Annotated in this window: 84 protein-coding genes, 4 tRNA genes and 4 pseudogenes (2 of these 92 cut by a window edge); 42 read left to right on the forward strand and 50 right to left on the reverse strand. The window is 55.2% G+C overall.

Features of this window, described 5'->3' with window-relative positions; genetic code table 11:
* Together SB13_RS01615 and SB13_RS01620 are read left to right on the forward strand one after the other, a co-directional pair.
* Nucleotides 1-386: the 3' end of an alpha-keto acid decarboxylase family protein gene (locus tag SB13_RS01615; RefSeq protein ID WP_026738681.1), read on the forward strand. 1,276 nt of this gene lie to the left of the window's left edge; 386 of the gene's 1,662 nt are visible here — the last part of the coding sequence; the start codon falls outside the window, past its left edge; its stop codon occupies nucleotides 384-386.
* A gap of 494 nt (nucleotides 387-880) precedes the next feature.
* The gene (locus SB13_RS01620) at nucleotides 881-2,386 is read left to right on the forward strand and encodes a sugar porter family MFS transporter (RefSeq protein WP_026738682.1); all 1,506 of its coding nucleotides are present in this window, start codon (nucleotides 881-883) and stop codon (nucleotides 2,384-2,386) included.
* A gap of 88 nt (nucleotides 2,387-2,474) precedes the next feature.
* Here SB13_RS01620 and SB13_RS01625 read toward each other — a convergent pair whose 3' ends face one another.
* From SB13_RS01625 to SB13_RS01685, 12 genes are all read right to left on the reverse strand, one after another.
* Nucleotides 2,475-3,323: a GRP family sugar transporter gene (locus SB13_RS01625; RefSeq protein WP_026738683.1), complete on the reverse strand. Its 849-nt coding sequence runs from the start codon at nucleotides 3,321-3,323 to the stop codon at nucleotides 2,475-2,477.
* A gap of 92 nt (nucleotides 3,324-3,415) precedes the next feature.
* Nucleotides 3,416-4,201 carry a glucose-1-dehydrogenase gene (locus SB13_RS01630; RefSeq protein ID WP_026738684.1) on the reverse strand — a complete coding sequence of 262 codons (786 nt, stop codon included), beginning with the start codon at nucleotides 4,199-4,201 and terminating at the stop codon, nucleotides 3,416-3,418.
* Between the two features lie 525 nt (nucleotides 4,202-4,726).
* On the reverse strand, nucleotides 4,727-5,767 hold the full coding sequence (eutR, locus tag SB13_RS01640) for an HTH-type transcriptional regulator EutR (RefSeq protein ID WP_026738686.1): 1,041 nt from the start codon (nucleotides 5,765-5,767) through the stop codon (nucleotides 4,727-4,729).
* A gap of 109 nt (nucleotides 5,768-5,876) precedes the next feature.
* Nucleotides 5,877-7,256, reverse strand: a complete 1,380-nt coding sequence (locus SB13_RS01645; protein WP_026738687.1) for an aldehyde dehydrogenase family protein — start codon at nucleotides 7,254-7,256, stop codon at nucleotides 5,877-5,879.
* A gap of 295 nt (nucleotides 7,257-7,551) precedes the next feature.
* Nucleotides 7,552-8,811 carry a crotonyl-CoA carboxylase/reductase gene (ccrA, locus tag SB13_RS01650; protein ID WP_051616273.1) on the reverse strand — a complete coding sequence of 420 codons (1,260 nt, stop codon included), beginning with the start codon at nucleotides 8,809-8,811 and terminating at the stop codon, nucleotides 7,552-7,554.
* 136 nt (nucleotides 8,812-8,947) lie between these two features.
* Entirely contained in the window at nucleotides 8,948-9,406 is a 459-nt protein-coding gene (locus SB13_RS01655) for a PaaI family thioesterase (RefSeq protein ID WP_051616275.1), read from the reverse strand.
* Between the two features lie 145 nt (nucleotides 9,407-9,551).
* The gene (locus SB13_RS01660) at nucleotides 9,552-17,714 is read right to left on the reverse strand and encodes an SDR family NAD(P)-dependent oxidoreductase (RefSeq protein ID WP_463605539.1); all 8,163 of its coding nucleotides are present in this window, start codon (nucleotides 17,712-17,714) and stop codon (nucleotides 9,552-9,554) included.
* 23 nt (nucleotides 17,715-17,737) lie between these two features.
* Nucleotides 17,738-19,138: a class I adenylate-forming enzyme family protein gene (locus SB13_RS01665; RefSeq protein ID WP_026738688.1), complete on the reverse strand. Its 1,401-nt coding sequence runs from the start codon at nucleotides 19,136-19,138 to the stop codon at nucleotides 17,738-17,740.
* Complete coding sequence (locus SB13_RS01670; RefSeq protein WP_051616280.1) at nucleotides 19,113-19,673, reverse strand: hypothetical protein; 561 nt, start codon at nucleotides 19,671-19,673, stop codon at nucleotides 19,113-19,115. Before SB13_RS01670 ends, SB13_RS01665 begins: the two co-directional genes overlap by 26 nt.
* Nucleotides 19,670-20,818 (reverse strand): beta-ketoacyl-[acyl-carrier-protein] synthase family protein, encoded by a 1,149-nt coding sequence (locus tag SB13_RS01675; protein WP_036151332.1) that lies wholly within the window; start codon nucleotides 20,816-20,818, stop codon nucleotides 19,670-19,672. The genes SB13_RS01670 and SB13_RS01675 overlap by 4 nt, the downstream gene beginning before the upstream one ends.
* The gene (locus SB13_RS01680; RefSeq protein ID WP_026738690.1) at nucleotides 20,812-21,309 is read right to left on the reverse strand and encodes a 3-hydroxyacyl-ACP dehydratase FabZ family protein; all 498 of its coding nucleotides are present in this window, start codon (nucleotides 21,307-21,309) and stop codon (nucleotides 20,812-20,814) included. Before SB13_RS01680 ends, SB13_RS01675 begins: the two co-directional genes overlap by 7 nt.
* On the reverse strand, nucleotides 21,306-21,578 hold the full coding sequence (locus SB13_RS01685) for an acyl carrier protein (RefSeq protein ID WP_026738691.1): 273 nt from the start codon (nucleotides 21,576-21,578) through the stop codon (nucleotides 21,306-21,308). The genes SB13_RS01680 and SB13_RS01685 overlap by 4 nt, the downstream gene beginning before the upstream one ends.
* A 765-nt stretch (nucleotides 21,579-22,343) precedes the next feature.
* On the opposite strand from SB13_RS01685, the gene SB13_RS01690 reads away from it, so the two are divergent.
* Entirely contained in the window at nucleotides 22,344-23,276 is a 933-nt protein-coding gene (locus SB13_RS01690; RefSeq protein ID WP_051616282.1) for a LysR family transcriptional regulator, read from the forward strand.
* A gap of 129 nt (nucleotides 23,277-23,405) precedes the next feature.
* On the opposite strand, the gene SB13_RS01695 is transcribed toward SB13_RS01690, so the two are convergent.
* From SB13_RS01695 to SB13_RS01730, 8 genes are all read right to left on the reverse strand, one after another.
* On the reverse strand, nucleotides 23,406-24,101 hold the full coding sequence (locus tag SB13_RS01695) for an HAD family hydrolase (protein WP_026738692.1): 696 nt from the start codon (nucleotides 24,099-24,101) through the stop codon (nucleotides 23,406-23,408).
* A gap of 69 nt (nucleotides 24,102-24,170) precedes the next feature.
* The gene (locus SB13_RS01700; RefSeq protein ID WP_026738693.1) at nucleotides 24,171-25,082 is read right to left on the reverse strand and encodes a tagatose-bisphosphate aldolase; all 912 of its coding nucleotides are present in this window, start codon (nucleotides 25,080-25,082) and stop codon (nucleotides 24,171-24,173) included.
* Complete coding sequence (locus tag SB13_RS01705; protein WP_026738694.1) at nucleotides 25,079-25,657, reverse strand: P-loop nucleotide/nucleoside kinase family protein; 579 nt, start codon at nucleotides 25,655-25,657, stop codon at nucleotides 25,079-25,081. Before SB13_RS01705 ends, SB13_RS01700 begins: the two co-directional genes overlap by 4 nt.
* Entirely contained in the window at nucleotides 25,654-26,091 is a 438-nt protein-coding gene (locus tag SB13_RS01710) for a PTS sugar transporter subunit IIA (RefSeq protein ID WP_026738695.1), read from the reverse strand. The genes SB13_RS01705 and SB13_RS01710 overlap by 4 nt, the downstream gene beginning before the upstream one ends.
* A gap of 6 nt (nucleotides 26,092-26,097) precedes the next feature.
* Nucleotides 26,098-26,376: a hypothetical protein gene (locus SB13_RS01715; protein WP_026738696.1), complete on the reverse strand. Its 279-nt coding sequence runs from the start codon at nucleotides 26,374-26,376 to the stop codon at nucleotides 26,098-26,100.
* Nucleotides 26,377-26,422: 46 nt separating this feature from the next.
* Complete coding sequence (locus SB13_RS01720) at nucleotides 26,423-27,760, reverse strand: PTS sugar transporter subunit IIC (RefSeq protein ID WP_026738697.1); 1,338 nt, start codon at nucleotides 27,758-27,760, stop codon at nucleotides 26,423-26,425.
* 15 nt (nucleotides 27,761-27,775) lie between these two features.
* Complete coding sequence (locus tag SB13_RS01725; protein WP_026738698.1) at nucleotides 27,776-28,066, reverse strand: PTS sugar transporter subunit IIB; 291 nt, start codon at nucleotides 28,064-28,066, stop codon at nucleotides 27,776-27,778.
* 9 nt (nucleotides 28,067-28,075) lie between these two features.
* Entirely contained in the window at nucleotides 28,076-29,056 is a 981-nt protein-coding gene (locus SB13_RS01730) for a 6-phosphofructokinase (RefSeq protein ID WP_026738699.1), read from the reverse strand.
* A gap of 585 nt (nucleotides 29,057-29,641) precedes the next feature.
* Between SB13_RS01730 and SB13_RS01735 the strand changes: the two genes are divergently transcribed.
* The 3 genes from SB13_RS01735 to SB13_RS01750 all read left to right on the forward strand — a co-directional run bounded on the left by SB13_RS01735 (nucleotide 29,642) and on the right by SB13_RS01750 (nucleotide 42,182).
* Nucleotides 29,642-31,282, forward strand: coding sequence for a ShlB/FhaC/HecB family hemolysin secretion/activation protein (locus SB13_RS01735; RefSeq protein WP_235202356.1), 1,641 nt, complete (start codon nucleotides 29,642-29,644; stop codon nucleotides 31,280-31,282).
* Between the two features lie 68 nt (nucleotides 31,283-31,350).
* A complete protein-coding gene (locus tag SB13_RS16990; protein ID WP_051619049.1) occupies nucleotides 31,351-41,919 on the forward strand; it encodes a hemagglutinin repeat-containing protein in 10,569 nt (3,522 codons plus the stop codon).
* On the forward strand, nucleotides 41,916-42,182 hold the full coding sequence (locus SB13_RS01750) for a hypothetical protein (protein WP_026738701.1): 267 nt from the start codon (nucleotides 41,916-41,918) through the stop codon (nucleotides 42,180-42,182). Before SB13_RS16990 ends, SB13_RS01750 begins: the two co-directional genes overlap by 4 nt.
* Before the next feature lie 45 nt (nucleotides 42,183-42,227).
* Here SB13_RS01750 and SB13_RS01755 read toward each other — a convergent pair whose 3' ends face one another.
* Complete coding sequence (locus tag SB13_RS01755) at nucleotides 42,228-42,452, reverse strand: SymE family type I addiction module toxin (RefSeq protein ID WP_026738702.1); 225 nt, start codon at nucleotides 42,450-42,452, stop codon at nucleotides 42,228-42,230.
* Nucleotides 42,453-42,539: 87 nt separating this feature from the next.
* The gene (locus SB13_RS01760; protein WP_036150013.1) at nucleotides 42,540-42,890 is read right to left on the reverse strand and encodes a helix-turn-helix domain-containing protein; all 351 of its coding nucleotides are present in this window, start codon (nucleotides 42,888-42,890) and stop codon (nucleotides 42,540-42,542) included.
* 258 nt (nucleotides 42,891-43,148) lie between these two features.
* Between SB13_RS01760 and SB13_RS18210 the strand changes: the two are divergent.
* Nucleotides 43,149-44,367: pseudogene (locus tag SB13_RS18210) on the forward strand (VENN motif pre-toxin domain-containing protein); the annotation flags it as partial.
* A gap of 5 nt (nucleotides 44,368-44,372) precedes the next feature.
* Nucleotides 44,373-44,747, forward strand: coding sequence for a CDI toxin immunity protein (locus tag SB13_RS01775; RefSeq protein ID WP_036151345.1), 375 nt, complete (start codon nucleotides 44,373-44,375; stop codon nucleotides 44,745-44,747).
* A gap of 52 nt (nucleotides 44,748-44,799) precedes the next feature.
* On the opposite strand, the gene SB13_RS17960 is transcribed toward SB13_RS01775, so the two are convergent.
* The 3 genes from SB13_RS17960 to SB13_RS01780 all read right to left on the reverse strand — a co-directional run bounded on the left by SB13_RS17960 (nucleotide 44,800) and on the right by SB13_RS01780 (nucleotide 46,940).
* Complete coding sequence (locus SB13_RS17960) at nucleotides 44,800-44,886, reverse strand: SymE family type I addiction module toxin (RefSeq protein ID WP_327062247.1); 87 nt, start codon at nucleotides 44,884-44,886, stop codon at nucleotides 44,800-44,802.
* A gap of 80 nt (nucleotides 44,887-44,966) precedes the next feature.
* Nucleotides 44,967-45,602 (reverse strand): hypothetical protein, encoded by a 636-nt coding sequence (locus tag SB13_RS17670; protein ID WP_072000187.1) that lies wholly within the window; start codon nucleotides 45,600-45,602, stop codon nucleotides 44,967-44,969.
* Between the two features lie 405 nt (nucleotides 45,603-46,007).
* Nucleotides 46,008-46,940: a LysR family transcriptional regulator gene (locus tag SB13_RS01780; RefSeq protein ID WP_026738705.1), complete on the reverse strand. Its 933-nt coding sequence runs from the start codon at nucleotides 46,938-46,940 to the stop codon at nucleotides 46,008-46,010.
* A gap of 72 nt (nucleotides 46,941-47,012) precedes the next feature.
* Here SB13_RS01780 and SB13_RS01785 point away from each other — a divergent pair, with 72 nt between their 5' ends.
* A complete protein-coding gene (locus SB13_RS01785; protein ID WP_026738706.1) occupies nucleotides 47,013-47,945 on the forward strand; it encodes an alpha/beta hydrolase in 933 nt (310 codons plus the stop codon).
* A 202-nt stretch (nucleotides 47,946-48,147) separates the two neighbouring features.
* Here SB13_RS01785 and SB13_RS01790 read toward each other — a convergent pair whose 3' ends face one another.
* The 7 genes and pseudogenes from SB13_RS01790 to SB13_RS01815 form a co-directional block, all read right to left on the reverse strand.
* Nucleotides 48,148-54,528: a type I polyketide synthase gene (locus SB13_RS01790; RefSeq protein ID WP_051616288.1), complete on the reverse strand. Its 6,381-nt coding sequence runs from the start codon at nucleotides 54,526-54,528 to the stop codon at nucleotides 48,148-48,150.
* A gap of 222 nt (nucleotides 54,529-54,750) precedes the next feature.
* Nucleotides 54,751-56,313 (reverse strand): class I adenylate-forming enzyme family protein, encoded by a 1,563-nt coding sequence (locus SB13_RS01795; RefSeq protein WP_026738707.1) that lies wholly within the window; start codon nucleotides 56,311-56,313, stop codon nucleotides 54,751-54,753.
* A 638-nt stretch (nucleotides 56,314-56,951) separates the two neighbouring features.
* A complete protein-coding gene (ccdB, locus tag SB13_RS01800) occupies nucleotides 56,952-57,257 on the reverse strand; it encodes a type II toxin-antitoxin system toxin CcdB (RefSeq protein WP_026738708.1) in 306 nt (101 codons plus the stop codon).
* A 2-nt stretch (nucleotides 57,258-57,259) separates the two neighbouring features.
* Nucleotides 57,260-57,478 carry a type II toxin-antitoxin system antitoxin CcdA gene (gene ccdA, locus SB13_RS01805; RefSeq protein WP_026738709.1) on the reverse strand — a complete coding sequence of 73 codons (219 nt, stop codon included), beginning with the start codon at nucleotides 57,476-57,478 and terminating at the stop codon, nucleotides 57,260-57,262.
* Between the two features lie 69 nt (nucleotides 57,479-57,547).
* A pseudogene (locus SB13_RS17965) lies at nucleotides 57,548-57,646 on the reverse strand (MobC family replication-relaxation protein); the annotation flags it as partial.
* Nucleotides 57,639-57,863: pseudogene (locus SB13_RS01810) on the reverse strand (Arm DNA-binding domain-containing protein); the annotation flags it as partial. The pseudogenes SB13_RS01810 and SB13_RS17965, both read right to left, overlap by 8 nt.
* 615 nt (nucleotides 57,864-58,478) lie before the next feature.
* A tRNA-Phe gene (locus tag SB13_RS01815) sits at nucleotides 58,479-58,554 on the reverse strand.
* 607 nt (nucleotides 58,555-59,161) lie between these two features.
* Here SB13_RS01815 and SB13_RS01820 point away from each other — a divergent pair.
* The gene (locus SB13_RS01820) at nucleotides 59,162-61,315 is read left to right on the forward strand and encodes an ornithine decarboxylase (protein ID WP_026738710.1); all 2,154 of its coding nucleotides are present in this window, start codon (nucleotides 59,162-59,164) and stop codon (nucleotides 61,313-61,315) included.
* A 49-nt stretch (nucleotides 61,316-61,364) separates the two neighbouring features.
* On the opposite strand, the gene ansP is transcribed toward SB13_RS01820, so the two are convergent.
* The 6 genes from ansP to SB13_RS01850 form a co-directional block, all read right to left on the reverse strand.
* On the reverse strand, nucleotides 61,365-62,840 hold the full coding sequence (gene ansP / locus SB13_RS01825) for an L-asparagine permease (protein ID WP_026738711.1): 1,476 nt from the start codon (nucleotides 62,838-62,840) through the stop codon (nucleotides 61,365-61,367).
* Nucleotides 62,841-63,319: 479 nt separating this feature from the next.
* Nucleotides 63,320-64,393 carry a membrane-bound lytic murein transglycosylase MltC gene (mltC, locus tag SB13_RS01830; RefSeq protein ID WP_026738712.1) on the reverse strand — a complete coding sequence of 358 codons (1,074 nt, stop codon included), beginning with the start codon at nucleotides 64,391-64,393 and terminating at the stop codon, nucleotides 63,320-63,322.
* A gap of 55 nt (nucleotides 64,394-64,448) precedes the next feature.
* The gene (locus SB13_RS01835) at nucleotides 64,449-64,721 is read right to left on the reverse strand and encodes an oxidative damage protection protein (RefSeq protein ID WP_026738713.1); all 273 of its coding nucleotides are present in this window, start codon (nucleotides 64,719-64,721) and stop codon (nucleotides 64,449-64,451) included.
* Nucleotides 64,722-64,723: 2 nt separating this feature from the next.
* A complete protein-coding gene (gene mutY / locus SB13_RS01840; RefSeq protein WP_026738714.1) occupies nucleotides 64,724-65,812 on the reverse strand; it encodes an A/G-specific adenine glycosylase in 1,089 nt (362 codons plus the stop codon).
* A 265-nt stretch (nucleotides 65,813-66,077) separates the two neighbouring features.
* Nucleotides 66,078-66,218, reverse strand: coding sequence for a hypothetical protein (locus tag SB13_RS17845; RefSeq protein ID WP_160168629.1), 141 nt, complete (start codon nucleotides 66,216-66,218; stop codon nucleotides 66,078-66,080).
* 310 nt (nucleotides 66,219-66,528) lie between these two features.
* Nucleotides 66,529-67,251, reverse strand: a complete 723-nt coding sequence (locus SB13_RS01850) for a winged helix-turn-helix domain-containing protein (RefSeq protein ID WP_026738716.1) — start codon at nucleotides 67,249-67,251, stop codon at nucleotides 66,529-66,531.
* Nucleotides 67,252-67,756: 505 nt separating this feature from the next.
* On the opposite strand from SB13_RS01850, the gene SB13_RS18090 reads away from it, so the two are divergent.
* From SB13_RS18090 to SB13_RS01900, 11 genes are all read left to right on the forward strand, one after another.
* Nucleotides 67,757-67,888: a hypothetical protein gene (locus SB13_RS18090; RefSeq protein ID WP_268748121.1), complete on the forward strand. Its 132-nt coding sequence runs from the start codon at nucleotides 67,757-67,759 to the stop codon at nucleotides 67,886-67,888.
* A gap of 18 nt (nucleotides 67,889-67,906) precedes the next feature.
* The gene (locus SB13_RS01855; RefSeq protein WP_026738717.1) at nucleotides 67,907-68,446 is read left to right on the forward strand and encodes a fimbrial protein; all 540 of its coding nucleotides are present in this window, start codon (nucleotides 67,907-67,909) and stop codon (nucleotides 68,444-68,446) included.
* 621 nt (nucleotides 68,447-69,067) lie between these two features.
* Nucleotides 69,068-71,533: a fimbria/pilus outer membrane usher protein gene (locus SB13_RS01860; RefSeq protein WP_235202354.1), complete on the forward strand. Its 2,466-nt coding sequence runs from the start codon at nucleotides 69,068-69,070 to the stop codon at nucleotides 71,531-71,533.
* A 54-nt stretch (nucleotides 71,534-71,587) separates the two neighbouring features.
* Complete coding sequence (locus SB13_RS01865) at nucleotides 71,588-72,286, forward strand: fimbrial biogenesis chaperone (RefSeq protein WP_463605540.1); 699 nt, start codon at nucleotides 71,588-71,590, stop codon at nucleotides 72,284-72,286.
* 172 nt (nucleotides 72,287-72,458) lie between these two features.
* Nucleotides 72,459-73,496 (forward strand): type 1 fimbrial protein, encoded by a 1,038-nt coding sequence (locus tag SB13_RS01870; RefSeq protein WP_051616294.1) that lies wholly within the window; start codon nucleotides 72,459-72,461, stop codon nucleotides 73,494-73,496.
* Between the two features lie 10 nt (nucleotides 73,497-73,506).
* The gene (locus SB13_RS01875; protein ID WP_026738720.1) at nucleotides 73,507-74,070 is read left to right on the forward strand and encodes a fimbrial protein; all 564 of its coding nucleotides are present in this window, start codon (nucleotides 73,507-73,509) and stop codon (nucleotides 74,068-74,070) included.
* A gap of 81 nt (nucleotides 74,071-74,151) precedes the next feature.
* Nucleotides 74,152-74,745, forward strand: coding sequence for a hypothetical protein (locus SB13_RS01880; RefSeq protein WP_027063678.1), 594 nt, complete (start codon nucleotides 74,152-74,154; stop codon nucleotides 74,743-74,745).
* 149 nt (nucleotides 74,746-74,894) lie between these two features.
* Nucleotides 74,895-75,614: a tRNA (guanosine(46)-N7)-methyltransferase TrmB gene (gene trmB, locus SB13_RS01885; protein WP_026738722.1), complete on the forward strand. Its 720-nt coding sequence runs from the start codon at nucleotides 74,895-74,897 to the stop codon at nucleotides 75,612-75,614.
* On the forward strand, nucleotides 75,614-75,958 hold the full coding sequence (locus SB13_RS01890) for a YggL family protein (RefSeq protein ID WP_026738723.1): 345 nt from the start codon (nucleotides 75,614-75,616) through the stop codon (nucleotides 75,956-75,958). Before trmB ends, SB13_RS01890 begins: the two co-directional genes overlap by 1 nt.
* Before the next feature lie 106 nt (nucleotides 75,959-76,064).
* Nucleotides 76,065-76,787, forward strand: a complete 723-nt coding sequence (locus SB13_RS01895; RefSeq protein ID WP_152545775.1) for a YggN family protein — start codon at nucleotides 76,065-76,067, stop codon at nucleotides 76,785-76,787.
* A 541-nt stretch (nucleotides 76,788-77,328) separates the two neighbouring features.
* Nucleotides 77,329-80,430 (forward strand): autotransporter serine protease, encoded by a 3,102-nt coding sequence (locus tag SB13_RS01900; RefSeq protein WP_051619053.1) that lies wholly within the window; start codon nucleotides 77,329-77,331, stop codon nucleotides 80,428-80,430.
* Nucleotides 80,431-80,484: 54 nt separating this feature from the next.
* Here the strand turns inward: SB13_RS01900 and SB13_RS01905 are convergent, their stop codons facing one another.
* The 4 genes from SB13_RS01905 to mutH form a co-directional block, all read right to left on the reverse strand.
* Nucleotides 80,485-81,525: an NADP(H)-dependent aldo-keto reductase gene (locus tag SB13_RS01905; RefSeq protein WP_026738725.1), complete on the reverse strand. Its 1,041-nt coding sequence runs from the start codon at nucleotides 81,523-81,525 to the stop codon at nucleotides 80,485-80,487.
* 117 nt (nucleotides 81,526-81,642) lie between these two features.
* Nucleotides 81,643-81,861 carry a YgdI/YgdR family lipoprotein gene (locus SB13_RS01910; protein ID WP_026738726.1) on the reverse strand — a complete coding sequence of 73 codons (219 nt, stop codon included), beginning with the start codon at nucleotides 81,859-81,861 and terminating at the stop codon, nucleotides 81,643-81,645.
* 296 nt (nucleotides 81,862-82,157) lie between these two features.
* The gene (locus tag SB13_RS01915; RefSeq protein WP_026738727.1) at nucleotides 82,158-82,874 is read right to left on the reverse strand and encodes a TerC family protein; all 717 of its coding nucleotides are present in this window, start codon (nucleotides 82,872-82,874) and stop codon (nucleotides 82,158-82,160) included.
* 80 nt (nucleotides 82,875-82,954) lie between these two features.
* Nucleotides 82,955-83,641, reverse strand: a complete 687-nt coding sequence (gene mutH / locus SB13_RS01920) for a DNA mismatch repair endonuclease MutH (RefSeq protein WP_026738728.1) — start codon at nucleotides 83,639-83,641, stop codon at nucleotides 82,955-82,957.
* A 689-nt stretch (nucleotides 83,642-84,330) separates the two neighbouring features.
* On the opposite strand from mutH, the gene rppH reads away from it, so the two are divergent.
* The 11 genes from rppH (at nucleotide 84,331) to recD (ending at nucleotide 100,470) form a co-directional block, all read left to right on the forward strand.
* On the forward strand, nucleotides 84,331-84,855 hold the full coding sequence (gene rppH / locus SB13_RS01925; RefSeq protein ID WP_026738729.1) for an RNA pyrophosphohydrolase: 525 nt from the start codon (nucleotides 84,331-84,333) through the stop codon (nucleotides 84,853-84,855).
* Nucleotides 84,856-84,866: 11 nt separating this feature from the next.
* Complete coding sequence (gene ptsP, locus SB13_RS01930; protein ID WP_026738730.1) at nucleotides 84,867-87,113, forward strand: phosphoenolpyruvate--protein phosphotransferase; 2,247 nt, start codon at nucleotides 84,867-84,869, stop codon at nucleotides 87,111-87,113.
* Nucleotides 87,114-87,292: 179 nt separating this feature from the next.
* Entirely contained in the window at nucleotides 87,293-88,159 is an 867-nt protein-coding gene (gene lgt, locus SB13_RS01935; protein WP_026738731.1) for a prolipoprotein diacylglyceryl transferase, read from the forward strand.
* Nucleotides 88,160-88,190: 31 nt separating this feature from the next.
* Complete coding sequence (thyA, locus tag SB13_RS01940) at nucleotides 88,191-88,985, forward strand: thymidylate synthase (RefSeq protein ID WP_026738732.1); 795 nt, start codon at nucleotides 88,191-88,193, stop codon at nucleotides 88,983-88,985.
* Between the two features lie 272 nt (nucleotides 88,986-89,257).
* The gene (locus SB13_RS01945; RefSeq protein ID WP_026738733.1) at nucleotides 89,258-89,749 is read left to right on the forward strand and encodes a prepilin peptidase-dependent protein; all 492 of its coding nucleotides are present in this window, start codon (nucleotides 89,258-89,260) and stop codon (nucleotides 89,747-89,749) included.
* Nucleotides 89,743-90,342 carry a prepilin peptidase-dependent protein gene (locus tag SB13_RS01950; RefSeq protein ID WP_026738734.1) on the forward strand — a complete coding sequence of 200 codons (600 nt, stop codon included), beginning with the start codon at nucleotides 89,743-89,745 and terminating at the stop codon, nucleotides 90,340-90,342. Before SB13_RS01945 ends, SB13_RS01950 begins: the two co-directional genes overlap by 7 nt.
* A complete protein-coding gene (locus SB13_RS01955; RefSeq protein WP_051616298.1) occupies nucleotides 90,329-90,781 on the forward strand; it encodes a YgdB family protein in 453 nt (150 codons plus the stop codon). Before SB13_RS01950 ends, SB13_RS01955 begins: the two co-directional genes overlap by 14 nt.
* Nucleotides 90,768-91,178: a prepilin-type N-terminal cleavage/methylation domain-containing protein gene (locus SB13_RS01960; protein ID WP_051616300.1), complete on the forward strand. Its 411-nt coding sequence runs from the start codon at nucleotides 90,768-90,770 to the stop codon at nucleotides 91,176-91,178. The genes SB13_RS01955 and SB13_RS01960 overlap by 14 nt, the downstream gene beginning before the upstream one ends.
* Before the next feature lie 26 nt (nucleotides 91,179-91,204).
* Complete coding sequence (recC, locus tag SB13_RS01965; RefSeq protein ID WP_026738736.1) at nucleotides 91,205-94,621, forward strand: exodeoxyribonuclease V subunit gamma; 3,417 nt, start codon at nucleotides 91,205-91,207, stop codon at nucleotides 94,619-94,621.
* Nucleotides 94,622-95,054: 433 nt separating this feature from the next.
* Nucleotides 95,055-98,621: an exodeoxyribonuclease V subunit beta gene (recB, locus tag SB13_RS01975; protein WP_026738738.1), complete on the forward strand. Its 3,567-nt coding sequence runs from the start codon at nucleotides 95,055-95,057 to the stop codon at nucleotides 98,619-98,621.
* On the forward strand, nucleotides 98,614-100,470 hold the full coding sequence (recD, locus tag SB13_RS01980) for an exodeoxyribonuclease V subunit alpha (protein ID WP_026738739.1): 1,857 nt from the start codon (nucleotides 98,614-98,616) through the stop codon (nucleotides 100,468-100,470). The genes recB and recD overlap by 8 nt, the downstream gene beginning before the upstream one ends.
* 83 nt (nucleotides 100,471-100,553) lie before the next feature.
* Here recD and argA read toward each other — a convergent pair whose 3' ends face one another.
* Nucleotides 100,554-101,879 carry an amino-acid N-acetyltransferase gene (gene argA / locus SB13_RS01985; RefSeq protein ID WP_026738740.1) on the reverse strand — a complete coding sequence of 442 codons (1,326 nt, stop codon included), beginning with the start codon at nucleotides 101,877-101,879 and terminating at the stop codon, nucleotides 100,554-100,556.
* Between the two features lie 234 nt (nucleotides 101,880-102,113).
* On the opposite strand from argA, the gene amiC reads away from it, so the two are divergent.
* A complete protein-coding gene (gene amiC / locus SB13_RS01990; protein WP_026738741.1) occupies nucleotides 102,114-103,352 on the forward strand; it encodes an N-acetylmuramoyl-L-alanine amidase AmiC in 1,239 nt (412 codons plus the stop codon).
* 116 nt (nucleotides 103,353-103,468) lie between these two features.
* On the opposite strand, the gene SB13_RS01995 is transcribed toward amiC, so the two are convergent.
* The 3 genes from SB13_RS01995 to SB13_RS02005 all read right to left on the reverse strand — a co-directional run bounded on the left by SB13_RS01995 (nucleotide 103,469) and on the right by SB13_RS02005 (nucleotide 103,799).
* Nucleotides 103,469-103,545, reverse strand: a tRNA-Met gene (locus SB13_RS01995).
* A gap of 50 nt (nucleotides 103,546-103,595) precedes the next feature.
* Nucleotides 103,596-103,672: transfer RNA gene (locus SB13_RS02000), tRNA-Met, on the reverse strand.
* Between the two features lie 50 nt (nucleotides 103,673-103,722).
* A tRNA-Met gene (locus SB13_RS02005) sits at nucleotides 103,723-103,799 on the reverse strand.
* A gap of 226 nt (nucleotides 103,800-104,025) precedes the next feature.
* On the opposite strand from SB13_RS02005, the gene mltA reads away from it, so the two are divergent.
* Nucleotides 104,026-105,201 (forward strand): murein transglycosylase A, encoded by a 1,176-nt coding sequence (gene mltA / locus SB13_RS02010; RefSeq protein WP_026738742.1) that lies wholly within the window; start codon nucleotides 104,026-104,028, stop codon nucleotides 105,199-105,201.
* A gap of 177 nt (nucleotides 105,202-105,378) precedes the next feature.
* Nucleotides 105,379-106,191 (forward strand): tRNA cyclic N6-threonylcarbamoyladenosine(37) synthase TcdA, encoded by an 813-nt coding sequence (gene tcdA / locus SB13_RS02015; RefSeq protein ID WP_026738743.1) that lies wholly within the window; start codon nucleotides 105,379-105,381, stop codon nucleotides 106,189-106,191.
* Here tcdA and csdE read toward each other — a convergent pair whose 3' ends face one another.
* Together csdE and csdA are read right to left on the reverse strand one after the other, a co-directional pair.
* The gene (gene csdE / locus SB13_RS02020) at nucleotides 106,192-106,635 is read right to left on the reverse strand and encodes a cysteine desulfurase sulfur acceptor subunit CsdE (RefSeq protein ID WP_026738744.1); all 444 of its coding nucleotides are present in this window, start codon (nucleotides 106,633-106,635) and stop codon (nucleotides 106,192-106,194) included.
* A gap of 5 nt (nucleotides 106,636-106,640) precedes the next feature.
* Nucleotides 106,641-107,846, reverse strand: coding sequence for a cysteine desulfurase CsdA (csdA, locus tag SB13_RS02025; protein ID WP_026738745.1), 1,206 nt, complete (start codon nucleotides 107,844-107,846; stop codon nucleotides 106,641-106,643).
* A 185-nt stretch (nucleotides 107,847-108,031) separates the two neighbouring features.
* Here csdA and SB13_RS02030 point away from each other — a divergent pair, with 185 nt between their 5' ends.
* The 4 genes from SB13_RS02030 (at nucleotide 108,032) to rlmM (ending at nucleotide 111,067) form a co-directional block, all read left to right on the forward strand.
* The gene (locus SB13_RS02030; protein ID WP_026738746.1) at nucleotides 108,032-108,253 is read left to right on the forward strand and encodes a YgdI/YgdR family lipoprotein; all 222 of its coding nucleotides are present in this window, start codon (nucleotides 108,032-108,034) and stop codon (nucleotides 108,251-108,253) included.
* Between the two features lie 343 nt (nucleotides 108,254-108,596).
* Entirely contained in the window at nucleotides 108,597-109,526 is a 930-nt protein-coding gene (locus SB13_RS02035; RefSeq protein ID WP_026738747.1) for a transcriptional regulator GcvA, read from the forward strand.
* Between the two features lie 52 nt (nucleotides 109,527-109,578).
* The gene (locus SB13_RS02040; RefSeq protein ID WP_026738748.1) at nucleotides 109,579-109,974 is read left to right on the forward strand and encodes a DUF423 domain-containing protein; all 396 of its coding nucleotides are present in this window, start codon (nucleotides 109,579-109,581) and stop codon (nucleotides 109,972-109,974) included.
* A complete protein-coding gene (gene rlmM, locus SB13_RS02045) occupies nucleotides 109,967-111,067 on the forward strand; it encodes a 23S rRNA (cytidine(2498)-2'-O)-methyltransferase RlmM (RefSeq protein WP_026738749.1) in 1,101 nt (366 codons plus the stop codon). The genes SB13_RS02040 and rlmM overlap by 8 nt, the downstream gene beginning before the upstream one ends.
* Nucleotides 111,068-111,085: 18 nt before the next feature.
* On the opposite strand, the gene xni is transcribed toward rlmM, so the two are convergent.
* Together xni and ppnN are read right to left on the reverse strand one after the other, a co-directional pair.
* Nucleotides 111,086-111,850 carry a flap endonuclease Xni gene (gene xni / locus SB13_RS02050; RefSeq protein ID WP_026738750.1) on the reverse strand — a complete coding sequence of 255 codons (765 nt, stop codon included), beginning with the start codon at nucleotides 111,848-111,850 and terminating at the stop codon, nucleotides 111,086-111,088.
* A 73-nt stretch (nucleotides 111,851-111,923) separates the two neighbouring features.
* The gene (ppnN, locus tag SB13_RS02055) at nucleotides 111,924-113,288 is read right to left on the reverse strand and encodes a nucleotide 5'-monophosphate nucleosidase PpnN (protein ID WP_026738751.1); all 1,365 of its coding nucleotides are present in this window, start codon (nucleotides 113,286-113,288) and stop codon (nucleotides 111,924-111,926) included.
* A gap of 226 nt (nucleotides 113,289-113,514) precedes the next feature.
* Between ppnN and syd the strand changes: the two are divergent.
* The 3 genes and pseudogenes from syd to truC form a co-directional block, all read left to right on the forward strand.
* Nucleotides 113,515-114,069: pseudogene (syd, locus tag SB13_RS02060) on the forward strand (SecY-interacting protein).
* A 663-nt stretch (nucleotides 114,070-114,732) separates the two neighbouring features.
* Complete coding sequence (locus SB13_RS02065) at nucleotides 114,733-115,053, forward strand: YqcC family protein (RefSeq protein WP_026738752.1); 321 nt, start codon at nucleotides 114,733-114,735, stop codon at nucleotides 115,051-115,053.
* A 4-nt stretch (nucleotides 115,054-115,057) separates the two neighbouring features.
* On the forward strand, nucleotides 115,058-115,343 hold the 5' end (the start) of the coding sequence (gene truC, locus SB13_RS02070; protein WP_026738753.1) for a tRNA pseudouridine(65) synthase TruC. The gene runs 470 nt beyond the window's last position; 286 of the gene's 756 nt are visible here — the first part of the coding sequence; the start codon lies at nucleotides 115,058-115,060; the stop codon falls past the right edge of the window.

A 115,343-nucleotide genomic window follows, 5' to 3' on the forward strand; every position in this document is an offset into this window, starting at 1 on the left:
TTGTCGGCGACGGGGCGTTTCAGATCTCTTGTCAGGAGCTGGCGACGTTGATGCGCCTCGGTCTGGCTCCCGTTATTTTTCTGCTCAACAATAACGGCTACACGATTGAGCGCTACATCCTGGGGGAGCGCTCGTCCTACAACACGATACCCGCCATGCGGTACACCGAACTGCTCCATGCCATGGGGGGCGGAGACGATGTTGTCGGCGCGGTGGTGGAAAATAGCGCCCAGCTGGACGCCGCGCTGGAGCAGGCCGAACGTGCGCAGTCGCTCACGTTGATTGAAGTCAGGCTGTCGGACTTGGATAGTCCGGCGGCTTTGAAAACGCTGTGCGGCCACTGTCGCCGATTTAATTTCGGGATTCGGGCTCCACGACTTCCGTAGCACGGTGTCATCTTTGCAGGCCGCCGTTTTCGGGTGGTCTGCCATCACGCCCCAACGCCAGAAAGTTATTTTGTCATTATGCCGGTTATGCAATTCCGCTTTGTAGCGATATTTATTGCCTGAGTGTCCGCATGATTTTATTTTATTTTTACGCATCGTTCCTTTTGGGATAATGACCGTTGTTTACAGGCAATGGTTATATTTTTTCTTTTAGGTATAACTATTGCTTATGTTTTTATATATCCGCACTTCACGCGAAGGTTATTCCTGTTTCAGTGACAATGGCATATCGATCTGATGCCAAATACATTTTTGGTGGTGTGTGTTTTTATTCAGGAGTGACAGTTTCAACATGTTGTGCTATATCTATAAATACTGCATATAACGGTCGATAATATCGTCATTAGACGATATGTCCGAATATTTCATCAATAACCACCTTTCGAAGAATTATCTATGCCACGTTTAACACTCACTTGAAATAAAGGAAAATTATGTCTGATGTACACGACGACAGCGACAAATATAGTCATAAACCAACGGTGATATCACCGGCTGACAATGAAAAGACATCCGATACATCCGAGAGTGAAAATAACAGCTTTTTAAGCGCTGATGCCTTTTTATTGACAGCAACGGCCATAGCCGCCATCGCGGGATTTTTATATGGCTACGATACCGGGATTATTTCCGGCGCTCTGTTGCAAATCACCCATGACTTTTCCCTCTCTTCCCATGCGCAGGAGCTGGTCACCAGCGCCATACTGGTCGGCGCCGTAGTCGGCGCCTTGTCATGCGGTAAGCTGTCCAGCGTGCTGGGGCGGCGGTACACGGTCATGATTGTCGCCGCCATCTTCGCGCTGGGGGTGATTGGCTCGGGCCTGTCCCCCAACGCCTATTATCTCGGCGCCGCGCGGCTGGTACTGGGGTTCGCCGTCGGGGGCGCATCGCAGATCGTGCCGGTCTACATTGCCGAACTGGCGCCGCCGGAGAAGCGCGGCCGACTGGTGACGTTTTTCAATATTTCCATCGGGATTGGCATTCTCACCGCCGCGCTGGTCGGGACGTTCCTGCAGGATGTTTGGTCCTGGCGAGTCATGTTCTCCGTCGCGGCGATCCCTGCGGTTATCCTGCTGATCGGCATGCTGCCGCTGCCGGAAAGCCCGCGTTGGCTGGTGGGTAAAAAGCGGATGAAGGAAGCTCATGTGGCGCTGGATACGGTGCGGGAAACCGCCCGGGAAGTGCGCCGCGAGATCAAGGCCATCCAGCGCGTGCATGAGCGCGCCAAACGTAAGTCGACCGGCAGTTGGAAAGACCTGAAGCAGCCGTGGCTACGTCCGGCGCTGATCGTCGGGCTGGGCATTGCCGCGTTCACTCAGCTCTCCGGCATCGAGATGATGATTTACTACACGCCGACCTTCCTGACCGGCGCTGGTTTCAGCCGGGACATGGCGCTGCACTCCGCGTTGGGCGTGGCGGTCATTTATCTGGTGCTGACCATCGTCGGCAAGCTGTTGGTCGACCGTATTGGCCGCCGCACTTTGACGTTATATATGATCCCCGGCGCGGTCATCAGTCTGGCGCTGCTGGGGCTGATGTTTAGATTGAACGCCAACGGCGGTCAGCACGGCTGGCTGATTGTGGCCTGCCTGTTTGCCTTTATGGTTTTCAACTCGGGCGGCATCCAGGTCATCGGCTGGTTGGTGGGCTCGGAGGTCTACCCGCTGGGCGTCCGTGAAAAGGCCAGTAGCCTGCACGCGGCCACGCTGTGGGGCTCGAACCTGCTGCTGACCTCCACCGCGCTGTCGATGGTCAATCTGCTGGGCATTGGCGGCGCCATGTGGTTCTACGCTTTGCTGAATCTGCTGGGGTTCATCTTCATCTACTTCATGATGCCGGAAACGAAAGGGCGCAGTCTGGAAGAGATCGAAACTTCTCTGAAGGAAGGGCGTTTTTATCCTGGTCACCAACGCGAACAGGCTGTCACGCAGGAACCGTAACACGCACGCCAGAGGGGCATCGCCCCTCTTATTTTTGCTTCATTTCCCCGGTCACCGTCTGGCCTGCTCGCAGGCGAAATGGCCCGCGTTAAATCTGACTGATGATAATCCCGCCGCTCAACACCAGCGCCAGACCGATAAGGGTGAGGGTCAGCTCCTTGCGGGTTTTATGTTCCTTCAGGATAAAGATCCCGCCCAGCGTGGAGATAATGACGCTCATCTGAGACAGCGTAAACCCGGTCGCCACGCCGTTGCGTTGTGCGGAAATCAGATAACCCAGCGCGGCCACCGCGAAGATCAAGCCGGGCAGCATGCTCCAGTAGGTCCGTTTCTCTTTGAGCGTACTGCCAAGTTGTTTGATGGAGAGCAGGAGCGACATCGCCACCATGCCCGCCGTTTGCGGCAGGAAGGCGTCCCACCCGCTGAGATTAAAGAGGCGGGGCAGGGCGGAATAGCCGATGTAGCCGAACATGGAGACGATCAGAATGCCCACCCCGGCGAGCAGGTGCTGCTCTCGCGAGGTGTTTTTCTTCGAGGTGTACGTGGTCAGGTAGACGCCGACTATCACCAGAAAGATGGCGAAAAAGCCTAGCATTTTGGTACTTTTCCACTCCCCAAAAAAGCAGACGCTGAACAGGGACGTCCCGATCAACTGCAGCCCGGTGGAAACGGGCATGGCTTTCGACACGTCGATTTTCGTGAAGGAGACGTATTGCAAATATTGACCGAAGGCCCAGCACATTCCCGAACCGGCTCCCCCGATGATAACCGGCCAGACCAGATTCGCTGGCACGAAGATCGCGACGGCGAGCGCGACGACGAAAGCGCCCAGCGTGGTGCCGATGATCTGATTATTGGGCGAGCCGCCGATAGACGACACCACGAGCGGGAGGATCCCCCAAAACAGCGCCGGGATCAGCGCGATCAGTATATTCATGCCTATTTATCTCTTTACGGATTAACGACGTCTCCCCTCCCTTCGGCCGACGGCGCGAAGAGAAAGGGAGGAAGAGTTGGCTGGGGTGGGGATTATCCCTGACCGCCCTGGAAAGAGGGGTAGAGCGTCATGCCGCCGTCGGCGAACAGCGTAATGCCGGTGACATAGGAGGCTTGCTCAGAGGCAAGCCAGGCCGTGACATTGGCAATCTCTTCGGGTTCGCCGGCGCGTTTCATCGGGATCATTTTTTCCAGCGCCGCGCGTTTCTCAGGGTCGTTCATTTTTTCTTTGTTGATGGGCGTATTGATGGCGCCCGGTCCAATACCGTTGATGCGAATACCTTTGTCCGCATATTCCAGCGCCAGCGTCTGCGTCAGCAGTTTCACGCCCCCTTTACTGGCCGCGTAACTGGCGAAAGTCGGCCACGGGATCTGCTCGTGCACGGAAGACATGTTGATGATGGTGCCCTGAATGTTGTTTTCCAGGAAATACTTGATGGCGAGTTTGGCGGTCAGAAAATAGCTGGTCAGGTTGACGGAGATGACCTGATTCCAGTCGTCCAGCGTCGCCTCGTGGGAAGGTGTCTGTTTCTCGATGCCGGCGTTATTTACCAGAATATCGAGACGTCCGAAGGTGTCGATAGCCGTTTGAAGCACCTTTTGCGTGTGTTCTTCGAGGCTGATGTCGCCTTTGAAGAGGACGGCTTTTCCGCCGCTTTGCTCAATCGATTTGGCCACCTCATTCGCCCCATCATCGTCCGAGCGGTAACACACCACCACGTTGACTTTCTCCGCCCCGAAACGCTTGGCAATTGCCGCGCCAATGCCTTTCGATGCGCCAGTGACAATCGCCACCTTATCCTGTAAATCATTGAACATAATAACTTTCCTCACAGTGAGCGTGTGTTGGTACTGTTGTTTGCAAGTCGTGTTAAGCCCAGGGTTTTATGCAGATGGTGCGGGGATGGCGCGGTTGACGCTGAGGGCTTAATGCAACCGCAGAGTTGCCGTTGAACCAGAAGCCTCGCGTTCATGCCCAGCGCAAATGCCGGACGTGTCGCCTTGCAGCGCTTAATATTGGCCAGCAGCGGAGCCGGAGGTCGGGTAGGGACTTCCGATGAAGGCGCGTCACCATTCACGCGGTTACAGTATAGTTCATGTCAGTTTTTTCTCTTTTCGGCGGCCGAAAAGCAGTGAAATACGCTGGATTTTGTCGTGAATGTCGTGGGGTGTTCGAGGTTATGGCGATCAATGGCGTGGAAAATGCCTTGGAGGAGGACGCGAGGTATCTCGGCATGTCGGGCTTGGAGCAGGGGGATGTCGCGGGCATTGACGGCGCGATGGAGGGGAGCCGCCCGAGGCGACGTGGCGTCGTCAGGGCGGGTGAGAGGCGCAGGCCGACCGTCACTGCGGACAGTGACGCCGCAGAGTCAGCGAGGGCTTCTCGTTGAACAATTTCTGATAGTCGATGGCGAACTGGCTCAAGTGCCAGAATCCCCACTGCATCGCGGCGTCTTGCACCGTGCGATGCGGCGTCTCGGGGTCGATCAGCTCTCGCCGCACCGCGTTGAGCCGGATGATTTTGAGCCAGGCGTTGGGGGCGATGCCTAAGATGTTCTGGAAGGCATTTTGCAGGGTGCGGCGACTGACGTGCAGTCGATTGCACAGGTCCAGCACGGTGACCGGCTCTGAGGTTTGGCTCAACACATATTCCCGTGCAAAGGCGATCAGTTTGCGGTGATGATGATTTTGCGCCGGTTCCGTCGGCGGCTGGACGTTTTCCAGAAACGACATCAGCATCGTGAGAAGATTATGGTTCAACAGTTTCTGCGTATTGCCTTTTTTCATAACCTGCGGGAAATGGCAGCTGTACCACAGCGCATGGCGGATGTAATCGCAGAGCTGTTCTTTGTTGCTCAGATCCATCTGCAGCGTGGTGCCGCGGGTCAGCCGTTCGGTCAGCCACTGCGGATCGCTAAGCGCGCCGATGTATTGATGGAGCACCTCATGCGAAATCACGACCCCCAGAATGGAAAAGTCGTCCGGCGTTGAAAGCTCGAACTCTTTCCCGCCGGGGCTGACGGCAATGCCGTACTTGTCCAGCGGCTGCGCGTTGATAAACCCCATATTCTCCTGAGTCGAAGGAATACCGAACCATAACGACCCCGCCCAGGCCATACAGGATTGCCGCAACGCCAGGTTAGTGTATTCGTGACAGAGCTGCATGCCGTCTAACAGCAATTCCTGTAGCTCGCCGCGGAAATGGCCGGGCGAGACCTGATCGTAAAGCTGTTGCCAGGCGGTGATGGTGCGGGACTGGGCGTAAACGTCCTGCGTGTAACGCTGGTGCATCGGGTGGGGTTGATTCAGTAATGCCTGAACGGCGTCGGGAGGTGTCGGCTGGGCGTCGAGTTGATGCGGATGAAGGCGATGGTCTGTTTTCATCTGTCGTTTCCTCCGGTAAAACCTCTGCGCTGTGTAGCGCAATGAGCCGATGGGTGTGCGTGGTCCCTGCCACTCGGTGCCGGCGGCAGGGACGTTTAGCATACGAAAACTAGACGATGCGGAACATATCCACCATCACACAACGACGGATTCGAACGAAAGTCCGTCCCGACGTCACCCCTTCTCCGGTCGGCGTGGAAATGGTCATGGATGTCCAGCCCTCGCCGCCGAATCCCAGCCCGGCGATGCAGGGGCCGTTCTTCACGAAAATGCTGGTGTTGATGCGGCTGGCCATCTTGTGCAGATGGGTGATGTCGGTCGAGTGCATCGCCGCCGTATGGCGACATCCGCCCTCCAGCCGCACCGCCAGTTCGATGGCCTCGTCCACGTCGGCCACGCGCACGACGGGCAGTACCGGCATCATCATCTCCGTCACGGCGAAGGGGTGATCCGCAGGCGTTTCCGCCAGCAGTAGCCGCGTGTTGTCGCCGACGTCCAGGCCGATCGCCGCGGCGATCTTCGCCGCATCGCGCCCTACCCAGTCGCGGCTGGGGCGGCCTTTCCCGTTTTCGTCGATATCGGTCAGCAGCAGCGGCAGCAACTGTTCGACCTGCTCGCTCGTCAGCAACACCGCCTGATGCTGCTGCATGTTGGCCAGCAACGCGTCAGCCACGCTGTCGACGACGATCGCCACTTTTTCGTCGACGCAGATAATGTTGTTGTCGAAGGACGCGCCGCGCACGATGTCACGCGCTGCACGGGCGATGTCCGCGGTTTCATCCACCACGACGGGCGGGTTGCCTGCGCCAGCGGCGATCAGGCGCTTATCCGTATGTTTACGCGCGGCCTCCACCNCCGCTTCGCCTCCGGTCACGACCAGCAGGCTAATACCCGGATGGCAAAACAGGCGCTGAGCGGTTTCAATATTCGGATCTTCGACGGTGACCAGCAGGTTCTCGGGGCCGCCAACGGCGACAATCGCCCTGTTTAACAGGCTGATGGCGTGCAGAGAGACGTTCTTCGCCGAAGGATGCGGCGCAAACACGATGCTGTTGCCCGCGGCGATCATACTGATGGCGTTATTGATGACGGTAGCGGCCGGGTTCGTCGAAGGGGTGACCGAGGCCACCACGCCCCAGGGCGCATTTTCGATCAGCGTCATCCCGTTGTCGCCGGTAATCACCTGGGCCTCCAGGCTTTCCGTCCCCGGCGTGCTGCGCGCCTGGGAGACATTTTTGGCGTATTTATCCGTCACGCGCCCCATGCCGGTTTCGGCCACGGCCATTTCCGCCAGCACCTGCGCGTAGCGCTCACCGGCCTGACGGATCGCCGTAATCACCCTTTGCCGCAAGACCACATTATCCAGCTGCTTCTGCGCTTGCGCCGCGGCATTCACCGCATCATCCAATGAGGCAAAAACACCGTATTGCATATCGAATTTAGGCGCCGGACTTGCCGGGGCAGTGGGCTCGAATATTGACTGTTCCATACGTGAATCCTCCAGGATAGGTTCCGACTTCATCCGCGTTTCGATGGCTGTCGTCACGCGGGATAGCTTTTCCTACGAGCGTTCAGGTCGCCATTGCCTGTGCGCTCGTCTATTTAGCGGTCGCGCGGCGAACAGATTAATGGCGTGAATCTGTGCGCGTTTGGCGCGGTTATCGCCCGCGGTCTACAGGCATGTTGCGACCGTTCTGTGAATGCCACTATCAAAAATCGGCAAACTTTCCTTAAGTTTGAAGCGTGTCATAAATTGAAATTTCTCTCCCCATCTTGTCTTGCTTTCACGTCGTCGCCGTTTGTGGTTCGGCCTCGCCCTTTCTTTGCCCTTTTTCCTTGATTGCGCCCAACCCGGGTGAAGGCGCATTGACCAATATCGCCGCATTGCCGTGGATCTTTCCGTCCTTCATCGCTTGGTGGGCGAGCGGAATATCGCCAAAGGCAAAGACCCGATTCAGCGTGGGAGAAATGCGTTTTTGATTGACCAGATGCAGGAACTCCCCGCATTCCCTGATGTTGGCATAGTGCGATCCCTGAATGCGTTTCTGGTGCATCCACAGATGGCGCACGTCAAAATCGCAGTTGTAGCCGGAGGTGCCGCCGACGGTGACGATCATGCCCGAGTGATCGCAGATCTGCAGCGAGGTTGGAAACGTGTCCTGGCCGGAGTGCTCGATCACCAGTTTGGGGAGATCTTTTTTGCCGAGGGCTTTGAAGTAGTCGCGCCGGAATTGAGCGAAACCGCGGGTCCAGGCGGCGTACTCGCCGGAGTCCAGATTGGGCAGGCGGCCCAAATGGTCGTAGTGATTGCGCAAAAGGTAGCCCACCGCCCCGAGCGCGCGGATGTACTCTCCTTTTTCTACGCTGGAGACCACGCCGATGGGGAGACCTCCCAGCGCGTTGACGATCTGCACCGACATCGAACCCAGCCCGCCCGCGGCTCCCCAGATCAGGACGGGATCGCCGGGTTTCACGTAATTGGGAGCCCAGTGGGTCAGCTGCTTGTAGGCGGTGGGGCCGTTCAGCATCAGCGTCGCGCTCTCTTCCCAAGTAAGAAACTCCGGTTTGGGGAAACATTGGTAGTCTTCGACGCGGGTATACTCCGCGAATGAGCCGAAGTTTCTCTCGTAACCGTAGATTTCCTGACTGCGGACAAACATGGGATCGGGCGCGGTTCGGGACTCCAGCGACGTGGCGTCGTAGACCGAACAGGAGACAACCACCGCATCGCCCAGTTTGACGTTCGTCACCTCAGCGCCGACGGCGCAGACGATCCCGGCGGCTTCGGAACCGCCAATGTGGAAGGGTTCAGCGTCTTTCGACTTCTTCTTACGGGCGGCGATGATATCCACTGGTTTGCCCAGCGCCGCCCAGACATTGTTGTAATTGAGTCCCGCCGCCATCACATTGATCAGCACCTGCTTCGACGACAGCGTTGGAACAGCGACGAACTCCCGTTGAATGGCTTGGAGAGGGTCGCCATAACGTTCGGGCCGGATCACATAAGCGTTCATCTTTTCCGGAATATCAAAATTCTGGTCCATGTTCTTCACTCCCTGTTGACTGCTCTGTGGCCATCCTGCACGGCAGGCATTGTCGGCTGGTGTCGCGTCTGTCCCGTGAACGCCCGAGGACAGCCCGATGGACGTTGTCTTTCCCCTTGGTTACTTCAGTCATCCCTCATGCCTGAATGGGATGTTTACGGGGCTTCGCTCTCGCTCTCTCCGCGCGACTGGTGATGACTATTCCGGTGGCGGTAGCGCACTTTCCTCCGCGTGCGCTGTACAGAACGGCGGAGACAAAAGCGATATCACGACTCTTTTTGTCGATAACGGCATCGATTCGGCAGGGTTTTTTGCGTATGACCCGCAGCATCTTCACCGAAAGCTCCACGACGCCCGCCGGTCTGCCGCCGAAGGCGTAGAACCCGCACAGGCCGATGGCGGACTCCAGCGCCGCGCTGATGACCGCCCCGTTGATGCCTACCGTCTCCAACGTGCCGAATCCCCCTTGATGGCAGGGATTGTCATCGCCGATTTCCAGCGTGAGGCGTAATTCATCGCAGGCGATGACGCGAAACCCCAGGGCCGTGAACAAGGGCGAGTTGTTGAACTTCTGTAAATAGTGAACGGTGTCCATTGATCCTCTCTGAGTGGTACGTCAGGGGACAACCTCGCGGTCATTCGCGCCGCTAAACGACGGCGCAAATGACCATGACGATGTCTTCCCGTGGACGAGCCTATCCAGCGACCGCGCGCGGTGAACGACGAGGTCGCGCCTGAGGTTACTGCCGCACGTCTTCGTTTTTCCCTATGGGTTGATGTTCTTTGGGGTCCAGCGCCATGGCGACCAGCTCGTCGATACTGGCGGATGTAATGTCTTCATCGGCGCTGTCAGGATGACCGTGTTCGGCAGGCGGCTCGTCGTCTCGGGCGAGGCGTAACAGCGCATCAAGCAAATCGCTGCTGCGCAAACGCGCGATAGGGATGGCGTTGATCGCCTCACGGATCCGCGCGTCATCCTCTCCGGCGGTCTCGACCGTCGGGGCGTCGCCCACTTCGGGAAGCAACTGCTCGCTAAGGTAGTCGGCGAGCGCTTCGGGCGTGGGATAGTCGTAAGTCAGCGTGGCGGGCAAACGCAGTCTGCTCGCCGCCGTCAGACGGTTACGCAGCTCCAATGCCAGCAGGGAGTCCAACCCGCTTTCCTTGAACGAGACATCCAGCGCGATATGCGTCGAGTCCTCCTGACCGAGAATGGCCGCGATGTTTTTCGCGATAGCGGATTGCAGATACTTCAGACGGGCGCCTGAATCCAGCGCGGCGAGCTCTTTGCGCAGGTCCGGGCCCTCGGCTGAGGCCCGGGACCGGCGTGTGGCGCTGAGTCCGGCCAGCCGTTCGAGCAACGGATGCAGCGTGCCGGAACGGCTGTTGTTGCGCAGCGTCTGTATATTCAGCGGCACGGCAGCCAGCGCGGCATACGGCAGGTCCAGCGCCGCATCGACCAGCGCGTTTCCGTGTTCCGGGGTAATCGGCGCAAAACCGGTGCGGGCGATACGGGCGTTGTCGGTGTCGCTCAGTGCGCTGGACATGCCGGTGACCGGTTGCCACCAGCCCCAAGCGAGCGAGGTGGCGGGCAGGCCCTGACGGTGGCGGAACTGAGCCAAACTATCCAGGAAGACGTTGGCGGCGGCATAGTTCGCCTGCCCCGGACTTCCCAGCGTCCCGGCGCTGGAGGAGTAGAGCACGAAGGCCGCCAGATCGTGATGACGCGTTTGCTCATGCAAATGCCAGGCGGCATCGACCTTGGGCGCGAAGACTTTCTGGATGGCTTCGGGCGTTAGCCCTGCCATCGTGGAGTCCGCCAGTAGCCCTGCCGTATGGAATACCCCCGTCAGCGGACGTTCGGTGGGGATGTCATCAAGCAGGGCGCGCAGCGCGCGCGGATCGGCGATGTCGCAGGCGACGATGTTGACCGTCGCACCGAGACTTTCCAATGTCGCTTTCAGCGGCGCTGCATTAGCGGAGGTCTCGCCGCCGCGGCTGGCGAGAAGCAGATGGCGCACGTGATGCGTGCTAACCAGATGCTCCGCCAGAATCGCGGCCAGCGTCCCGGTGCCGCCGGTGACCAGCACGGTTCCTTCCGGGTCGAGCTGATGGGGGAAGGTCAGTACGACCTTTCCGGTGTGACGCCCTTGCTGCATCAGACGGAACGCCGATATGGCTTCGCGGATGCCGTAGGTCGTGACGGGCAGTGGATGCAGCGCGCCGGTACGCATCAGATCCAGCAGCTTGCCCAGCATTGTTGCGGTGGCTTCCGGACTGCTATCCGGGCGTTCAAGGTAGTGGTAGATGACCCCGGGATGCGCGGTTTTCACCTGCTGCGCGTCGCGAATATCGGTTTTACCGATTTCGATAAAGCGGCCTTGATCCGCCATCAATGCCATCGATACATCAATAAATTCGCCGGTCAGCGAGTTAAGCACGACGTTAAGGCCATTGCCGCCCATTGTCGCGTTAAAACGTTCGGCAAAGTCGAGGTGACGAGAGCTGGCGATATGGTCGTCGGGAATATCGAAGCTGCGCAGGATGTCCCATTTGTCCGGATGGGCGGTCGCAAAGATCTCCGCGCCCAGATGACGCGCCAGTTGTAGTGCCGCCTGACCCACGCCGCCCGCCGCCGCGTGGATGAGGACTTTGTCTCCCGCCTGCAGATCCGCCAGATTGACGAGCGCATAATAGGCCGTAAGGAACGACACGGGGACGCTCGCTGCCTGCGCGAACGACCACGTCTCCGGCATCGGTACGGCGGTGCGTTGATCGACGATGGTGACTGGACCGAAAGCACCTTCCGTCATCACCATGACCCTGTCACCCACGGAGAAACGATCGACGTCTGGGGCGACTTCCGCCACCACGCCGGCCGCTTCGGTGCCGAACTCATGTTGCGGCGGGATCAGTCCCAGCGCACATACCACGTCATAAAAGTTGACGCCCGCGGCCCGTACGTTCAGGCGGATCTGTCCGGCGGCCAGCGGTGCCGCGGCCTCTGGCGCAGGCTTGAGGATCAGGTTGTCGATGCGTCCCGCGTTCAAAATATCCATGCGCCAGAGCGGCGCATCCGACGGCGGCGTCAGCAGATCGTCCGTGCTACTGCGGGTCAGCATCGGGTAGAGAAGCTGATCGTCTCGTACGGCCAACTGCGACCGCTCGCTGGCCAGCGCCGCGGTAATCCACTCCGTCTTAGGCAGCGGACGATCGGTGTCCAGCAAGACGATCCGTCCGGGGTATTCGTTCTGGGCCGTATGCAACAGGCCCCAGATCGTACTCTGCATCAGATCGGGCGCGGCGTGGCCGTCGGTGGAGACGGCGCGTTTCGTCACGACCACCAGCGTGCTTTGAGATAATGGCTCGCTGTTAAGCCAACTCTGCACGAAAGCGGTGACGTTCTCGGTCAGCGCGCGCACTGCGGCAGGCGTGNCAGCGTCGTCAACGTGCTCGGGTATTGGCAGTGGCCAGACAATGACGTCGGGTGGCGTGCTCGTCGTTGCTTCTACCAGTGTGGACAAGTCCGGATAAGCATGCAGCGTCGACAACGCCTGCGTGATGTCGGTCGCGGTGTCCAGCAGCGCCCATTCTGTCATGGGGGGCGCGGTACGTACGGCGGCGATGACGTCGGGCAGGCGGCTCCAGCTCGTCCGCAGCAGATCGTGATGAGGAGGCTCGCTCAGCAGCTGACGCAGGCGGTCGCGGGTGGTCTCCCGCAGGGTAAGCGCCGAAACCGCCAACACCGGCGTTCCCGTCTCATCGGCGGCAGTGATGGAAAGGGTATCGGCGGCGGTAAATCGCAGCCGCGCGCGCAGTTGACGCACCGGAACGTCGTGGAGCACGACGTCGCTGAATGCGAAGGGCAGGCGCAGCCCGTTGCTTTCGCCGTCGTCCGTCTCAGGCAACGCGATGACATGCAGCACGGTATCCAGCAACGCCGGGTGCAGAATGTGGCCGGTGATCGCCAGCTCGTCGGGCAACGTCGCGTCAACATAGATATCGTCCCCCTGTTTCCAGGCCGACTGCAACCCGCTAAAGGCGGGGCCGTATTCGTAGCCCGCCTCGACAAGACGGCTGCGCAGCTGCGTCAGATCAATCGGTGTAGCGCCGGCTGGCGGCCAGGTTTCCGTCTCAAATGTCGGCCAGGCAGACGGCGCCGATGCGGCCAGCTGTGCCTGCGCGTGGAGCGTCCAGGGTGCCGGTTCGGCATCGTTTTCCGAGGAGGGGCGGGCATGCAATGTGACGGTGCGGCGGCCTTCTTCTTCTGCGCCCACACGGAGATGCAGGTCCAGATTTCCCTGTTCCGGCAGGATCATGGGCGACTGCAGCGTCAGCTCAAGGAGGTGCGGATACCCCACCATGAGCGCGGCGTGCCTCACCATATCCAGGTAAGCGGTGCCGGGAAGCAGCACGACGCCGGCTGCCGCATGATCCGCCAGCCACGCGTGCGTAGACAGGCCGATGCGCCCGGTCAGCAGCATGCCGTCATCATCCGGCAGGTCGATGGCGGCACTCAGTAAAGCGTGCTCCGCCGTTCGCTGACCCGCCGTGGCGACGTCGCCGGCGGGAAGCAGATTGAGCCAGTAGTAGCGGTGTTCGAACGCGTAGGTAGGCATGTCGACGACGCGAGCGCCGGGATGCAGGGCGCGCCAGTTGATGTCATGACCGCTGACGTAAAGCTTCGCCATCGCCTGAGTGAGACAGGCGATGGAGGGCTGGTTCTTCTTCAGCGTGCCAATTACCGTGGCGGCGTCGTCGACGGTTTCCTCCATCGGCGGAAGCAGGACCGAATGCGGACTGCACTCCAGAAACGTCATGGTGCCGGAGCGGGTCAGAGACTGGATGCGATCGACAAAATGGACGGGATGGCAGAGGTTGTCGCACCAGTATTTGGCGTCCAGACGCTCGCCGTCGAGCGGCACGTCATCGAGATAGCCGGCGACGGTGCTGTAGAAGGCGATACGCGCAGGGCGTGGCGTCAGGTCCGAGAATAAAGACATCAGCATTGGACGTAGTTTATCCATACCCGGCGAGTGTCCGGCGACGTCAACGGCGATCCGTTTTGCTCTGATGCCCTTTTTCTTACAGCGTTGCAGGAGGCGGGTCACCGCTTCCGCACCACCGGATACCACGGTGGCGCTGGGGCTGTTAAAGACCGCGAGCGTCAGCGTATCGTCGAGTTTCTCGATAAATATCCGAGCGTCATCGCCACACAGGCCGATCATCGCCATAGCGCCGCTGCCGGACATCGTCAGCATCAGCTGGGAGCGCAGGGCGACGATCTTTACGGCGTCTTCCAGCGTTAGCGCACCCGCGATGTACGCGGCGGCGATTTCTCCCTGCGAGTGCCCGACCACGGCATGGGGTTCGACGCCGAAAGACTGCCACAGTCGCGCCAGCGCGATCATGACGGCGAACAGCGCTGGCTGCACGACATCGACACGATCCAGCGTCGGCGCGTCAGGAGATGCTCTGAGGACATCGATGAGCGACCAGTCTGTATAAGGCTTCAGTGCTTCGGCGACCTGGTCGATGGCCTGACGGTACACGGAAAATGCGTCGTAGAGTTCCATGCCCATTTCCGGCCACTGTGAGCCTTGTCCCGGAAAGACGAAGACCCGTTTGCCGGCGCCAGACGGCGGCACGAGGCCTTCGACCACCGACGAATGGTCACCGCCTTCCGCCAGCGCTGACAGGCCGTTGAGCAGGCTGTCGCGCGTCGGGCCCCCTACCGCCGAACGATAGGGGAAGCGGCTGCGGGAAACGCCCAGCGTGTAGCCGACGTCGATGGGGTCCAGTTCGGGCTGGGAGAGAATAAATTCATGCAGTCGCGCAGCCTGCTCGCGCAGCGCAGACGCCGTTTTCGCGGCCAGCGGCCACATCATCTCGACCGGCGCGGCGTGGCTCTCCGTTTGAGTGGAAGGTGCGAACGGCGGTTCTTCGACGATCACATGACCGTTGGTGCCGGAGACCCCGAACGAGGAGATGGCCGCGCGACGGGGGCGCTCATCGCTTCGGGGCCAGGGCTGCGCTTCGGTGAGCAGTTCGACAGAACCGGTCGACCAGGATATCTCCTCTGAGGGAGCGGTGACGTGCAGCGTGCGGGGCAGTTGCTGATGCTGAAACGCCATCACCATCTTGATGACCCCGGCAACGCCGGCGGCTGCCTGCGTATGACCGATGTTCGATTTGATCGACCCCAGCCGTAAAGGCTGTTCCGCCGGGCGTTGTCCGTAGGTGGCCAGCAGCGCATTGGCTTCGATCGGATCGCCAAGACGCGTTCCCGTGCCGTGTGCTTCGACGACGTCGATGTCCTCCGGCTGCAATCCCGCATTGGCCAACGCATGGCGGATGACCTGTTGTTGCGCCGAGCCGTTGGGCGCGGTCAGGCCGTTGGACGCGCCGTCCTGATTAATGGCGCTACCGCGGATGACGCCTAGAATCGTATGTCCGTCGGCCTGTGCCTGCGACAGCCGTTGGAGCAGGAGCATACCGACGCCCTCAGACAACCCGACGCCATCGGCCGATGCCGAAAATGCCTTACAGCGGCCATCGGGAGCCAGCACGCGCTGCTGAGAGAAGTCGATCAGGACGCCGGGGGTCGGCATCACCGTCACGCCGCCCGCCAGCGCCAGCTTGCAATCATTGCTGCGCAGTGCTTCACAGGCCGTGTGGATCGCCACCAGCGAGGAGGAGCAGGCGGTATCGATGGTGACGGCTGGACCGTTCAGTCCCAGGCTATACGCCACGCGTCCGGAAGCCACGCAGGTGGCGGTGCCCATGTAGCCATACCCGGAAACGTCTTCCGAAGCCTGCTGGAGGTGCGGACCGTATTCGGTGCCCATCACGCCAGCGAAGACGCCGGTGCGGGTGCCGTGCAACGTCGCCGGGTCGATGCCCGCGCGTTCGATCGCCTCCCACGACACTTCTAGCAGCAGGCGTTGCTGCGGCTCAATCGTGACGGCTTCGCGTGGAGAAATACCGAAAAAGGCTGCATCGAATCCGGTGGCGTTATACAGGAAATTGCTGGTGCGGGCGGATATCTTGCCGAGTTTGCCCGGCTCCGGGTGATAGAGATTGGCGGTATCCCAGCCGCGGTCGGACGGGTAGTCGCCGACCGTATCGCGGCCGTCGGCGACCAGACGCCACAGGGATTCCGGATCGCTCACTCCGCCGGGATAGCGGCAGCTGATCCCAATGATGGCGATAGGCTCGTCGTTGTTGCCGTCCCTCGCGTAGTCTTCCAACCCCTCTTCACCTGAGGACAGGCCCAGCGCCTGACGCAGATGCTCGGCGACGGCGTGCGGTGTGGGGNGGTCGTAAACCAGCGTGGAGGGCAGTTCTAACCCTGTCGCGGAGGAAAGTTCGCGAGCGAGCTCCACCACGGTCAGCGAGGTAAAACCGATGTCGCGGAAGGCCTGTGTCTCTGAAACAAAGCGCTTTTCTGTCAGCAGCTCGGTTTTCGCGGCAATCAGCGCCAAGAGGATTTCCCTTTGCTCCGCAGGGGAGCGGTTGAGCAACGCCGCGCCGTCAATCATGTCATCCGCTTGCAGGGACGGTTGCGAGATCGTTTTTTCCACCACGGCGTCGGTATCAGCGGGCGTATTCTGAGCGCCGGGCGTGAGCGTGACGTCAGGAAAGAAACGTTCGCAGACGGCTTGCCAATCGAGCGGCGCGCCATTGAGATAAGCATGTGTGAGCGCGAAGATCACGCTTTGTTCGTCCCCTTTACTGCGTTCCAGCGTTGAGACCGCCGCGCCAGCAACACCTTCTTCGCGCAGCAGCTCTTCAATGACCGACGTCAGGACGGGGTGAGGACTGACTTCGATAAAGAGCCGATAGCCGTCACGAATCATCGCGCGCAAGCTTTTCTCGAACATCACGGTTTCACGCAGAACGCTGAACCAATATTTAGGCGTCATCTGATCGCTGCCCAACGGTTCGCCGAGGACGGAGGAGTAGAACGGAATACGCGGCGTGGTGCAGGCCGTCGGAGCTTGCTCCACCACCGCATCGCGCAGGACGTCGACATGATGGCTGTGACCCGCCACCTCGCCGCCCGGCACTTTCCATGCCCATAAGCCTTCCGCCTTGAGAACCTCGAGCAACGCCTCAATAGCCGCCAGATCGCCGCTGGCGGTTACGCTGCGAGGACTGTTGATGGCGGCGATGCTGAGCCGNCCTTCCCAACGCGACAGCAGAGGTTTTATGCGATCGACGGACGCGGCGATGGATACCATAGCGCCCTGACCTTCGATCTGGGTCAGCGTCTTGCCCCACAGGCAGGTCACATGGGCGGCATCGGCGCTGCTTAAATGGCCTGAGGCGTAGGCCGCCGCCGCTTCGCCGACGGAGTGACCCACGACCGCTGTTTCTTTTATGCCGAACGAACGCCACGTATCGGCCAGCGCCGAGGCGAGCGCGAACTGAAGCGGTTGAATTTGCTCTAGACGGGTAAAGGGGTCTTCGGCGACGATGGCGGCGGCGAGATCCCAGTCGACATGGAGGCGTACGGCTTGGGCATAGTGCTGGAGACGTTCCCGGTAAGTAGGGTCACGTTCCATCAGTGCCGCCGTCATGCCCGGCCAAAGCGGTCCTTGTCCGGGGAAGACGAAGACCGGACGGCAGCGATCGTCGGCGACGCCCTTAATGACAGTGCGTGCGGGGCGGCCCAAAGCCAGGGCCGTGAGGCCTTTCTCGGCTTCATTGAGATCCTTCGCGAAGACCGCGCCGCGGTGAGGCGCGTGCGCCTGGGAAAGTTGCCGTATACAGAGCGCACGCAGATCTTGGGCGCCAGAGGCTTTTTTTACCTCGGTCAGCAGGCTATCGGCCGCAGCCGACAGAGCGTCGGGGGAGTTGCCTGATACGATCAGGGGTAAATTCATCAAATCCATGTGACTCATCCTTTTATCGAGGCGAAGGCCGGTTAGGGCGCGGTTTTTCTCCAGCTGGTGCTGGAGGCGGGATGGAGTACCAGATACGTCGGTTGTTCGCTGCGCAGCAACACGCTACCGAGCTGGCGTCGAATATCGTTTTCCTTCAGCGAGGCGTCTTCGCAGTAAACGTCGAGCGTGAAAGCGGCGTCCTCGGTGTCGCCGTTATGTACCCAGGCTTCCGCTCTTGCCACGCCGGGGAGGGTTTCAGCAATTTCACAGACGGATTTCATGCAGACTTTCTCGCCGCGGCTCATCACATAGCTGGGTTGTCGTTGGCGGAAGAAGAGGTAGCCTTCGCGATCCATCTCGAACAGATCGCCGGTGTGGATCACGCGTCTGCCGTCGTCGGTGATTTCCGGCTCTTCGGTGTTCTGGCCTATCCGTTGTTTCATTCCCGTGGCGGTTGCGACGATCAGTTCACCCACGGTGTCGTCGGGGTGGTCTTTCTTCAGAGAGACGGTGACGCCGTCCATCGGTACGCCGACCGAGGCATAGCGTTCAGGTGACTCTAGGTGGGCGGCCAACGTCGCTACCCGCGGGCCTGCTTGAGTGAGGCCATAGGTCAGGTACACCTCGAGGCCGGGATTGCGCGTCAGCAGCGCTTCCACCGATGAAGGTGCGAGCGCGTCGCCGCCTACGGTCAGCCGACGCAGGGGGGNCGGAAGCTTGCCGGATTCGGATTGCAGCCAGGCGTTCACCATGAGTGGTGTCAGCGAAGATTGCGTTATCTGGTAGTCGCGGATCGTCCGCTCATACTGGAGCGGAGTGAACGGCGGCCCGGCGATGATAGCGGTGCCGCCGAGCGAAAACGTCGTTAGCAACTGCGCAACGAAAGCATACGAGTAGTACATGGGCAGATTAATGAGCACCCGGTCTTCGGCCGTTTGTCCGATGGCTTTGGCGTGGCGTATTCCGTTGAGCAACAGCGCATCAAGAGTGAACAGGCAGCCGCTGAAGATGCCGGAGGTGCCGGACGTCAGTAGGATCACGTCTCCCGGCTGATAGTATCGGACACTCAAATCGTCCAAATAGTTGAGTTTGATGCGTTCAGACAGCGGGTTGGTGCTGACCTGCGGCAGCCCCTTCGGTATATTCAGCGAAATCAGTGCGCTGGCTCCGAGCACGGCGGCGATGCGATGAATGCGAGATGGCGGCGCAGAGGAAGGCAGAAGCACCGGAACGGCGCCCAGCGTCAGTAGGGCTAAAACGATAGTCACGAACTCGATGCCGTTTGGGATGGTGATCATCACCGGTTCGCCCGGCTGCAGACCCAGATCTTGCATGTTATCCAGCACATCGGCGAAGTTGGGGATGGTTTCAGATCGATCTACCTGCACGAGCGTGTCCATAAAGCATTGCGCCGCTTCAGGCGTGATATTTTTGATCGTCATTAGTGAGTCCCCCCTTGTCCATGTGAGTGAAGATGACGCTAGTGACCGTGTGTCCGGCAGCGTTCGCCTCGTGACAGGTGACGATCATATGGCTGGCTGCTTGTTCTCTGAGCCAGATTTTGGCGATCGCGACGGCGACGGGAAGCCCTTGTTCTGCAGGCATAGAGAGCACCATGCTCGGGCCATTAAAGCCGAGGAATTGGCCCGGAAGGGCGCAGACCGACCCAGGGCAGGCTCCGGAAAAACGCAGTGGAGAGATGCGACCCGACGAGATAGTCGTGCCGATTTCCCGCAGGGTATGTGCTGTGCACTGGTCGCTGATTGCAATATGCCCCACGGTGCGCTTGGCCGCACAAATCGCCTCCCTGGACTCTTCCAGTGCGAGCTCGACCGCGTCATAGACCAGCCAGGCGAGAGGATCGGCGTAGAGCGATGCCTTCCGTCCGGCTTTCATGGCGGCTAAATCCGTCGCGGTGGCGCGACCAAAGCCGATGGCGGGCAGGCCGCACGCGGTAATAACATCCTGTTCGTTCATACTGTGGTTCCCTCCCATTTCTGGAAAACGAGGCAGGTATTGAAGCCGCCGAACCCTAGCGTCACGCTGATCCCATAGCCGTAACGTATCGGCATCGGGTCTCCTGCAGGCATGGGCAGCGTGACTTCAGGCATCGGCGTTTTCAGTCCTTGAATCGGTGGTACATGGCCGGATTCCAACGCCTTCAGCACCGCGACGGCTTCGATAGCCCCCGTCGCCCCCAGGGAGNGTCCGAGTGCGCCTTTGGTCGCAAAGAGAGTGGGCGGATAAGGCACCTCGGAGAACAGTTGGGCATAAGCGCGGGCTTCCACCAGATCGTTTGTGACCGTGCCAGTGGCGTGCGCATTGATGATGGAGACGTCCGACGGCGCGATCCCCGCGCTTTGCAAAGCGCGCTCGACCGCCAAAACGACGTTTCGCCCGGAAATATCAGGTGCAACAGCGCTGGCGGCGTCGTTCGACGACCCGGCACCCACGAGAATGCCGTAAGCCTGCGCGCCTCTGGCCTGCGCATGCGACGCGGTTTCAAGTACCAGAAATGCGGCACCTTCTCCCAATAATGTGCCGTTGTGGCTGACGTCGAACGCATTCAGATGGTCGGGCGACAGCGTGCCGAGCCGCGAATGGCTAAGCCTTTTGCCCAGCGTCAGCGTGTCTGCGCCACCGCATACGCATATTTCCGCCATCCCGCTTTTTAACAGAGCCAGCCCTGTCTGAATGGCGTCGGCTCCGGCGGAACAGGCGGTGGAGACGGTAATGGGCGAGGCAACGCAGCCCGCTTCATAGGCCGCCCTGCCGGACCAGGCCGACAGTGAAACGGTATGCTCCGGTTGGTCGAGGTGTGCGCCGAAGCTGGTGCCGATCACGGGCAGTAAACTGGGATCGTCCGCGGAAAGTCCGGCGTCTTCCACCGCGCGCGCCAGCGTGGCGCGCGTCAGGCAATCCTGGCGTTTGTCCGGTGGCCAATGCAACGGTATCTCGGGTACCACGGCGGCGTAGCGAGTGCGCAAGGGCAGCGGCGTCGCGACCTCTACGATGCCGGATTCTCCCGCTAGCAGGGATTCCCACGTGGCGTTCAGCGCTGAGCCCAGCGCCGTTGACCACGCCATCCCGGTAACCCAGACAGGCGAGTCAGTATCTACCATAGCTGTTCTCCCAACACTGAGATGTCTTTACGGACAAGAGAGCCTTTCAGCGTACCGACCCCCTGGCCGGCAACTTCCGCATGGCAGGTGAATGTCATGAAGTCGTCACGCAAGCTGTCGCAATGCATGTTGAAAATCAACACGTCGCCGGGGACCACAACGCGGGTGAATCTGGCCTTGACTGAGCCGACAAGCGTGATTTCGTCTTGCCGCAGCGGCGAGGTTGAGACCTGAAACAGGATGATCCCGGCCTGAGAAATCGCTTGCATCATATGGCTGGCCGGGAAGACGGCCCGCTCAGGGAAATGTCCGGCGATGGCGTCGGTCTGACCGGAGACGGCCATCAGGGCCGTCAGGGTTTTCCCCGGCTCGTAATCCGTGACGCGGTCGAGGAAAATCATTGGGTGGCGATGCCGTAGCCAGCGTTTTAGTTCGGTAAAGCCCATGGCTCGTGAAGACAGCTTTGCCGGTGGGTTTGTCAACTTGTTCATTGGCCGTTTCCCCCTTGTTCAGTCGATGAGGTAAGGCGTTTGACCAACTGTGTCAGCGTGCTGACGGAGTGAAAGTGTTCTGGTGTGAAAAGTTCATCGTCGATCTTGATGTTGAAAGCGTACTCGCACTGCGCACGCAGTTCGCTGAACCCCAAAGAGTCCAGCCCGAGCCCGTCTCGCAGGTTGATGTTCGGATCAATATCCGAGCGGGGAGTGCTGATGAAAAGATCGTCGACGAGAATGCCGATTAGGGTGTCTTCAATGTTCAATGTGGTATCTCCATATAGCCGATTAAAAGATGAAACAAGGGATAGCAAGTCACCAGAGCGACCTTGCTGATAAAAAAGCAGAAAAGATTAAATATGCATAACTCCGAGGTGTTTGGCGCAAAGCTTTAACAAAAAAAAGAACGTATGGATGATGACTTTTTTATTTGGTGGATGTTTTTTCTGTTTTATTGAAAATCAATCTCGTAGCAAAATGAGACGATTTACAATGGTTATGTATTCAGTTTTATTTTATGCGATTGTTGAGTTGACCCTCTGTTATTTATTTTCAACACATTGATTTATCTCTTTTTGTAAAATATTGTCTTTATTCTTAATGCTGTGAATATCTCGTTCTTAGAAAAAATTTCGTTTTTTTTGTGAATATTTTTAAAATCTTTTATTAAAAGCGACAAAATTATCGACAGTATTTTTAATACCTCTATGAACCACTAATAACCATTTAAAACTAGATAAATAAAATGCAATTGGATCACCATAATGTGATAGGGTTTATGATGAATAATGATGGTTTTTATATCGTAGAAATTGTTTTATTTAAAAGGGAAAATAGTTTTTGAAATATAACTCTGAATCATGGTGGCACGAGGGGGGGGGATGATGATTGACGTATTATTACGGTACTACTAAGGTTGTTTGATAAGTTATTGTTGTTTCAGTTTAAGTGTTCGAAATAAATTTTTTGCGTGCAATACCATCCCTATGATGGGATTGACTCTTCCAGTGTGAAAATGGTGGTATAAGACTATGGATTGGTTGAAAACTCCTCCGTTATACGCTTTGAAGGCCTTTGAATCCGCCGCCAGGTACCAGTCGTTTACCTTAGCCGCAGAAGAACTGTCCATCAGCCAAAGCGCTGTTAGTAAACATATTCAAACGATAGAAGGTTTTTTTGGGCGCCGTTTATTTGACCGTAATGGGCCTAAGGTGGTTCTCACGTCCGACGGGATGGATTTCGCTAAAGAAGTTCATGAGGCATTTCAATCGCTATGTTATGCTTGTGCACAATTTTCGAATACTGAAGAAATTTTGAAAGTCAGCGCACCCGTGACATTTTCTCTACGTTGGTTTATTGCCGTATTGAGGAAACTGGATGCGGACGAGAACTACCCCCGAATTATTCTCGATAGTCAGCGCGTCGGGGCTGATTGTATCGATATCAAAGATCTTAAAAAAGAAGGTTTCGACGGGATAGTTCAATATCTCCATAGAGATGAAAGCTCCGATAATCAAGAAAAGACTTTGTTATTAGAGGAGTGGATCATTCCCGTTTGTTCACCCAGCCTATTAATACAATACACACATTCCTCAAGGGTGGGGATTGATCTGCTAGGTTATAAATCACCCGATGACAAGCTGATGTTTTGGAACAAAATAGTCCCCGCCGATATTTATCTTACGCCCATAAATCGTCAAGATTTCAACTCGATGGATTTGGCAATCAGCGCTGCGCTTCAAGGGCTAGGTATAGCCATTGTTGATGTTAATATGGTGAAAAAAGAACTAAAGAACGGCACGTTGGTCCTGCCATTTAAATATGCAATAAAAACGGGGTATGGATACTATTTCTCCTGGCTGAGAAGTAATCTGCAATGTGAAAAGTTAATCGCGCTCAATCGTTTCCTAAAAAAAGAGATATTAGAGGAGCGACTGCCGTTTATTCAGTACGTTGATAAATAGAACGTTATATTCATAAAGCCTTGGCCTACGCCAACGTCCTCTAATCACAGCGGATGAAGACTCGCCTCTCTAATCTGATAAAAAAACGACATGTATGGCTTGGAGAATACGGCTTTGTGATTAACGGCGTCAGTTATTTTCCGTTAAGCGGTGCTCGAAACGACGTATCTCTCCGATAAGTTGCGGCATCGCTTCAATCACGCGATCGGCGCCCGCGTCAATCAGCCGAGTTCGGTGGCTAGGCGTGGTATGTGCGCCGCCGGTAAATCCCACGACAAACATTCCCGCGCTTTTCGCCGCCGTTACCCCATGAGCCGAGTCTTCGATGACGAGCGTATTTTCCGGTGCGACGTTCATGACCTGAGCCGCATGCAGAAAAATGTCGGGACGGGGTTTGCCGCGGCCCGGACCGAGATCGACCGCGGAGAAGATGTGCGGCGCGAACAGGGGCTTCAAACCTACCTTTGTCAGCATGAAATCCAACTGTTCCGAACTTGAATTGGAGCCGATACACCGACGGAGGGGGATTTGGGACAAGGTCTCCTGCACGCCAGCGATACTGACCAGCTTGTCGGCGAACGCGGCCATCAGCAGCGGATAAAACGCCTGACGAATGTGGGGCGGGAGCGTGACCCCCTTGTGAGCGCGGATCTGGTCGATCAGCTCATCCCAAGCGAGTCCGCTATAGCGATGAGTAAACTCATCAAGCCCGATATTGACCCCGTGCTGATTCAGCAGAGACACCGTCAGCTCGATACCGATGATCTCCGAGTCGACCAGCACGCCGTCGCAGTCGAAAATAATTAAATCTAATCTGTCCGTCATCTCATTTTCCTGTCAGCAGGGCTGGCCGAGCGCCGTTGCCTGCGTTGGCCAGCCTGGTTAAATCGGAGATTACGCGCTGATGCGTTGTTGGCGATATTTCACCAGCAGCCGCTGGATGTCCCGTAAACGGGGCACGGCGAGGGTGGTCAATTTTTCGCGTGTGACGCTGCGGTCGAGAGAGATACAGTCTTTCCACAGTGAACGGCCTGCGATCACGCCGGACGCGCCATTTCGAAGCGCGACGTCGACCTGTTGCAGGAAGGTTTCGTGGTCGACGCCGGCGGACAAGACTGCCCACGGAACGTCTCCGCAGGTTTTCGTGACGGCGGCGCAGGCTGCTTCTGAACCTGGGTACGGGATCTTCAGCNCTTTAGAGCCGCAGTCGATACAGGCGCGGCAGCCTTCCAGGATCAGCTGGGGGATTCTGCGCTGATAGTCTTCTTTGCTTTCATTTTCCAGCTGATAGGTCAGGAACTCGACGACCAAGAACAGATCTTCCCGGGCGAAATCGGCAATGACGTTGCGCAGTGTCTCCAGATTGGCGGTATTGGCCTCCGGCGTATCCATGCGCAGGTAGATCATGATTTTGCCGCCGGTCGCCCCCAGTTCGCGCACTTTGCGGGCGGTGATGCCTTCAACCATTTTTGAGATCCGGTAGCCTTCGGGCGAGGTGCCCCAGCCGGAGGCATCCAGGCCGACGAGCAGGCCGGTATTGCGTGGTACCACGCCTTCATCAATGATGCCGGGGACGGCGCAGAGCGGATCGACCAGCACGCAGCCCGCCTCCGACGCCAGATATTGCGTAATATCGTATTTGGTTTTACCGAGTGTCTCGTTGCTGATTTTCGCCTGTTCTTCCGGCGTATCGGCTAATAGGGTTCTCATTCCGCCGCGCTGATCGCAGGCGACCACCATCATGGCGCCGGTATTGTCGCAAATCATTTGATAGCCACGACGTTCTGCTGTTGTCATTTTGTTCATAGGTTAATTCCTCGTACAGGAGATAAGGAGTAGGGTTCTGAATGATGAAGGTGCTGGCCGACCCATGAAATAAGGCGTTCTGTCTCGATCTTCTTATCCTGAATCACGGTGTAAACCGGGCCTAACGCCATGGGCTGCGCCTTTTCCGCTAATGCGATTAATTCGGGGATATACTCTTCGCCGGGGTGTCCTTTGACCCGGCAGTGGCAGCGCTGGGAATAACGCTCCGCCACCCGCTCGGGCGAAATCTGATTCCATATTTCAATAACGATTTCGCAATCGCACTGCGACAGGTAATCGGCCAATACTGATTTATCCCGAAATCCAAACCAGGCATCTAAAATAAATACCGTGTTCGATGGCGAACTTTTTACAATATTGAACATGGCCGCATAAGCGGAATAGCCCAGTTGGCGATTCAGTGGCCTGTCGATAATATCGGCGAACTGCGCCATGAAAGGCTCTTTAATTTCATCGATACTTAGGACAGGTAAATTGAAAAAGTCGGCAATCTGTCCGGCAACGTAACTTTTTCCTGATGCCGGTATTCCATTAACCAAAATCAGTTTTTTCATAATAATCCAAGTATTTCTTCAACGGTGGTGGCGTGTCTTATTCGACTTAACGTGTCCTCGTGATCCAGTAGGCCAACAATGGAAGCAATGCCTTCCGTAATATGAGAGTCCCCGTTAACGCCGCCAAACATCACAATAATATCGACGGGTTCGCTGCCGTTAATTGAGACGGGCGTTGCGAGTGTCACCATACTGAAACAGTCTTTGATGACCCCGCATTCCGGCCTGGCATGAGGAATGGCGATACCTTCATCAAAAACATAATAGGGGCCATATTCCAACGTATTATCAATAACGGCTTGCGGATAGTCAGCAGTGACAAAGCCACCTTCAATTAATGGCTTCGCCGCTTTTTCGATGATTTCCTGCCATGCGTTAACGTTGACGCTGACCTGAATAAACGAATTTTGAGCAAGAAATGATTTAATCGTCATATCGCCTCATATATTTTTGCGAATGGTGTTTCTTAACTCATCCATTCTCAGGAAAATATCGTCAACCTGATGTCGATAAGGCTTAGAGGCTGAGAATATTTTTATCGCCTGGGTATATTTCACCATCAGCTGTTTTTGAATCGCGCTATCCGCCGGGTTGTTCTTGAGTCCGGATTCCAGCTGCATGATTTCCGCGTGAAGCGTTTCCGCCTCTTCGCTGTTTTCATTTTCCGGCCTCCCTGGCGTCTTTTCTGATTGAAAGAGATGCTTTAATTTCGCGAACATATTTCCTCCTCACGTCGTGATGGAATAACCCGCGCGCTCTGCCGCCTTATTTGCCCAGTTTTCTATTCGCCAGCCAGACAATCAGGATGACGAAGGCGATGAAACCGATGACGAACGGCCAGTCATGCTGGAAGGCATGGCCAAGGACCAAACCGGTACTGATGACGTCTGAATCGCTGAACGTCACGCCTTTGAAGCCGAAGGTTTCAAGCAGCGGTACCAATATTGCGGGCAGAAAGGTAATGAACAGGCCGTGAACCACGCCGCCGATGATGGCGCCTTTTCTGCCGCCCATCGCGTTGCCGAAAACCCCGGCGGCACCGCCCGCGAAGAAGTTGGTCAGCAGGCCCGGCAGGATCATGGCGAGCCCGAACAGCGGGAAGACCAGCATTCCGATAATCGATCCGACGGTGGTGGCGAGGAAGCCGACGATGACGGCATTCGGGGCGTACGGGAACAGCACCGGGCAGTCGAGCGCGGGTTTGGCGTTAGGCACCAGCCGCATGGCGATGCCGCGGAAGGCTGGCACCAGCTCATTCAGCAGCAGTCGTACGCCGCTGTAGAGGACGAAAACCCCGGCCACGAACTGCATGGACTGCATGAACGCATACATGATGTAGTTGGTTTCGCCCGCGAACTGCGCGATGTACTCCGACCCTGCAAAGATGGCCGGAATGATGTACATCGGCACCATGATGACGGCCATCGACAGGTAAGTGTCCTGCAGGAATTTGAAGTTATCGGGCAGCTCCAGGTCTTCGGTGGAGCGCGAGTTTTTGCCGATTGCTCGCGCTACCGCGGCTTGAACGAGGTAGCCGATGGTACAGAAATGCCCGAGCGCCACATCGTCTGAGTCCGTAATCTTCCGGACGATAGGTTGGGCGATGGCTGGCATCAGCACCGCCATCACGCCGCCGAAGATCCCGCCGGTTAGAATCAACGTCGCGCCCGTCAGCCCCGCTTTGTAGCCGATGACGGTGCCGATGGTCGCCATCCATAGCAACGCCTGGCCGGTGAGAAAGATATATTTGAACGGCGTGATCCGGGCGATGAGGATGTTGACGGCAAAAATCACCAGCAGCGTCAGCGCCACTTCGGAACCCAGTTCACGGTTAGCGACGCCGGCAATCGCCGCCACGTCCGTGATATACCCCTGCATGCCGAATCCGTGGGTAAAAATATCGTTAAGAAAGGTCAGGGCGGCCACAATAATGTTGATACCCGCCATCATGATCAGAAACCCTAATAAGGTTTTGAACGTCCCCTCCACGGTTTTACCGACGGATTTTTTTTGCAGAATAAGACCAATCATTGCGATTAACGCAATTAATATCGAAGCCTGGCCTAGAAAATCAGTCACAATAAAATGAATAATAGCGTCCACGGGTCACCTCATTTTTTAGATAGATTTCAGATATGCGAGGATTTTTTCTTCAATTTCTTTTTTGTCGGTTAGCTTATTTAAGATGATGACTTTTTTCTTATCCTCTTCGCTGGCATCCGACGTTAAAATGTCAGCGAACATTTTTTGGGTAAGAATAATGTCGTATTTATAGGATGACGCTTCCGATACCGTGGTGTGATCGATATTCGCATCAATGGCAAGTTTTTGTAATACGGACTTTGCGCTCATTTCAATAGCAAAACTTGAACCGAGACCGCAGCCACATACGCAGAGTACATTAAGCATAATATTACCTCAGATAAGGTTATTTACTTTAGCGAGTTTGTAGAGATAACTATCTTCGTCCACCAATCGTTTTTTAATGTTTTCAAGATCTATCGGTATGGCTTTATTATTATTGTTGATGACAACAATTTTATTAGTCAGGCCGCTGTTAATACATCTCACGAGCTCTTCTGCGAGAATAGCGCCTTGAATGATCTCCTCTCCTGTCGGCGTACCATTTCTTAAACCGTATCCCAGAATCGTTTTTCGGATTCGAATGCCTATCTTGTGTTCTATCTTTCCAATCATGGTATCTATCGCCCCCTGAAATCCGGGGGTATATTCTTTGGTATATCCTTCAGAACATAAAATAATGACACTATTCTGTATTTTTATTTTCTGTTTTATCTGGTCCGCCAGGACATCAATGTCCCAAGGGGCTTCTGGAATAAGCGCAATATCCGCATTACTTTTTAACGCCGCCTGTAATGTCAGTTCGCCGCAGTAGCCTCCCAGCAATTCAATAATGAATATCCGTCCCGGCAGGCCGCGTCCGGTATTTCTTAATTTGGCGACTTCACTAATGACCTGCTCGCAGGCGGTGGAAAATCCGAGGGTATAGCTGTCGCCATCAATATCGTTATCAATCGTCATTCCCACGCCGTAACAGCAGACGCCGTAGCCGCTCAGTGTTTTCAAAAACTGAAAAGAACCATCGCCGCCGCCCATGATCAGACAATCCAGTTTTTTATGACGAATGTTCTTAACAATTCTCTCGTAGTCGGATTTCCGGCATTTATCCTCCTTTCTCCCTGACGCGAGCAACGGCACGGAAGAGAGAGATAAATCGACCAGATCGCGGCGCGAGATGTCTTTGCAGCGATTTTCAATCAGCCCATTAATGCCGCCGTCGAAAATCACCATGTCAGATTTAGTCATCCGGTTGATCTGAAAAAGGAAATTATTCATTCCGCTGACATCGCCGCCGCTTAATACCAATCCTATTCTCATGGTTAACCTCGGATGAAGGCTCCTCAGTGACTATGGGATCGATAGTAGAGATGGGGCGATTAATTTTTTTGGAGCAAGTCACACTTATGCAACATTTCACTCGGGTGGCGAAGCTTGACAGGCTGTTTTAGCCTCTGATTTTGTGATGGATATCACGCTATTTTGACTTAAGCCTTCTAATGACGCTGAGTAATTATTTGTTTTACATATGTTTTGGTTATAGAACGTTTGACGAACAGGCGAGGCGGTTTTGCTCAGGAAATCGGATGCTGCTTTTGTGATTTTCTTCACATTAGTTTGGGAGAAAGCGCGAGAGCAGTGGGGCTTTCAAGGGGAGACATTGGAGGCGGTAAGCGATTTTTTGATGTCAGTGAGAAGGAAAGGGTGACGCGGATTTGTTTGTAGAGCGCACATAATATGCTTGCTTTTAATACCACCGAATGAATAATACGTCGAAATTTACACAATCTTACGATTAATGGATGAAATCTTTTCATTAAAGGGATTTTTCTGATGTGTTTTTCTTATTCAAAGTCAATCTCCCCTGTGTTAGCTGCAACGGTGCTTGCCTATGCTTCCTCGGTGATGGCGGCAGACATCCCTGAGGCGCCCATGCAAGGGGCCGCCGCGATTGATGCTCGCGAGCAGCTGCGTCAGCAAGAGCGAACGCGTGCGCTGAGAGAACAAAACACCCCGCAGGCCGATGTTCGTCTCCAAATGCCTGACGCCGCGTTGCCAGGGTATCCGACAGAGGAAAATCCCTGCTTCACCATTCATCACCTCGCATTACAGGGAGAGGCTTCCGAGCAATTCCAGTGGGCTCTGGCGTCTGCCGCCGATGCCAACGGCCGCTGTCTGGGCGCTCAGGGCATCATGCTCGCCATCAACAAAGTGCAAAATGCCATTCTTGCAAAAGGTTATGTCACCACCCGAGTGATGGCGCAGGAACAGGACTTAAACCAAGGAATTCTTACGCTTACCCTTCAGCCGGGGCGCATCAGCGATATTCGTTTCGGCCAACCGACGTCGTGGCGTGGACGGTTGTGGAATGCCATCCCGGCATCGCGTGGCGACATTCTCAATTTGCGAGATGTCGAGCAGGGGCTGGAGAACCTTAAGCGTGTTTCCAGCGCGACGGCGGATATTGAAATTGTTCCCGGAGAACAGGAAGGCGCCAGTGATTTGCGGGNCAATTGGCAAGAAAAGCGCCCCGTTCGTCTGAGCCTGGGGCTTGATGACAGCGGCTCTGAAAGCACCGGACGTTATCTGGGCACCGCCACGCTCGCCATCGATGCGCCTTTCGCACAAAATGATTTGTTTTACGCCAATATCGGCAGAGATATGTTTGCTCAAGGGCCGTACGGGAACCGCTCTAACACACTGAACTACTTCTTCCCCGTCGGCTATTGGGCGTTTTCGGCTAACTATAGCGACTACACCTACCATCAAAATATCCCCAACGCGAATGAAGTCCTGAGCTACAACGGAAAAAGCGACAACGTCGTGGTGACCGTTTCCAGATTACTCTTCCGCAATCAGTCTCATAAAACCACGCTCAATATGCGGACCTACCGCAAACACGCCACAAACTCCGTTAATGGTATTGAGATCGAACAGCAGCGTCGCCGCACCGCGGGCTGGGAGTTGGGCGTCAATCAGCGCAGTTACTTCGGCGATACCACGGTAGATGCCAATGTCAGCTGGCGTCGTGGGACCGGCGCATTCGGCGCGACCCGCGCGCCTGAAGAAGCGACGCACAGCGGCAGTGCGCGTACAGGCGTGCTGCTGGGCGACGTGAGTATTCATCAACCCTTCACATTCGTCGACCAATCCCTGCGCTACTCCACCACCTTGCGTGGGCAGTGGAGCGCCAACGCATTAACCCCTCAGGAACGTTTGGCGATTGCCGGTCGCTACACCGTGCGAGGCTTCGATGGCGAGCAGATGCTGTCAGGCGAAAGAGGGATTGTCTGGCGTAACGAATTAGGCTGGAACATCCGGTCGCGGGGTCATGAACTCTATCTGGCGTTGGATTATGGGCGAGTGGGCGGACCGGGAACACGTTATCTGGTCGGGCATCAACTTGCGGGTTCCGCCGTGGGGCTCCGCGGGGCCCTTTGGCAACACGTTAGCTATGACGTTTTCGCCGGCGTACCGCTCTTAAAACCGGACGCGTTCCATACCTCAGGTGCGACCGCAGGTTTCAGTATCAACGTTGAAATTTGATGCGGGTTATCGAGACCGCCGCCATTTTGTTTTTTTCCAGGGATTAACCTTTTTCACGGAAGGATGTCATGAACAAGCATTGTTACCGTCTTATTTTTAGCCGCACGCACGGCGAGTTACGTGTTGTTTCCGAATTAGCGCGTAGTTGCAGCAGCGAACCCGGTCAGACCCGAGGTCCGGGGGCCGTTCGTTTGTGGGTGACGGTGCGTCGTGCGGTCTGGATGCTGGGACTGGCATTGTTCGCCAGTCCGGCGCTGGCGGCGGGCATTGTGGCGGATAGCGGTGCGGCGGCGGGCCAACGACCCGATGTCATTGCCACGCAAAATGGTCTTCCTCAGGTCAACATCACCGCGCCGAATCAGGCCGGGATTTCACACAATCAGTACAGCCAGTTCGATGTCGATCAGAAAGGGGCCATTCTGAACAATTCGGCGGCAATGACCTCAACCCAGATGGCGGGGATGATTCAAGGCAACCCCAATCTGAATGCGGGTAGCGCGTCAGCCAAAGTCATCCTGAATGAGGTTAATAGCAGCAATCCCAGCCAGCTTCGCGGCTATATGGAAGTGGCGGGCGGACGCGCTCAGGTCATTGTGGCTAACCCGTCGGGGATTGTCTGCGACGGCTGCGGGACAATCAATGCGGGGCGGATGACCCTGACTACCGGCAAACCCCAACTCAATGCGGATGGCAGCTTGGCCGGTTATCAGGTTGAGCGCGGCGTCGTGCGTATCGAAGGCGGNGGGCTGAACGGCGACGCCCGCCATGATACGGAGTATGTCGATGTGCTTGCCCGTGCCGTTGAGGTGAATGCGGGCGTCTGGGCCAAAGAGAAAGTCAACGTCGTCGCAGGCCGTAACCGCGTCAGCGCAGACGGTGAAACCATCGTTCCTTCCGCGGCGTCGGATGAAGCTAAACCCGAGCTGGCCATCGATATGGGCCAGATGGGCGGGATGTACAGCGGCCAGATTCACATGATAGGCACTGAAGCGGGCGTCGGGGTGCGCAATCAGGGCGGACAACTACAGGCAGGCAAAACGCTGACTGTCAGCAGTGAAGGTCGACTGGTCTGGCAGCCCGCCCAGCAGGAGGCCGTGACGCAGGCGGGAGAGTCCATCACTCTGACGGCCAATAATGATATTGAGCACGATGGAAAATTACACAGCGGCGGCACGTTAAATGTTCAGAGTCGTGCGGGCTCGATTAAGCAATCCGGCACCCTTGCGGCAGCCGGAGACGTCCAGCTCTCCGCCGCGGCGGGAATTGAAAATACCGGGCATCTGTTGGCGGGCAGTGACACCAGTAGTACGTTGATAAATGAAGCCGATCTCNCTCTGACCAGTCAGGGCGAGGTCCGCAGCAGCGGCAGCCTGTTGAGTCAGAAAAACGTCGCGTTGGCCGGCAAGCGCGTCGATATCAGTCAGGCGCAGCTTGCCGCCAGGCAGGCGACGGTCACCGCACAAAGCGGCGGCGTCGGGTTGCAGCAAGCCAACGTCGACAGTCAGCAGTTCACTATCAATACCTCTGGGGATATCGACGCCCGTCAGGCACAGGTCAAGACGGGATCTTGGGCGGTGGGTGGCAATAATATGCTCAACCAGCAGGCCGTCTGGGTACAGACCGATGTCGGGGAAAGTCGCTTCAGACTGAACGGCAAGCTTGATAATACGCAAGGCGATATTGAGGCGAACAACCTGGGTTTCTTTGCCGGTGAGGTGGATAACCAGAGTGGTCGGCTGGTGTCGCTGGATAGCCACGCACGGGAGTGGCAGGTAGAAGGATTGCTGAATAACAGCGATGGCGAGCTGGGCAGCAACGGCGACTTGGCACTCAATGTCGGCACACTGAAAAATCAGGCAGGCTCGGTTAAAAGCCTGCAGGCGCTGCGAATGAACAGCGCAGGCGACGTGGATAACACCCGCGGCACTCTCTTGGCGGGCACTGCGCTGAGCCTTGACGCGGGTCAGTTCGACAACCACTCAGGGGTTCTTGGCGGGGAGCAGCTACAGCTCACGGCCCAAAGTTTGAACAACGCGCTTGGGCAGGTGATCAGTCAGCAAGATCTTCAGCTTATCGCGCATCAGGGGTTGGATAACCAGCAGGGCTTTATTGGGGCCGGACAGGATCTTGCTATTCAGACCGAAGGCGACTGGAACAACCAGGGCGGCACCGCACAAAGTGAAACGCTGATTAGCGCCACAGCAAACAATATCAAAAACGATAGCGGCAAGCTGTTGTCAGGCGACCACCTCTCGCTCAATGCCGCAGGCGGCGTCAACAACCAAGCGGGTGAGATCAGCGCGACGACGGTTGAACTCGGCGCGACGCATTTCGCGAATGAAAAAGGGAAGGTCATCGGTCAGCGCTCGCTGGCGGTGAATGCGGCGCAGGCGCTGAACAATGCGCAGGGACTGTTGTCTTCCGGCGAGAAACTGGTACTACACACTGACGGGCTATTGACCAACCGGGACGGGGAAGCCAACGGGGCGGAGCTCAGCGTCACGGCCGGACAGCTCGATAACGCGCAGGGTCACGTTATCGCCGGACAAAACCTGAACCTGCATGTTCAGGGCGGAGTAGATAATACTGCCGGACTGCTCGAAGCCGCCGAGACGCTGGAGGTCCAGACCGAAGGCGACTGGAACAATCAGGAGGGAACCGCGCAAGGCGGAGGCCGGGTGGTCGCGACGGCCCGCCACCTCGACAATACCCAGGGGCGGCTACAGTCAGGCGGCGCGTTATCACTGAACACGGCTGCCGATGTCATCAACCAGTCAGGTAAATTGACGGCTCAGGACGACCTCAACTGGCGAGGCGCGTCGACCAGCTTACTGAATAATGACAGCGGTTCGTTACAGAGCGGCGGCGATCTGGTTCTGAAGGGCGGGCGTCTGAGCAACCGTCAGCAGGGCGTGGTACTGGGCCAGCAAGCACTTTCATTCGATCTGTCTTCAGACTGGGATAATCAGGGTGGTCAGTTGACCAGTCAGGGGCCGGCCGTGCTGCGTGCCGCTAATCTGTACAACGCGCAGGGCACGGTTAACGCGTTGGGCAGTCTGGACATGCAGCTGACAGAGACGCTGGATAACGGCAGCGGGCGCATTTTCAGTCAATCCTCGCAAACGCTGACTGCGCAGGAGATCCTGAACGATCAGGGGTGGATGGGCACTCAGGGCGAGTGGCGTGCCGACGCCGCTCGCTTTGACAATACGAAGGGCAGCGTACAGTCGCAACAGAGCGCACAGCTGACGGCCGACGCGTTAGCCAACGCGGAAGGGGGATTGCAGTCTGCCGCCGATATGACCTTAAGGGTGGCGGGCGATATCGATAACCGAGCGGGTAAGGTCAGCGCTCAGCATCAGTTGACTGTGCGGGGCAACACGGCGGACGACGATACCGGCACCGTGAATAATGCGGGTGGACAGTGGCTGGCGGGTGAGGGCTTAAGTCTGGCGGCACAGAGGCTGGATAATACGCAGGGCGGCCTGTTGTATAGCCAGAAGCAGTTGAATTTGAATGTTGGAACACAGATCGACAATCAGCAGGGCAAGCTGCAAAGCGGAGAAACGCTGACGCTCCAGGCGCAATCGCTGCAAAACAATGGCGGCACAATAGACAGCCAGCAACAGATGCTGCTGAGTACGTCGGGCGAGCTAAGCAATCAGGGCGGAGCGCTGCGCAGCAATGGCGATCAGCGCATTGCCGCCAATCGTGTGAATAACCAGCAAGGGGTGATCAGCAGTCAAAGCGGCCTGACAATCAACGCTCCCCAGCTGGACAACGCGGGCGGAACGCTCATTAGTCAAGGCGTAGGGACGTACCATGTCGATACGCTGAATAACTCGCAGGGCAAACTGCATAGCGGTAATGCGCTGACGCTGGCCGGGAGTCAGGTCAACAATCAGGCGGGACAGCTGGTTTCCACACAAGATTTTGTCCTCAATGCCCCACAGTTGAACAATAACGGGCAAGGGACCATCAGCAGTCAGGGCGCGCTGGATATCCAAAGTGATACGTTGAATAACCGTGATGGCGGACTGATCATAGGGACGACGCGCACAGGGGTGAACGCGCGAGCAGCGGATAACACGGCAGGGCGCCTACAAAGCGCCGGGGCCATGACGCTGACAGGACTGACCCAGTTAGATAACACTCAGGGGAGAGTGATCGCAAACGGGCCGCTCAGCATTAATGCTCTCAGCAGTCGTCTGACGCGCGCGGCTTCTGCGTTGTCGGTATTGAACCCCAACGGGTTGATGCAGAGCGGGGCATCGCTGGTTCTCGATGCCCTGTCCCTGAACAATCAGGGCGGTACGTTGCAGAGTCAGCAGGCGTTAAGCCTCAGCGTACAGCAGGACTATACCCACCGTGCGGGCGACACGTTGAGCAGCAACGGCGCGCTCACGTTTTCCGTCGCCGGCGTTTTAACCAATATGACGGACTGGCTGCTTCCCGGCGACCTGACCTTGAACAGCGCTCACTTCAGCAACCAAGGCACTCTGGTCGGCAAGTCAATGCAGGTCACTACCGGGCAACTGACCAACCGCGGACGGATTGAAGCGGACGCGATGACGCTTGATTTCGACACGCTGGATAACCCGAATGCGGTGATGGGCGACAATCTGACCCTTCGTGGCCGCGTCATTGACAACTATGGCTCGGGAGCGGTGCTGGCGGCCACCCAGTCGCTCAATTTACGCGGTAATGAACGTCTGACTAACCGTGACGGCGCCCTGATTTTCAGCGGCGGCAGCTTACAGTTGGGCAGTCACGATCTCATCGAAAACCGGGCCAGCGCGATCGAGGCGGACGGCAATGTGACAGTCGATGCGCAGCGGTTAGTCAACGAGCGCGTGGGGCTGAACATCGAGCGCGATGCGGAGTCTAGTAATTACAAATGGCAGCGCTACAACTACTTCTGGCGTTCATATGACTTAACGGTCAACACCGATAAGAACACCGTGGCCCCCGTCACGCAGTCGCTGACGTTCCAAAATGAGGCGGCGGCGCAAAGCAATCCTTACGGCACGATTCTGGCGATTGATGCAGCCGGCAAGCGGGCGCAGGTTCGCGTGAAAAACACGTCTGGAACATTAACGGACATGTGGGTCAATTACCTTGCCCTCCAGCCGAATACGGATGGCAGCTATGCCATGACGTTTTATCAAACCACGGGATATTGGCAGAGAGCGGTGCCGACGCCTTACCAAAACACCGTCTGGCGCGAATTCAACAGCGGCAGGCTGGAACAGTGGGATCCGGAAAAGCACATCGATATTTACAGCGCGCCAAACGTCACGGACTACAACAACCTGCGTGAGCGTACGGTGACCGGCTCGCTCACGCGTGACAGACTGATTTCGGAAGGGACCGGCGCCCGAATTCTGGCGGGCGGCGACATGACGCTGCGTATCAACGGCTCCTTGCTCAATGACGCCAGCGTGATTACCGCAAATGGCAATCTGGGGATTGAAGGGGGCGGCAACGTTGATAACCGGGGATACTCTGTCAACGAACATCGCACCGAAGTGATTGCCGACCACTACGACAGAGATACGCGTCACTGGTATCCCACCACAAACTACGATGCCACTACGGCCCTCACGACGATCGACGGCATCATTTCCGGTCAAGGAAAGGTCGCCATCACCGCGGCGAATATGACTAATACGACTGTGGATCAGGCTCAGATCAGCAGCGTGGAAGCGGCGCTGAAAGCGGCCGAGGCGGAAAGGGCGGAGTGGGAGCGTAACCCGCTGGCGTTTAGCGTTGAGGGCGTCGACGGTCAGCAGGCTAACGTGGCGCTAGCCCCGGGCGGTAAAGCCACGGCCGGAAGCCCATCGGGATTAGGCCGACCGCTGCTGCCAGCCGAAGTGGCGCTGACGGCTAAGCAATATGTCGGCAGCGTCGCGACCTCGATTCCGGACAATGGTCTGTTCCGCCAGAATCCGGCGACGGGCAGCCCTTATCTGGTGGTCACCGATGAACGGTTTACCAGCCGCACGCAGTTTGTCAGCAGCGATTATCTGCTGTCGCAGGTAGGGTATGACCCGTCGACGGTGCATAAACGTCTGGGTGACGGATTCTACGAACAGCGATTGGTGCGGGACCAGGTGCTGAGTCTGACCGGACGTCAGTCCGTTCAGGGTGAAGATGCCATGGCGCAGTACCAGAATCTGATGAACAACGGCATCAAAGTGGCGCAGGACTTTCATCTGGTCACGGGCGTGGCGTTGACGCCGGAGCAGATCGCCTCACTTCAGCAGGATATCGTCTGGATGGTTGACGAGACGGTCGAGACGGCTTCAGGTCCGCAAACCGTTCTCGTGCCTAAGGTTTACCTCGCTCAGTCCACACTGCGCCTGACAGGTGATGGCGCGCTGATTGCCGGTGGCGAGCTGGATCTCTCTGCGGACAGCATCGCGAATGCGGGCAATCTGTTCGCCGACAAGGCGCTGAGCATCGATGCGGGGCAATTTTCGCATCTGAGTGGCGATATCAAGGCTGACAGCATTAACGTTCAGGCGGAAAGCCTGACTATGAGTACGAATCTTCAGGACGCCTTGCGTCAGGCCACCCTAAGCGCCAGCGACATTAGCCTCAGCGGCAACGACATCCATCTGCAGGGCGCCAAACTTGACGCGACGAATAACCTTAGCTTGAGCGCTCGCGATAATCTGGACATCAGCGCGGCGAAAAGCAGCTTCAAGTCTGATGGGTTGGAGGTCATTTCCGGTGCGATGGGCAATCGAACCAGCGACGGTATGGAAGAAGCCGGTGAGCGTATGGCGACACTCAGCGGGGAGTGGCAACAGGCTCTGGGGAGCGAGCTGAAGGCCGGGGGCAATTTGTCGCTCAAAGCCGGCCAAGATATTACGCTGCGCGGCAGTCAGGCCAGCGCGGGAGGGCAGCTAGGCGTGCAAGCGGGCGGCGATATCAATTTGCTGGCGGACAAATCCACCAATACCACCCACCTTGAGGCCAACAGCAGCACGTCGTCAGTGAGCAATAGTCGGGAGGAAGATCGTCTGCTGCTCAGCGCAATGAGCGGCGCCAAGGGGGTCACCTTGATCGCAGGCAAGGATTTGCTCGCGGAGGGCGCTCAGGTCGACAGTACGGAAGGTCGGGTCGGCGTCAGTGCGGATAACGTCACGATTAAAGAAGCGCATCAGCTAACGAATGCTTTCGACAGCGAAGACAAACAGGATGGGCGGACGAAAAGCCAGCGCATGATTGATAGCGCCAGCGATGCCGTGGTGGGCAGCACCTTTAGCGGCCAGGGCGGCGTGACCGCGATTGCGCGTGAAGGCGATCTTGCCGTTACCGGCAGTACGCTGCACAGCGAACTCGGCGAGATTGCGCTACAGGCCAAAAACGATGTGGCGATAAACAGCGCAACCGAAAAAGAGTCTGAACATCTTGAAGAGCGTTCTCAGAAAAAAGGCTTTTTGAACAAGAGCGCCAGCACCACGGTACAAGATGATAGCTTCACGACGGAACGAGGCTCGCTGCTGAGCGGTAACAGCGTCAGCGTGAATGCTGGGAATGATCTGTCCGTCAGCGGCTCGGCGATCGCAGCCGACCAAGATGTTGCACTGCGGGCGGGCCACAACGTGGATATCTCTGCCGCCACGGAAACCGAGTCTCATTATCTGCTGGAAGAAAAGACCAAGAGCGGTCTGATGAGCGGTGGCGGTATCGGCTTTACCGTCGGTAAGCAGTCGACCCGTCACGAGGTTGACGAAAAAGGAACGCTACAGAATCAGAGTTTCAGCACGGTGGGCAGTAACCAAGGCAATGTGAGCATCACCGCTGGCGATAAACTGCATATCGGTGGGGCCGATCTGGTGGCAGGCAAAGACCTCAGCCTGAGCGGCGACAGCGTTGAGATTGACTCTGGCCGCGACGAAGTCAATCGCCATGAGACCTTTGAATCGAAACAGAGCGGCTTTACGTTAGCGTTATCCGGCACGGTAGGCAGCGCGCTGAACACGGCGGTGAGTACGGCGCAGAAATCGAGGCAGGAAAGTGATAGTCGACTCAGCGCGTTGCAAGGCACGAAAGCGGCATTGAGCGGTGTTCAGGCGGCTCAAGGCTGGGATCATGATAGTGCGGTCACGGAATCAGCTAATGCGCAAAACGCCGCGGCAGGCGTGTCTTCGGACGATCCTAAAGCAGCACAGGGCTCTACCAATACGATCGGCGTGACCTTGTCTTATGGCAGCCAATCGTCGAAAAGCGAAACGCACAGTGAAAGCAGTCAGGCGCAGGGCAGTACGCTTAATGCAGGTCGTCATCTCTCGATTACAGCGACAGGCAACAAGAACGGTGAGGAAAGTGGCGACATCTCCATCGCCGGCAGTCAGTTGAAGGCGGCTGGTGATATGACACTGGATGCCGCCAGAGATATCAACCTGTTGTCAGCCCAGAATACGGAGAAAACCGTCAGTAAAAACAGCAGTCAGGGNGGCAGTGTCGGCGTCGGCATCGGTGTGGGCTCTGGCGGATACGGCATTACCGTATCCGCCAGCGTGAACAGCAGTAAAGGTCATGAAAACGGCAACGGACTGACGCACAACGAAACGACGCTGGATGCGGGCAGCGGTATTAATCTTACCAGCGGACGCGATACAACCTTGAAAGGCGCACAGGTCAATGGTGAGAGCATTACCGCCGACGTGGGGCGTAACCTGACGCTCACGAGTGAGCAGGATAGCAACAGTTACGATGCCAAGCAGCAGAGTGTCAGCGCGGGGGCCAGCTTCACCTTTGGTTCGATGACGGGCTCCGCCAGCATCAATATGTCTAAGGATAAGGTGAACAGCAATTACGACTCTGTGAAGGAGCAGAGCGGACTGTTTGCCGGTCAAGGTGGCTATAACATTACGGTCGGCAACCATACCCAGCTTGATGGCGCAGTGATAGCGAGCACGGCGGACAAGGACAAGAACCTGCTGGATACGGGGACGCTGGGCTGGAGCGATATTCATAATCAGGCCGATTACAAATCGGAGCATCAAAGCGCGGGCTTCAGCAGCGGTGGTTCGATAGGAGCCAACCTGATGAGTAACATGAGCGCGTTGCCGATAGGCAATGAGAGCAGCAGCGGACATGCAGAGGGCGTCACCAAGTCAGCGGTGAGCGAAGGGGGATTGATAATCCGCCATCAGACCGACCAGTCTCAGGACGTGTCACAGCTGAATCGTGATACGGAGAACGCGAATGAAGGCGCCATCGACCCGATATTCGACAAGGAAAAAGAGCAGAAGCGTCTGCGACAGGCGCAATTGGTGAGCGACATCGCCAGCCAGTCGCTAGATATTTATAATACGTACGAGTCGACGAAAGCGACGCATTCTGAAACGGATAATAGTGTCAAAACCGGAGTGAATGCGGTGGTCCGTGCGTTGCAGGCCTTGGCGGGGGGAGACATCAAAGCGGCGCTGGCGCAGGGAGCTGCGCCGTATTTGGCGGAGAAGGTGAAGGAAATCACGACGGATAATGCGGATTACAGCACGCTGACGGAAACGCAGAAGCTGAACAACTTGATGGCGCATGCGATACTGGGTGGGGTGGTAGCAGAGCTTAGCGGCGGTAATGGCGCAGCGGGAGCCATAGGCGCGGCGACAGGCGAGTTGGCGGCACCTGCGATAGCTTTGGTATTGTACGGCACATCGGACAGTAAAGAGCTGACGTCGCAACAGAAAGATAATATTAGCGCGTTGGCGACGCTGGCCTCTGGTATAGCGGGGGGAGTGAGCAGCGACAGCACAGCGGGTGCAGCGACGGGCGCGCAGGCGGGTAAGAATGCGGTTGAGAATAACTTCCTCGGTGCAACATCTTCAGACAAACTCGACAAGGCGGTTGAGAAAATTAAGAATGGTGATAAGTCATTAGCAACCGCTAATGAGCTGATTAAACTGGAAAACGCCGATAAACGTAGTGATGCACTGGTGGATAAATTTACCAGAGACCCTTCACAAATGAGTAGTGCCGAGCAGGCTGAACTGGCGGGCTACCTGCGTGTTTATGCGTCTGAGATGGAGAGGGAGCACGGTTCTGCTGTTTCGCAGGAACTGGTCAAAGGTTTGCTCTCTGGACAGGATTACATGAAACGTAATCCTGACTCTGAAGCCATGTCTAAGGCTCAGACAATCATGAACACCTGGGGCTATCACAAATCGAATGCCAGCATCGGCGATGCGCCTGCCATATTCGTAGGCAGTGTGCTGGGTGTTACTGTGAAAGGTATGGCGGCTAATGCAGCAATTGGTGTGGGGGTTAATACCGGTGTTCAGCTTACCGGAAAAGATCCGTTCAGTTACGTTGATGCGATTATGGCAGGGGTAACAGCAGCAGCAACGACGGGGAAAGGTATTGGATTATCAGCAGCTATAAATATGGCGGGAGCTGCGGTTGGCAGCGGTATTAAAGGAGAAGATCCGACCAATTCTGTAATTGGTGCTGGGGTCGGTAGTGTGGCTGGTAGCGTTGGCGGTAAAGTTGTTGACGCATTGTCTCCAGTAACTGATCAAGTAACAAAGGATGTTGTTGGTGCAGTTACGGGATCTGCCGCCTCAGAGCTAACCGGAAATGCTGTAAAAAGCGAATTGGATAAAAGAGGTAAAGCGCAATGAAAACTTTTAAAAAAGTAGGCATTGTGTGGCTGTTTTTTTTGATCTTTTATTGTTCTTTTTTGGTATCCGCCGTTCTTTTTATATGCCAGTTAGGGGTATCAGCAGTTTTTTATTTTAGCGACGGTCAATTTCTTTTTTTATGGGCCGATGCGCTTCATGTCGCTTTAAAAAAAGGATGTCTTGCTGGTTTTATTCTAGGTATAGGCCTCTGGATAAAAGCCAAGCTACAAGAGCGTGAGGCTAGAAAATCATTAGCCAAATAAACTAAAAGATCCCGGCTAGGTGGCCGGGAACATCGTTTTTACCCGTCAGATCCTAATCTCCGCCTCAATGACCAGTTTACCGCGCTCAACGGTGACGATAACCGGTTGGCCGGTGTTGAAGCCGAGTTCTTCCAGCCACCTGCCGCTGAGCTTAAGCTGCGGGCTGGGCGGTTTTTTACCGCCGTTGGGAGCGTACCCGACGGTGTAATGCCGTTGTGGTTCTTTTACTTCAGTTGCGCGGGGTTCTGACTTAGAATCGTGTTCAGCCATGATTAACTACCTCAGATAGTTGTTGTGGTGAGCGTCGGCAGTGAGGTGCCAACTCATTGCCGGCGCGTTAAAAAACCTGTCTTTTTATTAACCGTCCGTTCCTGCCTGTTGCGCCTGAGTGATCACGGCGTCGAGCATCTCTGATACCAGCTTCTGCCTGCTGCGGGGTAACTGGCTGATAACCTGAATCTGCTGTTCCAGCCGTGATGCCGGGCCGCGCTTGCATGGTGTACGGTCAGGCGTTCCGCCGAGTAAATCCTCAAGAGAAACCGACAATAACCGTGCCACAGCGGGCAGTACGGATATCTGTATGCGTCTTCTGCCCGCTTCCCATGACTGCACGGCCTGCTGGGAGACATTCAGCGCCTGTGCCAGTTGCACCTGAGTCAGTCCGGCTTCCTTGCGCAAGGCGGTGATCCGTTTGCCCAACGCGGTCATAACCAGAAGCAAGATGTCGGGACGATGAGTCGGGACACGGAGCATGCGCATAGCGCGCTGGACAATAATTTCGACAGGGATGGCATCCGAGACAAACTGGAGATTCAGCAGCAGGCCACGGCACTGGGCACGCAGGCGATGACGGCGTATGCAGAGAGCAAGCAGGATGCGGCGAAACAGCAGGCGCGTGATGAGATGGTGGCATCGGGCGAGCTTGACGGCCTGAGCGAAACGGAGATTGAACAGCGCGTGCTGGGTTCGGCGACGTTCAAGGCGGCGGAAAGCGAGTACGGAGTCGGCAGTCCGTTTTGGACGGCAGGGACATCGGTGAGCGGTCTGCTGGCCGGGGCTCTGGGGGGCAATGTACAGAGCGGAGCGGCAGCGGGAGCAGCACCGGTGCTGGCAAAGCTGATAAAGGAGGCGAGCGGAGATTATGAGGGTGCGCGTATAGCGCTGCATACGCTGGTGTCAGCGGTCCTTGCGAAAGCGCAGGGAGGCAATGTGACAGCGGGCGCGGCGGGAGGATCATCGCTGCAGCGAGTGCAAAAACGTTAGCGCTGGCAATTTATGGAAAAGAAGCCGGGGAATTGGCGCCGGATGAGAAAATGGTTATCCTCAATCTGGTTTCAGCACTGGGTGCGGCAGGCGGAGGACTGGCCACCGGCGACACGAGCGGGATAGTGAGCGCGGGTAATGCGGCCAGGGTTGAGGTTGAGAATAACTATCTGAGCAGTAAGCAGATAGATGCGTGGTCGGTTGCAATGAAATCCTGCCAGGCAAATGGCGGTGACTGTAGCGGTTTCATCAAGAAGTACGAGGAACTTAGCACTACTCAGCAACAACAGCTTATCAGTGACTGCGCAACCAGTCCGACAACCTGCCAGCATAAATACGGCGATGTACTGACCGACAGCCTGGCTGTGAAACAGTCAATAGATCGTGCTCTGGGTGAAAATATCCCGATCAAGATGGTTTACGATCTGACGGCGACTTTTGCACAGCAAATGCAGGTTGAAGGTGTTGTCGCGACAAACAAAGTCTCCGAGGCGCTCCAGAATGAGTATGGCCTGGATAATATTCAGGCAGATATTATTGCGGGTGCAGCGGCAGCAGCGTTCGGAGGGATTGGTAAGGCCAAGGGAAGTGCTCAACCGAAAATTGAACAAACTCTAAAACCGGAGAAATCTAGGAAACTGCTCGAAACAAGGCATTAAACCTTGTAGGTAATTTAGGGGCAGACTCTAAACCTGTTGTCAGGCGTTTAGAAGTGAGTGCTGGAAATGGAAAAATTATTGGACGTCAATCTAGCGATGGAAAAGTTGGTTGGCGTGTTGATTATGATCCTGAAAAAGGTACTCATATTAATATATGGGATTACTCTCAAGGCAAAGGCCCTGGAAAAGCAGTGAAGAAAGTTGTAATTTTTGAGGGTAATGAAAATTATTTTGAAACTATATTGAAGCAGCTAAATAGGTAGAAGAAATGACTTTGTTTGAAGAATGTCGTGAAGCACTATGTGCTGATTTTCATATAGTTGAGGGGCAAACTAAACAGGTGATTGTGGGTATTTTGAATAAATATCCACGTGTAAAAGGAAATGTTTCTTGGTCAGAAATAAAGTATTCGGATTATGAGAGTGTTGATGAGTTGTTGAACAAAAATACCATAATTAATGATGATGTTTTTGTTTTTGTAGATGATGCTAGCATTCCTATTTTCAGAACGAAACTAAGTTTGATTGCGGGAAATATTTATGATGTCACAGCGTTATCACCAAAATTATTTATTTTTAATAATGAAATTATAATTCAGCCTTTATTTCCATCAGATAATTTTCGCTTAGGAATAAACCAGTAACCTGAGGAAATACGAATCCCGACCCCTAAAAAAGCCGGGATTTTTTTGTCTGTCACTCAGCCACAATGCGTATCACCAATTGCCCGTGTTCAACGGTGATGACGACCGGTATATCGGTCCCAAATCCCGCATCTTCCAGCCAGTCACCCTTGGGGTGCTAGCTGGGGCCGGGGCTGTAATAGCGCGTCATGTCATTGCGGTCGGCGTGGCGATACACTTTCAAAAAGGACTATTCTCATCTAGCTCAGTTACTTTCCAAACATGTTTACTTTCATCATCAATTCTCCAGAAATGTCTAGAGCTAGCGGTTCCTCCAATTGAATGTCCAGACAATGCCACTATTTTTATCTCTTGATTTTTAGCGTTCTTAAATCGATAACAATCGACTAATAAATAGCTAACGCTATTTATTAATGATATTCCTCTGCCATTTTTTATTTTTAGGTCTGGCATATATTCAAAAATTGTTTTGTTTTTAAAATCAAGCTTAACTTTATTCAACTCTTCATCGCTAACAATATATCCGGCAGTGGCTGGAAAATGTTGTATAACAGTATGAAGTGTTAATGAGTAGTTTACCGGCCTCATGTCGTTTATATTAACATAGTTATTTAGCCAGCAAAGGAATAAGGCATTCTTTGCCTCATTATAATCAGGATCTGAAAGATCAGGTAGCGATTCAATAATCTCTCCTGATTTTCTTAGAGAAATAAAATCAGCACAGGAAGATACTTGGACCTGCGTGTTATCTTTTAAAGATAGCGTCAATGGGACTACATTGATTTCAAGTTCTTTAGAGGCAAATCCTGAAGAACTAAAAAAGAAGAGTATTAGTAATATATAAAAACGTTTCACAGTTTGCCCCTTTCCATACCTTACTCGATATGGTTTCTCAGCTAAATGTTGGCGGGAATAAAGGATTTTCTCGAAAACCTCAATTTATAAACATAATCTTTCGCGCTACAGGCGAAAAAAATGCGTGTGCAGGTGCTATTTCATCAGAAAGTCAGGCGTTTTTCTCGCTTTCAAACCTTCTAATAGTCACTGACCCAAGAACTCGCTCTAGTCTAGCCTTACCCCGCGTATAATTTCAATATTTCCGCACGACATCTGTTGCCGGTAGTATTTTCTCAAATTCTTCTGAATTGAAGGCCAGTTGAGCGTTACTGGAACAAACATCATGACCGCGCAATTTGCGATGACCGTACGTCAGGCAAATACGCGGCGGATCTCAACTAAGACTCGTCGTTTACCGCTTATTTACCCCTGAAAATTCATCGTCAGCGCATCGATAAACTGCCTGACTTTGGCCGCCAGGTGTTTACGGTGGGGATAGATCGCGTTGATGGTGATCTTTTTGCCGGAATAGTTAGGAAACAGTTTCACCAGCCGGTTGTGGCGTAGGTCATCTTCCGCCAGAAAAGAGGGGAGGAACGCAATGCCCATGCCTCCCACCGCCGCATCCTTGATCGCTTCTCCGCTGTCAAAACGCAGGCGGCGATTCCCCGCAATCGACACTTCAGTTCCATCCTCGCCCGTCAGTTGCCACAGACCGGTGTTGGATTGCAGTCCGTAGATCAGTCTCTGGTGCGTGCTGAGATCTGCTAGATTTTCAGGCTGGCCTTGCCGATCAAGATAAGCGGGTGAAGCGTATAGGTAGGGACGATAGTGGGTTATCGGTCGGGCCACCATCAGTGAGTCGACCGGCATCTCGCCCAATCGGATGCCGAGATCAAAACCTTCCTCAATCAGATCGACAATTCTGTCCGTGAAACTGACCTCGACTTCCAGATCTGGCCATTTTTGAACAAACTCATTCAGCAGCGGCAGAATGACTATCCGGCCGAACGCCGAGGTGACCGTCAGGCGCAGCGTGCCTTTGGGTTGGAAGTTATCCTGCCGGACCTGGCTTTCCGCTTCCTCGATGTCAGCCAGAATTTGGACACAGCGTTCGTAAAAGTATTGCCCGTCCGCGGTCATCGACACGCTGCGAGTAGAACGATGCAATAACCGCGTACCGAGGTGCGCTTCGAGCCGCGCCAGTGATTTTCCTGCCGCAGACCGCGTCAGCCCAATGGTCTTGCCTGCGGCCACAAAACTCCCCGCCTCAACAATCGCGACGAAGGTACGCAGGGTATTGAGCTCAATACCACCGCCAGGATGATCGTTATTGATGAATTTGCGGACACTCATTGTCGAACCCTTTTCCCGAATTGTTCAATTAAAGTATCAGCGTAGAAAATAATTCACCAGGAGACCCATCAAATGTTACCTGTTAACGCGCAAAATGCTTTAGAGGGATGGATTCAGGCCGCCACGCCCGTACTACTCAAAATGAAGGGCGAGAGCGATAAGGGCTGGCCAGAGGCTCGGGCAGATTATGTCGACAAACTCGACAGCCTCTTTCCTGCGCCTGAAGGCGTCTCGTTCGGCCACATTGATTTAGGCGGCGTGTCAACCATGACGGTAACGCCTGACAACGTCATTGAAGGGCGGGTTCTGTTTTACATACATGGGGGCGGTTATGTTCATGGGGGAATAAAAGCCTACCGGGGACTGGCAGGGAACTATGCCAAACGTCTCCGGGCGACCGTCTTTGTCCCGGACTATCGACAGGCGCCCGAGTCTCCTTTCCCCNCTCCTATCGATGATACTTTTCTTGCCTATCGCTCTCTGTTGGAGAGCGGCGTATCCCCGCAATCGCTGGCTATTGCCGGAGATTCCGCTGGGGGAGCTATGGTGGTGACGATCATGCGAAAAGCCAAAGAGGCCAATATCGCGCTTCCTGCCGCCGCGGTGGCAATGTCGCCCTGGGCAGACCTGACCCATAGCGGAGACTCGGCGAAAGTCAGAAATGGCATTGATCCTTTGTGCAGCACCGAGTTTCTCAACCAGCTGGCAGGCATTTTTCTTGCCGGGGAGCTACCCACCCATCCTGATGCCTCGCCGATTTTTGCGGATGTAAGGGGGCTTGCGCCTACGTTGATTCAAATAGGTGAAAACGAGGTCATGCTGAGCGGTGCCACACGACTGGCGGCTCATCTCGGCGACAGTCGCGTAAGGACGTCGCTTGAAATCTGGCCTGGCATGTTCCACGTCTGGCCGCTGTTTGCGGGACTGCTTCCCGAGGCCGATCAGGCCCTGCGGAACGCGGTTCGATTTCTGGATGATGCGCTGTCACCGGCTCCCTCCGCATGAGATACGATAACGTGGTAAGCCGTGTATAAAGTGAAGTCATTGGATTGTCAGTGACGCCTCTTTATTTATTCGGTCGAGCCGTATTCAAGGTATGCGCCCTGTAACACAGGGCGCTTCTAATCATGATTATGGTCCTGCAACTATCATTGCCACACTGATCTATTTTCGCGCTACAACTTGGCCTCGATAGTTTTTTACACCGTTATTTCTTGTCTCTTTGGGGGCGCAAAAGCGCCTTTTTTATATTGGTTTTTGGGGCGGTCTCGTTGAGCAGTGCGGATAAATTTCCTGCTGTTTGGGCGACATATTCTGTCAGCAGTTCGAAGTGGCTTCCCGGTGTAATGACGCTTTTCACCAGATTGGGCCATTCATTAGCCCATTGCGTTGGCTGTGCGGAAGCAGGGTAATCCGCAGCCTGGAGCATAAATGTCGGGGTTTTCAAGTGAGCAGGCGTCCATTGAAGGCCGAAGAGTTCGAGATACCAAGACATCGCCATCATCGCATTGTCCTCGCCCGTCCAGAATTCGCCTTTTGCAGTGAACCAAGTTTTAAGCACATCTCCCATCGCATCCTCACTCATGGCCGAAGGCGGGAAGCTGTCAATTAACACGACGGATTTGGCCGGTCGACCTCGAGCTTCTAACTGATGAGCTGTTGCATGGGCGACAAGCCCGCCTGTAGAGAAGCCGACCAGAGTAAATTCTCGCCCTTCGGAGCCTCGTTCTACCGCCGTCGCTAGCGCGGCTGCCGCGGCATAGTCGGTTGCCGGTAGGGGGGATGTATCGTATCCGGGCAAAGGTATGGTCAACAGACTGTATCGATCGCACAACGCTGAGTTTAAGCGCTGGTAGGTTAAGTTAGCGGCGGCTGGGATAAATGAGTTCAGGCAGATTAGCAGCGGCTTTTCTCTTTCGCGACCCAGCCACACCCCCTCGGGGGCATATTGGTTATGCTCCAAATGTGAGAAATGCTTACGCAGTCGCGCAGCGCCCGCCAGTACACTCAGCCCATCATTCGTCATGCCTTGTTCCACGGCTTTTCGCAGAAGTTGAAACAAACCTCCTTTGGTTTTCTGCTGTTCGAGATGGGGCTCTTCTGAAGGATCCTGCATGCTCTTGAACACCAAGCTGAGTAAGAATTGGGCCAATGCTTGTGGGGTTGAATGCTCAAAAATCGCGGTGGCGGGGAGACGAACCCCAAGCGCAAGTGATAGGCGGCTGCCCATTTCCACCGAAGTCAGAGAGTCAAATCCAAGAGAGATGAATTCCTCGTTGCTTCTTATGGACTTCGGTTCGGGATGATTCAGTACTTCTCCCGCGGATTGAATAATCACGTTAAGCAAATAAGGGAATCTTTCTTTCTCTGGCATTTCAGCGAGCTGCAGTGCGGGCGCTGGGGCGCTCTGGGATGCGGAACGACGCGGGAGCACTTCCGTGAGGAGTGAGGGTGCGTGTTGATCGCGCAGCGCTTCCAGATTCAAGCGCGCCGGTATCAGCAACGGTGCGTGTTCGACGACTTCCGTGCCGACAACGGTATCCAGGAATGCCAATCCTTGCGTGCGTGAAAGCGGATTTTGACCGGTGTCGATAATACGTTGGATATCGTCGCTGCCGAGTTGTTCGCCCATTTCCGAGCGTTCGGCCCACATTCCCCAAGCCATTGCCGTTGCCGGCAAACCGAGGTGGCGCCGGTAATGCGCGAGGGCATCCAGAAAAGCGTTGGCGGCGGCGTAGTTACCCTGTGCCTTTTGCGGAAGAATGCTGACGGCGGAAGAGTAGAGCACAAATGCTGAAAGATCGTAATTCAGCGAGAGCTGGTGTAGGTTCCATGCAGAAACAGCTTTTGATTGTAGAACGCTGTCGACTTGCTCTGCCGTCATGCTGTCCAACGATGAGGTATCTACGGTGCCTGCCGTGTGGATAATCGCCGTCAGTGGATGCGCTTCAGGTATCGCGTTCAGCAACGATTCCACCGCCTGAGGGTCGGCAACATTGCAAGCGATGAACGTAGCTTGCGCGCCAAGTTCGGCGAGTTCTTCACGTAATGCATCGGCTCCTGGGGCTTCTATCCCGCGTCGGCTCACCAGTAGTAGATGGCGAACCCCGTGGCACTCAACCAAGTGTCTGGCGGCAGTCCTGCCCAGTGCGCCTGTACCGCCAGTGATCAACACGGTGCCCTCTGGTTTGAGGTTGCGGCACAACTTTTCCTGCTGGTCGGTGTCGTTATGAGCGGAAAGATCACCGTCGCCAGCCGCTTTTACCAACCGTGGTGCGAATATTCTCCCAGCGCGCAACGCGAGTTGCAGTGTATGGGGAAGCGCATGAATCGCCGTGCTTATCAATGACCATGATGCGTTTTCAATATCATCAATATCAAGCAGGAAGAAGCGGCCAGGATATTCAAGCTGTGCCGTGCGGACTAAGCCCCAAATAGGGGATTGCGCAAGATTAGGGACACTCTCATCTTCGCGAGTCGCTACCGCGTTTTGCGTCACCACAATGAGAGGCGTATTGGTCGTACGTGCATCGTTAAGCCATGCTTGCAGGGCGCTGAGCACCAAGTGTGTCGGATTAGGGTCAATAAAGGTAACGTCATTGTCAGCTTCTGGTGCGATAAACATCGCGACACACGCCGGCTCGGGAGTGTAGGCCTCCAATGCATGATCAATATTTGCATAGACGGTAATAGGTGCTTTTTCCGCTGTTATCTCTGATAAACGTTGGTGCGACGTAGCCTGCGGAGCAATCCACAGCGGTTTGATTGAGGTAGGAGACGCAATCGGTTCAACTTCGCGCCAAAGCAGACGATAAAAAGTCGGACGCACTGCTGAGTGAGTCTGCTGTGCACTGGATGATTTCAAGACCATAGAGTCAACGACAGCTACGGCATTCCCGGTATCATCAGCGAGTCGTAATGAATATTCACGATAACCTGAAGCGCTGGACGTTGAGGGTTTACGCACCAAGTGTCCTCTCAGGCGGTGTACGTTCTTGGCATAGGTTCGTAGCCCGCTCAGGAAAAAAAGTAGACGGGGCTGATTGTTATCCGTTTCTACGTTCAGCTTTTCGATTAATGCCGCCTGCATACCCGCGTCTAATATGGTGGGATGCAGGATGAAATCCTCTCCCTGTTCGCCTTGGATCGGGGGAAGCGTCGCTTCGACATACAAATTGTCGTTATATTCCCAGACGTGGGTCAGCTGTTGGAAAGATTCACCGAGCACGACGCCTTTTTCGGCAAGTTGTTCATATAGCGGACTAAAATCAACCGGTTCGGCATTTGAGGGTGGCCAGTTCGGGGAATGTAAGTCCGGCCATTCAGGCGTTGACGTGTTATCCGGCACGAGATGGCATGTCGCATAGCGTTGCCACACTGGCGCCAACTCAGCGGGCTGTGTGGGGTCGGGAATAGAGAAATAGGCTTCGGCCTGGCGTCCACCACTTGCATCCAGTTCGCCGATTCGCAATTGGATGTGAGCGGGGGCTTGTTTATCCAACGGTAAAATGGTGTGCAGAGAAAGTTCGTCCATGCGCTGGCAACCGATCAGTTCCCCGATGAATAACATGAGTTCAGCCGTCACGGTGCCGGCAACGGCGGCGACATCGCCAACGACATGTTCCAGCAACCACGGTTGCTTCGCCGCATCCAGTTGTCCGGTGAAAATCCAGCCTTGTTGATTGGCGAGACTGATACCTGCGTGTAGGAACGGATGGTTAACGGTGAAGAGTCCACCGTCGAATGTCGGCCGTCTTTCTGGGGCTTGTAACCAATAGCGGCGCTGCTGGAATGGATAAGTGGGCAGCGCAGCGGGCGGCGCAGGGGGAAGCAATTTCGTCCAGTCCAACGGTTGTCCCTGCGCGTACAGTTGCGCTAATGCGGCGAAAAAGGGACGCGATTCATCCCGTTCCTTCCTTAAGGAGGCAACCCATATTATGCCGGGCAAGTCATGGGCGTCTGTGGCGGTAGAGGCTCGCCCCAATGCCGTGAGCACTCCGTCAGGGCCGACTTCCAGCGAGACGACGGTGTTATGCATTTGTAGCCATTGGATGGCGGCGTCGAAACGTACCGCACTGCGGGCTTGATTTGCCCAATATTCAGCGGAGCAGGCTTGTTCATTGGAAAGCAGCGTGCCGGTCACCGTGGAGACGATTGGAATAGCGGGAGTATGAAACGCCAGTGTTGAGAGTGTGCGCTGTAACTCGCTAGTTATGCTATCGATGTGGGGCGAATGAAACGCGTGGCTGGTTTTTAATCGGTGAGTCCGGCAACCGCGATCGCGCCACTGTTCAGCGATGCTCAGTACAATATTTGTATCGCCGGATATGACGACGGAGGATTGCGTATTTACCGCAGCAACGGCGACGCTGTCTTCATATCCCTCCAGTGAGGTTAAGATTTCCGCTTCACTGACCTCAATCGCCACCATTGCGCCGTCGGCAGCAATGGATTGCATCAGTTTTCCCCGGGTGGCAACAAAGGTTGCGGCATCAGACAGATTGAAGACACCGGCGATATGGGCGGCGGCGATCTCGCCGATGGAGTGACCGACCATCACATCGGGAAGCACGCCGAGATGCATGACCGTCCGGCATAAGGCGACCTCGAAAGCGAAAAGAGCCGCTTGGGTAAAATCGGTTCTGTTCAGCAGCGCGGCGTCTGTGGTGTCCTTTTCTGCAAACATGACGGTTTTCAGTGGTTGCGGTAGCAGGGGATCGATGTGCTGACAGACTTCGTCGAGCGTTTGGGCGAATACGGGCGACAGACGGTACAATCCTTGCCCCATCGTTGGCCATTGGGCGCCTTGTCCGGTAAAAAGAAACGCGGCGTTGCCCGACCGGGAGCGGACACCTTGAATGACGCCAGGAGCGTAACGGTTATCGGCAAGTCCCTCGAGAGCGTCGAGTATGCCGTCGCGGTTGTCTGCAGTGACCACGGCGCGGTAATCAAAATGAGTGCGGTGGGTGGCTAACGAGTAAGCTACCGCACTGAGGTCAGAGACGTTTTCCCGACTAATCCACGATTTTAATTGCCTGGCCTGTGCGCATAGTCCACTGGGTGACGCCGCTGACAACGGTAGTGATATGCCAGGAACCGGGAACGTATTTTCGGTCGCTGCGTTTTTTTCCGAAGAAGAGATAAGAGGCGCTTCTTCCAAAATGAGATGCGCATTGGTACCGGAAAAGCCAAATGCCGAAACGGCTGCACGTTTTGGACGTCCGCTATCAGGCCAATTTATCGCAGCATCAAGCAATTTTATGTTGCCGCGTGACCAGTCGATTTTGGAGGACGGTGTCTCAGCATGTAACGTTTTGGGGAGTTGCTCATGTTGAAGAGCCATGACCATTTTTATGACACTGGCGACGCCAGCGGCGAGTTGCACGTGACCAATATTGGATTTTAACGATCCCAGCCACAGCGGTTTATCCTCGGTCCGATGTTTACCGTAAGTATTAAGCAGCGCATGGGCTTCAATGGGATCGCCGAGCGAAGTGCCTGTGCCGTGAGCTTCGACGACATCGATATCGGAAAAAGTCAGCTCTGCGTTATTCAGCGCTTGGCGAATGACCTGTTCCTGCGCGGAGCTGCTAGGGGCGGTCAGCCCGTTGCTAGCGCCATCTTGGTTGATCGCGCTCCCGCGGATCACGGCCAGAACGGTATGATTTGATTTTACCGCATCAGACAGCCTTTCCAGCAAAATGAGGCCTGCCCCTTCGGAAAAGCCAGTTCCATCCGCTGCGTCGGAGAAGGCTTTGCACCTTCCATCTGCGGCGAGTCCGCCCTGACGCGTAAATTCGGCGAAAACATCTGGGGAAGCCATAATCGTCGCACCGCCGGCGATGGCAAGTGAACACTCTCTGTTTCTTAGGGAACTGATGGCTTGATGAATGGCCGTAAGAGAGGAGGAACAGGCTGTATCCACTGTGACTGCAGGACCGTTTAATCCTAGGACGTATGCAATACGTCCTGAACTAATGCTGCTTAGGCTGCCTTGTAAGCGATAGCCGTCGGCGGCGGGGTTACGCCGTTCAATATCACTGATATAGCCATTGTGAGTTGTGCCGATAAAGACGCCCGTTTGGCTGTTCTTTAGTGTCGCGGGAACAATACTTGCGCGCTCCAGAATTTCCCAACTGATTTCGAGTAATATTCGCTGCTGGGGATCCATCGCCAGAGCTTCACGATCAGATATTTTAAAGAAACTTGCGTCAAACCCGGCTGCGTCAGCCAGAAATCCTCCCTGCCAGGTTTTCGCGATCGCCATAAGGTCTGGCGTCTGTGCAAACATCGCCCCAATGTCCCAGTTCCGATCGACGGGGAAGGGGCCTATGGTTTCTTTTCCATCAGATAATTGTTGCCACAGCTGTTCAGGAGAGTGGATGCCGCCAGGAAGACGGCAGCCCATAGAAATGATGGCAATGGGTTCATGCGCAATCTGGGTTAGATACTGATTCTGCTGCTTCAACTGTTTGTTAAGCAACAGACTTTGACGTAATGCATCCACAAGACGCGGTTCTGTAGTGTCTTCGCCGGTTCCTGCCGGGGCGGTATTCTTCGTAATGCTGTTGTCAGCTCTGTGCATCATGACATTTCTTCCTTGGTTGCTATGGCGTTACACCATTCAGACTTAGAACCCGACTAGGGGGACTGAAGACGTTTCCGTATTTTGTTCATCAGTGCTGCGGCATTATCAGCCATCCAGCAGCGCGCAGAGTAGAATAGGGCGTGGCAGAAAGAAGCTTACGAGAATGTCATTGGCTTTCTTTCGCGCTTGCATTGCGCGGTAACGGATTAGGCTGTTTATTGGTCAACCTTGTGTTGATACGATCATGTGTTTCTTGGCTTGGTTTTTGAGTTGTTCATATTGATTTGTTAACTTACGCCTGCTGATTTTTCCCATCGTCGCTAGCGCGATGTCATGAACGAAAATATATTCTGAGGGCCGTTTATAGTGGGCAATATGATGAGATAAAAATTCTGATAAATTTTCTGTGCTAGGGAAGTTATCTGATGCTGTTTGAACCAATGCAATAATACGTTCACCTGAAAAAGTATCGGGAATACTAAAGGCGATGGCTGCGGCAATATCTTGATGTTGAATAAGCACTTGCTCAATCTCTATCGGATAAACAGGGTAGCCTTCAACTTTTATTTGCTCTTTTTTTCTGCCAATAAAAATCAAATGACCATCAGATGCTTGTTGAACAATATCGCCTGTTGCCATCCATCGGTCGGACGGGAATAGGTCGACATCATGCCCATTCCAAATGCCTAATACTTTTGCCGGGGTGAGAATAAAGAGTTCCCCTTTCTCTGATGAGGTGCTTTCGATTCTGAATTTAACGGAGGGAAGGGCTAAGCCAATAGATGGCTCGTTGAGTGCGCAAAGATCGTGATGATACATCACTGGCCCACCGAGTTCCGTTTGGCCATACGAGCTTTGTAATCGAGAATTAAAGCATGCAAGAAAGTGTTGGCTGAGTTCGGTCCCACATACGTCGCCACCGACAACGCAAACGGTGTCACTGAGGTTAAGTGGAGAATGTTGTTTTTCCGCTGTATTGATAACCACCTGATAATTCGAAGGTGTTCCCGCTATCCATGCGATATTTTTCTTTTTTAATAGCTCGACCAACTCATTGATGTTGGATTCCGGAAGCAATAATACCGTATAGCCTTTTTGAATCGCCGCTAGCGTAATCAGTATGCTCCATGGGCTAATTAAGTTGACCAGGCTAATAATCACGCTTCTTTGGTTGTCTGAGTTTTTAATCGTGGGATTGATTGTCGCCTGGGTTAAATTAAGTGCGTTGACTAATGTTTGTTGTGAATAAACTATCCCTTTGGGCTGCCCTGTCGTACCAGATGTATAAAATATGGATGCAATTTCGTCAGGAAGTCGGTCGTCAGTATCACGGGGTTCTGCGCTTGAAATGACGTTATCCCAAGAGCGAGTGTGATGATTTTCATCGTTATGATTGAGGTTAATAATCCATTTCTTTTCAATGGTCGGGCATAAATCAATCTCTTTACCCATTTCATAAAATCGAGCTGCATCGCCAATATAGAGTCGGGAAGCACTATGTTGTATTAATTTTTTTGCTTCACTAGCCGATAGTTTTAAATTAAGAGGAACGAAAACAGCGCCAATTTTTAAGCAAGCGTAATAGATGGCGAGTAGCTCAACCGTGTTATCCATATGGATAGAAACACGATCACCTTTTTCTATTCCTTCTCGCTGTAAACCTGCTGCTAATTTTTCACTTAAAGCCAACAATTCGCTCAAGGTTATGTTTTGGTTATGTAGTATCACCGCGATACCGGTGGGGTGCAAAGTGGCAATTTTCTTAAAGTATGAAAAGACGGCCATAATACATGTCCTATGGTTATCCTAAAACGATGAGGAAAACAGTTTTTAAATTGGTGATGCCAAGAGCGTTTGTTACTTTATAAACGAGGATATTTTAATGATAAAAAGGAAAATAATCATATTGATTATTACTTTTCTCTATGATTGTTTTTATCTTGTGATGAAGGAGCAGTCCCATCTATTAAACGATGATTTAATGCTTAATGATACGTGATGTTATTTATTTTTATGCTTGATCTATCTGATGGTATTTCGAGTTTATTTCGATGGTTCTATTGTTCAAGTATGCTTTGCTGAGTTTAAATGAAAAGTGAGATAGGCGGGCGGTGTAATATTTACGATTAAAGCGAAAGTCAAATAACCATGATTTTTATCGGTGATCTCTCCTTATGGGATGACAACTGTAAATAAAGTGTATAGGTATATTGATAATGTCTATAGACATACTAAAAGTTATCTTTGCTAATAAAACTAAACTTTGAAGTGTGAGTGATTCCAATTTTTTACGAATGCGAGAAGAATAAATAAAAATGTAAGTACCCAGTAAACCTAACCATTCACTTTTAGCAATTTTTCAGCGTACCGATGCTGTAGATGGATCTATATCTAAAACGTGATTCGAAAACACTGAATACTTTTCAAATCCCCCAAAACATAAGATTAATAGCATTCTTGATCTCATCCGCGTAGTCGCTGAGATCCGCAATCACTTCACCAATGACCTCAACGGGAACGCTCGATAGCTCTGTGGTCATCAGCCGATAGTTTTCACCGTTGATGTGGATCAGAGGGAACAGCATTTTATTCACTTTCTCAGACAGGTGATGGGCTTCAATACACGGAATGACCATCCGTCGTTTTAGTGTGTCGACAATATCACTCTGCACATCAACTAACATTTTGTAGTGACTGGTTCTTTTGTATTCATAAACAATGAATTGCATGATTACCAGTTCCTGTTTTCATCCGCAAAGGAGCCGTTCTGCGCGATAAATCGGGCGACTTCTTCCATCCCTTCACGGTTTTCCTTCTTCCACTCCTCAGCCTTGATGCGGCGGGCTTCTTTGCCAATGGCATCATTTACCAGCCCAGAAATATTGACTCCGGCGGCACTCAGAACCTGATAATTGTCTTTGTCTACGGTAACGCTGATGCGGTGTTTCATGATGGTACTCCTCTTTTATACATACTTTGAGTGTATACTCTGCATGCTTGTTCAGCAATTAGCCAAGATTCAATCCATCTCCTTCAACGCCTCAACCGTATAAACCCGAAACACATTCCGGTGCTTCGCTTCCAGCGGAATGTGCTGATGATTCACGATGACGTTTTTCGCGGGCTTCCGCCAGCGTAGTTTGAGGATAGGGGCCAAAGGCCAGACGGCTGTCTTTACCGCCGAGGCGATAGCGGAAATACCATAACTTAGCGCCGCTGGTGGATACCGTTAGGTACAGGCCTTGCGAGTCGGTAAGTTTGTAGGATTTTGCGAGAGATTTGGCTGCACGGATTTTGCTGTCATTCAAGGCCACGTGGGGATCTCCTTCGTTCATCGAACTGAATGACCCGCAATCTGACCCCAAATTTTCCGGAGACGAAGGGATAAAGCAAAACGTATCAGAAAGAAATTTAACCCAACTTATTGAATTTTAAAAATATAGTCACTGATAAGTAGACATAAAAAAGGAAAGGTAGTGCTCGGACTACGCCGCAGGCGTTGAACAGCGCGTCGACGCGCTGGCCCCGAAGGGGTGAGCCGCTTGCGGCGAATAATCGAACGTAGTTCGATGGAGAGTCCATACTCCAGTTAGCAAAAAACAGCCATCAGGCTGGTTTCTTTAATAAGTGGTGCCCGGACTCGGACTACGCCGGAGGCGTTGAACAGCGCGTTGACGCGCTGGCCCCGGAGGGGTGAGCCGCTTGCGGCGAATAATCGAACGGAGTTCGATGTAGAGTCCATACTCCAGATAGCAAAAAACCAGCCATCAGGCTGGTTTCTTTAATAAGTGGTGCCCGGACTCGGACTACGCCGTAGGCGTTGAACAGCGCGGTGACGCGCTGGCCCCGAAGGGGTGAGCCGCTTGCGGCGAATAATCGAACGGAGTTCGATGGAGAGTCCATACTCCAGATAGCAAAAAACCAGCCATCAGGCTGGTTTCTTTAATAAGTGGTGCCCGGACTCGGAATCGAACCAAGGACACGGGGATTTTCAATCCCCTGCTCTACCGACTGAGCTATCCGGGCAACGGGGCGCATTAAACCGTATATCACCGGAGCCGTCAACGGGTTTCTGCCTTACGCCGCCTGCTTGCTCTATTTTCAAACAATGTCGTGATCTCCCATGTAGAAGCGCTGCTAGCCAGATAGGGGGAGGGCGATTTTCGATTTTTCCGGTTTATGCGCCTGGGGCTTTCTTGAATTGGATAAAAAATAGTGCGATTATTGCGCAGTTTTTGAATTTCCTTTCATCTGCGATTATCGAGGGTCGTTGATATGTCGGACTCAATGCTTCTGGTGCAGACGCTGCGCGCCACGACTTTGATGACGTCCCGGGACTCCGGTCACACTGCTGTAGCATTCTCTTTCCCCAGTTTATCTCCCTTCACCATGCGGTGAAGCGTGTCGACGTTCACTGTTAGACATGATTAAAAATAGAGTTATCGCTCTGATTTTACTGATGTCTATCGGATTGAACGGGTCCATATCCCCTTTGTTCCGGCAGTTTTCCTCATGAGTCATACACTTGATGGTATTGGCTGGCGGAACACGACCGGTAACGGTTGGGCGCGTCATCCCTGCGTTGTGTCTTTCTGGCACATTTACTCATCTTTAGAGCGTTTGGATTTGTTACATGAAACAGTTAAAAATTGCGGCTAATTCAGCGGTTGCCGTCCGTTTAATCACCGAACGACCGGTAGTGGCCCTGAGTCAGACCGACTTTACGGATATCGCTGCGGTAGTGGTATCCGCGGAGGAAGCTCACAGCGGTATTTTGTCAGTGTTACATCACACGGGATTTTCTATCCCGGCCTTTGTGCTGCGCATGCCGGAAGAGGGCAGCATCGAAATGTTGCCTCCAGGCAGTGAGTGGCTGAACTTGGACGAGGCGGGCGAGCATGCCGTTCTGCTGGAGGAAGCGGCCCGTGCGTATGAAGATGCGCTGTTGCCGCCGTTTTTCGACACGTTGACCCGATATGTCGAAATGGGCACGACGACCTTTGCTTGCCCGGGGCATCAGGGGGGGCAATTCTTCCGTAAGCATCCCGCCGGGCGTCAGTTTTATGAGTTTTATGGCGAGACCCTCTTTCGATCGGATATCTGCAATTCGGATGTGAAGCTGGGCGACCTGCTGATCCACGAAGGCGCCGCGAAAAAGGCCCAGAAATTCGCAGCCAAAGTCTTTCATGCGGACAAAACTTACTTTGTGCTGAACGGCACCTCCGCGGCGAACAAAGTCGTCACCAATGCACTGCTGACGCGGGGCGATCTGGTACTGTTCGACCGTAACAATCACAAGTCCATTCATCACGGGGCGCTCATTCAGGCGGGCGCGACGCCGGTGTATCTCGAAACGGCGCGAAACCCGTTTGGCCTGATTGGCGGCATAGACGCACACTGCTTTGACGAGGCTTACCTGCGTGAGCAGGTCAGGGCGGTTGCCCCTGAGCGCGCCGAGGTAGCAAGGCCATTCCGTCTGGCGGTAATCCAGCTTGGCACCTATGACGGCACCATCTATAACGCGCGTCAGGTGGTCGACAGCATCGGTCATCTATGTGACTACATTTTGTTTGATTCCGCCTGGGTCGGTTACGAACAGTTTATTCCGATGATGGAGCCATGCTCGCCGCTTTTGCTCGAACTCGATGGAAACGATCCGGGGATATTTGTGACGCAGTCGGTGCATAAACAGCAGGCCGGGTTCTCCCTATCGTCACAGATCCACAAGAAAGACACCCACATCAAGGGGCAGAAGCGTTTCTGCAACCATAAGCGGCTCAACAATGCCTTTATGCTGCATGCCTCGACGAGTCCGTTCTATCCACTCTTCGCTGGGCTGGAAGTCAACGCCAAGATGCATGAAGGCACGAGCGGTCGCCGCCTGTGGCAGGAGTGCGTGAAGCTGGGCATTGAAACCCGCAAACAGCTGCTTGAACAATGTTCCATGATCGCGCCTTTTGTCCCGACGTCGGNGAGCGGCATTCCCTGGCACGATCACGACACAGAGGCGATGGCGCAGGACGTCCGCTTCTTCCTCTTTGAACCGGGAGAGCGCTGGCATGCCTTTGAGGGATACGCGCACGATCAGTATTTTGTCGACCCTTGTAAGCTGCTGCTGACGACACCGGGTATTGATGCGGCATCCGGTGAGTACACGCCGTTCGGCATACCGGCCACCATTCTGGCCAACTATCTGCGCGAAAACGGCATCATCCCGGAAAAATGCGATCTGAATACGATACTGTTCCTGCTGACCCCGGCGGAAGATAGCCGCAAGATGCAGCATCTCGTGCAGGCGCTGGTGCGCTTCGAGCAGTTGATTGAGCAAGACGCTCCGTTGAGCGACGTTCTGCCAAGCTTGTACCAGAAGTATCGTCAGCGCTATGAAGGCTATACGTTGCGTCAGCTGTGTCAGGAAATGCATGATTTCTATGCGCGTCATGACGTTAAGAGTCTTCAGAAAGCGATGTTCCGCCAGGCGGAGTTCCCTGCGGCGGTCATGTTGCCGCAAGACGCGAACAGCTGTTTTATCCGGGGAGATATCGAACTGATTGCGCTGGACGAGGCCGAAGGGCGTATTGCGGCTGAGGGGGCATTGCCTTATCCGCCGGGCGTGCTGTGCGTGGTGCCGGGAGAAGTGTGGGGCGGAGCGGTACTACATTACTTCCTGGCGCTGGAGGCCGGTTTTAATCTGATGCCGGGCTTTGAGCTGGAGCTGCAGGGTGTATACCTCGTTGTGGAAGAGGATGGGCGTAAACGGCTATACGCCCATGTGGTGTCGAACTAGGAATCGGATATACCGGGGCGAAAGCCCCGGTGATAGGAGTCAAAAAGCGTTACTGCTGATCCGATGCTTCCTGCTGCTCGTGCTTCTGTTTAACCAGATTCGCATCCTGCTTTTGGCGACGCAGGCTATACCAGCCCATCGTCAGCATAATGGCAAGCAGCGGCAGCGTGGAGATGGTGTAGGTGCCGTTAGGGTAATCGAACGCCATCAGTACCAGTACAGACAGCAGGAAACCCAGTGTTAGCCAGGAGGTCACCGGCGCGCCGGGCATCTTGAAACTGATCGGTTTGGCTTTCCCGGCTTTAATCGCCTGACGCAGCTTCATCTGACAGACAATGATAAAGCCCCAAGAGCTGATGATGCCGAGCGAAGCGATGTTCAATACAATCTCAAACACCTGCGACGGAACGATGTAGTTCAGGAACACGCCGATGGCATGAATGCACACGGTGACCAAAATACCGGCGTAAGGCACGGACTGCGCGCTCATTTTGGACATGAACTTCGGCGCGGAGCCGCCGAGCGACAGCGAACGAAGAATACGTCCGGTGGAATAAAGCCCAGAGTTGAGGCTGGACAGCGCCGCCGACAACACCACGATATTCATGATCGTACCGATGTAAGGGACGCCCAACTTGCTGAAGAACGTCACAAACGGGCTCTGCCCCGCCTGATAGGCGTTCCACGGCAGCAGGCACACCAGCAGAATCACCGAACCGACATAGAACAGACCTACGCGCCAGATCACGCTGTTGATAGCCTTCGGCAGCATTTTCTCAGGATCTTTACACTCACCAGCGGCGGTGCCGATCAGCTCCACGCCCGCAAAGGCGAATATCACGCCCTGTATCAATACCAGCGCCGGCAGCATTCCGTGTGGGAATAGCCCGCCGTTATCCGTAATGAGATGGAGGCCGGTGCGATTACCGTCGAGTTCAAGTCCGGTGCCGAGATAAATGGTCCCCACGATCAGGAACAGCGAAATCGCGATGACTTTGACGAGCGCGAACCAGAACTCCGCTTCGGCAAACCATTTCACCCCGATCATGTTCATGGTGGTGATAAGCGCCAGCGCGCTCAGGGCGAAGACCCACTGCGGGACGTCGGCAAATGTACCCCAATAATGCATGTAGAGCGCGACGGCGGTAATGTCGACGATACCGGTCATCGCCCAGTTGAGGAAATACATCCAACCCGCGACGTACGAGGCTTTCTCTCCGAGAAACTCTCGGGCATAGGAGACGAAGCTGCCGCTGGTGGGGCGGTGCAGCACCAACTCGCCCAGCGCACGCAGAATGAAAAAGGAGAAAATACCGCAAGCGAGATATACGAGAGCCAAAGAGGGGCCGGCCATCTGTAAACGCGCGCCCGCACCCAAAAACAGGCCGGTACCGATGGAGCCGCCGATGGCGATCATCTGTACCTGTCTGTTACCCATGGTTTTGTGGTATCCCACTTCATGTGAATCGAGCCAGCGTCGCTTGGCCGCATGGCGTTCAGAGTCTTTGCTTTTATGCTGATTCATTACCCGTCCAGATCCCTTGTCTTATCATTCATAAGAAAGAAATGACATATTATTTAATAAGTTAACCGTTAAAGTTCGGCCTTTGCATATGCTGCCAGTCCCTAGCGGTATGCAGGGGCAGGAATTGAAAAACGTTTGCGATGCTACCTTTTCTTGGCATCCTAGGCAAAAATTGTCTGCGTGAGTAATACATAAAATAGAGATAATAATCACGCATGATTATAAAAATATAGCGATATATAGAACGTTTTTCGGTTTTTCGTAGTGATTATTGCTATTCAATGGCTTGGGCATAGCATTTGCTTATTAAGCCAGGGTGCCAATGGTACTGGCGGCAAATTCGTCAGGAAATAGAGNCATCTGTCGCATCCCCACCGCAACGAAAGCGGCATACCGTGGCCCGTCCCTTCAAAACCGTATATTAAAGCCAAGCTGCCGCAGACGAACCTCCGGCGGGGCCGGAGGTTCGGAACGCGTCATCAGCGACGGTAGTTTCTCTGCGCCGAGTTCACCTTATACAGATAACGACGGGACTCCTGAGAAGGGTGCCGCGTCGTTAGCGTCTGATAGACATCGTTGGGAGACATGTCGTTAATCGTGCTCACCGCGGCGTCTTTGTCGCTGGAGAACACGCGCAGTACGCTGCCCGCGCCGCCATTATAGGCGGTGATGACGGCATAGCGCTGAGAGGTCGGATTCTGGATGCCCGCCAGATACACATTTTTCAGCATGGCGAGATAAGCCGTCCCGGTATCGATATTGTTTTCAGGATCGAACAGGTAGCTGCGGCTTGGCTGTCCCCATTTCCCCTTCATCTTGAAGACGTCGCGGCCTGCGCTGTGCTGAACGACCTGCATCAGGCCCAATGCATCGGAATGACTCACCGCGTAGGGGTTGAAGCTCGACTCGGTCTGCATGATTGCCAGGATCAGGGAAGGCTCGATGCCATAGCGATCTGCGGCTTTACGGACCAGCGGCAGATATTTGTGGGCACGTTTGTCCAGATGGTTCGGCACCAGTTGAATGGTCACCGTCCAGATCACGTGCACGCCGGATGTGCGGCGTTGCAGCTTGTTCTGGATCAGATAGTCCGCAAAGCTGCCGGCGCGGCCTTCCCAGCGAATAGGCTCGCCGGTGTTATCCAGCACCTGACCATACAGCAGCGGCTCACGGCTGATCTGAATATCGTTGGCGTCGGAATACAGGTCGGCGTTACTGGCGTCATCGCCCATCAGCAGGGTGGTGACGATAGCCTGACGGAGGCTGGTTTCGTAGTTGGTCGGGTTGATGGTTTCAATGGTGATCGTACCGGCATCGAAGTTGACGTGGCTACGGGTCAGATATTGGTCGGAATACTTAACGTAATCCTTGGGGCCGGCGATCAACACTTCGTTGATGCCCCAGATGTTTTCGATGTTATTGGCGAATTGCCCCATCAAAATATCAAAGGCGTTGGTGTCTTTGACATAGGCTTCCGCATCTTCGCTGCCTTTGTTGCTGGAACAAGAGATCAGCAGCGGAGCGATGCACAGCAAAGCTAGCAGTTTCTTCATCATATCAGGCCGTGTCGGGAGCGTGAGTTATCAGGGCCGGCAGGCCCCTGCGCGATTACTGATCTTCCGGCGTATAGCCGTCGATTTGCACGTCCTTGCCTTCAAAAAGAAACTTTTGCATCTCTTCTTCCAGCAGCTTGCGGTCTTCCACATTCATCATGCTGAGCTTTTTCTCGTTGATCAGCATCGTCTGCTTGGTTTGCCACTGGCCCCAGGCATCCTTGGATATTTCGTTATAAATGCGTTTTCCCAGCTCGCCCGGATACAGCTGAAAATCCTGACCTTCGGCCTCACGTTGTAAAAATGTACAAAAAATCGTTCTGCTCATGCTTATTCCTCATTATTTGGCGCGCAGACATCGACGAAGACGGACTGCGACTGAGCCAGCTGTTGCAGCAGGCGTTCTACCGGGGCTGCAAGCCCTACAGATGGCGGCTGCGCTAAGTTATACCAGAGACCGATGCCTTCATCCATGCAGGCGCTCTGGCTGGAAACATCCCGCAACAGAGGGACGATATCCAGATGAAAGTGGCTGAAGGTATGTCGGAACGCGATGCCCTGCTGCAGCCCGGTCAGCGACATTCCCCGCTGCTGAAGCCAATTATGCGCTTCCTCTTGGGTCGCGAATTGGGGAAAACAGAATAATCCGCCCCACAGTCCGACGGCTGGGCGCTGTTCCAGCCATACGCGCTGCTGTTGCCGGATCATGACAAACCAGGCGCTTTTCTCCGGTATCGTCTGCTTGGGTTTCTTGCCCGGATAATCCGCCCAGCTGTGGTTAGCGTAGGCGATACATTGCGTGTTAAGCGGACAAAGTTCACATTTGGGTCGGCTGCGTGTGCAGATCATCGCGCCCAAATCCATCATTGCCTGGTTAAATGCGCCCACACCCTGCGACGGCGTGACGGTTTCGCTGATATTCCACAGACGATTCTCCACCTCTTTTTTCCCCGGCCAGCCCGCGACGGCGCAGCAGCGGGCGAGCACGCGCTTCACGTTGCCATCCAGAATGGGGTAGTGCTGTCCCTGAGCCAGAGAAAGGATAGCGCCTGCTGTGGAACGACCAATGCCCGGTAGCGCCACGATATCGTCGAACGTCGTGGGGAATTCGCCGCCGTGTTGTTCGGCAATCATCTGCGCCGCTTTGTGCAGGTTCCGTGCGCGAGCGTAGTAACCCAGCCCGGTCCAGAGATGCAGAACCTCATCCAACGGCGCGGCGGCCAGCGCGTTCACGTTGGGGAAGCGGGCGATAAAGCGCTGAAAGTATGGAATGACGGTGGCGACCTGGGTTTGTTGCAGCATGACCTCAGAGAGCCAGACCTGATAGGCCGTTTTATCGAGTTGCCAGGGCAGCGTTTTCCGCCCGAAACGGTCATACCACTCCAGCACCTGTTGCGCGAACTGTTGCGCTTGTATCATAAGAAGGGATCGCTATCCGGCAGGTGAAAATTGAAAGCGATTCCAGCACAGTGTGAATGTGCTGTAAACCCGAAGTTTCCTGAACGTATCCCTTAGCGCATGCAGCATGGCTTATGCCGCGACCATTTCATCGGCAGGTGTGATGAGGGCGCGATCGGGGCATTCATTGCCGCATAAAAGCGCCTGGCCTTCCTTTGTCGGCATGCGCTGAGCGGCCTTGGTTGACGATCCGCGCCGATAGGTCATCGACCACAGGTTGGCACCATTAGCGCACGTTGCAGGCGAACGTCGGGCGGAAGGCGCTGACCAGATAAACCTTATCCGTCAGCATTTCAAAACGGATGACCTCATTCTTGCTATAAGGCGTCGCATTGTCAGGCGCGGTATCGACTAAATTCTTAAACATGGCGGTGTTTCTCATAATGAGGTAATTGCCATTCCAGCTGTAATCGAACGTGAACGTACGCTCTAAAACATTCGCGGGTTTGTTAACATCGATATAAATGCCGTGAAGGGCCATGGACCCTTTACCTCTTGCCCCTAAATAGAAATTGACAACATAGCTTCTCACAATGGAATCTTCCCCATTTTTGATTGTTGTGCTTATTTCTCCCCGACACATGAGAGGCTTTTTGTAAATATGGTAATAGTAGTAGAGCGATGACAAGGTTATTACCACGATCAAGATAGTCACCACAGTGATAATAAATTGGTTTTTAATTATTGATGAAGACATGCGTTGAACACCTTTTCCCTTCTTTTTTACAGGAAATAACAATGATTTCTTCTCTGGTCGCAATTTTAGGTATGACTATTTTTCTGGAGAAATAGTAAAGGTTGACATTATTTTTACAGAGATAATGGTACTTTTCCGGAAAACCATCGCTGATAGAGTCATCGTCCAGATAAAAAAACTGGCAGTTCATTATCTTGGTATCCCTAAAGATTTCTCGATAAGGGAAGTCGGTCGATGAGACAAACATAAAAAAGAAAAGCAAGATAAGCGCAGTTCCGCCTATCACAAAAAAAAGTGGCTTTTTGTATTTTAATTCCTTAAAGCCAACATTTTGAGAGGGTGCCTCCTCGAACAAACTCTGCTGCGCGTCGCTGCCGGCCACTTCTATGTCCTGCGTATTAAACATAATGCCGACTTTAGGTACTGTCATCAGTAACTCGGCCAGATCATATTCACGCAGAGCTTTTCTCAATAAAGAAATATAGTTGTTCAAGTTGTTCATTGAGGGCGCCAGAGCGTTTTTCTCCAGAACCTCTGTTAGCAGATACTCTTTACTTAGTGTCACTCCTGGATTAATAAGCAGCGTTTTTAAAAGCTTTGCTACGGGTAAGCTCAGGGATACGGCCTCTTCTGAGCGATTAACCCATGCTAAAGAATTGTCTTTCTCTGTAAAGACAACCGACTTATTAATTAAATAAACCATTTATAGGTGCTCTATGGAGACATGAATTATAAAAAAATTGATATGGTGAGGTAAAAAACAAAAAAATCAGTCTAAAAATTTACCTGTTTATTGTCAAAGCGTATTTTTATCTACGGCAATGTCTATAACCTCTGGCGGTAAAAGTCTGTGCTTTCTCGAGGCAGCGTTTATAGCACATGAAAAAGATAAAAATAAATAAGTAACCTCCTATACTAGTGTGGGGTAAATATATATAAATGTAAATCTATGTGGATTTGTCTCCACTCTTTTCTACTCCCGCGAGCGATTTATTCTCTGAGGCCCCGGCGATGAAAGTATTCCCACCGGAAGAAACGTAAATTTGATGGCTAATCAGAATAAAAATCTATTAATCGATAAATCACAAGAATAAAATCTAAATAAATATATATAAATCAATATAATTGTCCTCTGTTTTCGGCTGTGGTTAGATGGCCGCACGTTCAAAGCATGACGGTTTCACGGGATCTTCACATGATGGATTGGCGTGGCAAAAGGCGAGAAGGTGATGATGAATGCGCTGTCGCTGACCCGGTCGGTGGAAGATCCTGACATCAATGCATTGACCGGTCAGGGCGTGCTTTTGGCTATCGCCAACAAGCACGTTTTCCTCTGTTGAATTAAATCGGGAATGAAAATGAAATTATCCAATATCGCGTTGGCGACGATGTTCGCTGTTTCCTCGCTCTCTGTAGCCCATGTCCAAGCAGCGGATAGCCACAATGGCAGTGTGAGTTTTAAAGGGAAAATCATTGATACGCCATGCTCAGTGTCTCAGGATGATTTGGCTCAGACGATTGAGTTCGGTGAAATTAGCAAGACCGTACTGAATAATGGCGGAACCTCGGTGATCAAACCTTTTGATATCACCTTGAGAGATTGTTCCATCGAAACGTCAACGACCGCTAAAGTCGTATTCTCGGGAGGGACGGCAACTGGTTCTGATAATAAACTGCTGGCGCTGAATGGTGGCGCTACCGGCGCAGGTATTGCTATTCAGTACTCTGGTGAAAAAATCACGTTTGATGGTTCCACTGCCGCCGTGAGCGGTTATAACCTGGCTAACGGCGATAATACGTTGTCCTTTACTTCCTACGTACAGAAATTACCGTCTGCGACGGACGTGACTACTGGTAATTTTGAAAGTACCGCCAACTTCGTTATTTCCTACGAGTAAAAGATTTTATGGGAAAGGAGGCCCTTTTAAATTTTTCATACAAAGTGAGCAATAAACAGGATTGTCAGAAAAATGATGTTTTCTACAAGCGGAATATCACTGTTTAAGTGAGCGCGATACCGAGCGCAGACGCAGGAATAACCCAAATAGAGTGGAATTAAACTGGCCTTGTTGATCCACTCTGTGCTGTGACTATTGTCGTGGTGCTCAATATTATATGTTTGTCTCTCTTGTTTCTGCGGTATGGAAGAATAAACAATGCGTGAGTGTCTGAATAAATATTCTTACCGGTGCAAAGCAGCGTGGCGAGTTAGGGTGGCTGAAATGTTTTCCGGTAAAACGGGTGTGAAATGAAAGCACCACCTGTTTACAGGTGGTATGGCGCTGAGCCTTTCATTTGTTAGTGACTATTTTATTTAGCGGCGTTTTGCATACTCTATTACATCCTCAAGAGATCAATTTTGAGGGTGTGGTGATGTTGTTGGCTTAATAAACGCTTATTTAACCCCTTTTTCTTTTCTGAACGATGTTAACAATACACTGGTATCTATATTGATGACTAATATGCAGGAAAAGGGAGTCATAAATAGACTGAATAGCACCTGTCGATACGGTCTTTTCATGGTTTGTTTTTTCTCCAATAATGCAAAAGCGACGGAATTCAATGCCAGCGTATTGGATATTGATGAACGTAATGAGATTGATCTAAGCCGCTTTTCTGATTCGGACTACGTCATTCCAGGCGACTATATGCTGACGATTAAGGTCAATAACAAAATGATTGACCAGCGGAGAGTCAGTTATCTTGTGTCGGGCCCGGACGGACGTAAATCACGTCTGTGCCTTGATGCGGAAACCGTCGGCAAACTTGCGCTAAAGCCGGAGGCCGCGGATCACATCACGTGGTGGAACGACGGCCAGTGCGCGGATGTGACGACCGTCGCCGGTGTGAATGTCTCCAACCAGATTGGGATGGGGGAGCTGAACATCGCCATTCCCCAAGCGTGGATGAAGTACAGCAATAAAAACTGGACGCCGCCGGAGCAGTGGGACCCCGGGGTCAACGGCGTGATGCTGGACTACAACCTGGTGGGCAACGTGCGTCGAGGTACCGGCCAGGGAGGCTCCGCCCGCTATCTTAGCAGCTATGGCACTGCGGGATTCAATCTCGGTGCGTGGCGTTATCGCGCCGATTACCGCTATTACATGAACGATGCGCAAGACAACCACCGTAAAGCGTTCTCCTGGGATCAGTTCTACGCCTACCGACCGCTGCCGTTCATGTCAGCCGATGTCAGGTTGGGCGAGATGTATCTCAATACCAACCTGTTCGACAGCTTCCGATTTATCGGCGCCAGTCTGGTCAGCAATGAAAACATGCTGCCCCCATCGCTGCGTGGCTATGCGCCTGAGATTCGCGGCGTGGCGCGCTCCAATGCGACGGTTACCGTCATGCAGAACGGCCGCGTTATTTATGAAATCACAGTACCTGCGGGACCGTTTTCTCTTCAGGATCTGAACAGCGGCGTGACCGGGACGCTGGACGTCCGCATCACGGAAGAGGATGGCTCCGTTACGACGTTCAAGACCGAAGCCGCCAGCCTCCCGTATCTGACTCGGCCGGGGCAAATTCAATACAAGCTTTCGGCAGGGCGCCCGTCTGACAACCAGCGCCACCGAGAAAATTTGACGTTTTCCTCCAGCGAGTTTTCCTGGGGAATGAGCAATGCCTGGTCGTTGTATGGCGGCACAACGTTGTCCAACGGCTATCAGTCTGGGTCAGTGGGACTCGGGCGCAACCTTTATCTGCTGGGCGCGGTGTCGGCCGACATAACCCAGTCCCGCGCCAGCCTACCTGATAAAACGCAGCAAAACGGACGCTCTTTTTCTTTGAACTGGTCGAAGCGCTTCGACTCCATTGACGGACAGGNGAACTTCGCTGGATACCGTTTCTCTGAAAAGACCTTCATGGGGATGTCCCAATACCTCTATGCGTTGAATAACACCGGCAACGACTATCACAGCGAAAAAGAGCGTTACGTCATTACCTTATCGAAAAACTTTGCCAGCGAAAGGCAGTGGCTGAATGGACTTTCTACCTATCTGAGTTATACGCAGCAGACCTTCTGGAATGAGCGGCAGCAGCACCGTTACGGCATCTCTCTGAATACGTATCTCGATCTGGGCCCGCTCAAGGGCGTGTCCGCCGGGGTGTCTGCATGGCGCTCGCTCTACAACGCGAATGCCGACGATAGCATTTATCTCAATCTCTCCATCCCGTTGCGTGACCGAGAGCGCATCGGATACGGCCTGGGCAGCTATGGCGGGAAGATGACCCAGACGCTGACCTACAGCAACCAGCAAGATCAAAACCGGAGCTGGAATTTGAGTACGCGCTACGACGCCGCCAGCAAAGGCTACGTCAGCGGGACTTACAACTACACCGCGTCGGCGACCAACGCGAGCATGGGGCTGTCCTGGCAGCAGGACGGTTACACCTACGTCAACGGCTCCCTGCGCGGCGGCATCACCGCGACGCGTCATGGCGTCGCCGCCCATCAGAAGGGGGTTAACGGAGGAACGCGAGTGATGGTGGATGCCAACGGCGTGGCGGGCGTGCCGTTCTCCAACGGCAGCGTGGTCACCAACGCCAATGGATTGGCCGTGATTGCTGGTACCAGCAGCTACTTCGACGTACCGACGCGGGTCGACGTTCAGCACCTGCCAGCGGACGTCGAGGCGTTGACGACCATCGTGCAGGGCACGCTGACCGAAGGCGCCATCGGCTACCGCAAGTTTGAGGTCGTCAGCGGCGGCAAAGTGCTTGGCACGCTGAGGCTGCCAGACGGGCGTTACCCTCCCTTCGCCGCGACGGTAACCAACGCCCGCGGACGTGAGGTCGCCATGGTGACAGAGGAGGGCCAGGTCTACCTCACCGGCGTCGTGGCAAATGAAATATTGACGGTGAGATGGGAGGGCGAAGCACAGTGCCGGATAACGTTACCTCGAACGTTAAACGGCCTGGAGACCCTGTTGCTGCCTTGCCAGCCATTGCCGACAACGAATGCAACCCATGGAGAAGAGTAAATGAATCAACCTCATCGTTTCAGGATGCCTGCCGCGCTGCTGGCGTGCATCGTGATGTTTTCGCCGGCCTTGCAGGCGGCAATCAATCTTGACCGAACGCGGGTGATCTATGACGGGGCGGAGCAAACCACCACCGTCACGCTGACGAATGAAAACGGCACCCTTCCGTTTCTGGCGCAGAGTTGGTTGACCGACAGCGAACACCGCAAAATCTCGGCCCCGCTGATGGTGTTGCCGCCGTTGCAGCGGATCGAGGCGGGAGGGCGCACCCTGATTCGTCTGGTTAAAACGGCGGGGATCGAACAGCTGCCGCAGGACAGGGAGNCGCTGTTCTATCTGAACGTGCGGGAGATCCCGCCTAAACCGGAAAAGGCCAACGTGCTGCAGATCGCCGTGCAGTCGGAGATCAAAGTGTTTTATCGGCCGAAGGCGATCAAGCCGGTGAAAAACGACGTCTGGCAACGTCGACTCAAAATCCGCAAATCGGGTCAGCAGTTCGTGGTGGAGAATCCCACGCCGTATTACATCACCGTCAGCAATATTCAGCGCCAGTCTGGGGAGAAGGGGACGTCCTCCCTGCTAAAGGATCGCGCTTTCATGATTGCGCCGAAGTCATCCCTTAACGTCGACGTTAAAGACCCGTCGGTGCGGGATTTCTCGCTGTATTACGTCAATGATTTTGGCGGTCATCCGGAACTGCGCTTTTCCTGCCAGCAGGCCACCTGTGCCCTGGTTGATAAACAAACTCACTGAGACTGCGAGTGACGATGACGATCGCCACGCTGCAGGAGACGGCGGGCACTGCGCGACCGACTTTACCGACGCAGTATCGACTGCCGCCGCCAGAGATGTCGCGCGACGGCTCATCTCTCGCTGAAACCCGCAGAGGTGGAGACGTCGGCGAAAACATTGAAAAGGGGAGAGTATGTTCAGATTAGTGACTTCCGGCGCGCGCCGCTGCCTGCCGTGGTTCTGCGGCAGCATGTTGTCGATGCTGGCCGTAGACGCCTTCGCGCTGGAGTGCCGTAAAGATACGGTCAATGGGCCGGTTTCCGACAGTGAAGATATCGGCTCGCTGAAAATTCCGTCCACGTTGCCGGTGGGCAGTCGGCTGTGGACGTCTAAATCCTACAGCCGCAACCTGGCCTGCTGGGCTTATAAAAATGTGAAGCCCAAAGGCGAATACGCCTACTTTTACCCCAATCCGGGCGGAGAAGTGGTGGGCGCAGGGATCGGGATCGGCATTATCTACAACGGTCAGGATCTGGGCGTGGTCTCGGGCGGTGGCGGCATTGGCTCGCGAGTGTCGACGGGACAATTTATCGCGCCGGGACCGTCCGGATCCAAGCCGCCGCAAAATCCGACCATGATGCCCACCACGGTGCAACTGTATCTGGAAAAAATCGGTGACATCACCAATAGCAGCTCGGGGACCGACTCTCTTAGCGTCTTTCAGGTGGATGGCGAACTGGGCATCAACAATAAACCGGACAGTAACTACGTTTTCCGGCTGTCCGGGCTAAGAAACATTGAGGTCATCCAGTGCTCGGCCAACGTGATTGTGTCGCCCAACAGCTATATCGATTTCGGCACGGTGCAGGCGTGGAGCAGCGCTTCCGCAGGCGTTGTGGCGCAGCAGGACTTCCAAATCAGCGCCTCGACCGACGGCGGCGAGGACTGCGGCAAAGGGTTCGATCTCACCGTCAATTTCGATGCGGCTTCCAGAAACAATGTTCTGGCAAGCGCTGACGGAATGGATATGGGCAATGGCTCGACGCTGAAAATTGAAGACGGTTCGACGGGCAGCAACATCGTTTACAACCAGTTCATCAGCTTCATTAAGGGGCTGACATCGGCCAGCGGCACGGTGGAAAAGCAATACACCGCCAGGCTGTACGCGTCGGATGCGGCGGTACCCGGCGATGTTGAGAAGTTCATCGTCCTGCGTTTCAACTATGACTAGGGAAGGGGAGATGACGACAAAACGCCGAACCGTCATTCGCCGCGCCGTACACGGCCTGTTGTGGGCTCACGGGGTGCTGCTGGCAGCCAGCGCCGCGGCCGCCGGCAGCGGAAACGCGCAGGACTATGTCTATGACGTGGGGTTCCATGTGCGGGTGGTGGATTCGCCGTGCGTGTTGAGCACAGACTCGGAAAATATCGATGTGGATATGGGCGAAGAGTCGACGCGTACCTTGCAGACAGAGCGGGCTGGCGAATGGCGAGATTTCTCGATCGTGCTGACCCAATGCAGCACGGAAACTCTGCGGGATGTGGTGGTGAGTTTTTCCGGAAAGGAGAACACCGCGCTGGCGGGACGACTGGCGATTGACTCCGCCTCGGTTGCGAAAGGCGTTGCCATCGGCATTTATCGTGCCGACCAGCTGCTACCGCTGAACGGCAAGACGGGCAAGATCCCCTTGTTCGACGGCGACAACCGCCTGGACTTCCGCGCCCGGTTGGAAAAGGTCGACAGCGAGTCATTAGCCGCGGGCAGCTATAGCGCGACCGCGAATTTCACGCTGAGTTATCAATAAGCGCACTGTGATTTATCCATTATCGTCCGGACCGAATCCGGCGATCCGCCTGCACATACTTGGGAAAAGGTGATGAGTCAGATGAAATTATTCTTGGTGACGTCATGCTATTTGTATTACCCCGCGGTCAAGCACGCGTTGAGCGAATATGGGCGACCGCAGGATTATCCACTGGATTATTTGCTGGTGAAGCCGGATGAGGAGGCGATGACGGCTATACCGGACTGGCCGAGCGTCGATCGCCTGATTTTCATTTTGCAGGACGTTGGCGATCTGGTCCGTTTTTTGCGGTTCGCCTCGGGAATAAACAACGCGATGTACATGAATAAGGAACGGCTGATCATTATCGGAAAAGCCAATCTCCTCAAATTGTTATCGATGTGCTACCACAATATCGACGCGGTGCTCTTCCCGCTGGACGGCTGCACAATGCACCAGCTTAGCGTCTTTCTCAATGAGCGCATTCATCCGGGCGACTATAGCGAGCGGGAGCGAATCAAGTCGCGGCTATCGCGTGGACAAATGTGGGGATTTATCAGTTTGCTGTCCGGTCGCGGCGCCAAACGTGAAGCGCAAGACACGAATAAAAGCGTTAAAACCCTCTATGCCCAGCGGCATAAGTCCCTGACCAAACTCAACTGCCGCACGCATCGCGATCTCTACCCACTGCTTTGAGCGCATCTAAGAGGCGCGGGCCTGCCATGTGCCCGCCGCCTCGCTTCCCGGCAGGCGCGAAGCTGCCGTCGGCAGATAGGAAAGAATTTTTCATAGGTATCCATTATACTGCGCGCTTGTTTCATAACCCCTGACAACGTGTAAGCACTATGATCAATAACGTCATCTCCCCGGAATTTGATGAAAATGGTCGTCCTTTGCGGCGTATTCGCAGTTTCGTTCGTCGCCAGGGGCGATTGACCAAAGGGCAACAACAGGCGCTGGACAGCCTGTGGCCGGTAATGGGCGTGGAGTATCAAGACGACGTGCTGGACTTTACCACGCTGTTCGGACGCGATGCGCCGGTCGTGCTGGAAATCGGATTCGGCATGGGCGCCTCGCTGGTCACGATGGCTGAACAGCACCCGGAACAGAACTTCCTCGGTATCGAAGTGCATCTGCCTGGCGTGGGGGCCTGTCTGGCGTCCGCTCAGGAAGCGGGCATCGATAACCTGCGCGTCATGTGTCACGATGCGGTGGATGTGCTGGATAATATGATCCCTGCCGGATCGCTGGCGATGGTGCAGCTGTTCTTCCCGGATCCGTGGCACAAAGCACGCCACAACAAGCGGCGCATCGTTCAGCCGCCGTTTGCCGAGTTGGTGCGTAGCAAGTTGAAACTGGGCGGTGTATTCCATATGGCGACCGACTGGGAACCTTATGCTGAGCACATGCTCGAAGTGATGGGGGCGCTCGACGGTTATCGCAACCTGTCCGACAGCCAGGACTATGTACCGCGTCCGGCGTCACGCCCGTTAACGAAATTTGAAGCCCGTGGTCAGCGTTTAGGCCACGGTGTTTGGGATCTCATGTTTGAGAGGAAAGAGTAATGGCGATTAATCGCAGCCGACGTTTACGTAAAAAGTTACACATTGAAGAATTCAAGGAACTGGGTTTCTCAGTCAGCTTCCGTTTCGCGGAAGGCACATCTGTTGAAACTATCGACGGGCTGCTGGATCGCTTTGTTGACGATGTTATCGAACCACGTGGTCTGGCTTTTGAAGGCAGCGGCTACCTGCAGTGGCAGGGGCTGGTTTGCCAGCAGAAACTGGGCAACTGCACGGACGAACACCGTCAGCTGGTCAAAGAGTGGCTGGAATCTCAGCAGCTGAGCGACGTGACCGTCAGCGAACTGTTCGACATCTGGTGGGATCTGCCGCCGAACCTAGCCTAAAGCGGAAACGCGTGGCGGTAGGTCGACGGATTTTCATCTTCGGTCCTGCGCCTTTATGGCTATCATGAGGCGCCTGTTAGGCGCCCTTTTTTTTTCAGGAGTCACTATGTTGTTGCGTAATCTCGTCTTCGGTGCACTGATTCTATTCACCTGGCAGGCGCGGGCGGAGTATCAGTGCCCGGTTCAGCCGCAGGATGACATTTTCATCACGCCGCAAAGCGTGAAGGTCGTGGGCGCCAGCGGTAACCTGGCGTTCTCGCCGGAAGGGGATGTGGTCAAAGATAACCAGACGCTGACCCTGACGTCGGAACAGCGGCGTCAGGCCCGAGAATATCAGGCTGAACTGCGTGAGCAGCTGCCGTGGATAGACGCGGGCGCGCAACAGCATCTGGAAAAGGCCCGTCAGTCGCTGGATAAAGTCATCGTTCAGCAACTGGGGAGCGACAGCAATGTCCGTGGCCGTCTGACCACGCTTAACACCCAGCTCAAACAGCAGATGAACCGCATCATCGAGCACCGTCCCGACGGATTGGCTTTCCACCATCAGGCGATTAAGCAGGTGGAGCAGGATGGTCGCCAGATTGTGCAGCAGACGCTGGGCGGCGTACTGCAAGACAGTCTGAACGAGATGGGCGTCAAACAGATGGCCAACGGCGGTGGCGGCAATCCATTGCAGGCGGTCATGGGGAATCTGGGCGGCCTGCAACAGGCGATTCAGACGGAGTGGAACAATCAGGAAATGGACTTTCAACGCTTCGGACGCGATGTCTGCCAGCGTGTGACCAGTCTGGAAGAACAGCGTAAAACGCTGCTTAAGACGCTGCCTTAACGGGCAAAGACGACGGGGCTACGGGCCCCGTTTCTTTCCTCGCTTATCGTTATGGGCCTTGCCGCCCTCCGGCTTTTCATCTCCCCCCACTTCACTCATTCCTCCCTTTTTTCCTTTGTATGTTTCCTTTATATGGCCGTTGATCTTCCTTATCTCATATCGTAAAGATTTCGTCAGGAAAGTGTCTTTTTCTCGTTATTGAATGGTTTGTGATTCCCTATAATGGCCGCGGCAGCGACGGGATGGCAGGGNGGCTGCGGCGTGTGAAAGGCAATTTCGTTTGTGGCGGGCCATCGCCTCATCGCCTTCGCGTAACGCGACTGATTCCTCCGGCTGATATCGCGTGATGTCCGCCTTCCTTCGCTGAGAGGGGAGCCGTTCATGACCGGTATATCGCATCACGTCATGTCTATTTTTACGGCAACCGCCCGGCAGCGCACCCCACTCAAGGTGAGAACGCCAGGGGGACGGCCGCGTAAACCGCCGCGTCCGGAGTCAATCCGCGCGTCACCATGAGTCAACGTTTGACAGGGAGTTATTTATGAAGGGAATTCGCAACCCGCACCGTGCGGGCGGCAAAGGCAAACACGGTGGCAGAGTGACGCCGCTGGCCTGTCTGGTCACGATGTCATTACTGCTGCCCGCATTTTCCGCCGGGGCGGCGAGCGCCGATGACTTTCGGACTCGGGAGTATCAGTACAATGGCCCTGCGCTTGACGCGATGTTTGCGGCGGAGGCTTACTCGTTGGGATACAGCGGCGCCGGAGCGACGGTCGGCATCATCGATACACAATCCGATTTAAGCGGCCCCGAGTTTTTGGGACGAGTGGCAGAAGGAACGCAGTGGTTATCTACGCCGGATGAATACAACAGACACGGCTACGCGGTAGCGGGAGTGGTGGGGGCGGCCAAAAATGATGTTGGCATACACGGCTTGGCTTATAACGCGCATATTCTGTCTCTCGGCGTCGACTTAACGACGTCGAGCGTGGCAAACGCGCTGGCGATCATGGCGCAGTACCCCGAAGCGAAGATCGTTAACAACAGCTGGGGCTTTAATATTTATCCCGATCAGCTGTTTTCCTACGATGCGGACGTTCAAAGCGAGCTGTTCGACACCTGGATACCGGGATTCAATGAGCTAACGACGCGCAACGCGGAGCAGGGGCAACTGCTGGTTTTCTCCGCCGGGAATGAGGGGCATCTGACGCCGACGCTGCTGTCGGCGTTGCCTACCGTGCTGGATATGACCGGCTTTGAGAACAAGATAGCCAACAACTGGCTCTCCGTGATGTCTTTCGACCCGAGGCAGCCATCGACCAGCGCTGCGTTTATCGCATCGTTCAGTAACTTGGCGCAGGGAGCGACCGAGTACAGTTTGCTTGCGCCGGGCGTCGACATTTACACGACTTACGATCAGACCTATTACTCATCGCTCAGCGGCACGTCGTTCTCCGCCCCCTATGTGGCGGCCGTGGGCGCGCTGGTCAGCGAGGCCTTCCCCTATCTGTCGGGCAAACAACTGGCCGATGTCTTGCTGTCTACCGCAACGCCCCTGAGCGGCGCGCAGCTGCCGCGGGCCGTGGTGCTGGCGCGCAACAACGTCGACAGCGCGCTCAACATGACGGGCGTGGAGCTTAAAGTGTATGCGGCGTCGGGCGGCATCACGTTTAGCGACGAGGAAATGGCCGCGCTGGTCAACTCCCTCAAGCTCAATAATCCGTTTTACAGCATGAGTGACGACGACGTGAAGGCCGCGATTCTGGCGGCGGCGGACGACAGCACGATGACGCTGATGTCGCAGGAGGATTATCAGGCGCTGTTCGGTCAGGGGATCGTCAACGCTTATAAGGCGGTGCAGGGGCCGGCGAAACTCGACGGTAAACGGCTGACGGACAGCGATCTGAGTTCGGACGCCTATGGCGGACGGTATGCGCTGTACAGCGTTGATACTCAGGGGTTCGACAGCATCTGGAGCAATGATATCGCTCAGGTACGCAATGCTGATACGGGCAGCGCGTTGTACGATCTGGACGTCGGTTTGCGCAAGCAAGGGGACGGCACGCTATACCTGACCGGCGTTGATGCCTACCGCGGGCCGACCGTGGTGGAAGGGGGAAGGCTGGTCGTGGCGAAAAACGCCGGAGGCAGCGGGAGTCTGGCAGGAGACGTCTGGGTGCTGTCGAACGCGGTGCTGGGCGGTCACGGTAACATCGGCGGCTCTGTCACTATCGACGCGGGGGGCATGTTGGCCCCCGGGACTTCCGTCGGTACGTTAACCGTCGGCAACGTTCGTTTCACGCCGGGATCAATCTACGAATTCGAGATTGATGCGCAAGGGCAGTCAGACAGGCTTATCGTCGAGCAAAATGCCACTCTCGCAGGCACGGTGCGGGTGATTAATTTACGTCGCAGTTCGCTTGGCACTCGCTATACGCTGCTTGATGCCAGCGGCGCGGTATCCGGTCAATTTGATGCACTGGTGCTCGGCGGCGACGGGGGCGTATCAGCCGATGCCCTGTTTCTTACCGACGTCTTGGGGTATAGCGACCATGCCGCGTGGCTTGAAACGGTGCGCAACGCCCGACGTTTCAGCGATGTGGCGGCGACAACCAATCAGCATTCGGTGGCCGACGCGCTCGACAGCCTCAACGGTGGCGCGGCGTATAGCGCTATCGCCAACGTGAGGTCGGCCGATGCGGCACGCGATGCCTTTGATAACCTCAGCGGCGAGTTCTATGCGGCTTCGCGCTCAGCCATGATCCAGCGTAGTCAGAACGTGCGAGATGCGCTGAACGGCGCGATGCGTTCCGGTCACGGCGAGCCGCTTTGGCTGACGACCTGGTCTAACGATGGGCGATTATCGGGTGAGGCTGGCGAGGCGGCGGTGGACCATCAGGGCTACGGCTTCCTGCTGGGCGGCGGCGCTCAGATGGGCGAGTCAAGCGCGTTGGGCATCGCAGTCGGCAGCGAAAAGAGCCGGATCAGTATGGGCGACAGAGCGTCTCGCGCGGATGCCACCGCCTATCATGCGGCGCTCTATCTGGATGGCGAGCTGGCGGGAGTGGATTGGCGCACTGGGCTGAACTACAGCTATCTGGATCTGTCGAGTCAGCGCACGTTGCACGTGCCTGGCGTGGAAGGCAAGGCTCGCGCTCACTATCATGCCCATCAGGCGCAAGGCTTTATCGAGGGCAGCCGGCGCTTCTCCATCACACCCGATCTGGGTGTGGAGCCCTATGCCAACGCGGCTTACGTGTGGCTACAGACGCCGGGCGCACGTGAGTTCGGCAGCGAGGCATCGCTGGGTTGGAATACACAAAATAGCGTGTCGGCTTTTTCGACGCTGGGACTGCGCGGCGACATGCGTTTCACCGCCGTTTCACCCTTCTCGTTATACGGGGATATCGGCTACCAGCGTCGTCTGAGCGAACGACATCATTCGGCGCGGTTGCACTTCACCCACGGGGGCGATGACTTCAACGTTGATGGCGCGGCGACGCCGAAAAATGCCGTATTGATGCACGCTGGACTGGCGGCGGACCTCAGTGATCACGCCCGCCTGTCCCTGGGATATCAGGGAATGCATGGCAGCAAAGTCCGCGACGATGGCGTACGTATGCAGTTCAGCGTGATGTTTTAAGCAAGCATTGGATATCAACAGGGCCGAAGTTGGCCCTGTTGTGATGCAAGCATGTTATGGGGCAGGGAAGGTAAAGCGCTGGTGGATGGCTTCCAGCTCGCTTAACACGTCTTCATCCAGCGTGACCGTCAGGCTCTCCAGATTTATACGCAGCTGTTCAACGGAGGTCGCGCCCAGCAAGGTGCTGGCGACGAAGGGTTGTTGTCGGACAAACGCCAACGCCATCTGCGCCGGGTCGAGCCCATGGCGCTTCGCCAGCGCGACATAGTCTGCGATGGCCTGCTCGGTGTGCGGTCCGTTGTATCGGGTGAAACGGCTGAATAGCGTGTTACGCGCGCCTGCCGGTTTGGCGCCGTTCAGGTATTTACCTGTCAGCGTACCGAACGCCAGAGAGGAGTATGCCAGCAGCTCCACCCCTTCGTGCTGACTGATTTCGGCCAGACCGACTTCAAAACTGCGGTTAAGCAGGCTGTAGGGGTTCTGGATGGAGACGATGCGCGGCAAGTCGTGTTTTTCCGCCAGTTGCAGATAGCGCATTACGCCCCACGGCGTTTCGTTGGAGACGCCGATGTAGCGAATTTTTCCGGCCCGAACCTGCTCGTTGAGCGCTTCCAGCGTTTCGAGCAGCGTCACAGCCGGTTTGTCGTCGGTATAGCTGTAGTTCAGCTTGCCGAAGAAATTGCTCTGGCGCTGCGGCCAGTGCAGTTGGTAAAGGTCGATGTAGTCGGTGTTCAGACGCGTCAGGCTGTCGTTGAGGGCTTCACGGATATTCTTGCGGTCCAGCGCCTGCTGAGGACGAATGTTGTGATCGCTGCCGCGCACCGGGCCGCTGACTTTCGAGGCAATGATCAGTTTTTCGCGCCCGCCGCGCTGTTTTAGCCACGAGCCGATGTAGCTTTCGGTCAGCCCCTGCGTTTCTGGCCGCGGGGGAACCGGATAAAGTTCGGCGGTGTCAATCAGGTTTACCCCGGCTGCAATGGCGTGATCCAGCTGGGCGTGAGCGTCGGCTTCACTGTTTTGTTCACCAAAGGTCATGGTGCCCAGTCCCAGCTCGCTGACTTCTAGAGCAGTATGAGGGATACGATGGTATTGCATTGTGCCAGCTTCCTTTTTATTTGAAGAGGAGCAGGTGCGTTTGAAAGCACCTTCAATTGACTATAACCAAGCCTCGTCAAGGGGGAAAGCCTCTTGGCGCAACATCGTCATTTAGCTTCAGCGTTCGACGACCTGCGAAATATCATTGTTGTCGATCGCGTGCTTGTGCCCGTCCTCATCCGTAAAAATCATCAGTCCCGTACTTTCATCAACCTGCGGTTTGCCTTTGGTCAGCAGCACCTGACCCTCTTTGGTGGCGACGACATAATGGCTGGAACAGCCGGCAAGCAGGGTAATGATGCTGAGCGCCAGAAGCGATTTCATGATTGATTGCATAGGGAGTTACCTATTGTTGACGGCAATAATTCGAAAAATTAAGGCAAGTTTAGCAAAGGAAGTCACAGGTTCGATTCGGATTTATGGAAAGAAGAGGCGGACAAAATGTAAAAAAATTAGTCGGCGAAGAGTCCCCATTGACGATGCTGGCTCGCCAATGATTCCGGCTCCTTTCTCGTACCCTGTGCCGCAGGTTATACCTGCATCGAATTGCCTTGAAAAAAATGCCTCCGAGGTGAGTCGGAGGCATCTTGTATCAGGGGCTTTGGTGTGGAAAACCCCTGACGAGGCGGATATCACTGCTGCTGAGCGGCTTTCTTTCCACGTAGCAGGTTGAGGGTTTCCACCATCATAGAGAAGAACATGGCGAAGTAGATGTAGCCTTTAGGCACATGGACATCCACGCTTTCAGGAATCAGAGTAACGCCGACCAGAATCAGGAAGGACAACGCCAGCATTTTGACCGACGGATGACGCTCGACGAACTCGCCGATAGGACGCGCGGACAGCAGCATCACGCCGACGGCGATCACAACGGCGGCCATCATGATAAACAGGTGATCGGACAAACCGACGGCGGTGATGACCGAGTCGAGGCTGAAGATGATGTCCAGCAGCATGATTTGCACGATGGCGCCAAAGAACGAATGCACCTTTGAATCATGTTCTGCCGAGCTGCCTTGAATGGTTTCATGGATCTCTTTGCCGGATTTCCAGATAAGGAATAGACCACCGAAGAACAGGATGAGGTCGCGGACGGAAATGGCTTGATCCATTACGTAAAACAGCGGGTTAGTCAGTTTTATCACCCAGGCGATGGAGGCGAGCAGCCCCAGACGCATCAACATCGCGCCCAGCAAACCGATACGGCGTGCTTTGTTCTGATGGTGTTTAGGCAGTTTGGCGACGACCAGAGACAGGAAGATAATGTTGTCGATGCCGAGAACGATTTCCAGAATGGTGAGTGTGCCAAGCGCTAGCCAGGCATTAGGATCCGCAATCCAATCAAACATTGTATCAATGCACCTTAAATGAAACGTAAACGATAATTATACTCTGCTCTCTGTAGCGGCAGGCAAGGAAAGAGTGGTCATTAAAGCAGAAAGTGCCGAGCGAGCAGAGGTCCGGTAAAGGTTTTTTTAAGATAAAAACCCCGCGGCAGCGTCATGATCGGCTGCCCGTGTTCGCCCACCGCTTCCGTGAGAGCGCGGCTGTTCGCGGCTTTGGGCCTCAGTTGCAGCATTTCTCCGTGGCGTGCCGTGATGCTTTCCACTTTGCCGAGAACGATCAAATCCATCAGTTCTTCCCAATCCTGACGTAGCTGCTCCTCTTCCTCCGGGTTGGGGCTCCACAGCAGCGGTGCGCCGATACGGCGTTCGCCCAGCGGGATTTGCCTGCCGCCTTCCACCGGCATCCACAGTACTCGGCTCAGTTTGTGGCGAACATGGCAGTGTTCCCAGGTGACGCCGCTGTTGCCCGTTAGCGGCGCGACGCAGACAAAAGTGGTCTCCAACGGCCGTCCCAGTTCGTCGATAGGGATCGTTTTCAGCTCCACGCCAAGATCGGGAAAATCTTGTTCCGGTTTGCTGCCAGCGCTGGCGCCCAGAAAACGCTCCAACAGAATGCCGGTCCACCCTTTGTCCCGCTTCAGGTTTGCCGGCAACGGCAGTTCAGCGATCGCCGCCAGCTCAGCCAGATTATATCCGGCGAGTGACTGGGCGCGCTGCAGCAACGCCAGCTCATCAGGAGGCGGATCGCGGTGGACAGAAGGGGTGTTCATAAGTCTCCCGGTTTGTATGAAAAAAGAACAGCTCCCGTCGGGGGATAGTTTTCAGTGGTTCCATTCACGAGATGAAAATAATAATAGCATGATTACGCAGTGGTTTTTTCTCAGTGGTATCGAGGCAGAAAACGGATAAGGGGACTTGTTCACGATAAGCCACCGGGAATGAACAGGATTTTACACCCTGTTATCCACAGATTTCTGGGATAAACGGGATAATTCTGGAGCACTGTTTCCATTTACAGCCTTGACGAGGGTTTTTTTTGCTGGTTTAGCTGGTTTTTTGGCATAAATCGGGAGGGGGATTGTGGATAAGCTCTCAGTAGTGTGATATTTCACCACTTTGGAAAAGACCGAATTCTGTGCAATGTTCGGGGTGGGGGAAAAACGGTAGAAAAGTGAGTTAACTCCATCAATTAAAAAGACTATTTTTTATAGTTACGATGGTCGGGGGAAACCTTGAAAACCTGTTTGCGCACTTTCTTCAGGATGTTCTTCACAAAGATGTCCACAGAAAAAGTGAATAAACCGGTGATATTAGCGGAGGAATGTTTATAACTTTGATTCTATCTGTGGGTTATCGGCCTCTTATTATAAAGAAGACGATGATAAGCAGGAGTTTACCGTCTGCCGGGAGTGTGAAACAATCAGGTTATCTTAGCATTTCAGTTTATCGAGGTAGTCCGGTGATCGATGATGATGGCTACCGCCCGAATGTTGGTATTGTAATTTGTAATCGGCAGGGGCAGGTGCTGNGGGCCCGCCGCTACGGCCAGCACTCCTGGCAGTTTCCACAGGGGGGGATCAACCCTGGTGAAACGGCAGAACAGGCGATGTACCGTGAGCTGTATGAGGAAGTCGGACTGCGTAAAAGGGACGTGCGTATTCTGGCTTCGACTCGAAGCTGGTTACGCTATAAATTGCCAAAACGTTTGGTGCGTTGGGACACAAAACCCGTCTGTATCGGCCAGAAGCAAAAATGGTTTCTGTTGCAGTTAATGTGCAATGAGTCAGAAATCAACATGCAAAGCAGCGGCACGCCGGAATTCGACGGCTGGCGCTGGGTGAGCTTTTGGTATCCGGTGCGGCAGGTCGTATCCTTTAAACGCGACGTCTACCGACGGGTCATGAAGGAGTTTATCTCCTCGGTTATTCAATTACAGGAGAATTCGGCCCGGTCGCCTTCCAGTCCCCGACGTAAGAGAGGATAATTCAGCTCACCATGCTTACGCGCCTGCGAGAAGTCATTGAGAAAGTCGCCGGGACGGCGCAGTTATCGGATGCGCTGGATATTCTGGTCAACGAAATCTGCTTGGCGATGGATACCGAAGTCTGTTCTATCTACCTGGCCGACCACGACCGTTACTGCTACTACCTGATGGCGACACGAGGGTTGAAAAAACCTCGTGGCCGCCCTGTCACCCTCGCCTTCGGCCAGGGGATTGTCGGATTGGTCGGCGAACGCGCTGAACTCATCAATCTGGCCGATGCCCAAAGCCACCCCAGCTTTAAATTCATTCCTGCGGTTCGGGAGCAGCAATTCCGTTCTTTCCTTGGCGTACCGATTATTCATCGGCGTCAGCTGCTGGGCGTTTTGGTCGTGCAGCAAAGGGAACTGAGACAGTTCGATAAAAACGACGAATCTTTCATGGTGACGCTGGCGACGCAGATGGCGACCATCCTGTCCCAGTCTCAAATCAAAGCGTTGTTTGGGCAATACCGGCAGACGCGGATCAACGCGCTGGCCGCCGCACCGGGCGTGGCGATCGCCTCTGGTTGGCAGGATCGTAGTCAGCCCTCGCTGGAGCAAGTTTTCCCTGCGTCCAGTCTGGATAGCGATCGTGAGCGTTCGCGCCTGCTGCTGGCGATGGAAAACGCCGCCGCGGAGTTCCGCCGGTACAGCAAACGCTTCAGCGCCAGCGCGCAGAAAGAAAGCGCCGCGATATTCGATCTCTACTCCCATTTGCTTAACGACGCCCGGCTAAAGCGAGAGCTGAGCCAGGAAGTGGATACCGGCAGTTCGGCGGAGTGGGCGGTCAAAGTGGTCATCGAGCGCTTTTCCGCGCAATTCGCCACGCTACAAGATACCTATCTGCGTGAACGCGCCAGCGACCTGCGCGCGCTGGGACAGCGGCTCCTGTTTCATCTGGACGATAGCATTCAGGGTACGGCGCAGTGGCCGGAGCGTTTTATTCTGGTGGCGGATGAGCTGACGGCGACGCTGCTGGCCGAACTGCCGCAAGACAGGCTCGCCGGGATCGTCGTTCACGAAGGCGCGGCCAACTCGCATGCCGCGATCCTCGTCAGGGCCATGGGGATCCCCACCCTGATGGACGCGGACATTCAGCCCGCCTTGTTACATCAGCGGCTGCTGATCCTTGACGGCTACCGGGGTGAACTGCTGGTCGATCCCGAGCCGGTGCTGGTACAGGAATATCAGCGCGTACTGGATGAGGAGCTAGAGCTCAACCGGCTGACGGAAGATGACGGCAACCGCCCGGCCATGCTGAAAAGCGGCGAGCGGGTGCGCGTTATGCTCAACGCTGGCCTCAGCGCCGAGCATGAAAAGCGCTTCATCAATCAGGTCGACGGCGTCGGCCTGTACCGCACGGAAATTCCCTTCATGGTGCAAAGCGGATTTCCGTCAGAGGATGAGCAGGTGGCGCAGTATGAAAGCATGCTGCGCCTCTATCCTGAAAATCCGGTCATGCTGCGAACGCTGGATATCGGCGCTGACAAGCCCTTGCCTTATATGCCAATCAGCGAGGAGAACCCGTCTTTGGGGTGGCGAGGCATTCGCGTGACGCTCGACCAGCCGGAAATTTTCCTGATTCAGGTGCGCGCCATGCTGCGCGCCAATGCGGAGCTGGGCAATCTGCATATTTTGCTGCCGATGATCAACAGTCTGGATGAGATCGATGAAGCGCGTCGGCTGATCGAGCGCGCGGCGAGGGAAGTCGCGGAGATGTCGAATTGCACACAGCCCCGGCCGCGTATCGGGATTATGATCGAGGTCCCCTCGATGCTGTTCCTGCTGCCTCATCTCAGTTCGCGCATTGATTTCGTTTCGGTGGGGACGAACGACCTCACACAATATCTGCTGGCGGTGGATCGCAACAACCCCCACGTTGGCTCTCTGTACGACAGCCTTCATCCCTCGATGTTGCAGGCCTTGAATCTGATCGTCACGCAGTGCCGCCAGCAGCGTTTGCCGGTGTCGGTCTGCGGGGAGATGGCAGGCGAGCCGATGGGCGCCTTGTTGTTGATCGGCATGGGTTATCGATCGCTGAGTATGAACGGACGCAGCGTGGCGCGTATCAAGTATCTGCTGCGTCACATCGAGCAGGACGAGGCGGGGAGGCTTGCGGATAAAGTGCTGACGGCGCAGACCGCCACCGAGGCGCGACAATGGGCGTCGCTGTTTATTGAGGAACGAGGGCTGGGCGGCCTGATCCGCGGCGGCCGATGACGTTACGTCACCGCAAATCATGAAGCGATGTTTTACAGATCTTTTGCTGCAAGACCGGCATGGGCCCTGATACGTTATGCTATTATGCGCAACCGCGAAATGCGGCAGGCGTTACATCGGTTTTCCTGCCTTTAGCCGAGCCCGTAATCAGGGACAAAACAACGAGAATGTGGTGATTGATGACGACGAGCTATCTGGAATTTCCTCAATTTGATCCGGTGATTTTTTCCATCGGCCCCGTATCGCTGCACTGGTATGGTCTGATGTACCTGGTTGGTTTTGTCTTCGCCATGTGGCTGGCGGTTCGTCGAGCGAACAAACCGGGCAGCGGCTGGAAAAAAGATGAAGTTGAAAACCTGCTTTATCTGGGCTTTCTCGGCGTGTTTATCGGCGGTCGACTGGGATACGTGTTGTTCTATGCCTTTTCCAGCTTCCTGGAAAATCCGCTCTACCTGTTTAAGGTCTGGGATGGCGGCATGTCGTTCCACGGCGGCTTGATCGGCGTGATCGTCGTCATGCTGTGCTTCGCCTATCGCACCAAACGCAATTTCTTCCAGGTCTCCGACTTCATTGCGCCGCTGATCCCGTTCGGCCTTGGCGCGGGACGTCTGGGCAACTTCATCAACGGCGAACTTTGGGGCCGTGTGACGACCGACACGCCGTGGGCGATGCTGTTTCCCGGTTCGCGCGGCGAAGACATGGTGCTGGCGGCCACGCATCCGGAGTGGCAGGACATCCTGAATCAGTACGGCGTGTTGCCGCGTCACCCGTCGCAGCTGTATGAACTGTTGCTGGAAGGGGTGGTTCTGTTCATCATCCTGAATCTTTTTATCCGCAAACCCCGTCCTATGGGCAGCGTCTCCGGCCTGTTCCTGATCGGCTACGGTCTGTTTCGTATCATCGTTGAATTCTTCCGTCAGCCGGACGCGCAGTTGGGGCTTTTCAGCGGCATCATGAGCATGGGACAAATCCTGTCGATTCCAATGGTGTTGGCAGGTCTTCTGATGATGATTTGGGCTTATCGCCGTCAGCCAGCTCGGCAGTGATGGCAACGATTCAATTTTTAAACGAGGTAGTATGAAACAGTATCTGGAACTGATGAAAAAAGTGCTTGATGAGGGGACGCCAAAAGACGACCGCACAGGCACGGGTACGCTGTCGATTTTCGGTCATCAGATGCGTTTCAATTTGCAGCAGGGATTTCCGCTGGTCACGACCAAACGCTGCCATCTGCGCTCCATTATTCACGAGCTGCTGTGGTTCCTGAACGGCGATACCAACGTCGGTTATCTGCACGAAAACAAGGTCTCCATTTGGGACGAATGGGCCGATGACAATGGCGATCTGGGGCCGGTGTACGGCAAACAGTGGCGCGCGTGGGGCGCGGCGGATGGCCGTCAGATCGATCAGCTGGAGAAAGTGATGACCCAGCTGAAGCAGGATCCGGACTCGCGCCGCATCATCGTGTCCGCCTGGAACGTTGGCGAGCTTGATCAGATGGCGTTGGCGCCTTGCCATGCGTTCTTCCAGTTTTATGTCGCCGACGGTAAGCTCTCTTGCCAGCTTTATCAGCGCTCGTGTGATGTATTCCTGGGGCTACCGTTCAATATCGCCAGCTACGCGTTGCTGGTACACATGGTGGCGCAACAGTGCGATTTGGAAGTTGGCGATTTCGTTTGGACGGGGGGCGATACGCACCTGTATAGCAACCATCTGGAACAGGCGAATCTTCAACTGACCCGTGAGCCGCGTCCGATGCCGAAATTGATCATCAAACGTCGTCCCGCCTCTCTGTTTGACTATCGTTTCGAAGACTTTGAAATCGAAGGTTACGATCCGCATCCGCCAATTAAAGCGCCTGTCGCGATCTAGCCGTTCATTTGAGGCGTTAGCGCCTCTATCCCTGATGTCGGCGGCATCGTTCGATATCGCCGGCGTGAATTTCGGCGTTGCTCGGTCAGTCATAAAAATATCCTGTGGGCGCTTCGCCGACAGGTTTTTTTTTATGTCCGCGACGGTTTTTGCGAACCGCTTCGCATTTAAAAAGTAATAATCTGTTTTCGCTTCAAAAAATCTACGCGGCGCTGCGCAAAGCCGATACCATTTTGCTGTCGGAAATAGGTATTGTCGCTACACTGAGCGACATGAAAAAGTGCAATGGATGGCAACAGGGGTTCACCCTGCTGGAGTTAGTGATGGTAATTGCGGTGATATCACTCCTGGTCGGCGCAGGGCTACACAGCTGGTTGGGATATCGTCAGGCGATGTTGCTGGAGCAAAATGCCCGGCAGTTAATGAGCGTAGTGGGACGGATACAAACTCAGGCCAATTGGCGCAACGAGACGCTGATAGCACGGATACAGCGTGTCGGGGAGCGTTGGTGCGTAGGGCCGGGAACATCAAGCAGCGACTGTCCGGCGGACAGCGCGCTTTTTTTTATCCCGACATCCCGCGATGTTGAGCTGGTTGACGCAACGGCGCAGCAGTTTTCTTTCTTTGGCCTGCGTCACACGGCGCAATCGGGCCATGTGACGCTGGGAAATGCGGCGGGGCGTATTCGGTTGGTCCTCTCCGTGCGTGGAAGATTAAGGCTGTGTAGTGAAGGACGGCCGCTGCTGGGTACCTCTCTATGCTGACGCCGAATAACAAATGTCGCTTCGGCGGTTTTTCTCTGCCGGAAATCATGCTGGCGCTCGGTATTGTCAGCATCATCATTCTCGCGGTCGTACAGCTGTTTTCTGTGCTGAATAAACAGAGCCAGCAAGGACTTAACGCGTTTCGTCTTGAGCAGACGCTCAGCCAGGCTTTATCCGTTATCGAGAAAGATATCCTTCGCGCGGGATTTTGCGCAGGAAACTGCCGGAGAGAGGCGATTACGTTGAGCACCGACAGCGTGAATCCGGCCCAGAATTGCCTGACAGTGTCTTACGACATCAACCATAGCGGTCACTGGGAGCCCGGCGAACGGTCTGAGGGGGAATTTTTCAGCTACCGCCTGCGCAATGGCGCTCTTGAGGTCCAGACCGGCTATGCCCGGTGCCGGGGAAAACGCTGGGATAAATTCTTCGACCCGAATGAGGTAACCATCACCGGCTTTCAAGTCTCTTCGCAACAGGGCAGTCGAGGGACGTTATATTTGCTGGGGCTTTCGGGCTACTGGACCGACAGGCCGCACATTAAACAGCAGGTGCAGCGATGGGTCGGGAGGCGTAATCATGATGCCGTCTAAACGTCACCAGTCGGGCAATGCCCTGATGATCGTCATGGTGCTGATCTCCCTTGGCGTGCTACTGCTGGTCGGTATGCAAAAGCAGCTGGAAACCTGGATGGAGCAGGGCAAGGACGAACAGCATTATTGGAAAGCCTTCAATCAAGGGCTATCTTCTCTGGAATGGGGCATCAGTCAACGTTGGCAGGAAAATGGGGAAGTATGGCAGTGCCGTACGCTCTCGATGGACCGTCTGCGGGTGTGCCTGCATTTATCGTCCTCAGGCAATCAGGGCATACTGCGCGGCGAGGGCCAGTTGGCGGTGGATACTCCACCGCTGAGGTTGTATCAGCGCGTCGCGGCGCAGACGATCGATGGCGCTGTGCTGCTGCAGGCGATGTCGCAAGGATGGCTCGACTTCTGCCCGGAACCGGAGGCGCGTTACTGTGTCGTTCATTAAGAAACTGGCGTTCGACGGAAACCAAAGCGGGTTTAGCCTGCTTGAGACGCTGATTGCCGCAGTGCTGTTCTCGGTTTCTCTGACCGGATTATTGCAATATCATTTAATACTTCAACGGTCGCTACAGTACCAATGGCAGCAGCGTCAGGCCTGGCGGTGGGTCAATGAACAGCTAGAGGCGCAGGACGCGGGCGTGCCCGTTCAAACCGTCACCGCTTCATTGCCTGAAGGCTGGACCAGCTCTTTAAACGTGCAGCCTTACGGCCCGCAGTGTCAACGGGTCACGGCTGCGGTGGTGACGCCGCGGCACTATTCAGCCTCGCTCACCCGTTGGCTTTGCTATCCGCTGACGGGAACGGAAACGGAAACTGAAGAGCCAACCTCGAATACAACATAAACGGCAGCGAACGGTCAGGAGTTCCCATGTTCACGGTTTACCATTCCAATCAGCTGGATATATTGAAGGAGCTGACGGCGGCGCTGATGCAGCAACAACCGCTTACCGNCCCTTTCCAGCCGGAAATGGTGTTAGTGCAAAGTCCGGGTATGGCGCAGTGGCTCCAAATCGAACTGGCCGAAAAATTTCATATCGCCGCTAATATCCAATTTCCCCTGCCGGGCGTCTTTTTGTGGGACATGTGCCGGCGGCTGATCCCCGAAATCCCCAAGGAAAGCGCCTTTAGCAAAGAAGCCATGAGCTGGAAGCTGATGCATCTGCTGCCCCAGCAGCTGGACGATCCCGCTTTCGCTTTGCTGGCCCACTATCTGGAAGAGGACGACGACGATCGCAAGTTGCACCAACTGGCCAGGCGCACGGCTGACCTGTTCGATCAATATCTGATATACCGCCCTGACTGGATTATGCGCTGGCAGCAGGGGCTAGAGGTGGATGAGGCGGGAGAAGCTCAGCAATGGCAGGCGCCACTCTGGCGACGGCTGGTGGAGTACACGCAATCTCTCGGGCAGCTTGAATGGCATCACACTATCCTCTATCAGCGATTTATTCAGGTGCTTGAGCAGGCGGAAAGCCGTCCTCCGGGACTACCGGACCGCGTATTTATTTGCGGTATTTCCGCACTGCCGCCGGTCTATTTGCAGGCGTTGAGTGCGCTCGGCAAACATATCGACGTCCACCTGCTGTTTACCAATCCTTGTCGCTATTATTGGGGCGATATTCAGGACGAGGCGTCTCTGGCCCGCCTGAAAGGACGCCAGTGGCGTTTGTATCAGAACCGGCAGATGACGGCGGAAAGCCGGCCGTTATTCCGCGATCCAGCGCGTGCCGAATCCCTGTTCAAAGACGATGGCGAACAAAATGTAGGTAACCCGCTGCTGGCCTCTTGGGGCAAGCTTGGGCGCGACAATTTGCATCTGCTGGAGCAGTTGGATGAGACAAACGGCGTCTCCGCTTATGTGGATATCGACGCGCAACATCTGCTTAGCGCGCTACAGCGGGATATGCTGGAGCTTGAAGACAGCCGTCTCGTCGCGACCGGTAAGAAGAGCGAAATCGCCCAGTCGGCAGACGATAGCCTGGAAACGAAACGCCGCAAACGGGCGCTTATGCCGGACGATCGGTCGGTGTCCGTGCATGCCTGTCACAGCCCGCAACGTGAAGTGGAAGTGCTGCATGACCAACTGCTGGCGATGATGGCGGACGACCCTGACCTGATGCCGCGCGACATCATCGTGATGGTGGCGGACATTGACAGCTATTCGCCGTTTATTCAGGCGGTATTCGGCAATGCGCCGGAAGATCGCTATCTGCCGTTTTCCATTTCAGATCAGCGCGCCCGCCATGCACATCCCGCTTTGCAGGCGGTGCTGACACTGCTGGAGCTGCCAACCAGCCGATTTATGGCGGAACAGGTATTGGCGCTGTTGGAAGTTCCGGCGCTGGCGAACCGATTCGGCATTCACGAAGAGGGGCTGAGACGCCTGCGGCTTTGGGTGACGGAATCCGGCATTCGCTGGGGGCTGGATGACGACAACGTTCGGGAGCTGATGCTGCCGCCGACCGGCCAGCACACATGGCGCTTCGGTATCACGCGTATGCTGCTGGGGTATGCGATGGACAGCCATGCGGGAGACTGGCGGGGCGTGCTTCCCTATGACGAGTCCAGCGGGCTAATCGCCGAACTGGCGGGACAGCTGGCGGACTTGCTGATGCAGCTGAGTCAATGGCGGCAGCGTTTGCAGCAGCCGCGCACGCTGGAAGAGTGGCAGCCGCTGTGCCGCCAATTGGTCGATGATTTCTTTTTGCCGGACGGCGACGCCGAAGCGGCGTTGACGCTGATCGAGGAGCAGTGGCAGCAGATCATCAATACCGGCATGCAGGCGCGTTATCCGCAGTCTGTGGCCGTCACGCTGCTACGCAGCGAGCTGGCGGGCAGGCTCGACCGGGAGCGGCTGAGCCAGCGTTTCCTGGCTGGCGCAGTGAATTTTTGTACGCTGATGCCTATGCGTTCAATCCCTTTCAAAGCGGTCTGCCTGCTGGGAATGAACGACGGCGTTTATCCACGTACGCTGCCGCCGCTGGGATTTGACTTGATGTCGCGGCATCATCGCCGCGGCGATCGCAGTCGGCGGGAAGATGACCGTTACCTGTTTCTGGAGGCGCTGCTGTCGGCGCAAAACCGGCTCTATATCAGCTATATCGGCCACTCCATTCAGGATAACAGCCGACGCTTTCCCTCCGTACTGGTGAGCGAATTGCTGGACTATATAGCACAAAGTTACTGTGTGCCGGGCGATGACGATGAGGACGACGACGCCAGCGCCGCGCGTCTGTTGGCGGCGCTCTGCTGCGAGCATCCGCGTATGCCGTTCGATGCGGATAACTTTATCGCCGACGCCACGCCGCAGAGTTTTGCCGCCGAGTGGCTGGCCGCGGCAGGACGTGAAGGCGAAAGCCAACCGCCGTTCGACCTGCCGTTGCCGGAGCAGCACTACAGCGAAGTGACGCTGGACGAACTGAAACGCTTCTACCGTCATCCGGTCCGCGCGTTTTTCCAACTGCGACTCGGCGTGAATTTTGTGCTCGACGATCAGGAGCTGCGGGAAGAGGAGCCGTTTTTGGTCGAGCACCTTGATCGTTATCAAATGAATACTCTGCTGCTGAACGCGCTGATCAACGATGGCGACGCGGATCTGCTGTATCGGCGCATGCGTGCGGCCGGGGCGTTGCCTTATGGCGCCTTCGGCGAGCTGTATTGGCAGACGCAGATGGATGAAATGCGCAACCTGGCGGCTCGCGTGCGCAAAGAACGGCAGCTAGAGCTGTTGGACAGTCAGGAGCTGGATATCACGCTGGACGGTGTGCGCGTCACCGGCTGGCTGACGCAAATTCAGCACGACGGCCTGCTGCGCTGGCGTCCCGGTAAGATTTCGCTGGTGGACGGCATGATGCTGTGGCTGGAGCATCTGGCCTATTGTCTAAAAGGCGGTCAAGGCGAAAGTCGGATCTATGGTCGTGACGACAGCGGCTGGCGTTTTCCCTCGCTGAGCGAGGCGCAGGCGCGGGAATTTCTGGCATTGATGATTCGCGGCTATCAGCAAGGAATGAACCAACCGCTGCTGCTGCTTAATCGCTCCGGCGGCGCCTGGTTGAACGTTATCTACGATCGTAACAGCGACAGCCTGCTGACCGATGAAGCCGCCCTGACTAAAGCGCAGCAAAAGCTGCTGGAAGCGTGGCAGGGAACCTTCAACCTGTCAGGCGAAGGGGAGGATTATTATCTGCAGCGTATCGTGCGGGAGATGGACAGTGAAAGGATTGATCAGGTGACGGCTGCGGCGAAGACATGGTTACTCCCCGCCGTACGGTTCAATCAGTTTTGAACGGCAGCGGGGGGGATGACGTGGTGGAACTGAGGTCGTCGACATTAACACTGCGCCGTGGCTTTGTCGCTCGGCGGCAAGGCAGCGCGGCGGAACCGCGTCAATGGAAGATCACGCCCACGCCGGATGTCGACCGATATCGGAGGCTCCCAACAGGAGCATTGCGGCGACAAACGTTCGATAAAATGAGACAGGCGTTAACCGACGTGGCGTGGCAATGTCGTGCCGTCACCACCAGCCCCTCGTTGCCGAGTAGGGTCGTGATGCTGTTCCCGAACTATTTCAACCTGATGCTGACGCTCAATATCTTGATCTTGCAGCGGATTATCCACGTTAACGGCCTGAAGGCTGAGACGGCGGCGGCCGGACAGCAGCGTCATTTAACCATCAGCGCCTTACTAAACATCTTGTCNCCTCTGCAGGCAGAACAATTATGACGACAGTGACTGCGCACACTCTCAATTTATTCACGCTGCCGCTGTCCGGCGAGCGGCTGATTGAAGCGTCGGCGGGAACGGGCAAAACCTATACTCTTTCCGCGCTTTATCTACGTTTGCTGCTGGGCCTGGGCGGTGAACATGCTTATCCACGTCCTTTACTCGTCGAAGAGATTCTGGTGGTCACCTTCACGGAGGCGGCGACGGAAGAGTTGCGCGAGCGTATCCGTAAAAATATTCATGAGCTCTATCTCGCCTGTCTGGGTAAGAAGGACGTCGATGCGCTCATGCTGCAACTGCTGGCCGAGATCCCGCAGGACTGGCATAGCGAGGCGGCTGAGGTGCTGCTGCGCGCGGAGCGGCAGATGGATGAAGCGGCCATCTACACCATTCATGGCTTCTGCCAGCGCATGCTGACGACCCATGCATTCGAATCCGGCATTCTGTTTGAACAGCGGCTGCTGGAGGATGAACAGCCGTTGCGCCGTCAGGCCTGCGCCGACTTCTGGCGTCGGCACTGCTATCCGCTCCCTCTGGAAGTGGTCAGGGCAGTGAGCGAACAGTGGGCAGGGCCGGAGGCTTTGTTAAAGACACTGCTCCCCTATCTGCATGGAGAAATGCCGACGTTGCGTCAGCCGCCGCAGCAGGAAGAAACGTTGCTGGAGCGGCATCAACGGATCGTTGCCATCATTGACGCCTTCAAACAGACGTGGCGCGAGGCGTCCGACCTGGAGGCGTTGATCAGTGCGTCGGGGGTCAATAAGCGGAGTTATAGCAGTCGTAATTTGCCCAACTGGATACACAAAATTGGCGAGTGGGCCGAACAACCGACGCAGAGTTATCAGTTGCCGAAAGATCTGAAACGCTTTAGCCAGCAGGTGCTGATTGATAGCACGACGAAAGGCGAGCCGCCGATTCACCCCGTATTTAGCGCGGTGGAGCGGCTTTTGCAGGAATCCCTGACGCTAAAAGATTTGGTCATTTGGCTGGCGCTCAAAGAGATCAAACGCACGGTGCGGGAGGAGAAGCAGCGGCGGGCGGAGCTCGGCTTTGACGATCTGCTGGGCCGTTTGGATGAAGCGTTGCAGCAGCAGGAAGGCAGCCAATTGGCGGAGGCGATCCGCACGCGTTATCCGGTGGCGATGATCGATGAGTTTCAGGATACGGATACCCAGCAATATCGCATCTTCCACACGATCTATGCTGACCAGCCTCAGTGCGGCTGGCTGATGATCGGTGACCCGAAACAGGCGATTTACGCGTTTCGCGGGGCGGATATTTTCACCTATATGCGCGCGCGCGCAGAGGTGCCGTCGCACTATACGCTCGACACCAACTGGCGCTCGGCGCCTGGCATGGTGGATGCGGTGAATCAACTGTTTCAGCGCGTCGAATCTCCGTTCATCTTCGAACAAATCCCGTTCCTGCCCGTCAATTCGGCGTCGAAAAATCACGCTTATGCTTTTGAAATGGAAGGCGCAATAATGCCGGCGCTACAGTTCTGGCTGAGTGGACGGGAAGGCTCTGGGGTCGGCGACTATCAGCAGGTGATGGCCCGTCAGTGCGCGGGACAGATCCGCGACTGGCTGAGCGCCGGACAGTCAGGGCAGGCGTGGCTGGTGGATGGCCACGGTGAGAAGAGGCCAGTCCGGGCGGCGGATATCACCGTATTGGTGCGCAGCAGACGAGAGGCGATGTTGATCCGTCAGGCGTTAAACCGTCTGCACATTCCATCCGTCTACCTGTCCAACCGCGATAGCGTATTCGCCACCGTGGAAGCGAGAGAGATGCTGTGGATTCTGCAGGCGGTGCTGGCGCCGGAACAGGAGCGCGCCCTGCGTGCAGCAATGGCGACCACGATCATGGGGATGGATGCGCCGTCCCTGGATGCGCTGAGCCGTAGCGAAGCGAACTGGGACGCGCTGGTGGATGAGTTCGCCCGCTACCGCCAACTCTGGCTGCAACGCGGCGTTCTGCCGATGCTGCGGGCGATGATGACACAGCGTCGGCTCGCGGAAGATGTCTTGGCCAGCGCCGATGGCGAACGCCGTCTGACGGACATCCTGCATATCGGCGAACTGCTGCAGGAGGCCTCGGCGTCGTTAGACAGCGAACATGCGTTGGTGCGCTGGCTGGCCCAGCAAATCGCCCAGCCTAACCCGCAGGCGGAGAACCAGCAGCTGCGGCTGGAAAGCGACCGCCATCTGGTGCAGATAGTGACCATTCATAAGTCCAAGGGGCTGGAATATTCGCTGGTCTGGCTGCCGTTCATCGGCAACTTTCGCCCTCAGCAGGAGGGGATTTACCACGACAGGCAGAATTTTCGGGCCATGCTGGATCTGCAAAACGGCGAAGAGAGCCAGCAACTGGCGGAAGAGGAACGGCTGGCGGAAGATTTACGGCTGCTGTACGTGGCGATGACCCGGGCTATTTATCACTGCGCGGTCGGGGTAGCGCCGCTGTTTCAGGGCACAAAGAAGAAAGAGGGCGAAAGCGACATGCACCACAGCGCGCTGGGCTACCTGTTGCAGCGCGGCCAGGCTGCTACCGCGGAGGCGCTCATAGCCGAACTGGAAGGCATGGTGGGTGAGGATATTGCGTTAAGCGTGGCGGAGGCGCGGGATGAACGGCCGTGGCAGCCCGAGTCGACGCTGCCGCCGTCGCTAGAGGCAAGGCGCAATACTCGACGGCTGCGCGACGGCTGGCGGGTGACCAGTTATTCAGGGTTGCAGCAGCACGGTTCCGATACGATCCAGGCGCTGTTGCCCCGTTTTGATATCGACTCGATGGGCGAAGCGGCGGAAGAGGAAATGGCGGAGCGTTCGCCGCACTCGTTTCCGCGCGGCGCGGCGCCGGGGACGTTTCTGCACAGCCTGTTTGAAACGTTGGACTTCACCCAACCGATCGACGACGCGTGGCTGTTGGAGCAGCTGCGGCACTATGGCATTGAGGATGAGTGGCTGTCGGTGCTGAAGCCCTGGATGGAGAATGTTCTGACGCTCCCGCTTAACGATGACGCCATTCGGCTTGCCGAGCTGGATAACGGGCATAAACAGGCCGAGCTACAGTTCTATCTACCGATCCAGCGAATGCTCACCGCCGATGCGTTGGACCGCCTGATTAGACATCACGATCCGCTCTCGGCGCTCTGCCCGGCGTTATCGTTTCAGCAGGTCAAAGGCATGCTGAAAGGATTTATCGACCTGGTGTTTGTCTGGCAGGGGCGCTACTACCTGCTGGACTACAAATCCAACTGGCTGGGGCATGACGCCAGCGCCTACACGCAGGACGCCATGATGCGGGCGATGGCGGAGCATCGGTACGACTTGCAGTACCAACTCTATACGCTGGCGCTGCATCGTTATCTGCGACATCGACTGCCGGATTACGATTATGAACAGCACTTCGGGGGCGTGTTTTATCTGTTTCTACGCGGCGTCAGCGCCGAGCATCCCGGTAACGGGATCTATTTCACGCGTCCTTCCCGGGCGTTTGTCGACGATATTGATGGTTTGTTTTGCGGCGAAGAGTTAACGGAGGACGCGCATGTCGGGCATGATTGAGCTGTTGGAAGAAGCCCGTCAGCGGCGATGGTTGCGTCCGCTGGACGTGCAGTTTGCCCGGATGCTGGCGGAAGACGATCAGCCGCATCTCCTGCTGGCGGCGGCGTGCCTTAGCGCCTACGTTGGCGCGGGGCACGTTTGCCTGCCGCTGTCTAAGCTTCATCCCAACGCGCTGTTCGACGGGCGCGATCGCTCGCTGGCTCAGGAGATTTGGCAGCGGTTAGGAAAGCCGGACGAGGCCGAATGGCGACAGCGTTTGTTGAGCGATCCCGCCGTCGGCGAGGGAGAAGAGGCGGCCCCGCTGGTTTTTCAGCAGGACAACCTCTACTTGCAGCGCAGCTGGCAGGGGGAGAGCCGTGTCGCGCAGTTTATCGCGGGTAATCGCGCCGAGACTGTCTACGACGAAGCCCGTATCCGGGCGGTGCTGGATGCGCTGTTTCCTGCGGTTGAGGGCGGTGAAGCCGACTGGCAGAAGATCGCCGCCGCGGTCGCCTTGACCCGACGGATTGCGGTGATCTCAGGCGGGCCCGGCACCGGTAAAACGACGACGGTCGCCAGACTGCTGGCGGCTTTGATTGCGTTGCAGGAGGGACCGTCGCCGCGCATCCAGCTGGCGGCGCCGACCGGAAAGGCGGCAGCGCGTCTCACCGAATCCTTAGGCAGCGTGTTGAGTCAGCTGCCGCTCAGCGACGCCGAGCGGCTGGCTTTTCCGCAGGAGGCCACCACTCTGCACCGCCTGCTGGGCGCGATGCCCGACAGCCAGCGCCTGCGTTATCATCAGGACAACCCGCTGCACTTGGATGTCCTGGTGGTGGACGAAGCTTCAATGGTCGATCTCCCGATGATGGCGAATCTGATAGCCGCGCTGCCGCCGCAGGCTCGCATCATATTGTTAGGCGATCGCGATCAGCTCGCGTCGGTCGAGGCCGGCGCGGTGCTGGGGGACATCTGCCGTTTCGCCGAACAGGGCTACAGTCAGGAGCGGTGTCAGCAGTTGAATCGCCTCACCGGCTGCACGCTGGCGTCGGGATCGGCTATGAACGCCTCGGTGGCCGACAGCATTTGTCTGTTGCGCAAGAGCTACCGTTTCACTGCGGACTCGGGCATAGGACAGCTGGCGAAGGCGGTAAACCGGGGCGACGAGGCGCAGCTGCTGGCCGTTTTGCAACAGGGATATGGCGATATCGCCTGTCTGCCGCTGGCGGATAACTCAGACTATCAGCGCCTGCTGGATCAGGCGGTGGAAGGGTATACGGATTATCTTCAGCGTATTGCGAGCGGCGACGCTCCGGAGCAGGTATTGCAGGCCTTTCAACGTTACCGACAGCTGTGTGCGCTTAGAGAGGGGCCGTTCGGCGTCGCCGGGCTGAATCAGCGGATTGAACGTGCGCTGCAGGTGGCGGGATTGATTCAACGGCCGACGCTCAACGGCGGACGCTGGTATGTCGGCCGCCCAGTGATGATTGAGCGCAACGACGCGGTGCTCGGGCTTTTCAACGGTGACATCGGCATCAGTATGACAAACGAACAGGGCGAGCTGCGGGTCTATTTCCAACTGCCCGATGGGCGAACCAAATCGGTTGCGCCCAGCCGACTGCCGCCGCATGAAACGGCCTATGCCATGACCGTGCATAAGTCCCAAGGTTCCGAGTTCGAACACACGGCGCTGGCGCTGCCTAACCACTTCCTCCCTGTTCTGACGCGGGAGTTGGTGTATACCGCCATCACTCGCGCCCGCAAGCGGCTGTCGTTATTTAGCGATAGGGCGATACTGTGCCGGGCGGTCAGCACGCCGACGCAGCGCTACAGCGGGCTCGAGGCACGTATCCGCTCTTTGATGGCGGAGTAGAGGGTCGAAAGGGAAAAGGGNCGGGGAAATGGGCGGCGCGAAAGGACAGTGCTTTCGCGCCGGTTTGGCCTGGCGATAACGCTTTAGAGATCCATGACCAGTATTTTCGAACGGCGCTGATAGTTGTACAGCTCCTGCTTGCGCCGTGGCAGCATGGCGACCTCGGCGGGCTGGAAACCGCGCTCCTGGAACCAGTGAATACTGTGCGTCGTGAGCACGAACAGACGCTTAAGTCCCTGATGACGGGCCTGCGTTTCAATGTGATGCAGCAGTTGGTCGCCGCGGGAAGAGTTACGGTATTCCGGGTGAACCGCCACGCAGGCCATCTCGGCAATGCTTTCCTCAGGAAACGGATAGAGCGCCGCACAGGCGATGGTCAGGTTGTCCCTGACGACCACGGTAAATTTGTCGATTTCCATTTCCAGCTGTTCGCGGGAGCGGCGTACCAGAATGCCCTGCTGTTCCAGCGGATGGATCAGCTCCAGAATCCCCCCAATATCATGGATGGTCGCGCGGCGAACCTGCTCGGCGCTTTCCATGACGACCTGCGTCCCGATACCGTCGCGGGAAAACAGTTCCTGCAGCAGCGCGCCTTCTTCCTGATAACTGATGAGATGGCTGCGTCGCACGCCGCTGCGGCAGGCCTTCACCGCGCCGCGCAGAAAACGCACCACTTCGGAATTGAAGTCTTCCACTTCTTCCTGGCTCTGGATCAGGTGCTGCGCTTCTTCCGGCAGCATTTCGGGAATCACTTTGCCGTTTTGGTCGGTGACGCCTTGCTCGGCGCAGAAACCGATCATCTTTTCCGCCCGAAGTTTTATCGCAAGCTGCGTCGCGACTTCTTCTGAGGTCAGGTTGAAGCTTTCGCCTGTCACGGAAACCGCGACGGGGCCAAGCAACACGATGGCGCCGCTCGCCAGCTGGCGGTGGAGCGCCTCTTCATCGATACGGCGAATGCGGCCGCTGTGGCAGTAGTCCACGCCGTCATCCACGCCGAGCGGCTGGGCGATAACAAAATTGCCGCTGACGACATTGATATGCGCGCCCTGCAGCGGCGTATTGGTCAGGCTCATCGAAAGACGGGCGGTGATGTCCAGTTGCAGCATGCCGGCGGCTTGCTTTACCAGCTCCAGCGTGGTGCTGTCGGTAATGCGGGTGTGTTTATGGTAGGTCGGCTCGCAATGGTGGGCGACAAGATTGGCGTCGATCTGCGGGCGAGCGCCGTAGACCACAACCAGCTTGATGCCCAGGCTGTGAAGCAGGCCGATGTCGCTGACGATATTGCTGAAGTTTTCATGCTCGATCGCTTCACCGCCTAGCATGATGACGAACGTTTTGCCGCGATGCGCGTTGATATAGGGAACTGAATGGCGAAAACCTTGGACCAGTTCTGTACTACGTTCCTTCACTGCGAGCCCCCTGAATTTTTATTCGGTATTTTTGTATTTTTATGCTTAATAGCATAAAAGGCAAGCGTTTCGTCGCCCGCATTTTTTCATGCGGCATCTCCCATTGGCAGGCTCAATCGGGAAACATTTTTCATGACAGTATGGGGCAGATTCGCTAAAGTTTCGGGCATTTCTGAAAAAACATAACCTTTTCCATCGTCATTAATTGTTACCCCGTACGTAAACCGGAGCTGCATGTCTGATTCGAATCACCCTCTGACCCGCCGACGACTCTTGCAGGGGGCGGCCGCGACCTGGCTGTTGAGCGTTACCGGCGTTGGTGTCGCCGCCACCTCTCAGGTCATCGCCGTGCGCATTTGGCCAGCATCGGCCTATACCCGCGTCACGCTGGAATCCAGTCATCCTCTGAAGTATCGGCAATTCATGCTGGATAACCCCCGGCGGTTGGTGGTGGACATCGAAAATGTCTCACTGAACAGCGTGCTGAAAAATGTCGGCCAACGCTTCAATCAGGGCGACCCCTACATTAAAACCGCCCGGGCAGGGCAGTTCGATAAGCAGACGGTGCGGCTGGTATTGGAACTGAAACAGCAGGTCAGCCCCAAAACGTTTGCGCTGTCGCCGGTCGCCGGATTTAAAAATCGTCTGGTGCTCGATCTCTATCCGGTCGAGGGACGTTACGACAATGCGGAAGATCCGCTGCTGGCATTGCTCGAGGACTACAACAAGGGCGATCTTGAACGTACGCTGCCGCAAGAAGCGCCGCGTGCAGGAAAGCCGGGTCGGGAGAGGCCGTTGGTGGTGATGTTGGATCCGGGGCATGGCGGGGAAGATCCCGGCGCGATTGGAAAAAATCGGACGCGAGAAAAGGACGTCGTGCTGCAGATTGCGCGCCGGCTAAAAGCTCTGATCGATCGCGAACCGAACATGAAAGCGTATATGACGCGCAATGAAGACGTGTTCATCCCGTTGCAGGTGCGTGTGGCGAAAGCCCGCAAGCAGCGGTCCGATTTGTTTGTCTCCATTCATGCGGACGCGTTTACCAACCGCGCGGCTAAAGGATCTTCAGTTTTCGCGCTGTCGAAAAAGGGGGCGACCAGTTCCGCCGCGCGTTTTCTGGCTCAGACTCAGAACGAATCCGATTTGATCGGCGGAGTTAGCATGAGCGGCGATCGTTATCTCGATCACACGATGCTGGACATGGTGCAGACGCTGACAATCAGCGACAGTCTTAAGTTCGGTGGAGAAATTCTACGCCGGATGGGGCGAATCAACCATCTGCATAAAAATAGCGTCGATCAGGCGGGATTTGCGGTACTAAAAGCGCCGGATATTCCCTCGGTTCTGGTGGAAACCGCCTTTATCAGCAATCCGGAAGAAGAGCGTAAGCTGCGTACCGCACGATTCCAACAGCAGGTGGCGCAATCAATCCTCGAAGGGATCAAAGCGTATTTCGCTCAGCGAGCCAGATAGGTTTGGGAGTCAATAATGTAGGGGGGACGGGCTGAGGCGCGTTCATCCCTGTTTGGAGCCTTCGGGAATCGGTTGGCCTTAAAACGCAAAAAACACCCGTTAAGGTGTTTAATGATTGGTTGCGGGGGCCGGATTTGAACCGACGACCTTCGGGTTATGAGCCCGACGAGCTACCAGACTGCTCCACCCCGCGTCCGTATTCTGACTTTTCTTTCTTACTGCTTTCACTTCTTAGGCATAAATTGGTTGCGGGGGCCGGATTTGAACCGACGACCTTCGGGTTATGAGCCCGACGAGCTACCAGGCTGCTCCACCCCGCGTCCGTATTATGGCTTTTCTTTCTCACTACTTTCACGTCTTAAACGTNAATTGGTTGCGGGGGCCGGATTTGAACCGACGACCTTCGGGTTATGAGCCCGACGAGCTACCAGGCTGCTCCACCCCGCGTCCGTGGAAGCGCACTATACTCTCCAAGCGTTTCTATGCAACCCCTTTTTAGCAAAAATCAATGATTTCACTTGTCTTTGTTTGTTTCTTCATCTATTGACGTAAAACGGGTAGGGATATTGATGATGCAGAACGATTTGGTTTAAGGCATTGGCCGCATTTCATTTTACCCACCCGTTTGCTATCGTTCCGCGTTGAACACCACTTGAGAAGAGAGCGGGTAAAAATGAAAGGATGGCGGAGCAGTTATGTGTTGGTCGGCTTGGTGATCGCCGTTTTGGCGGGATGTCAGAGCCGGCCTACCGATCAGGGTCAGCAGTATAAAGACGGACATCTCACTCAGCCTCTGAAAATGGTGAACGAGCCAAACACGCACGGCAAGCCGATTAACGCCGGCGACTTCGCCAGTCAGATTACGCACATCCAGACGGATTCTCCCACTCTTTATAGCAACAACAACGCAACGTTCCAGGCGATCCAGAACTGGATGCTGTCGGGCGGCGATACGCGTGAGCTGAACAAATTTGGTCTGGGTTCGTGGCAAATGGAGGGAGTAGACGGCTTCGGCAACGTTCAGTTCACCGGCTACTACACCCCGGTAGTGCAGGCGCGCTACACCCGGCAAGGCGAATTCCAGCACCCCATCTATGGCATGCCGCCACGCGGTAAGAAAAACCGTCGTCTTCCCGATCGCGCGGGCATTTATGCGGGCGCGCTCGGCAATGCTCCGATTCTGGGCTGGAGCAACTCTTTAATGGACAACTTCATGATGGAGGTTCAGGGGAGCGGGTATGTCGACTTTGGCGATGGTCGTCCTCTGACGTTCTTTGCCTATGCAGGCAAAAATGGTCATGCCTATCGCAGCATCGGCAAAGTCCTCATCGATGAAGGTGAAGTCGCAAAAGAAAACATGTCGATGCAGGCGATTCGTCACTGGGCGGACACCCACTCTGAACAGGAAGTTCGCCAACTGCTGGAACAGAACCCTTCCTTTGTGTTCTTTAAGCCGATGGATGCGGCGTTAGTGCGTGGCGCGAGCGCGGTGCCTCTGATCGCCAAGGCTTCCGTCGCCTCCGACCGCTCGCTAATCCCCGAAGGCAGCGTGTTGCTGGCGGAAGTCCCGCTGCTGGATAATCAGGGCAAATTCAACGGCAAATACGAAATGCGCCTGATGATTGCGCTTGATGTCGGCGGCGCGATCAAGGGGCAGCACTTTGACATCTATCAGGGGATCGGTCCTGAAGCGGGTCATTCCGCCGGTTTCTATAACCATTACGGACGAGTCTGGGTGTTGCGTAATACGCAGCCGCAAAGTTCCGGGCTGCTGCTGAGCTCTTCGCCGGCGCAAAACACGAACGGCGGGTTACTCGGAAAGCCGCCGGTAGTGACCTTCTCTCAGTAATAACATCATGACGTCGGGCGCGGTTGCCGTGCCCGCTTCGTCATAGTTGCGCTCGGACCACGAATTTGCCGCCGAACTAAAATTTCATTTCATCTCTCACTCCGCAAATGCCTCACTCTGCGTTATTATCCCCGCCGTTTGTTTTCTACAGGTCGTATCCCGTAAAGGTGGTGAGTCATGAGTTCACGGTTATCTGAAAGCTATCTGCAGCGCTTCGGCGGCACAGCTCGACTGTATGGACAGCAGGCGCTGTCGCTGTTCGCCGAGGCTCACGTCTGCGTGATCGGCATCGGCGGGGTGGGCTCTTGGGCGGCGGAAGCGCTGGCGCGGACGGGCATCGGCGCGATCACCTTGATTGATATGGATGATGTTTGCGTCAGTAATACCAACCGACAACTTCATGCGTTGCGTCAGCATACGGGACAGCCAAAAACGGCAGTGATGGCAGAGCGCATTCTGGCGATCAACCCTGAGTGTCAGGTGACCTGCGTGGACGATTTTATCAGCCCTGACAATATGGCGGAGTTGTTGAATAACGAATTCAGTTATGTGATCGACGCCATCGACAGCGTGCGGGCGAAGGCCGCGCTCTTAGCGTACTGCCGGCGCAACAAGATCCCGGTCGTCACCACCGGCGGCGCCGGCGGGCAGATCGATCCCNCCCGCATCGCCGTGGCGGATCTGGCTAAAACCATTCAGGATCCGCTGGCGGCCAAGCTGCGTGAGCGTCTGAAGCATGATTTCAATATCGTGAAAAATAGCAAGGGCAAGCTGGGCATCGACTGCGTATTTTCCAGTGAACCGCTGGTTTATCCTCAGCCGGACGGCAGTGTGTGCGCATCCAAACAGAGCGCCGATGGCGTTAAACGAATGGACTGCGCGTCCGGGTTCGGCGCGGCGACGATGGTGACCGCCACCTTCGGATTTGTGGCGGTTTCTCATGCCTTGAAAAAAATGATGGCGAAAGCCCAGCGTCAAAACAGCCTGTAATCAGGACTCGAGGCTCGCAATTTCCTGAATTCTGGCGGCCAGCGCCGCCAGTCCGGCTGAGCGGGACGCGCTCAGCTGCGCCTTAAGACCCAACGTCTCCAGCAGCGCCAGCGGGTCCAGCCGCTGCAATTGCGCTGCGGTTTTTCCTTCAACGGCCGTGAGCAGTATCGCCAACAATCCTCGGACGATGCGGCCATCGCTGTCGCCGTAGAAATGCAGAGCCCCGGACGCTTCTCGTTCGTATCCCAACCAAACCTGATTTTCACACCCGGATAGCGCGATGGCGGACTGCTTCTTCTCTTCGGGTAAGGAAGGAAGCTGTTTGGCCAGCAAGATGATCTGGCGATAGCGATCTTCCCAACTGCGGCAGGCGCAGAAACGTTGGCGCAGATCGTCTTCGGTGATGTCGGAGCCGAAAGGGTGGCGAGTCGGATTTAAAGTCATGTCGTTTAGTCCAGCAGCAGAGCGAGCGCTTTGCGCAACCCATTGATGAGCTGCGTCACGTCTTGCTCATTGTTGTAAGGCGAAAAAGAGGCCCGCAGCGTGCCTTTGACGCCAAGGGCGGTCATCAGCGGCTGTGCACAGTGATGTCCGGCGCGCACTGCGATGCCTTCTTCCGCCAGTAAGGCGACGAGATCGCTGTGGTGTACGCCGTTAAACATAAAGGAGAGCAGGCTGCTACCGGCGCAGCGCCAACTGCGAAAGCCGGGCAATGTCATTAGTGCTTTTTCCGCCTGATCGGCCAGCGCAGCGCTGTGTTGTTCCGCCGCGTGACGGTCGTAGGTCTTCAGCCATTCAAGGGTGGCCGAGAGGCCGATGACGCCGGCGATATGCGGCGTGCCTGCTTCAAATTTCTGCGGGCCGTCTTGAGGAACGAAGCCGTCGAAAGAGACTTCCTGCATCATCTTTCCCCCGCCTTGCCAGGGCGGCATCTCGGCTAACAGCTCGGTTTTACCGTACAGGACGCCGACGCCGGTGGGGCCATACAGCTTGTGGGCCGAAAACGCATAAAAATCGATATCTAATGCAGAGACATCCACGGGCGTATGCACTATTCCCTGTGCGCCATCGACCACAACGACGGCGCCTGCCTGATGCGCCAGCGTAACAGCGCGTTGCAGGTTCGGTTGCCCACCGGTGACGTTGGACATCTGGGTAATCGCCAGGAGTCGTGTTCGAGACGAAAGCAAGGCGGTCAAACGCTCAACGTCCGGCAGCAGATCGTCGCCCAGAGGCAGTTTGACGACGCTCGCGCCGGTTTGCCGGGCCACCATCAGCCAAGGCAAGAGGTTGGCGTGATGTTCGGCCTCGCTGACCACAATCTCGTCGCCGGGCGAGAGCTGAGGACGGGCAAAACTTTGAGCTACCAGATTGATAGATTCAGTCGCCCCCCGCGTCCAGATGACGCTGCGCGGATCGGGCGCGCCGATCAGCGCAGCCACCTGCTGTCGCGTCTCCTCAAAGCACTGGGTCAGTCGTTGCGCCTCGCGATGCTGGCTGCGATGCACGTTGCCGCTCTGCAAGCCGTAATAACGGCTGACGGCATCAATCATCGACTGAGGTTTGAGCGCGGTAGCGGCGCTGTCCAGATAGACGCCGGGCTGCTGTAGCGCCGGGAACTGCTGGCGAAAGTGGGGGGCGTTAAACGGTATCATGACTGTCCCTCTGTTAAGGGGGCAGATCCTGTCCCATTTTTCAGGCTTAGACAAGTTTCGGACAATACTTACACGTTATCGGTGGAAAAAACCGGGCAGGTTGCTACGCTTACTAGTGTCAAGTTGTGGAATTTAATGGCGTTCAATAGAAGATATTAAACTTATAAAACTACTCGGAGTGTAATATGAAGAATAAAATATCAATCATTGCGGCCATTGTCATGGCCTTTTCGGTGGCGGCCTGCTCCAGCAACTATGTCCTGCATACCAATGACGGACGGACAATCATCGCGGATGGCAAACCGAAAGTGGATAACGATACCGGCCTGATCAGCTATACCGATGCGTTTGGTCACGAACAGCAGATCAACCGTTCTGATGTGAAACAGATGACAGAAGTCAAATAACTCTGTCTGACGCTATTCGCATTAATCAAAAAAAAAAGCACCGCAATCTTGCGGNGCCATACACAATCTTGTGAATAGACAGGGGAAAACAGGAAATGAAAAGGTAGCAGAGCTACCTTGTCTGAAATTCAGACGGTAAATAGCAAACACAACATCACATCCACAAGTCAAAAGCACTTCGGTCATCCCTCCGCACTTTTCGTTCCGACTCAGGAAGTGGCGCTAATATAGGTATTTGCTGGTGCATCCTCAACGGACAATTTATAATGTCTCGGATTAAAAAAACTAATGACTTATCATACGTCAGACCCGCGCTGACAGGCTTGAGCCAAGAATCCGATCTATGTCAAAACGACTACCCCCTCTTAATGCGTTGCGCGTGTTTGATGCGGCCGCTCGCCACCTGAGTTTTACCAAAGCGGCTGAAGAGCTGTTTGTGACTCAGGCCGCGGTGAGCCATCAAATCAAATCCCTGGAAGATTTTCTCGGCCTCAAATTGTTTCGTCGTCGCAATCGTTCACTGCTGTTGACGGAGGAAGGGCAGAGCTATTTCCTGGATATCAAAGAAATCTTTCTCTCCTTGAACGACGCCACTCGCAAGCTGCAAGCGCGCAGCGCCAAAGGGGCGTTGACGGTGAGCATGCTGCCGAGTTTCGCCATCCATTGGCTCGTGCCTAGGTTGTCCAGTTTTAACGCTGAATATCCGGGGATCGATGTCCGCATTCAGGCGGTCTCGCGAGAAGAAGATCATCGCCTGGCGGATGATGTGGACGTTGCCATTTTTTATGGTCGCGGCAACTGGCCGGGACTGCGGGTGGAGAAACTCTACGCCGAGTATTTACTGCCTGTTTGCGCCCCTCAACTGCTGACCGGAGAGCATCCGCTGAATGTGCCGGCGGATTTGGTTCGCCATACTTTATTGCATGATGCTTCCCGGCGTGACTGGCTGACTTATACGCGTCAATTAGGCGTTCAGCAGATCAACGTTCAACAGGGGCCGATCTTCAGCCATAGCGCAATGGTGTTACAGGCGGCGATACACGGTCAGGGGATCGCGCTAGCTAATAATGTAATGGCGCAAACGGAAATTGAAGCGGGCAGATTGGTGTGTCCGTTCAACGATGTGCTGGTTAGTAAAAACGCTTTTTATCTGGTATGTCATGACAGTCAGGCAGAACTGGGTAAAATAGCCGCCTTTCGCCAGTGGATACTGGCGCGCGCGGCGAGCGAACAGGAGAAATTCCGCTTCCGCTACGACAGCGGCTCGCGCTGAATCTTCGGGATTCAAGCACCTTGTTTACCTCAAAAGAAAATGGATAACGATGATGAATAGCCGTTTCATGCTGATCTTTGCGGCCATCAGTGGATTTATATATGTCGCGTTAGGCGCGTTCGGCGCTCATGTCTTAAGCCGTACGCTCGGCGAGGCCGAACTGGATTGGCTCCACACCGGGCTGCAGTATCAGGCTGTCCACACGCTGGCTATCTTAGCGTTGAGCGTGGCTATGAACCAACGCGCCAACGTGTGGTTTTACTGGAGCGCGGCGCTCCTGGGGCTGGGAACCGTGCTGTTTAGCGGCAGCTTGTACTGTCTGGCGCTGTCTCAGTTGCGGATGTGGGCCTATGTTACGCCGGTGGGCGGCTTTTGCCTCCTGGGCGGCTGGTTATTGTTGTTGATAGGCGCTCTGCGCCAGAAAAGAAAGGCTGACTCGCATGAATAAAGTCATTTTGTACTGCCGTCCCGGCTTTGAAAAAGAGTGTGCGGCGGAAATTACCGATAAAGCCGCGCAGCATAACGTTTACGGCTTCGTGCGGGTCAAGGATAACAGCGGCTACGTCATTTTCGAGTGCTATCAGTACGAAGATGCCGATCGCCTGATCAAGGAATTACCGTTCAAGAGCCTGATCTTCGCCCGACAGATGATGGTATGCGGCGAGCTTTTGCGCGATCTGCCGCAGGAAGACCGCATCTCGCCGATCGTCGGCATGCTGACCGGCGTGCTGGAACGTGCGGGAGAGCTGCGCGTCGAGGTGCCGGATACCAATGAAAGCAAGGAACTGATGAAGTTCTGCCGCAAGTTCACCGTGCCTCTGCGTGCGGCGTTGCGCGAAAGTAAGATCTTGTCACCGCAGGAAAAACCCGGTCGCCCGGTGATTCATGTGCTGTTTATCGCGCCTGGCTGCTGCTATGTCGGTTACTCCTATAGCAACAACAACTCTCCGTTCTACATGGGGATCCCGCGGCTTAAGTTTCCCGCGGATGCGCCAAGCCGTTCCACGCTCAAACTGGAAGAAGCTTTTCACGTATTTATCCCGGCTGACGAATGGGAAGAGCGGTTGGGCAGCGGTATGTATGCGGTGGACTTAGGCGCCTGTCCCGGCGGCTGGACCTATCAGTTGGTCAAGCGCAGCATGATGGTGCACGCGGTGGATAATGGGCTGATGGCGCAGAGTCTGATGGATACCGGCCAGGTGATTCACCATCAGGCGGACGGTTTCCGGTTCGAACCGCCGCGCAACAACGTTTACTGGTTGGTGTGCGACATGGTAGAGAAACCCGCCAAGGTCACTAACCTGATGGCTGACTGGCTGGTGAAAGGCTGGTGCCGTGAAGTGATTTTCAACCTCAAGCTGCCGATGAAAAAACGCTACGAGGAAGTGAATCAGAATCTGGAGCTGTTGATGGAACGTTTGCATGAAAACGGTATTAACGCGGAAGCTCATGCCAAACAGCTCTATCACGATCGTGAGGAAATTACGATCCACGCCCGACGGATATGGGCCGCGATACCCGGCCGTCGCGACGAGCGTTAAGTGACGGCGGCGGGCGTCTTAGCCCGCCGTCGATGCCAGCCGCAGCTGCTGCAAATTGCCGTTCAGCGTGAGATCGGTTTTCAGCGTGGCGACCTGTCGGCAGATCCAGGCCGCTTCCCGCTGCGGTTCCAGCTTTTTACGCCACTTCTCCGGCAGTTGATCCAACTGCTGATAAAGTTGTTCCAACGATCCCGTCTGTTGCAGAAGCTGTGCTGCGGTTTTTGCGCCGATGCCGCTGACGCCGGGGATCTTGCTGCTGCTGATTCCCGCCAATCCCCAATAGTCAGGGAGTTGTTGCGGCGAGACGCCGAATTCCTGGCGGATAAAGGGCACATCCAGCCAGCGTTTTTGAAAGTAATCCCGAATCTGAATCGTCGGCGCCAGCAGCTGACAATATCCCTTGTCCGTTGACACAATTGTGGCCTGGTGGCCCAGCGCGGCAACCTTGGAGGCCAGGGTCGCGGCTAAGTCGTCCGCCTCGTCTCCGGGGGAGTGCCAGCTTTCGACGCCCAGTTCACGGAAAGCCGCTTTGATTTGCGGTAACTCCTGATGAAGCGAGTCCGGCATCGGAGGACGCCCGGCTTTATAATCAGGTAAAAGCTGGTGCCGCCAGCTGGATGCTCTCTGCTCGTCGTCGAATACGGCGACGGCATGGGTCGGTCGGCTGTGTTGCAACAGCAGACTCAGGGCATGCTGACAGGCAGGTAAACAGGGAGAGCCCTGTACGGCATGGATGCGCCTGATGAGGTTCAGCGCATCCACAATCAAAAGATGTAAGGGCATGATTCGTCTCCGCGAATAAAGCGCTCTGCCGCCGCCCGGAGGAGTACCGGAAAGCGGCGGAGCAGACGTCTTGTCAGGTCAAAATTTCATAACAGGGGATGTAGGCGCTGCCCGGAAGCTTCATACGCTGTTGCGCGACGAAGCCCTGGAGCAGACGGTCCATGTTTTTCATGATTTCCGCATTGCCGTCGAGTTTATACGGCCCGAATTGTTCGATGGCCTGAATACCGCCTTCTTTGACATTACCTGCCACGATGCCGGAGAACGCCTTACGCAGCGCGGCGGCAAGTTGCTCGGTCGGCTGGTCGGGGTGCAGGTGCAGATTCGCCATATTTTCATGCGTGGGTTCGAAAGGTATCTGCAAGTCGGGAGCGATGCGCAGCGACCAGTTGAAGCTATAGGCGTCGCCGGTATGACGGCGATGCTCTTTGACTAGCGGCATCGACTTCTTCATCTCGCGTGCGACTTCGGCGGCATCATTGATGATGATGCTGTAGTAGCGGCGGGCCTGACGTCCCAGCGTACTGACGATGAATTCGTCCAGCACCCGGAAATAGTCCGCACTCTCTTCCGGACCTGTCAGAATGATCGGCAGCACCTGTTCGCTGTTGGCCGGATCCATCATGATCCCCAGCAGGTACAGGAACTCTTCTGCCGTGCCGACGCCGCCCGGGAAAATAATGATCCCATGACCGATGCGGACAAAGGCTTCCAGCCGTTTTTCAATATCCGGCATGATGATCAGTTCGTTGACCAGCGGGTTGGGCGGCTCGGCAGCGATGATTGAAGGCTCCGTCATGCCGATGAAACGGCCGTCTTTGTAACGTTGTTGCGCATGGCCGACGGCCGCGCCTTTCATGGGCGCTTCCATCGCGCCGGGTCCGCAGCCGGTGCAGATATTCAGCTCGCGCAGCCCCAGCTGGCTGCCCACCCGCCGGGCGTACAGATACTCTTTTTCATTGATGGAGTGACCCCCCCAGCAAACGACCATGTTCGGCTCTTCGCCCACGTGCAGCGCGCGCGCATTACGCAGAATGGAAAAGACGATGTTGGTGATATGCGTCGAATTCTCCAGATCAAGGTTTTGAAATTGACCTGTTTGCGTGATTTGACCGTTGACGAACAGAATGTCGCGCAGGACGGCGAACAGGTTGGCCTGCAACGAACGGATCAGCTGGCCATCCACAAACGCATCTTCAGGCGGGTTAACCAGTTCAAGCTTCACGCCGCGTTCACGCCGCAGCACATTGATGTCGAAACTCTCGAAACGGGAGAGTAGTTCTTTGCTGTTGTCCGTCTGGCTGCCGGAGTTCAATACGGCCAGCGAACAGTTACGAAATAAGCGGTAAAGGTCGCTGCTGGCGCTACTTTTTAGTCTGTCTACTTCTAACTGCGACAGCAAATCCATAGACCCGAGCGGGCTGATATGTGTAATCAATTTTGCTCCTTGATACCTGGGGTATGACGTCGGTTCTTTAATCGGACTTTTTTGACTCGCCTCTTCACCTTAACGTGAGCTAATCATTTTGCCAATCTTCGACAGCGCCGTGACGTCGGCACTGCGGGGCGTTACGCATTTTGGCTGTGAGGCTATCGACGACCGGCTGCACTCTCAGGTTACAATGCGGGGTAGTGTAACCCGACCGGTAGAGTAAAGAAGAATGATGGATCAACACGTGTTGCAGGCGTTAACCGATTTCACCCAGCGCTATGTGAGTCGTTGGCAGGATCACGAGGGGCATCCTCCCGCCTCTGAAGCGCTGTATGGCATTCCCTCGCCCTGTATCGTCGATACGCACGACGGACAGGTGCAGTGGCTGCCACAGTCAGGCGGGGACCGCCTACGTCTGGATGGCGTCGAACGCGCGCTGGATATCCAACTACACCCTGACGCGCATGCGTTCTATACCAGTCAGTATGCCGGAGATATGGAGGCATGCTTCGACGATATTCGTTGCACAGTGTTACAGGCATGGAGCGATGAGGATCTTATCCGCATGCAGGAAAACCTGATCGGTCATCTGGTGACGCAGAAGCGGCGAAAGCTGCCGCCGACGCTGTTTTTGGCAACGACGGAGTCGGAAATGACGTTGATTTCGCTGTGAAACGTGAGCGGGGAAGTCATCCTGGAAGAGTTTGGAACGCAGAAAAGACGTGTACTTGCCGCGACATTATCTGAGTTTTTATATAAGCTTCAGCCATTGATTCAATATTACTGAAGCGTGTTTCGCTTTTCAGTGTGTGAGAAATATCTCACAATGGCTGTAGGTTATCGCTTATATTTTATATTAATATAGTGTGAAAATAACGATTAACCATTATTTTTCAATGATTTAAATTTCATGGCATTGAAAATGGCCTGATGGAAGGTATGTTGCCCTGAATTAGGGGCTTGCCGATTCGCTTTAATTAATACATCTTATTATTCGCCAGGCAACATGGTAACAGGACGACGTAATATCGTTGTTTAATGATTACGCGTCCGTTCCAGCCGAAATGCTTCAGGATGAAATGTTTTCAGGATGAAAGCACGGACACCTCCATGATGGAGAATGGGAGCCGGCTTGGACATGCTGGTGGGGCAGGAGCCTAAAGGGAACGAGATCAGGACGATTGTGAGGGAACGGCAGTCAAGGAAGAAAGAGGGATCGCCAGCGAGGGAATTGCGGGTCGGGATGACCACAAAGGAAAAGTTTTCAAGGATGAGCAGGGAAGCAACTGTGTAGCGGGATTGCTATAAAACGAATCGGGGGTACTGAGCAATCAGTACCCCCATTTTTTTGTTCCGGCGACATCTCGACATGAAGGCATTCGCGGGATGCCACCGCGCGGCATCGATGTTATCCTTTGCCGCCCTACTGTTAGCCTGTTTGAGATCCTGTATGAGTGAAGAAATTCAGCTTCGGCAAGCCCTGTTGGCCGTTGAGCATGCCCTGAGAGAAAGTGAATTGTGGCAGAGCAAGCCGCCGGAGGCGGAGGCCTTCTCAAGCGCTGAGCCTTTCTGCGTGGATACAATGGAAGCCCAACAGTGGCTGCAGTGGGTGCTGTTGCCTCGTATGCATGCGCTACTGGATAGCGGTGCGCCATTGCCTGAGCGTTTTGCCATTCATCCCTACTTCGAAATGGCTTTTGAAGGACGCGAAGCGGAACTACAGCTTTTACTGAACGCGCTGCGCGAGCTGGATGGTTTCTTTGGAGAATAAACCGATGTTGGACATTCTCTATCAGGATGAGTATCTGGTGGCGGTCAATAAGCCGCCCGGCTGGTTGGTACACCGCAGCTGGCTCGACCGCAAAGAGAAAGTCGTGGTCATGCAGACGGTGCGCGACCAGATTGGTCAGCACGTCTATACCGTTCATCGCCTAGACCGGCCGACTTCCGGCGTTCTGCTGCTGGCGTTATCCAGCGATGTCGCTCGCCAGCTGTCCACGCTGTTTGAACAGCATGACCTGAAGAAAACCTATCATGCCGTGGTACGCGGACACGTTTTTG

It is taken from the genome of Lonsdalea quercina subsp. quercina, from assembly GCF_000688695.1.
GTDB lineage: Bacteria > Pseudomonadota > Gammaproteobacteria > Enterobacterales > Enterobacteriaceae > Lonsdalea > Lonsdalea quercina_D.

What these genes read in the sequence shown, in the direction of transcription:
- SB13_RS01620 (WP_026738682.1), top strand. Translation starts at nt 881, where the DNA reads ATGTCTGATGTACACGACGACAGCGACAAATATAGTCATAAACCAACG.
- SB13_RS01625 (WP_026738683.1), bottom strand. Translation starts at nt 3,323, where the DNA reads ATGAATATACTGATCGCGCTGATCCCGGCGCTGTTTTGGGGGATCCTC.
- SB13_RS01630 (WP_026738684.1), bottom strand. Translation starts at nt 4,201, where the DNA reads ATGTTCAATGATTTACAGGATAAGGTGGCGATTGTCACTGGCGCATCG.
- eutR (WP_026738686.1), bottom strand. Translation starts at nt 5,767, where the DNA reads ATGAAAACAGACCATCGCCTTCATCCGCATCAACTCGACGCCCAGCCG.
- ccrA (WP_051616273.1), bottom strand. Translation starts at nt 8,811, where the DNA reads ATGGACCAGAATTTTGATATTCCGGAAAAGATGAACGCTTATGTGATC.
- SB13_RS01655 (WP_051616275.1), bottom strand. Translation starts at nt 9,406, where the DNA reads ATGGACACCGTTCACTATTTACAGAAGTTCAACAACTCGCCCTTGTTC.
- SB13_RS01670 (WP_051616280.1), bottom strand. Translation starts at nt 19,673, where the DNA reads ATGAACGAACAGGATGTTATTACCGCGTGCGGCCTGCCCGCCATCGGC.
- SB13_RS01680 (WP_026738690.1), bottom strand. Translation starts at nt 21,309, where the DNA reads ATGAACAAGTTGACAAACCCACCGGCAAAGCTGTCTTCACGAGCCATG.
- SB13_RS01690 (WP_051616282.1), top strand. Translation starts at nt 22,344, where the DNA reads ATGGATTGGTTGAAAACTCCTCCGTTATACGCTTTGAAGGCCTTTGAA.
- SB13_RS01695 (WP_026738692.1), bottom strand. Translation starts at nt 24,101, where the DNA reads ATGACGGACAGATTAGATTTAATTATTTTCGACTGCGACGGCGTGCTG.
- SB13_RS01705 (WP_026738694.1), bottom strand. Translation starts at nt 25,657, where the DNA reads ATGAAAAAACTGATTTTGGTTAATGGAATACCGGCATCAGGAAAAAGT.
- SB13_RS01710 (WP_026738695.1), bottom strand. Translation starts at nt 26,091, where the DNA reads ATGACGATTAAATCATTTCTTGCTCAAAATTCGTTTATTCAGGTCAGC.
- SB13_RS01715 (WP_026738696.1), bottom strand. Translation starts at nt 26,376, where the DNA reads ATGTTCGCGAAATTAAAGCATCTCTTTCAATCAGAAAAGACGCCAGGG.
- SB13_RS01725 (WP_026738698.1), bottom strand. Translation starts at nt 28,066, where the DNA reads ATGCTTAATGTACTCTGCGTATGTGGCTGCGGTCTCGGTTCAAGTTTT.
- SB13_RS01730 (WP_026738699.1), bottom strand. Translation starts at nt 29,056, where the DNA reads ATGAGAATAGGATTGGTATTAAGCGGCGGCGATGTCAGCGGAATGAAT.
- SB13_RS01750 (WP_026738701.1), top strand. Translation starts at nt 41,916, where the DNA reads ATGAAAACTTTTAAAAAAGTAGGCATTGTGTGGCTGTTTTTTTTGATC.
- SB13_RS01755 (WP_026738702.1), bottom strand. Translation starts at nt 42,452, where the DNA reads ATGGCTGAACACGATTCTAAGTCAGAACCCCGCGCAACTGAAGTAAAA.
- SB13_RS01760 (WP_036150013.1), bottom strand. Translation starts at nt 42,890, where the DNA reads ATGACCGCGTTGGGCAAACGGATCACCGCCTTGCGCAAGGAAGCCGGA.
- SB13_RS01775 (WP_036151345.1), top strand. Translation starts at nt 44,373, where the DNA reads ATGACTTTGTTTGAAGAATGTCGTGAAGCACTATGTGCTGATTTTCAT.
- SB13_RS01780 (WP_026738705.1), bottom strand. Translation starts at nt 46,940, where the DNA reads ATGAGTGTCCGCAAATTCATCAATAACGATCATCCTGGCGGTGGTATT.
- SB13_RS01790 (WP_051616288.1), bottom strand. Translation starts at nt 54,528, where the DNA reads ATGATGCACAGAGCTGACAACAGCATTACGAAGAATACCGCCCCGGCA.
- SB13_RS01795 (WP_026738707.1), bottom strand. Translation starts at nt 56,313, where the DNA reads ATGGCCGTCTTTTCATACTTTAAGAAAATTGCCACTTTGCACCCCACC.
- ccdB (WP_026738708.1), bottom strand. Translation starts at nt 57,257, where the DNA reads ATGCAATTCATTGTTTATGAATACAAAAGAACCAGTCACTACAAAATG.
- ccdA (WP_026738709.1), bottom strand. Translation starts at nt 57,478, where the DNA reads ATGAAACACCGCATCAGCGTTACCGTAGACAAAGACAATTATCAGGTT.
- ansP (WP_026738711.1), bottom strand. Translation starts at nt 62,840, where the DNA reads ATGAATCAGCATAAAAGCAAAGACTCTGAACGCCATGCGGCCAAGCGA.
- mltC (WP_026738712.1), bottom strand. Translation starts at nt 64,393, where the DNA reads ATGAAGAAACTGCTAGCTTTGCTGTGCATCGCTCCGCTGCTGATCTCT.
- SB13_RS01835 (WP_026738713.1), bottom strand. Translation starts at nt 64,721, where the DNA reads ATGAGCAGAACGATTTTTTGTACATTTTTACAACGTGAGGCCGAAGGT.
- mutY (WP_026738714.1), bottom strand. Translation starts at nt 65,812, where the DNA reads ATGATACAAGCGCAACAGTTCGCGCAACAGGTGCTGGAGTGGTATGAC.
- SB13_RS17845 (WP_160168629.1), bottom strand. Translation starts at nt 66,218, where the DNA reads ATGTTTAAGAATTTAGTCGATACCGCGCCTGACAATGCGACGCCTTAT.
- SB13_RS01850 (WP_026738716.1), bottom strand. Translation starts at nt 67,251, where the DNA reads ATGGTTTATTTAATTAATAAGTCGGTTGTCTTTACAGAGAAAGACAAT.
- SB13_RS01855 (WP_026738717.1), top strand. Translation starts at nt 67,907, where the DNA reads ATGAAATTATCCAATATCGCGTTGGCGACGATGTTCGCTGTTTCCTCG.
- SB13_RS01870 (WP_051616294.1), top strand. Translation starts at nt 72,459, where the DNA reads ATGTTCAGATTAGTGACTTCCGGCGCGCGCCGCTGCCTGCCGTGGTTC.
- SB13_RS01875 (WP_026738720.1), top strand. Translation starts at nt 73,507, where the DNA reads ATGACGACAAAACGCCGAACCGTCATTCGCCGCGCCGTACACGGCCTG.
- SB13_RS01880 (WP_027063678.1), top strand. Translation starts at nt 74,152, where the DNA reads ATGAAATTATTCTTGGTGACGTCATGCTATTTGTATTACCCCGCGGTC.
- trmB (WP_026738722.1), top strand. Translation starts at nt 74,895, where the DNA reads ATGATCAATAACGTCATCTCCCCGGAATTTGATGAAAATGGTCGTCCT.
- SB13_RS01890 (WP_026738723.1), top strand. Translation starts at nt 75,614, where the DNA reads ATGGCGATTAATCGCAGCCGACGTTTACGTAAAAAGTTACACATTGAA.
- SB13_RS01895 (WP_152545775.1), top strand. Translation starts at nt 76,065, where the DNA reads ATGTTGTTGCGTAATCTCGTCTTCGGTGCACTGATTCTATTCACCTGG.
- SB13_RS01900 (WP_051619053.1), top strand. Translation starts at nt 77,329, where the DNA reads ATGAAGGGAATTCGCAACCCGCACCGTGCGGGCGGCAAAGGCAAACAC.
- SB13_RS01905 (WP_026738725.1), bottom strand. Translation starts at nt 81,525, where the DNA reads ATGCAATACCATCGTATCCCTCATACTGCTCTAGAAGTCAGCGAGCTG.
- SB13_RS01910 (WP_026738726.1), bottom strand. Translation starts at nt 81,861, where the DNA reads ATGCAATCAATCATGAAATCGCTTCTGGCGCTCAGCATCATTACCCTG.
- SB13_RS01915 (WP_026738727.1), bottom strand. Translation starts at nt 82,874, where the DNA reads ATGTTTGATTGGATTGCGGATCCTAATGCCTGGCTAGCGCTTGGCACA.
- mutH (WP_026738728.1), bottom strand. Translation starts at nt 83,641, where the DNA reads ATGAACACCCCTTCTGTCCACCGCGATCCGCCTCCTGATGAGCTGGCG.
- ptsP (WP_026738730.1), top strand. Translation starts at nt 84,867, where the DNA reads ATGCTTACGCGCCTGCGAGAAGTCATTGAGAAAGTCGCCGGGACGGCG.
- lgt (WP_026738731.1), top strand. Translation starts at nt 87,293, where the DNA reads ATGACGACGAGCTATCTGGAATTTCCTCAATTTGATCCGGTGATTTTT.
- thyA (WP_026738732.1), top strand. Translation starts at nt 88,191, where the DNA reads ATGAAACAGTATCTGGAACTGATGAAAAAAGTGCTTGATGAGGGGACG.
- SB13_RS01945 (WP_026738733.1), top strand. Translation starts at nt 89,258, where the DNA reads ATGAAAAAGTGCAATGGATGGCAACAGGGGTTCACCCTGCTGGAGTTA.
- SB13_RS01950 (WP_026738734.1), top strand. Translation starts at nt 89,743, where the DNA reads ATGCTGACGCCGAATAACAAATGTCGCTTCGGCGGTTTTTCTCTGCCG.
- SB13_RS01955 (WP_051616298.1), top strand. Translation starts at nt 90,329, where the DNA reads ATGATGCCGTCTAAACGTCACCAGTCGGGCAATGCCCTGATGATCGTC.
- recB (WP_026738738.1), top strand. Translation starts at nt 95,055, where the DNA reads ATGACGACAGTGACTGCGCACACTCTCAATTTATTCACGCTGCCGCTG.
- recD (WP_026738739.1), top strand. Translation starts at nt 98,614, where the DNA reads ATGATTGAGCTGTTGGAAGAAGCCCGTCAGCGGCGATGGTTGCGTCCG.
- amiC (WP_026738741.1), top strand. Translation starts at nt 102,114, where the DNA reads ATGTCTGATTCGAATCACCCTCTGACCCGCCGACGACTCTTGCAGGGG.
- mltA (WP_026738742.1), top strand. Translation starts at nt 104,026, where the DNA reads ATGAAAGGATGGCGGAGCAGTTATGTGTTGGTCGGCTTGGTGATCGCC.
- csdE (WP_026738744.1), bottom strand. Translation starts at nt 106,635, where the DNA reads ATGACTTTAAATCCGACTCGCCACCCTTTCGGCTCCGACATCACCGAA.
- csdA (WP_026738745.1), bottom strand. Translation starts at nt 107,846, where the DNA reads ATGATACCGTTTAACGCCCCCCACTTTCGCCAGCAGTTCCCGGCGCTA.
- SB13_RS02030 (WP_026738746.1), top strand. Translation starts at nt 108,032, where the DNA reads ATGAAGAATAAAATATCAATCATTGCGGCCATTGTCATGGCCTTTTCG.
- SB13_RS02035 (WP_026738747.1), top strand. Translation starts at nt 108,597, where the DNA reads ATGTCAAAACGACTACCCCCTCTTAATGCGTTGCGCGTGTTTGATGCG.
- SB13_RS02040 (WP_026738748.1), top strand. Translation starts at nt 109,579, where the DNA reads ATGAATAGCCGTTTCATGCTGATCTTTGCGGCCATCAGTGGATTTATA.
- rlmM (WP_026738749.1), top strand. Translation starts at nt 109,967, where the DNA reads ATGAATAAAGTCATTTTGTACTGCCGTCCCGGCTTTGAAAAAGAGTGT.
- xni (WP_026738750.1), bottom strand. Translation starts at nt 111,850, where the DNA reads ATGCCCTTACATCTTTTGATTGTGGATGCGCTGAACCTCATCAGGCGC.
- SB13_RS02065 (WP_026738752.1), top strand. Translation starts at nt 114,733, where the DNA reads ATGAGTGAAGAAATTCAGCTTCGGCAAGCCCTGTTGGCCGTTGAGCAT.